Below are 115,343 nucleotides of genomic sequence, written 5' to 3' on the forward strand. Positions count from 1 at the left end.
AGCCCAGGCGATATCGTCGTGCTGGACAATCTGCCGGTTCACGAGGTTCCGGGAGCGCGAAAGGTCATTGAACGAATGGGGCTCAGATGATGCTCCTGCCTCCCTATAACCCCGATTTCAACCGGATCGAAATGGCATTCGCCAACTTCTTTACAGCCGCTGGATATGAAGCGGAATAAAGCGGACATGCTCTCGAGTTGCGCTACAGCAAATGAGCATGTGGGCGTATAGTCTTTCACGCCTTTGATTGGACAAGCGTACCAATGCTTCTTGCCTCGGCAGTGCCAAATGAGGTGTACCGACTCCGGGGTCCGGTCGAAATCCTATGGACGAGATGGAGGCGATTACGGACTGTCGCAACGAAGCACGCGAGAAAAAAGGTTTCGTCTTCTGCCTCTTTCGGGATCAACCCTCATGCGATATGCCGTGAGACCAACCGGTTTAGAATGCGATCTCGCATTATTTACCGAGCATCGACGGGATGTGTCTCGGGAGGGTGGAATATCTTTTAGGATAAAAGGTACAACGGCGCAATGTAGGGAAAAATAAATCTATACGATAATATGAAATAAGCATAGGATATGTAAAGCGAAGAAAAACAGATTTACGTTAAACCATAACTATGATAATTGACAAAAAGGGCATCGATATTTATTTATGGATCCCATTGATGATGTCGGTCATATGATAATGATCATCAACATAACGTATACTATTGTACCGCCAGCACTTAGATAAGTGGTGGGGACGTGGACATGGAGGTTTTGACAAAAAATGAACAAAGAGAAACAGATAATTCGATATTTTTCTAATATTTTATATGGGGCAGTGTTATGCATTGGAATTACCCAGGTTTCTAAGGGCTATGCCGAGACGCCGTCTGCTGGTACACCTCATATATTTGGAAACTGCGTTGTTGCGACCACGACAGAGCGATTGAGTGGTTTAGCGCTATTTTGTGGAATTTCTGAAGGCTTGATGAAGAAGAACATAAATATTGATGCTCTGTATGATCAGAAAACAAAAACAGCTGCCCCAGTGCTCACTTTTCGCGACAGCGATGTGAAAGACAAGGTGGATGGAAAATTTGTCTATGGCAATAATTGTTCTAATACGGCAACTGTAGATTCAACAGGTGTGGTATGGTATATTAAAGAGCGAGATCTCTCGCGTTGGGATGGCATATACCGTTGTCTTATGAGTTCACCTGCCCTTGCTGTGGAGGGACCGTTTGGATCACAAACCCTAGACATTACGGGACTAGGTCAAGCGTTCGAGTATTTTACGGAACAGTACAAGGCTATTCATCATCAGCCGTTCCCAGGGTGGCACTGATTAACCGTGGTGTTCTGCCTGCCCATTCTCAACGAACGGGCAGGAACCGGTCTATTTCCCCATAGTTGCCTTGACTTCGTTCACCCGATCAAGAAGGGCTTTGGCCTCTGTCGGGGTAATCACATCGGTGAATGTGGTTTCGTCACTTGCAACGAACTGAAAGTCCCACGGACGGTTGAGACCAGCAATATATTCGACTGTGCTGCGTAGGATGGGCGCGACCAGCTCGGAACTATGACTACAGTCTCTCTCAATGGAAGCATCCGGTAAAATGCCGCCAACCACGCCGCCCCATGGTGCAATTGTTTCCGTACACTGTCCATTTGCGTTCGTCTGATTGACATTAATAAAGGCCGGACCGGCACTGTCCATGTATTTCATATGGGCGAATTCGCGAAAACCGCTTCCATTAAATGCTTCCTGATCCCAGAGGGTCGCCCCAACAAAATAGAGCACGTCGCCAGGTTGGCCCAGCGGACTAGGCTTTGTTAAAACGGCAGCGTCCAGCCACGCATATCCACCATGCAACGTGCCTTTTGAGGGCAAACTCTTCTGCAGGATGATGATTGCGGGGTTCCATGGCTGGTTCACGACCGTCGTTTTTTCCTGGATTTCTGCCTCGGACATTTTCATCAGGCGTTCTTCGCGACCGGCAAATGCTCGGCCTGAAATGCCTGCCACGATGATGGCTGCCATTACGCTGCTTAACGCGATGCGTGTCCGCATAAGATTGAGTCTCCGTCATAAACTGTGACTAAACGTAACATGGGACAGAGCTTTTGCTATGGCGGAACCCGTATAAGACTTCCCGGTTTGAGTATATCTTCTGACGATTTTAAATACGCGTCGCGAAGCATTCCACTCTTCTATCCCTGATTTCCTGACGGGTAAGCCGCAAAAGAAAGCCTTCTTTCTGGCGTTTTCCTGACTGATCAATGAGGCGAGGCGTAATTTCAAAGATCGAGACGTCGGTGCCTTCCCTGTAAAATCCTAAAATTACTGCTGGGCTAGCGTTCTCAGGAACATCGAATGCTATAGTCGCCCGTCGTGCGAGTCCGACTATGATGCGGAACGCATAGCGTGCTCCCTTGATGGTGGCGTACAGATCAATATGCTGATCTAAAGCCTCGTGATCCTCGTAGGCGGGAAAAACGGCCCGTCCGCCGTCCATGAATATCAGCCCAGCCAGAATATATGCGGCGCCATCGGTTACGGGTGATTGCGGATTGGCTCTGGCGCGGGAAGGTGGCGCAGCTTGGATCCCAAGCGCAAGCCATGCACGATCCACCTCAAGGATCCTGGAGAGAATAGAAATTTTGTCATCTCGGGGGCGTGAGGCTCCGGTGCACCATTTCCGGATGGTCTCGAGCGAAACCTCGATATTATGTTCTGATAGCTTTGTCTGCAACCATGTCAGACGCCCGTATTTATGGGCCGGTCCGTAACCGAACTGCTCACATGCATCAAGCAGACGCTTTGAGAAAGAGCTATCAACAGACGTTTTCATCTTTTGTCCCGCGGGCGGATTGTACATAGCTTAACTGAGGTGCAGTTATTGAAATGGGGTGGTTAGATATCCGTATACACAATATAAGTCTTTCGTAGATGGGCTGAACGGAGACTTCTTCAGTCCGTTATGGATCGAATAGTATCATAATTTTCCACGTATTATGTAAAAAAGTGATTCGTTTTTCAGTTCCTGTAAAGTAGGAAATGGGCGAGATTCCTAAAAACTGTTTCTCGTATCGCATTGATATTTCTTAATGTCTTGCGGAAGGGAGGCGATGTCTGCAGTCAGTCACCTCGCATTTGACCAGAAGATCAACTTATAGGTGATATCCATATCAACTTCTGGTGGAAGAGTTTGACGTAACATAAGACGGTGGAGGTATCACATCAGGAGATGGGCCTTGCCTACTTTTCGTAAGCCACCGAGGTGGCAATCAGGAGAACTTTACACTTTCCTCTGGGATATTTTCCCCGGACATCGAACGCCCCTGATGCGCCTGGACGTTGCCCGGATCGCCCATGAAGTGGATCGAAGTGGCGAAACGGTTTATAAATGGTTGCGTTGCGGGTCATTCAATATGGAGGCTGCCAGAGCGCTCTGTCGTATTGCCAATTCACAGAATAATGCGGAAGTGCTTGCTGAAAAAGGCAAGAAGCCGCCTGATATTAATGATTTCATTCCCTTCATCGGCTGAGCACTACAGAACCAAGAACCAGAGCAACGTGCTTCTTTACCACGCGTGTCACGGCACACGTCGTGTGGATCCAGATATTGAACCCTGTCCGTGTGGTGGTTTGATAGCCGCGATCACGGGTCAGATTCGCCGGTGAGCGTCCACGCTGTTGATGTGCATTATCGAGGATGCACTAAAGTCGCTTCGACTTCGGTCCCAAAAATAGGTTCCCTCCAATATATTTTCCGCACGGCAGCCGCTAGTATTCGGGATTGTCGCTTCCCGAGGATGAATGGAGTATGCCACAGGCAACCGGTGGTTCGAGGTAAGGGATAAGAGCACGAATGATGCCCCCGCTGCTGAGTTAAATCCAAAGTGTGGACTATGTTCCATAGGACTATAGTCCGTGGATTATAATCTGCAAGCCTGTTCATCTTTTTCCTTATGAGCAGAACAACAGGTGTTTCAACTCGGGCCCGGGCGCCCCGCAGACCACGACGACCCGCGCTGGAAATCAGAACGGGGACGGGTGAAGATCCTCGTGTGGTGCTTGGACGCATCATACACCGAGAACGGATCCGTTTCGGCATAAGCCAGGAGGAACTTGCAGACCGTGCTGAACTGGATCGAACGTATATCAGTGGGATGGAACGAGGAATGAGGAATCCGACGTTTCTGGTAATCCTTCGTCTCGCCCGTGTTCTGGAGATTAGTCCGGCAGTTTTGGTGGAGCTGGAAGAATAGCACGCCAGCTGCCGAGAATCTGAATCCTATCCTGACAACAGGCTCTGTTCACGTGACAAGGCATGCTGATCGTCGTTGAGCAAGTTGGGCATGGTTTCTCCACCTTTTTGGCAGGGGAAGCATTGGACTGTCGAAGTAGCAAGTGACATCTTATGACTACTGCCTAAACACGACGTTCGGACGGAGCCATTACCGCGTGAACGTCGCGGGGAATCAGTTCGTCAGACAAACCCGTGGTGTCACCTTGGTAGCGTCGACAAGTCCGGGATCCGTCTGGATGCGGCAGGTGCAGGTCGTAACCCGAGAGTATCCGTTGTGGTCAAGCGTGTTTTGGCGTCCAAAGCCGATTTTTGTGAAGCAGGGCGTTTGCGAGGACGACGAGCTTTCGCATGATTGCGGTAATGGCGATCTTGGCGTGTTTTCCCTTTGCGATAAGGCGATCGTAAACACGCTTGAGGTCTGGGTTGAACCGCATGGCGACGATGGCCGGCATGTAGAGAGCTTGCCTTACGGTGGCCCGACCCCCCTGGATGAAGCTGCGGCCTCGCCATGTGCCGGACTGGCGCGTGATGGGTGCCAGCCCGGCCAGTGCGGCTGCCTGACCTTCTTCCATCATGCCGAGTTCGGGCATGTCGGCCAGAAGCGCATGAGCCGTGATCGTTCCCAGTCCCGGAATACTGGCCAGCACGTCCCGGCGCCGGGACAGATGCGCATCTTCCGCCACGAGCGCGTCAGTTGCCGCATCGAGGGATGTGACCTGCGCCTCGATCTGCCGCAGGCGATGACGCGCGTGGCGCTGCAGCAAGCCGATCGTGAGGGTCTTGAGACGATTGAGCGTTGCCGTGCGATCTCGCATCAGACTGCGGCGAGCGGCCACCAGTTCGGCCAGACGGTTCTGTAGATCCGTGCGGACTGGACGCGCCACCGGATCCAGCAGGGCACCATAGCGTGCCAGCATCAACGCATCGACGCGATCTGTCTTCGCGAGTTTGCCGGTGGCTTCGGCGAAACGCCGCGCCTGTCGTGGATTAACCTTGACCTGCGGGATACCAGCGGCCGCCAGGCGTTCCTCCAGTGTGCGGTGATAGGGGCCGGTTGGCTCGAACACCACCCGGGCAACGGCTTTGATGTCGCCGATCCAGCGCAGAAGTGCGGTCTGGCCCTTGCGGGTGTTGGCGACACGGACGGTATCACCGCCGGGGTGACGGGCGGCGTCGAGATGATCCTTGGATACATCGATCCCAATTGTGATCGATGCGTGTGGCAACTCGGCCTTGGAAGCCGCAACTGGATGCGTCATCTTTTCCATGTCCTATGCTTGTCATCCGAGGCCGAACCTCGGGTATCCGTTCAGGGCACAAGGAAAAGAAGGGGTGGTCATACTCTCAAGACGACCTATTACGGTCTGCCTGTTGCCGACCCGTCCCCTTCCTGATTTTTCCGGGGTGGCCACCCCGGAAAAATCAGTCCTTTGTCGCACGCAGCGACACGGAATGCATAAGACAAGCACATGTTGATTTGCTGTTCCGGCCTGCGCAAAAGTCACCTTTTGCGCAGGCGCGGGCAATGAAGGATGCCTCGGGCAGAAGAAAATCAGTAAAGTCGCGTGATGCTACGTGACACTTTCCCATGTTCTGACGTGGGAAGCGATGAAGATGGGCGCGACAACCGAGAGGCAAGGCATATCCCCAATCCGGGGCGACGATGTGTGGGAAAGGCTGCGGGCGATTGAGGACAAATTGTCCCTGATCATTGAAATCCTCTCGCCGGAAGATTCCGACGGGCCCACGCTTGATGAGATTCTCGGCCGATTGGTAACCTTGATCGCAGCCCAGAACCCTATGCTCAGACGTATTGATCTTACAACCGGCAGGTTGCTCGACATTCAGGAGGGGAGGACGCCCCGCTCCGCCCGGCCCGACGATGAGTATGGAGCCGATGCCTGATGATGACATTCCGGAAAATCTCGGCTGAAAGCAGCGGTCGGCTGATCACTGCCTATTTCACGCAGGAATTGCCAGATCCGGAACACGACTTCCGTACCCAGCCCGGAAAAGTGCCTGACGCGGATGGTGGCCGACTGACCAGCTATTACACCGGTCGCGATGGGCGGGCCTCGTGGCGACCGGACATGCGACCCGAGATTGCAGCGGCTCTTGGCATTGATCCCAGGACACCACCGAAGAACGCGCAACTCAATCGCCTGTTTGAAGCAAAGAGGGCCGATAATGGCGAGGACTGGTCAAGGAACGCCCGCAAGATCAGTGCCTATGATCTGACCCTGGCGCCACACAAATCGGTCACGCTCGCGGCCGAGTTCGCGCCGACCGAGGCCGAGAGGGCAGCCATCTGGCACGCCATTGATCGGGCAAACGATGCCACCATGCTCTATGTCGCGCGGGAAATCGGCTTCGCGCGGCGCGGTCATGGAGGCGAAGGTGGAGCCGACCCGGGCGAGGTCGCCTGGGTGTCATTCCGGCATGATACCGCACGCCCGACGGTCGAGGCGCGTGACGCGGGGACAGGTCAGACCTATCTGATCGATACGCCAGCAGGCGGCGATCCCCATGCCCATATCCATAATGCCCTGTTCAATGTCGTGGTTACGGAAGAGGGACATGTGGGTTCACTCGACACGAAGCGGCTGCGATCGCGCGTTCATGAATTTGGAGCATATTTCCAGGCACAGCTCGCCGATGAACTGCGCCGGATCGGCATCGCCCAGCAATACGATGCGAGTGAACAGGCGACGGTCATCTCGGCCGTGCCGCAGGATATATCGGATTTCTTCAGCAAGGGACGACGCAACGTCATCAGGGCGGCCAAGGAGTATGCCGCGGCGGAAGGAGCGGACTGGGCGCATATGCCGATCGAACGCAAGCGCCGCATCCTGTCCATGGCCGGCCTGGCAGCCCGGCTCGACAAGGATAAAGGTACGAGTGACCATGAGATATGGCACGAGCAGGCCAGGCGTCTTGGCTGGGAGAAAAAAAGTCTGCTTGGCACGCCAGTAGCGCCCGTGGGCGCCAGGGAACAACGATACGATATTGCCTACCGTTTCGCTGCGCGCCATCTCGCGAGGGAGTTTGAAACAGCCGCCGTGATCGATCACGACAAGCTCAGAACGTATGCGGCCCGGGGCCTGATCGGCACCGGCATCGAGGGTGGCGTGAAGGACATTGATCATGTCGTGGCCCTTATTGAACAGCGTGGTCTTGAACTCGGCGGGGAACGGGTCTCGCTGATTCAGGAGATGCGTGGCGACAGGCTGAGGGTGACGAATTCCGCGCAGATCGCCATTGAGGAGGACCTCGCGATTCAGGCGGCTCGTGCTTCAGGAGACCGGAGCGGGGCGCTGTCGGACCGCCAGATCACGGAAGCGATCGGACGATCACCCCTCGACTTCGCAAGCGAGCATGGAAAGACCCAGAAGGCTGCGATCTACGCTCTTGGCCGGGGCGGTGCGCTCTCCATGCTCACCGGCGTCGCGGGTTCCGGGAAGACGGCCCTGCTGTCTCCGCTGGTCGATGCGTGGAAACATGATACGCGTTATGACACGAATGGTCGCAGGGTTATCGGGATTGCCAATGCCTGGCGCCAGGCGGACGCATTACGTGAGGCCGGCATCTTTGACACAAGCGCGATGCTGCCCTTTTTGGCGCGGCTGGAGCGCGGTGACGTTGATGTGGACCAGAATACGGTGCTGGTGATTGACGAGGTCGGTCAGGTCGGCCCGCGCCAGATGCTTCGCCTGTTACAGTTGCAGCGCGATACCGGTTGCACGATCAAGGCGCTGGGTGACCACGAGCAGGCGCAGAATATCGAGGCAGGGGACGCCATCGAGATGCTGCGCCGGGTCCTGGATCCGGAAGATATGCCTGAGCTTCTGTCCAGTGTCCGGCAGGTATCTGCAAGAAATCGCCAGATTGCTGATCTGTTTCGTGGCGCAGAGCCGGAAGAGAGCGATCTGGAATCCCACGAGTTCAAGGGGGCTGCGGCCAACGCGCATACCGACGAGGAAAATGATGACGACGTCCGTAACAGGTTCCATCTGAAGGAAGTCCGGGACGCGATTGATATGAAACGGGCGGATGGAACGATCCGTCTGGTCGGCGGCGACCATGAGGAAGTCCTGCAGGATATTGCCCGGCTGTATGTGACGCGTCGCGATGCCCTGGCCGCCGAGGGTGCCGGCCTACGGCGTGGTCGGACCAAGACGATCAGCATGTCGGCACTGACCAATCAGGATGCTGCCGATCTGAGTCGGGCAGTCCGTACAATCCTGCAGGAGCGCGGCGAGATCTCGACGCATGAAATCACCGTGCAGGCTATTGATCAGCGCGGCGAAACCTATGATCTTGCGATCGCTATGGGCGACCGGCTTCGGCTGTATCGTCGGACATGGGGCAGTGTGGATGGAAAGGGCGCCACAGTCGGAAATAACGGCGATGTGGTGGAAGTTCTGGCTCATGGCGATGCGGGGCTTCGCGTCCGCACGAAGGAGGGGCTTGTTGCTGATGTTGAATGGCGGCGGTTTCGTGACGCGAAGACTGGTCGGGTACTGCTGGGGTTCGGACATGCCATGACGATTGATGCGGCACAGGGGCTTACTTCAGATGAGCACATCAACGCCCTGCCGCGAGGCGTCGAACTGGCGACGGGATTTACCTCATACGTCGCGGAAAGCCGGGCGCGTGGAACCACATGGACCATGATCTCCGATGGCGCGACGTTTGAGGCGGTCCGGAACCAGAGGCCGCTCGGGGATACGACGCCCATCACCAGTGACGACCTGTGGGATCACGTCGCAAAGAAAATGGCGCATAAACCATATAAATCATTGGGCACGGATCTGGTTGCCCGAACCCGCAAGGCCCGGGATGCGAGGATCCGCGAACTGATCGCGCTTGGGCGCATGCAGGAGACACTGACGAAGTCAGGTCGCCCCTATGGAAGGGAGATTATTCTGGAAACGCAGGCGCGGCAGGCCGAGCGCCTGCATAAGGCGCGTCTGGCCGAGATCGACGCCAGGCTGCAGGTCATGATCAGGAACGCACCAGCGGTCATGACGGGTGCAGAGCAGACGCTTCGGAGCCAGCGGGCCGCCCAGGTGCTGGGCAGGCGTCACCATGTGCCATCTGCGTCGCCAGGCGCCGCCAGCTAGAGCGTCCGGCTTTCTGCTGTTCTCACCCGTATCTGGATCCCGCTGACAGTGTGCCATACCGCGACAACATCTCAGATCTGACGCACGCTTTGGTCATTTGCGCAACGAAGTCGGCTGCGTATCGTTAGGGAGGCGAGAAGCAGCAGATAACAGGCCAATGATGGACGATGTGTCTTTCCGAGGAGATCCTGATCCGTTCGACTGCTGGTTGAAGAACGAATTGCGTGCCCGGTTCAATGATGTTGTGCGTGAACCGATCCCTGAAAGTCTGCTGCGCATTATTGGCGCGACTGAAGCTTCCGGGCATGTTCACGCCTCAAGACCTTCCTGGACTGAAGAGGAAGCTGTGTCTGAGTGTTCTGCTGACACCGGATCCAGATGATCTCTTATCGCAGATATGGCGTCTTGATGCTGGGCGGGAAACGGGTAACAGGATTGCCGTAGAAAGCAAGAAGTGTTGACGGTCAGATGAAATACAGATGAGCAGGCACAGGATCCTATTGGATATCTGCTCAAGAGCATACCTGTTCTGCAATCTGCCAAATCGTCGAAAACGTCGAGGACTATTCCCAATAGCGGTGTTATATACAGGGCCACAGTTTTTTCGTCTGTTAAGGTGATGGACAATGCCCGAAGAACAACAAAGACAGCTGGCGCTGACCGTGGAAATCATAACTGCTTATGTATCGGAAAATAAAATATCGCCGGACGAGCTTATCAGGCTGATTGGGACTGTTTACAATTCATTGTCCGCCCCGACTACTTCGGGCGTAAAAGAACAGATACCTGCCGTTCCCATCAAGCGGTCCGTATTTCCGGATTATATCATATGTCTTGAAGATGGGAAAAAGCTGAAAATGCTCAAACGGCATCTGCAGGCATCCTATGGCATGACGCCTGAAGAATATCGGCGGAAATGGGGACTTCCATCTCATTACCCTATGGTCGCTCCCAATTACACAGTACGCCGATCGGAACTTGCGAGAGAGATTGGGCTGGGGCGGGATATAACGTCCACTGCCACCAAATCTGGTGATGAGGACACGACAGAAGCTACATTGTCTGACAGCCCGCAAGGACGTCGCCGGGGTAGAAAGAAGGCCATCCACTAAAAGGGGAACGCGCTGCCGGACCGGGCGGCGCGGCGCTCTCCTGGCTCAGGAACGCGGCAATATACGAAGGCAGAACTTCTTCGCTACGTCGTAGGGTGCCGACAGCGGCTGTTCCGGTTTGACCGGACCATGATCCAGTTCGGGGCGTGACGTCGATAAATCCCGACGAAAGATGCCTTTTATACAATCCAGGTTGCGGATCGCGATCCTAAGCCCTTGCGTTATGCACCTTGTGGAAGAATTCAGTTCTCAGTGAAAATCCATACGCGATGTCTACAAAGTTGTGCTCTCACGAGGGCAGCCTGCCTTTTCCGCTCGGATAGTCCTTTTGCAGATCCCATGTCTGGCGACGGACAACTTTCTTCTTATCACGGGCGGTCCACGTGTAGTCATTCAGAGAATGAACGCCTCAGCGCCTCAGAGATGGCGTTCCAAAGCCTGAATTTTTCGATCATGGGATATTCTTTCTGAATCTTGCCGCTGGGTATGAAATGAGTATCCCGTAATGACCTGATGATGCGGTCGGCATCCATATCCGGCATTTCAACAAGCTCCTTGAGTGCCTGCCGGGCATTATGGTGCGACCGGAGATATATGGCTTCCTCTTTCATGTGGTGCTTGATGGTCATCTCGAGTGCTGCGCTGAGATAGATAACGTGGGGGGCAAAATTGATATAGCGCCAGGCCGGTCTCGCCAGATCAGGGTTCGAGAAGTCGAGATTGGATTTTATCCCATCAGGATAGGTCTTCATGTCATGATCGAAAGAGACATGATCCGTGATCTGTCGCATCAGGGGTTTTGAAACCCTGTCCAGAATCTGGTCGTAGTTTCGCCTGCTCGTCGGGTCTCCAATGATGGTGGCTGAGATGGGAAGGATGATCTGGTCGGGGATGACGCCGTCCCGCCTGAGAACGTCGTTTATCAGGAACCGGTGTACACGGCCGTTTCCGTCAGAAAGAGGATGGATGTAGACGAACCCGAAGGCTGCCACGGCGCTACGCATGACAGAAGACTGTCCTTCAGTCCTGTCGAGGAAAGTTTTTAATCCTTCAAGCATATCCGCTACGTCGTCTGCGGGAGGCGCGAGGTAGTGAACAACATTCTCGTACCTCATCGTGTATTCTCCAACGAATACCGGTGACAGCCGTAAGCCAAAATGCTCGGTTATTGTGACGTCACCGAGGATGTTGCGTTGCAATTCGGCAAGGTCAGTATCTGTCAGGGGGACTGTCCCTTGCCCGGTTCTCGTGGCGAGTACGTGGCTGAAGCGCTGGATCCGGTCAAGTTGATGCTCCTCACCTTCAATGGTGAAACTTGCCTTGCTTTCCCGGTTTGTCAGCCACACTGCGGCCCGGGCAAGCATGCTCTCGCCGAACTCCTGCACCAGTTCACCGTAATCGGCAGACACGTCCATCTCCGCAGCCGTCTTGAGTTGACTGGAAAGCGGGATAAAGGGGCAAAAAAAGCGGTTTCCGGGCATGTTGTCACGGACGCGCCATCTGCTGACGTTGCTCGTCTTGTCCGGAGAAGCTGTTACCTGAAAAGATGCGTCCAGTGCGAAGACGTAGTTGCCGCCTAGGTCGACTGGCGGCACGAGCGTTTGTCCGGTGACGAACTCAAAGAGAAATGACGCCCGTCTGGCATATTGTCCGGTCGGTGCACTGTTTATCCACTCCTGGACAAAACCTGGTCCTGTCTTCGCAAAGACGCGCGCCAGCAGCTCAAGGCTCGTGGGTTCGTGTCGCAGATGAAACTGCAGATGCGCGGCTGCGGTGTCGGCCGGACGCATGTTTTCGGGATATGTCTCGATGCTGTATAAATTATGATGACTGCTCGACCGGCGACTGCCAAGCTGGCTTTTGACAGCCAGTCCACCGAATGGCTCTGCATCATATTTCAGCGCGAGCCACATACCGCCAATCGGGTCTGCCATTGGAATTAGATTCCTGCTGAGTTGTCCAAAACCGTTTATTGATGCTTAAAATCGCATATAAATGGTGCCTTGTGTAAAAAAATATATATGGACAGCCGTGGCCACGCGTATGCTTCCGTCACTTCGTCTTTGTGATCAATAATTCCCACTCGCTGAAGCGCCCTCACGGCGTTGATTTTCACTGAGAACTGATGGTACGGATCAACTGCGGCGTGATGGATTCCTCCACTGGACAGTCAACTCTTCAGCATCCTCCCAGGACCACTGCGAGCCGTCCACACCATCAGTTCTCAGTGAAAATCAACATCCTATGGCGTGACGCTTGAAGAATATCGGCGGAAGTGGGGACTTCCGTCTCATTATCCTATGGTCGCTCCCAATTACACAGTGCGCAGATCGGAACTTGCACGAGAAATCGGATTGGGGCGAGACATAACGTCTGCTGCGACAGAATTTGATGATATGGGCAACGGAACCGGCATTGCCAGAGAGGTCGCAGGAGAAGCGTCGGGGCAGAAAGAAGGCCATCCACCAAAAGCGGAGCGCGCCGTCAGACGAGGCAGCGTGGCTGTCTTTTGATTCAGTCATGATGATGAACAGACGGCTGTCTACCTTATATCCCGACGCTAGAGTCCGGCAGACGAAAGATTCCTTTTATACAATCCAGATTGCGGATTGCGATCTGCGTGTGTGTCTTTTCCCGGAAGGCGCTACCGGGATAGAGTTCGCCGCCTTCCTGGAAAAGGCCGCGCACCGTATCATAAGGTGCGAGATGAGACCCTGTGGCTTCAATAGAATCGTGAAGATACCTGATAACAGCGCAGTCGAGGTTACGAAAAAGTTTATCACTATTTACGTCGTGCCGGGAATCACGGTTCACCGGCATCGGTATATCATCCGTGCTTAATGTCTCTCGCAGGCCTTCATAGGCGGTCTTGAGCATCTCCAGGTCTTCGCGTGTCGTTAAATCAAGACAGTTGCCCAGATCTACGACCAGACAAATAACGAACGGTTTGAAACCGGAATCCCTGCGCTGTTTCTGATATGCCCATTCTTGCGCACGTAACGGGTCGGACTCCCAGACATAGAAACCCGGTCCAAGCCAATCGTAGTCGGTCTCCGACGGAGTTGGTGCGCTTTCTCCGTTAATCAGTTTCCGGCCGACCTCTTCAGAACAACCATGATAACCGAGTACAAAAGATGTATGAAGAGCTGTCAACGCAGTTACGCTTTAAGCATGCCCTCAATGCGTGGGTCACGCGTGTACTCTTTGGTAACCGCGCCTTTGCTATCGATAATCCCCATTCGCAGCAAAGCCGCATGGGCTGTCCGCTTGCTCTTCGTGTTCGCAAGGGTCTGCTTTCTTATTGCTGCCAGAGCAACCTGATGGGAGTTCAGCTTCATGGTGCTACATATAAGGCAGCCAAGTGAAGAAGTCACCCTGTTTTATCTCAGCCTGCCTGATGGAAAAGGCGGCATCCGGCTCCCTGTTGTCGCATCCCATGACCACCATCCACCTGCTCCGAAGGTCGCGTCGTAGTAGTTTTCTTTTTCGGCTCGTCTGGTAGTGTAGGCCTCATCCGTGCGACCGAAAACTTCCATTGGATATCCGTCATTCCGCGCCGTGTCCTGCAGGATGAAATCCGGGAAAACGAGATCCCGTTCCGCGTCGAAACGCAGTGGTTTTTCGAATGCGCGCCCCGCTGCCACGAGGGCATCGGCTACCGCCAGTTCATGGCCGCTTTCGAAAGGAAGCATGCTGCGAGAGACGGTCATCAGGGCACCGGTCCTGACTTCCGCCTGAATCCAGCCCTTCCATCGGCTATTGGGCGCTGCGATGGTTCGTGCCGTCACATAGAGCAACGCCACAACATGTGCCTGCCGCGCCGCTTCGGGCAGGGCGAGCGTGGCTGCCGCCAGCTGGTGCGACCGGGCAAGACGGTTCCTCTCAGCCGCAGGCACTGTCAGAAAGCAGCGGTAACCGTTGCGCTGGCCGCTCAGGGCCATCGTGAAATTGCCCCTGGGATCTGGTTCCAGAGCCTCCACGAACCCGATCAGGAACAGATGGTTTTCCTGTCCTTCTGTCCTGACAACGGCATGGAGACGCCGTCCGAACTTTTCATGCCCTGGGGCAACAGGACAGAGAAGATCGGAGATCAGTCTGCCCTGCGCCCGGATCCGGGTTCCGGCAGAGGCGATCCGGCCCAGGGCAACCGTCGGTGTGCGGTGTCCGGCGAATTGTGGCCGCCATTCGGTCAGCCCCGCCCGCTCCCACAGGAGATGGAGCAGCCCGAGAGGCGTCATCCGGCGCTGTCGCGCCTGTCCAGGCCGATCTGAAGCAGGCAGCGGCGTGTCATCGACTGGCCGGGGTGGCCCCTTGCGGCGCAGGCCGATCGACAGGGTCACAGCGACATCCCCATCCTCACCCTCGCGAATTACGCTATTTACATAGCTGGCGCGCCCACTTTTCTCCGGGTCAGGCTTGTAGAACGGGCATGTCTTTTCATGCAGCGGTCCTTCATTTGGCCAGACGGCGAGGTGATAACTGTGACTGTCCGCCCGGTAACGGATCTGTAGAGGCAGTGCGGCACCGCGATGCTGGCACAGGCATCGCGCCTTGTCAGAACGCTCCGCGCTCCGGCTTTCATCATATTTTGCCTTCAGGCGGCGTTCCCAGCGTTCCGGGTCGGTGCGGCGCCATTCGAGCTGGAACCTTTCCCCGCCAGGAAGGATGATGATCGTGCCCGTCATGCCGAGGTTTTTTCTCGCAATATCCTGATCTGGGCGAGGATTTCCTTTTCGGTCATTCCGGTGCTGGCCGCGCCCTCCTTCGGTGCGCCTTTTGTCATAGCGTCCCTGACACCCAATAGAAGCAGTGCCTGACGCCGGGCTACACCGGGCTGCCGGTCCACGCGGCGTTCAATAGCCTCCAGGCGTCCAAGCAGGTGACCGTCGATGGGAGGTATGGTGCGGGGCGGTGTCTGAAAACCGGGTTTCGGGATGGAGGCAGCATCACGCAGCATATAGGAAAACGGTGTCAGCATGTCTGTGCTGGCTGCGTGCTCATTCTCTTCATCGTCATTGGCGGTCGCAACCCGGCGTGGTGCGGCGGCGACTGCTGCACCAATCTGTGCAAAATTGCGCAGGATGTCTTGAGAACCTGGACCGAGGCGGTCGACTGCTTCCTGGAGTGCGCGAACATCCGGCTCGTCGTGTACCGTGGTCAGTTCAGACTGAAACAGGCCGCCTTCGATCGTCGCGAGGAGGGCGAGCAACTGCTGGTCCGGGGGCACCCGATTCAGGTCCAGCGGCGCTGCAAGCATGACCGGCTGGGCCATGCGGATCGCGCCTGACCGCCCATTGACGGCGGCAAAGAACGTCTTCGAATGGACGATGCGACCGGCATACATCGTTATGGCCTCGCCCTCGATGAGTGACTGAAGGTCTGCCCAGGGAATACGGGCGACTTCCCGGACTTCGGCACCCCGTCCTTCCCGGTAACTTCCCGCGGAGTTGCCTTCAAAATGCGTGGCCTGACTGACCTCGATCCGATCGGACTGCTTTTCGATCCACTCGCGCGTGCGCATGGCATCCTGCAGGCGCATGGCGTGGGTGAGGTTGGCGTTGCCGAGCAGGGTAAAGGCTTTGTCGCCGATGCGTGTCGTAAGACCCGGAAGATCCTGAAACCCCAGCCAGAACATGCAGTTCAGGCCGCGTCCCATGGCCAGCTGCCGGTCCATGCCGTCCGTGACGTAGGCGGAGAGTTCGTCGTAGAAAAAATGGAACGGCGCGTCGCCGCTGCCTGCCTTGAGCTTGAAGACCTGCTCAGCGGGGCCGTCGAGGCGGGCGCCAAGAAGCTGGGCCATGACGCCGCGACCGGCAGCAACCACGATCTTGCCCAGTCCGGCCAGCGTATCCGAGGAATTCTCCAGCGCGGGCAGCGTGACGACAAGAATGCGGCGGTTCAGCACCACATCGCGCATGTCGATATCAGGGATCTGGGCGCGGAAGATATGCCCGAGACTGACGCCAAGCTGTGTGAAGACCCGGGTGAAATACATCTTGGCGTAGCCATGCTGCTCGCTCGGTTTGTTTTCTTTCTGCTCATTCCACGCCAACGAGGAATCATACCCCGGCAGTTCGCCCAGATAGGCCTGGGCCGGATAGAGGATATCATCGGGAATTTCTGGAACGCTGATCTCAATGGGGTGATCGGAGCCGGGATTGCGGATCAGGAATACGCGATGCCGGGCCAGCGTGCCGATCCAGCGCAGTTCCATGGCGTAGCGCATGGTCTCGATGTTGATCGGCACGCCGTGCGTGTCGCGCATCCAGGTCAGCACCGGGGCGATCGTGCCGGCAAGGCCGACAGCCCGATCCCGAAAGACGCCGTTGGCGTCGTTGCTCGACGGCTCACCAAGCTGGCTGACCAGCATTTCACGGATGGCGTCGGCATTGCCGGTCGCAAACGGATTGAACGTATTGGACTGGCGGATGCCGCTTGCGGTCAGAAAATTGAGATTGAGAACCTGGTCGTCCAGCCCGAAGCGGCGGGCAAGCGCCAGTACATCGCCGTGGACCGTGTTGTCACCCTTGCCGTCGATCAGGATGAACCCGGATCCATGCGCGAGAGGATTGGCCAGCAGGGAGATGGCGGATGTCGTTTTGCCTGCACCCGTTGTGCCGGGCACGGCGGCGTGCTGGCGCCCCGCGTCGGATGAAAGCCAGAGTTGCTGGCCAGTCAGTCCGTCCGTTCCAAGATATATGATGCCTGCCGCGGCCCGCGGCCGACGGGTTTTGGGATCAAGATCGTGTTTGTCCTTCAGTCCGCAATACCTGGGCAGATGAAAAGGCAGCACGGGCTGGCGGGTCATGACCCAGAGCGTCAGGCAGAGGGCGAGGGGAAAGGTGATCCCGACGATCGCGGGAGCCAGCACGCTGAGCCCTGCCAGAATCATGAGGGCGAACCCGGAACTGCTGGATTGCAGCTCTTCGGCGATCCGGACCGTGAAGGGACGCGTGTCGCGATAGGTGGAGCCGTGTTTCAGTTGCTGGTGGACCTGCGGTCCTCCGATCTCGCGCTTCACCATGCTTCAGTCTTCCAGTCCGAAAGGAGATTTTCCGGTGCCGATTGTAGGCGCCACGGGAGCGGTTGGTGCCGTGGGGGAGACCGGCGCCGTCGGCGCTGTCTGCGCGCTACCTGAGGAGTGCGGATAAGTGACGACAGGCTGCTGCGTCATGATGCGTCGTGCGGCATCGATTTCCGCGCTCGCCGGGTGACCGTCAGGATTGCCGACCACATTTCCATCGACCGGCATGCGCGCGCCCGGCACATAGGTTGAGCTGACCCCTGGCGCGCCTTCGTCCGTCATGGGCGAGCCGGAGAGTGGGGGTAGAATTGCAGGCGGCCGTAGCATGCCAGTGGGCCCGGTGTCGGGAACAGCGCGGTCGGAAACCATGGCCTGACGTGTGCCGATGATCAGGATGGCGGCCAGCCCCCCGGCGATGAGCGCGGGCAACGCCTTTTTCAGGCGCCAGCGCCGTGCTGCTGCCGCTTCTGGTAAAGTCGGTGCCGCATCGCTCGTCTCCGTCTGCCCGAAATCAGATCCGAGATGGAAATGGAGCGGCTGTAAGCCTGTCCCGTCGAGTTCAATGGTGATGGGCGCCCGGCCATCAGCGTGCAGGATGATACGGGTCATGGGAAGATCCTTGTGCTTCGGGCATCGGGCGCAGGATGGCGAGTGCGTTCTCAACCGCAGGGATGTAGATCGGACGTTGGTAGCGCCGTTCTTCGCTCCAGTGCGCACGCGCGCCGGCGGCCTCGATGCGGGGATTGGGATGAAGGTCTTCGGCCGGGATTTCAGCAGGAAAGCCGAGTGAGTGCAGCGCGTACCACAATGATCGGTCGATCAGCTTCACGATGGCGAATGAGGAGGGTGCCAGTACGCCCGCCTGCCGCCGGGCTTCGTGCAGCAGGGTCATGAGCGCGGTCACGCTCCACCCGCTGCGTTCGCAGAGCGTATCGATACAGTTTGTGATTTCCTTGTCCTGCAGGGCAGAGCGGGCGCTTTGCATAACGGACTCTGGCACCGTGAGGGGCGCCAGCGGACCATGCGGACCATCAAGGCCAGCGTCGGCCAGACCGGCAGAGAGTTCACCAAGCAGGGCGAGGGCTTCCCGGCGCCTCTGGAGGTAGTGCATCGCAAAGGCAACGAGAAGCACCTGTTCGACAGGGGATGCGGCGTTGATGCTGGACCAGTGGCGGCCCAACTGGCGCGTGAATGCCTCGAGCGCGCCGGTTTCACTATAGCGGTCCTGTGCATCGACAGCGAAGCGCGCGCCCCATTCGGCACGTGTCAGAGCCGGGTCCGCGGGCAGGGGGATACCATCCGTGGGCGTTACAAGCCTGTCCAGTCGGCGTCGGACGAATCCTTTCAGTGTCGGAAACATTTCTGCCTGGACCGCGATCAGACCTTCCAGATCGAGCGCTTTTGCAAATCGGCCGGGGGCAGCACGCCACATGCATAACCCGCCCAGAAGGGCAATCACGATGGCCACCGGCCATTTCAGGGCATTGCCCAGGATCGCCAGTCCATAATAAAGCTGGATCGCCCTCACCAGATCCGGTCGATATTGCGCGGCCTGCAACTGGACCTGCAGGCGCATCAGGTCGGGATTAGACGTATGCAGCAGGTTGATCTGCCCCAGCATGGCCCGCAGATAGAAGGCCGTGATCTGCGTATGCCACAGGCCCCAGGCCATGTAGCTGAACAGGAGGACCCCGACGATGATGAGGATCGAGGAGAAGAGCAGATAGTCATCGCTGGATGACCATGGGACACGGCTCGTGCTCATGAGCGATCTCCCCTGCGGTTTCTGGCCATCATCGTGAGGGCGATGTCGTAGAAACGCCGGAGATAGGCGTTGCCATGGCGTGGGGTATGAGAGTGATAGAATGCTACGGCCTGCCAGAGGTCGCCGTGTGCTTCGTCCATCGCCTGACCAAGGATCCAGGCGCCTGCCTCGATATTGGCGCACGAACTGTCGCGCAGCGCTGCATATGTTTGCGCGGGCGTGCTGTGCCATCGCCTCGCGATGCGATCGACCCATGTCGTGTTGACCTGCATCGGCCCGAGATCCGCCGTGCCGTTACTGTTCGGGCTGACCATTCCGGGACGGCCGGCCTCGACATAGAGGAGGACGAGCAGCACGCCACGGGGCACGCTGGAGATTTTTGCCGAAGCCTCCAGACAGGCCGCAATCTGGCGGCCATTTTCTTCGACGCTCGTGGCGCGGGCGGTCGTGCTGGCGGCAAAAAGGGGAAACGTCCCGAGTGCCGCCAGAGCGAGGCGGGGGATCATGTCGCCCCCTGCAAGGTCGGCGCGACATCAGCGATCCGGCCATGGGCTTCGCCCCAGAAGTCGATCAGATGATTGAGGACCAGCGCGTCGTCCATCTCCGCAAGCCTCATCGTGACATCGATCAGACATAACATCACGACCGTAAATGAACCGGCGCGTACCTTGCGTACGGCATAGCCGAGCGCGCTGTCGGGCGTCCTGCTGACATCAAGGGCAAAGCCCGTCCCTGTCAGTTCCAGCCACAGGGCTTCGGCACTGATCAGGAAAACCGGCAGATAGGCTTCAGGGTGTGCCGCGTCAGCCGGTGGTACGACCACCCTTTTTCCGGTCCCAGGGTCCAGCAGTTCAATCGGCTTGCCGATTTTGGCCAGAAGCCGTGTCTGCGCGGCACTGATCGCCGCCAGATCGATCGCGCTCATGAGAACCGCCTCCTTTGCCATGTCGGCAGGGCGGTGCGGACCGGCCCGATGAGAAAGCGTCGGATGGAGCGTATCGCGGCCGGCAGCGTCAGCCCGAAAAACGAGATCGTCCCGAAAAACACCACGCCGAAGATCCCGATCAGCAGGGTGGTGAGGCTCCAGTGTGTCACGGAGATGAGAATGGGAAAGCAACTGCGGGCATCGAGAATGAAAACCCGGACAGGATAGGCCGTTGCACGCCACATCACGCGTCTCTCCTTTCTTCCGCCAGAGCGGTGTCTTCGGTGATCAGATCGGCATCAAGCAGTTTGCGGATGGCCTTTCCGAAAGACTGGCCCTGCGCCTCGACCGCGTCGGCCACGACGTCCGGCCAGTCTGTTGGCTCGGTCCGGGTCAGCTTGCGGCGCAGATCACGATCGAAGGTGAGGAATTCGCGGATCGCAACACGCCCGCCGCCCTTGCGGGGCACAAGGCGCTGGTTGATGCAGAACCGGAGCGCCTGAGCGAGGGCCGAGACCAGGTTGTCACGTTCCGAGGGGGGACAGAGCGCGATCGCGCGCTGGATCATGAGGGAGACGCTGTCTGCATGCAGCGTCGTGCCCAGGATACCGCCCATCATGGCGATATTGATGGCTGCATTCATGGTCTCGCCGTCCCGACATTCCGTGATGATGCCATCGCTCATCTCGCGGCGTGTCAGGCTGCGGGTGAATGTGGGAAAAGTCAGGGTGGGGGGGCGGATCTCCGTCTGGCTGATCCGCGAGCCTGAAGGCGGTCGCAGGTCGTCCAGCAGGAACTCGATGGGCTCCTCGCCGGTTGCCATGTCGCAATATACGGTCGGGTCCATGAGTTTTTCGATGGCAAGCCCGAATTGCAACGTGGTCTTTCCGGAACCGGTTGCCCCGCCAAACAGGACCATGCCGCTTTTGAGCCTGTTCGTGTCCCGGATTTCCTGTTCGACCATCTGCTGGTCAAGGCTTGCGGGGCGGGCGGGGATCGGACGCATGACGATATGGACGCCGCTGCCCCGCTTGACCGAAATGGGTGAAAGATTGATCCGGAAACGCAGATTGACCTTGCGGTCCAGTGCCACGCTGTAGGCCGTATCGAGGATATGGCCGACACCAAGCATGGCCATCCCGTCAGAGGCATAGACATGGCCGACGATATCCGCCAGCGCGAGGGAGTCCGTCGCTTTACATGTGGCGTAGCGGATCACGCCGTGCACCTTGATCGTGACCGGATGGCCGGTCTTGATGTCGATGCGCGAGGCGCCGAGGCCATGCGCCCAGCGAAGGAGGGAGTCCAGCCCCGGCGCGTTACGCCGTCGCTCCTCGACCCAGGCAAACGCTTTCCTGCTTTCATCCGGCCAGCGTTCGTCGGTCGTGACGGGGACGGTGATATTCATCGGCAATGCTCCGGATAACCGTAGTCGCTTCCGGGCCGGACGTGGCCCTGAAGCCCCGGCTGGCTCGCGATCCGGATCGTGCGGTCATTGAGGTGGAGGGTGTCTCCTCCTCCCACGGCGTCCTGGTGCTCGAACACGACGCGCGGTTCTTCGACGCGCCCGGCGTTCAGCAGCACCCGGTAGCGGGCCATGCCGGTAATGTCGCGCTGTAGGCGCGACAGATCGGAGAGGAAGATCTCGGTCGCCTGCTTTTCTCCATCTGCCCAGCCTTCGGCCACCCACTGGTTCCAGTGTGACACTTCCGCCTTTGTGCGGGGCAGGGCCGCGGCCACCGGGTGATGCGGTTTGCCCCATGTCCGGACGAGATACGTGCGCCAGTCCGGGGGCGCGGATGTCAGTTGTGCCTCCCGGGTGATCTCGAAAACACATTCTGTCTCGTGCGCCACCTGGCCGGTGTCATTGAGCGCAAAGGCCATCTGTGCCTCGGTGACGATGGGGGGCTGCATGAGGGTCTGGCCGCTCCCGATCGGAAGCACGATCGACCGGAAATCATAAGTGGCGTCGAGTGTCTCCTCGTGGCGCCGCAGCATCTCGTTGATGGCGAATGCCCGGGCGGCCAGACCGCCCTGCGCGCCGTAAATATGCGCGGCTTCCCGAAGCTGGGCGCTTCGACCGGGTTTCAGGTCACCGCCTGGCTCGTCATTGGGACGGGTGTTCTCAAGGGCCTCAAGAGAGGGTGGCGCTTCGCCGCCGACCACCTCGTCGAGCGTCGAGGCCCCTGTCACCGGTTTATTGATGGGATTGGCAAGGGCGGGGTCAGCCCCGTCCACCTGATCCGCACCCGGCTGGGGCGGCTGTGGCTCCGGGACCAATGTGCCGCTGCGGGCCGATGGCGGGGATGGAGACGATGTCGGTAGCCGGACGTGCTGCCCCTCCTCAATGACAACCTTCCCCGTGGAGACAGACGCCGCATGGGTCGGGCTGCCTGCGGCCGTCACGACGATGGCCGAAGATAGAAAGAGCGCCATTTTACGCATGCCAGGCCACCGTTATCGCGTGGTGAAGCGGGTCTACCGAGACCATGGCCTGATCTCCGGCCTGATCGCCCAATGTCCGAAGGATATCCACCACGGCGGCAACGCTGTTGGTCGCGACGCGCATTGCTCGGGGATGGCCGGTGACAATCACGCTATAGCCAATCTCCTGGCCGAGTTTTGCGACGGCCTTGCCCAGCGGGCCGTCCCACACGAACCAGATCCGGCGGGTCAGGTCATCGGGGAGCGGGGGTTGGTTGGTAGACGCAAGGACCGGAGACGGGCGGATGCTGCCAAGTTCACGAAGATCAGTCGTGGTCTCTGCTATTGACCGCTGCAAGGCCAGTTCAGGATTGGCCATGCCGGTCGTCGCAATGGGAGAAGGTGACGACAGGCTCTGCGCACAGGCGTTGAGCGCCATGGGCAAAAGAAAAATGAGCAGAGAATGTTTCATGAGCTTCTCCGGATAACGGGAGAAGCTTCGAAGATCATCTTGCGACTGCTACAGCAAAAATTGGCTGCGTTGCTTTTTCTTTCATGCAGGCCCCGAGAGCAGATTCGTGTCCTCTTTTGGGGTATGCTGTCGCCGGATTGACGCGCAGAATTGCGTGGGACAGGAGCAACCCTTTTCTATTTTCGGCTCTGAACGTGAGGGGATCACCGGCAGCCATCCATGTTGCTGACAGTCCTACCAAGCATCTGATGTGCGCTGAACAATCTGTATCGATGGGACACAATGAGGTATGTCGATGATATGTAGCCGAGAGGGTAGAGTGCAGGATGAAGATCATCAGAACGGCCATCGTGATGGCGATCATTGCAGGCACGAGTGCCTGTTCGTCCACGGGTGATGCTTCCATAAAGAAAACAACCATCGCGGAAGTTGATCAGAATATTCATGATGGTGTGACAACTTCATCCCAGGTGCGTCAGATTTACGGTGAACCGGGGCAGAAAACCTATGAAGATGGTTATGAGGTCTGGATTTATAGTTTTACGTCCGGCAGGGAGGATGGTCTTTCAATAGCGCAGGACGTAGTCGGACTTGGCATGCTTGGAGAAAGATCAAATAACAAAAGCAAGATGCTGACTGTTGTGTTGAGTAACGGGATCGTGCTGAAGCATAGTTTTGCCACCTCGCATTTCAGCTCCAGCAGTGGCTTGAGGTAGTAATGTCGTAGGCAGGTAATGGTTGGGTGCGAGTGTATGGAGCTGGATAAGGTATACAGCACGGGCTGACTATAATGAAGGCGTGTGCCGGAGAACTTAAGTTGGAAGAAACCGCCTGCATGGTCCGTAGTAGTGGGTCGTGGTAAGTGCGTATTCGCATGTCTCCTGATCAGAAACACAGCTATACGCGCTCCAGACGTATATCCCCCTTTAAGTCACTGCATTGACGGGTAAGCAGTCCCTCTGGTGACGAAACCATGGGACCATGCGGCGAATGGCTTCTTCAATCTGGTCCGTTGCTACCGCAAAGCTGAAACGGATGAAGTATTTCCCGTCTACGGGGTCGAAATCAATGCCCGGTGCTGTCGTAACACCCGTATCCAGCAACAGGCGCTTGCAAAACGCCATGCTGTCATCCGTCAGGTGCCGGATATCGGCATAGATATAGAACGCTCCATCTGGTGGCGCGATATGGCGCAGCCCCATTTCGGGCAGGGCACGCAGCAGCAGGTCACGATTGCGCCGGTAGGTTTCCATATGCCCTTCAAGCTCATCGCGGCAATCGAAGGCGGCGAGGGCCGCGTGCTGGCTGAGGGCGGCGGGCGGCAGGAATAGATTACCCATCCGCGCGCGGGCGGCTTCCACCTTTGCTGGCGGGACAACCAGCCACCCCAGCCGCCACGGCGCCATGCTGAAGTATTTGGAAAAACTGTTTACCACCAGCGCATCGGAATCATATTCCAGAATACTGTGCGCGCGTTCGCCAAAACTCAGACCGTGATAGATTTCATCCGATATGATGCAAATCCCGTGCGCGCGACAGACGTCAACGATGCACCGTATTTCATCAGGAGACAGGATGGTACCGGTGGGGTTGGCGGGACTGGCCAGGATCAACCCGTCGGGAACGGGTTCAAGCGCTGCGATGGCGCGGGAGGTCAACTGGAAGCGTTCTTTTTCCCCACACGGAATTTCAACCGGTTCCATATGGAGCGAGCGCACGACATTGCGGTAGGCCACATAACCCGGTCGCGCCATGGCTACATGCGCGCCGGGCACAAAACTGGTCATGAGCGCCAGAACCAGCGCGGGTGATGCGCCACAGGTCAGGATAATCTGTTCAGGCTGGAGCGAAACGCCATATGTTTCGTCATAGTGCAGGGCGATCCGTTCCTTCAGGGGCTGGCTTTCCCAATAGCCCATGGGGTCGGTCGCCAGTATGTGCTGGGCGCGTTCGATCGCCGCGCTTGGCGCGCCGGTGGAAGGCTGGCCAAATTCCATATGAATGATGCTGCGCCCCTGCGCGGCCAGTTCATGTGCCAGTGCGCTGATGGACAGCGCGTGGAAGGGATCGATTGGCGGCACAGGCATCATGACCTCAAGGTGGAGAAAATAGACTTATAGGGCGATGATCGCCCTGCGACCAGAAACTGCCTTTGGAAATCAGGCGGTCTGCCCACCGTTTTCTACGCGACGTGCCATCTCCTGCCAGGAACGTGTTGTGAAGGCCAGAGGATGGAGTTTACAGAATTCCATATTTGACGGTATAAGGCACTTTATCTGCCAAATATGAGTGATAGCAATGGGCTCACCAAAATCCCGCGCGGCTCTTGAACGACTGGGGCGTGACCTTCGTGGCGCGCGCCTGCGGCGCGGCATAGCGATAGCCGACCTGGCCGTTCGTGCCGGCACGTCAGCAAGTTCCATCGCGCGCCTGGAAAAGGGAGACCCGGGCGTGGGGATCGGCACTCTGGCCGACGTGCTTGTCGTGCTTGGTCTTCTGGACCGGTTGGCCGACCTGATTGATATCCGCAAGGATGATCTGGGACTGGCATTGGCTGCTGAACGTCAGCCTCGTCGAGGCCGGTCTTCTGCGGCCACGTTACGCAGGCAACAGGATAAGGATAAGGCCACGCATGGGGGAGCGGATGTTATTGATATGGACGGTGCTTCGTTCTGATGGCTGATTTCAGCGCCCATGTCGTTCTTGGCGACAGCCTGACCCCCGTGTGTTGATTTTCACTGAGAACTGGGCTCTTCCGCCAAGTGTGTGGTGATTTTTGCGCTATGAGATTGGAAGTACACGTGCCCTGAGGAGTTCGAAGTCTGCTCCCCCGAACATGGTGCGCTTTATCATCTTCAATCGACTGATCTGTCGCTCAACAGGGCTGGTTGTCCACGATGTCACAAGAGAAGCCCGAATGGCTGCGGCATCCCGTTCAAGGGCTGGAACCAGACGGGAGAGCAGGGTATCCTTTCCGGCTTCCAGTAAAAGCCTGAGGTTGTCTTCTGATTTCCTGCAGAGCAGATTTTGCATTCTCCGCACCCAGCTGGTTGTTTTTCCCAGTTGGGGTTCTGCTGCAAAATGTTCCCTGACAAACAGGGTCTGCTGATCGGCAAGTGTTCCAGGATCCGTCAATAGGAGGCGTGCCAGTTTCTGTCCGAGGGGAGGTACAGCATGGCGTCGGGCGTGCTGTTGTGGAGACGCAGCCTGCCGTGTCGTCAACCATTTCCGCACGATCCCATATTTTCCGGTAAAGCCCAGACTGACCAGCTCCCGCCACAGTGTCGTGGCGTTATTCTTTAGATACACTGCATGGACGGTTTGAAGTCATACGATCAAGCGATGGAAAGCACATGGGAGAGGTAAATATAGACTTCAATCCTACCGGTTCGGCGGATAATTCAGGTAGGCATAACTTGAGAGTGAAATGAATGACAATTTTTCATAAAATAACGGAATATAATAAAGATGTATTTCGTGGGGGTATAATTAGGCTTGTCGGAAGATATCCTTATGAAGAAAGAGTCGATTTTATGGTTTTTGATACAATGAACAAGGATAGGCCCTATGGCCTCATTGTAACGACTGGCTATAAATCTGGCCTTATAGTCTGTAAATTTCCGATAGAATGTGCTGGAAAAGAGGGAGGAGTAAGTATCGAATGGATTAAAAAAATTGGGACGATTGGATTTACCCAGAATGTCCAATATCAGATGCAAAAATTTCAGATGGATATAAAATAATAGATAGAGACATTTGAATTAATGGGTTTATTAACAAAATTTACGGTGTGTCTGCTATGATTATGCTATTGAGAGTAGAGAACAAAAAGCCAATTGAGGTAGATGAGTTTTCTAAAATTGAGAAAGCGCTCAGGTCATTAAGGAGTTATGGACCACATTCTTATGCTATATTAGAGAGTAGTGATGGTTCATACATACAGGTTGCGGGTGGAAGGGTAACGTGCGTACTAGAACTTCGGGAAAAAAAAGATAACAAACATCTTAGAGCTTATCTTCCCATTCCACATGTTTGTTATACCGGTGAACAAACTTTGATGTTTGGGGCAGGGAAAGTAAAAATGCTACCAGATGAAATTTTATTCATAAATGATGTGGTGTCTGCATTCAGAGCGTTTTTTGAAAATGTACCTTTCCCATCGACTATTAAGTGGAGGGATATGTCAAATATTTTTAATGATCCTTCAACATAATAAGTAAGGGACCGGCTGTTGATTTTTACTGAAAACCGACTCTTATAAGATATAAATTTTCATCGAGAACTGACCCAGAAAATGCTATTTCTGGCATAGTAAGGCAGGCGGGATACCGTTGTCGGGCGGCAGCGTGGCGCTGGCGGAAAGGCGCAGTCGCTCAGCGCGCTGGGCGATACCACGCTTGTGGCAGGGCAGGGGATCACGCTGGGTTCGGTTGCGGCGAGCGCGTGGCAGGACATCGAGCAGCATGATTACAGCCACCGCGCGGTCGAGACGGAGAATTTCGGGGCGTTGGTCAGCATGGGCGGGAACCTGACGGCGGCGACCTGACCCTCGCGGGCGCCACGGTCGCGGTCGGGAGGTCGGCCACGCTGATGGCGATGGGCACGTGAACCTTAACGCGGTCACCGACAGCCAGTCCTCCTATATCCGCACGGTCGAGCACGGCTTCTTCAACAGGACCACCAGGACCTCGAGTGAAAGGTCCACCGATCAGGTCGGCAGCATGGTGGCGGCCAATGATAATGTCACCGTGGTCTCGGACAAGGATATGTCCGTGGCAGGTTCTGTCGCCGGCGGCGGCAATCTCACGCTCCAGGCCGGTTGTCGCACGTCAACAGGTTTGGAACTGCGGGACACAAGAAATGGAACCCCATCATAGTCCACAAACGGCCTGCTGATGGGGTTCTAAAATGGCTCTGATAGACTTCTAAAAGCGTGCCGTGCCACCCTGAATGCAGGGAGGAAATTTGTCACGTGTGGAAGCTGATCGAGACGTGACCTTTTGCGCCAGGCACGCCCATACCATCCCCGCCATCACGTCCTGCCATGGCGGTCAGAACAATCTTCCCGTTAATCTTGAGTGACGCATCATGGCCACGGCGACCGGGATCAGCAGAGATCATATCTCCTTCGCTGCATGGGAAGAGGAATGCTTGTTTTATCTGTCCCGGCTGTGGTGCCGGGTCTCGTGGAAAGCTGCCAAAATTCCCGCTATGTTCGGCCATGCTGTCAACCTTTAGCCGCCGCGCTCCTATCGGTGCACGTATTTCCCCAGCTTCCGTGAACACCTTGCTTTCGATTTGTCTGTTGGTACTGATCATGGGGAGTCCTGAATGGTCCATCAAAACTGGAAACATTATACTGGATGCACGCCTGTCTCCAAAGAACCATCTTTTTCAATCGTCCAGCAGAGGCTATATTGGCTGCGGCACGTCGCGACACGGTGTAATTCAGCCTGCCGTAGGACCGTCCCTATGACGGGATCGCTATGTGGGGTTCAAGGCTGGCCCCACCGGCGTGCCACTCTTTCGCGTCGCAGGACATCGAGCAGCATGATTACAGCCACCGCGCGGCCGAGACGGAGAATTTCGGGGCGTCCATCAGCACGGGCGGGAACCTGACGGCGGCCACCCTCGGCGGCGACCTCACCCTGGCGGGCGCCACGGTCGCGGCCGGGAAGTCGGCCACGTTGCTGGCGACGGGCACGTGAACCTCAACGCGGTCACCGACAACCAGTCCTCCTATAGCGATAGCCGACCTGTCCGTTCGTGTCGGCACGTCAGCAAGTTCCATCGCGCGCCTGGAAAAGGGAGATCCCGGTGTCGGGATCGCGTCTCTGGCGCGACGTGTTTGTCGTAATTGGTCTTTCGGGCCGCATGGCCAACCTGATTGATATCCGCAAGGATGATTTGGGACTGGCATTGGCTGCTGAACGGCAGCCCCGGTGGGGCCGATCTTCTGCGACCACGTCGCGCAGGCAGCAAGAGAAGGATAAGGCCACGCATGGGGGAGTGGAAATTATTGACATGGACGGTGCTCCGTTCTGATGCCTGATTTCAGCGCCCATATCGTCCTTGGCGTTTGCCTCAACATTACCGTAACATTCAAGATGTGAGGCCGTCAGGAAATTACCGGCCACTTTTTACTCACTGGCAATTTCGAGTTCCGATTGCTCATCAATGGCGCGCAGGGTTTCATACAATCCCGCGGCTACGCCTCTACCTTCCACGATCTCGTCCGCCAGTTCGTCCAGAACGCCGGCAAATGCTTCATCAGTCGCGAGACCGAAAACATTCATGCGTTCGCTTTTTCTGCGTTCGATCTCGCTGTTTGCTGTTCCCGAGGGAAATACGGTGGCGAGCATCCGCAGGGCTCGGGCAAAGTGGATCCGTTTGTAAAGGCGCGAACGGAGCGCCGTGTCTCCAGGCGTCGTCGAGAAAGACCAGAGTTCGATTGGCCCCAGGACGTTCACCAGAAGCTGTTCATACTTTGCTTCTCCGGCCGACATGTCCACGAAGAATGGCGCACCATTCTTTCCCGGTCCCGGCAGCGCGTTGCGGATTACATAGGTGCTGGCATCGGACAGCTTGAAGCGTCGGATAAGGCTGTCTGCCGTCTCCTGATCACCGCATTTGAGGACCCATCGGGCGGTTGATATCTTGTAGAGGTCCTCGCTGAAATCGGTATGGTTCTGTGAAATGAAGGCGAGCTGGACGTTGTGCTTGCGCCCCTCGCGGCCGTCGCGCACAGCCTGCTTGTCTACCTGGGGTGCTGGTTCGGTACGGTGCCACTCATCGAAGTCGACACGCTTCGTCGTTTCATACATCTCCGTGAAGCGGGCGAGATGATAGTCCCGCATGGACGGGGGCATATGCGGGTCGTCGGCATAATCGGGATGGAGAAAGAAATTCCGGGCCAGGATATGACGGCCAAGCATATACATGAGCGCTGTCTGGCGGTTGGCCGCGGGAGAGCCGGATGGTGCCACCTCGGCAAGATCGAGAACGATCACGCGCGCGTCTCCCATATCCAGCCTTGTCGGGGACGCCAGCATGGGAAAATTCTTGATCACGTTCATGATGTAGCGATCAAACGTGTCGATCAGGCTTTCACCAGTTTCCAAGGTGATCTTGGAATAGCGTTTTTCGATTTCCGGACTGCGTGCCGCAATCAGCAGATCCTGCAGGACTGGTACGGCATGACGCTGGGCAAAACCTGCAAGGCGGTATTCCCTGAGATTTACAAGGGCATCGACGACATCCCGCCACCATGTCGGATCGTCTTCTCCCGCATGGTGGGGCAGGCTGATGCCCAGCGATGTTATTGCGGCATCGACGTCGGGCTCGATCCCTGGAGTGTAGATTTTGGGCGTGCCCCCCTGCACCCCGGTACAGAGGCGGTAGGCTTCATCAATCACGTCCTCTACGAGATGGTCCATGCCCTCCCACGGCCTGCCATCCAGCGGCGTGGCAAGGAGCGAGATGAAATTCTGCAGGAAGACGCGCTCGAGTGGCAGGGGATATTCCAGTCCGACCTGGGTATCGAAGACATTGACCTCGAAGCCCGGGATTGCCTGCATCTTGACGTAAACCGCCTCGTGCTGGCGTTCGGGGCCAAGCGCGTTGCGCAGCATCTCGATCAGTCCGCGCGAGGACGGCCCGATATCGAGCTTGCCGATATAGGGGAGCTTCGTGCCGTGGCTGCTGATCGCGGCGCTGCTGAGGATCAAGCCCAGCAGAATGGTATTGGCCAGAACGGATTTTCCGCCGCCAGGCGGGGCTACGATAATGTCTACGACGGATGGGCGTAGCCCGCCCCCGGTCGGATCATAGGGCCAGATTGAACCATCGGGTTTGCGGAAGAGAATGGATCCCCTCTGCCACGGTGACGCACTGCGTGCCCACGGCATCATGGAGAACGCGTCACCGACAAGAGCGAGCGATGAGGTCGCAGTCGAACCGAGCGCCAGGGCAGGGACAGAACCCATGGCCGCCTCCAGCGGATCGCCAGAGATCCGCGTTGTCTTGCTGTTGCCCCACGCATCAATTGCCTGGGAGAGGTCCGACGCCTGCCGTCGCAGCTTCGCCTCTGCTCCAACCGGAGCCCAGGTTGTGGCGGTCATGCGCATCCGCACGGAATTATGGTTGTTTTTCTGGCGCTCCAGCTTGAGTGCGGCAAACGCCCGTCGAATGTCGCTATTTCCGGGAAACATCGCCAGAAACCCGGCTCCGGCTTCCTTGAAGCCGAAGGCGGCGCGGCCGCCACCCTCCAGGATCATGGCGCTGCGCCACGGCAGTCTCTTGCGGCCAAGCACGCTGGAGAGTTCGGAAAACGGGCGCGGATCCTCTGGGCCAATCGTCATGTCGACCGGGGCGTATGTATAATCCCCCACGGTCACGAGCTGTCCGCCTTTCGTTTCGGCGTCGGCATTGAAGATCTGGTCCCGGATCGCTGGCCAGAGCAGGCCCTGCGGATGTGGCTGCGGGTCATCCAGATCGTCCGGAAGCCGTGGCATTACCCGGTCACCCAACAAGGTCGGTTTCCAGGCGGAGCCCGCCGTTTCACGATAGGTCGCTTCGCGCGCGACCTGCAATGCCTGATGTGGACCGAGGAATTCGCAGGAAATGTCGAACCCCTGCAAGGCGGCCTGGACGCGTAAAATGAACGATTCATGGCGGGCCGCCATGATATCGGAGCGCAGGGCAAAACGTTGGGTGTTGCCCACGCGGGGAAATTGGGAGGCAAGGGTCCGGCGCTCCTCTGCCACCTGTTTGCGGTCCTCACGTGTCAGCACGCTGGGCCGGGTCCACAGGACATAGCAAGTGGCCTCCCAGCGCATGACGTTTGGCCAGCGCCGGCGCCTCTCTTCGATGACGTCCGAAAGGTCTGCTCCGATCTGTCTGGCTATGGACCGGCAACCATTGAGACTCAGGCGGTCAATCTCGATACCTGAGCGCTCGGGATCGGAAATATACCATCCCACGATGGCATGGCCACGTTCTTCAAGGAGACCCTGCAATTCTATACGCTGCTGCTCGGCGAGCGCTTCCACTTCCTGCCGCGTACACATACGACGCAGGCCATTGATGCGCAGTACGGAGACATATTCACCGCGTTTGGTGATGAGATGGTCCCCGTGCGTACTTTCCACCTCGCAGAATGAGGCAAGGGGCTGGCGCAGCCCGAGGCTGATGCCGGCCAGCAGATTGGAAAGAATACCGCCCATTGATATGATCCTGTCATGTCATGACCGGTTGGGGATCGGCATCAAGCCATTCCCTGACGAGCGCCGGGTAGATGTCGGTGGGGCCGTTATGGAGACGGCCCAGGGGGAAGAGCCGGATGCCGTCCATCAGGGCGGTCGCGCTTTCATTGATCTGCGGGTCAGCCCGGTTCGCCATCAGCAGGGCAGTCGCCAGCAGTCGGGGAGAGGTTGTCTCCAGCCGCCGCCGGGCTTCGGTCGTTCGCGCGTGCAAAGCGCGGAGCACAGCGAGAGCGCTTTTGCATTGCGCAGGCATCATCGCAGTGTCCGACCCTGACGCAATCGTGTCCATTGCACGATGCCAGACGACATCCTGTCCGTTTGGCCCATTGCCGAGCGTCTGGATGAGGGCCTGATGCGCGCAGCGGGTCAGGGTCATGATGCGGGCCTGCGGCAGTTTCGGCCACCATATCAGGACGGCTTCGCGTTCAATGGCCGGACGGGTCGGATCCTGCAGGATATTGCATAAGGCGCAGACAGGCCCGGGTCCGTCACCATGCCATGGAAACCTGCGACCAGGCGTTATCAGGCCGCAGCAGGCACATGTGAAAAGGCCCGGCTCACCCATCTCCCTGGCGCCTGGCGCTGACGGATCCCATGGGCGCGGCAGCAGCCGGAAAGACTGGGTGAGACGGGCCATTGCGATCGGGTTCCTAGCCGCCGCTCGTGAACTGATAGGCCTGAGCCTGCGTACCAACGGTTGCCGAGCCACCGGACGCGGTGTTGGCAGCCTTGTTGATCCACTGCGGACCCGTTGCGAAAAGACCGCACAGCACGATGCCGGCGATTGCCATACCGACCTTTCCGGGCGAACGGTTCTGTTCGTTGCGGCTCTGCCAGGCCGCCCATACGCCGCCGATGAAGCAGATGAAGGCAGCGACATACATGCATGCTGCAGCGACAAAGCCGCCCGCTGTCAGCCCCTCCTGGGCGGTGGCCTGCATCTGGGCCCCGATACCGTTTGCGCTGCCGGTTGCGGATTGGGCCAGCGCATGGCTGGCAATGAGGATCGGGACGGCCAATGTGCCAAGTGCCGTGACGGCACGCTGGCTGTATCCGACCCGTTTGGTCACAAGACGCGTCAATCGCCCCGTGTCGGGGATGCTTGTGCGAGAGAGGTTCATGGTCAAGGGCTCCGTTAAAGAGGGAGGCATGTCCCTCGGAGGAGTCTTCGGCCAGTAACATGCGACTGCGAATGTTTTTTCCGAAAAAATCTATCTTGTCGAACGGTACACTATGACTTTGGTATAAAAATCCGGGAAATATATCTTGATCCAGAACCGCTCGGATCTTCAGTAAAAACGAAATATTTCTTGTTTAACTTCTCTAAAATGTGAACGGCAAACAAAAGTGATCGAGAAGAGTTTAGGTATTACCGTGAATACGACCTTATTTCTGCATGGACCTCAAATTTTATGGGTCTGTTATCCTAATCATAAACAGGTATCATACGATCAACCATTGATTGGAACGGATGATAAACTCTCAATTATCCTTGATAGGCATTTTAGAAATACCATAACCAAGAACACCAATGATGATTGGCATGCCAATGAAGGCGAAGAACTGCATAAAGGTCATTCTCGAAGCCCCCTAAAACGGTCTGTGCCCGTTGAGGGAGAAAATATGCCATTCCCAGCCAGAAAGCGACTCCCAAGATAACGATATGAGTAGGAATGCGGTTGGCCGTCAGATTAAAAAATGACGCAGCCAAAGGAGATAGGACACCTAGCGAAAGGCAAGATCCTGCAGCGGTATCCTGCAGGTTTGCCCGCAGCTTGGTCCGCTCGTTATGAACAAGATTACCCATCCCAGTCATCGTGTTTGGCGGCTTCAAGTTCCCTTGCGATCAGGCTGCGGATTGCTCCAGCATGGTTAATGCCCTGGCGCACGGCCATATGTGACCATCTCACCAGATGGGGGCGCCCCGCTTTTTCGGGTTATTATTTCCCAATTTTATCATGTTTATCGGTTATCAAAAAAATGCGCAGGAAGGTCGAACCTTAGCTAATCTCAGCGCTACGGGTTGGGTTATGATTTTAGCCGGACGTTGTCCAGTGGCTCAGGATCCAGGTTGCTTCCTTGACGGGATTGAGGAGGATCACGCCGAAAACGAACTGGATGAGGCAACTGAGTTTTGAGCGGTTTGTTTTTCCGGTCGCCGATGCGTTCCACGCAACGACCGCCATGAACGCCGCCCAGGCGCCGAACATTTCGAAGAACAGGGCGAAATCACTGACGATTGACAGGATGGCATCCTCTGGGCCAGTCCCGGAAATGACGCTTCCCGTCGTCGCTTCCGTGTAGCCGGTGACAGAAGCTCCCAGCGCAACCTGCGTATCGAGACCGGCAGAGGTGGTGGACTTGGTGAGTATCCTGTCAAAGGTGGCAAAGACGCCGGACAGGACAATCCCGATCCAGGGCACCCAGGGACGGCCGACGAACGGGTTCTGGGGCTGGCGCTGCTGCCATAATCCCCATGCCCCGGTCAGGAAGGCAATCCACGCTGCAATATAGCAGGCCATTGGCAGCAGCCAGGCCATGGCGAGAGCGAGATCGTTGACGAGGTTGACCAGACCTTGCACGTCGATGTGTCCTTGCCTTACTGGATGACGCCGCGTTCAGCCTGGATCACCCACATCGTGCCGCGTTGAGAGATGGCGCGCACACGACCATATCCGCGGAGATCCGTGCCGATTTCGATTTCGGACTGCGGCGGTTGCCCGGCCGGCGCAGCGTCGTCCTGCACCATGGCTAGCTGGGGAGATGCGGCAAGTATCCGGTAGTGGGGCGTCCATGTCGGGGGCGGAGCAGGAGGCGTCGGGCGCATTTTCGCTGTCCGGGACGCTGGAGATTGCGGCGGCATTGGTGCTGGCTGCGGCTCGGCCGCCGCGGCTTCCAGAGCTGCCCGTGCCTTGTCGGCCGCGGCGCGTGTGGCGGCCGGTCCATCTGAGGGGGGTGCTTCGGCGTCGGCCACGGCTCGTTTCGCTTCGAGGAGCGACATCCGGCGGTTGAGATCCGAAGCCTTTGCCGTATCTGCGATACGCAGCCGGTCAAGATCCTGCCGGAGTGCTGCGATCTCGCTGCGGGTCCGCTGCACCAGTGCTGCTTCTTCCGTTACAAGCTGCAGCACCTGCAACTGGTCGTCCGATGTCATGGGAGCCGCTTGCAGGCGGGTTGCTTTCTGGACCGCATCGTCCGTCGGAATAGCCTTTTCGATGCCAGTGTCGTGTTTCTGCGCGGGCGTGTTCTCGGCCGACGGGGTAGTCGGTATTGGGCCGGCGGGATGGGGCGGCTTTTTCATAGCAAGAAGTGCCTTGAGATCCTCATCTGTAGCCGAGACCTGAGGTGCCGGGGGTGATGGCGATGATGTAGGTGAGTGCCCCGGCGCTGGAGACGCTTTGGGGCCTGATGGCAGCGGGGCGGAAATCATTCCGACTTCCTGGCCCACGGGAGACGCCTGCCTCTTTGCTATGCCCATCACGAGGAAGAGGGAGAGCAGGCTGCCGACGGCAGTACCCGCGATCATGACCTGCCTGCGACGCGGAAGCGCCCTGAAAAGGGCTATTGCATGTGGAACGGGTCGGTTCCTGTCAGGTGCTGCTGTCACAGGTTGAAGGTGAGGGGAGGAAGGCTCGGCAATTATGTCCGCCTCGGGCGAAGGGTCAGGCTCGGGCATTGTGCCCAGCTTGCGGAACGGAACAGGTTCGATGCCGCGATCCGCGCTGAACGGATCCCGGGACGTCGTTGCGGTTGCGGCTGAGGTCATGGTGAATGCTGCCTTCTGGTAGAGAGTGCAGAATTCGTCGATATCATGCGACCGGTGCCCGAAAATTTACTTCTTCATGACGACGTCCGACATGAAGATCACGCCAACACTGACCTGAGCGGCAAGATTTACGCGCGGCTGGGTCGGCATCTGCTGCATGAGCGCGCTGTTGACCTGCGAGGCCGCCGCACCGGCCGCCACGCCCAGTTGTTGCGGAAAATTCAGTGACTGGACGTAGTTGACGTTGCCGAGGGCTCCGATCGAACCGGTCGTGTTCGACGTCATCTCGATCGCCTGCCCGAGCCCCTGGACAAAGGCGGCTGCGGCGGGAAGAACAAAGCGCTCAACGTATAGCTGGTCAACGCTTGAGGCCACCGCAGCTTCCATGGTGTCCGGCGCAACCACCATACCTTCGACCTGGATCGGGGTCGGATCATTCTTATGGAAGACCTGATCAACGTGGACAACCAGCCTGTTCAGATGTCCCCCGGCCCTTCTGACGGATGCTTTCATCCTGTCGCCAGCGAGTGGACCTGAATCAGCTTCCAGGATGATTTCTCCCCCGAGATCGCTGTTGGTTGCTGAAACCGTATGGGCGTAAATCCCCCGCCCGGCAGGAACAAGGACGCGGGAGAGGGCCGTCTGGGAATTTGCTGTCGCCGCCGAAGTTATTGAAGGGGAGACCATCGGTTTCTTTGTCTGCTCCCTTCCGGTTTCCGTCTTTTCATACAGGACATTTGTGACAGGAAAGCGTCCATCAAGACGGCCTGCAAGATCCATGATCGCATGTCTGTATGCGGCGATTGCGTCCTTCTGGAGCTGCGGGTCACGTGGCATGGCAGCACGGAAGGCTGCATCCGTCTGCACTGGTACGACGGGAACGCTTGGCACGACCTCAGGTGCGTGTGGGGCTGGCGCTGCGGCGGCCTTGGCCATCGCCGGGTTGACGTCCGCCCCGACCTCCTGGGCGACCGGGGGCGGGGGAGGCTTGTCGTCGGGATGGGTGGGCGTGCCCGGCGCAATATCAGGTGAATACGACTGTCCCGCAGTCTGTGCCCGGTCTGCCTCGTCGCGGATCTGATCTTCGCGGAGTTCCTGCTGGCGCGGATTGGAATTCAGGCCGCCGGGCAGGGGGTTGGCGGCGGGCGGCCTGCCGGGGTCCGAGCGTGGAAGCTCCTTACGGTGGATGGTGGAGATGAGCAGCGTGACGCCAAGAACGGTGCCGATACTCCCAAGGATTGCGAGCAGACGCCGGTTTCCGCCCCGCGACGCATCACTGAACAGCTGGTTGAACCTGGGTTTCATCACTGTGCGTCCCTGATATGGGCCGAGACCGTCCGTCCCGCGTCGGAGAGAAGGACAACGGGAGACTCATGGAAGGCATAGAGCGTGTATCCCCCTTCACCGTGCTCCATGCTGTCCGAGGAGGGCGTCATGAGGTGAAGGCGCGTGCGAAGATAGACCTCGTTTCCAATCCGCCAGGCGCGCACGTCATCGGGTGAAATACCCTCGACGGCCAGCGGAACGGCTGACGCTGGTGGAATGCCGCTTAGCATGGCGTTCATGTAGGGCTCGCCTGTCGCGGGTACTCCGGGGCGGCTGTCGACCGGCTCCCGGGCATTGGGGCCTCCCTCGGACATGCGAACGGTCAGGTTGTCATCGTAGGATCCACGTCCCGCGATCAACAGGAAGGAGACTGGCTTTGGCGCGGTCTGAAGCGTTACGAGCAGTCCACCTCTGGGCTGGAGCGACATCGGTTCGATATTGATGGTATTGGAGCCCTTGAACGGGACGCAGGTATAGAAACCTGTTGTCTCAACCGCAGGATTCCCGGCTGATGTGCCGCTTTTGCCGGAAGCACAGTTCGTGCTGCCGTCCGGGTTGGCGGAATTGCCAGACGTATTCCATGCGATCGGCCAGGGCTGTCCCGTGCTGTCCACGAAGGACAATGCGGTCGGATAGCCTTTTGTCGTAAAGATCAGGCTTGTCTGCTGACCAGGCGCAAAGGAGACACGGATCGCAGGGCGCGCATTAGGGGTCGCGAATTCCGTACCGACCTGCTCCGTGGCACGACGCACGTTCTTCAGGCGTTCCCCCAGCCGAAGGATTTCTTCGGGCGTGAACGGAATGGCCTCATGCTCGGCCTCACCTTCGGCTGCTGTATCAGGATCGTCTGCGGGTGCCGTTGCCGTAGGCCCGGGCTGTGATGGCTGCTGTGCGAGTGCCGCAAGTGGCAGGATGGACAGGGTCAGCGGAAAGAGAGAAAGAATTCTCACGGTTGTCACTCCCTCCCCGACGAAACGACAAGCTGTTCGATGGCCAGTCCATCCGGGTGATCCAGGTCCTCCACGCGATCAATCGTCACGGTTGCCATTAGCATTTGCGTATTCTGCTGGTTCACGTTTTCGCAGGTCTGGATGAAAGGAAACTGTATTACGTAGCGCGAATGTCCCTGCACGACAGTCTCGGCGCGTACGGTCGCGGCCCGTGTCGGCTGCGCATAACAGAGCAGTTTTGCATCCCTGAGTTTCGCCAGATTCCCCTGCGTAATGAAAGACTTTGCAAAGGTGTTCCATCCGTTGAGCGTGTAGTGAGCGCCCGCGGTGTTCATCTGGGTTGGAAAATCACGATAGTTGATGTTGTAGGGTGCGATCGCCCATTTGACGGCCCAGCCGAGAAGCTGGTCCTGGCCAAGTACCGGACTGGTGAGCGCCACGGCCGGTCGGGGAGCATTCTGGCCGTCAACGTAGAAATAAAGGGGTGTGGGCGGGTGTGCACGGATATAGGCGTCGTGCGCCGCGAACACGATGACCACGCCCGCCAGTGCGATGTTGAGCAGCAGTGATCTGTCTACAACAATCCCCTGAAAGTCGGGGTCGGTAAGCCGCCTGGTTACTGCGGAATTAAACAGCCGCATGGCGCGCCTCCCTTACGGGGGCATGAAAAAAGGTGGTCATCACTCTACTCTCATTTCCCGACGGTGATGAGAGCAGGCTGGAAGTCTATCTTGCGACCGGCACGTTTTTTCTTTGACGGTTCCCGCTACTACTCAGGCGGCAATGCCATGCGTGGCGGCAATGCTGCGGCGGTACCGTCTGCTGACCCGGTCGCCCCCCTTGCGGGTGGTCCAGAAAAAGCATCCGCTCTTGCAGAGGCATTCCCGCCGGATGTAGTGGTGTTCGCCGATATAATATTCGGCCCTCGCATGAATGAACCAGGGCACTTTCGCGCCGCGTCGTGGCGGAAGCTGTTCCCAGCAGCTTTGGGATTTCAGCGCGCTTTCCGAAATAAGAAAGTCCCGCGCAATTTCACGCGGGTTCTGAAATGCAAAATGGCGGTATGCGATTTCAATGTTGGCGGCCTCGTGCCACCGTACCTTGTCTCCTCCCTTATGTCCTGTGAGGGTCAGCCTGTTGAGGCTGTTCCTGACAAGCCATGTCCGTCCCCGCCGGGCTTCATGAGGAAGCAGGGAGGCCTGTTCCCATGTCAGGACAGCTTCGGGATCTGCGGGAATGGCGCTCCGCTTTTCGGCAAGTATGGTCTCCGCCTGTATTTTTGAGAGCCTGATGCGCGGTGGCAGGCCAAGCTGCTTTCTTTTTGCACGCACGCTCCCGGCCGAGCGGCCAAGCATCTCGGCTATGTCGGCGGTTTTATCACCACAGAGCCAGCGTTGGCCAAGGATGAGCAGCTGGGTCCTTGTCCATGCTCCCCTGCGTGCAGGCGCTTCAAAAAAAACATTCTGGGGTCGGTCGGCCCATTGCGCGACTGACTCCTTTACCTCCTGCACTGTCAGGGTAAGCATTGTCGCTACAAGGACCTCGTCGCACAGCCTGGCATAGAGGGCGCGCGTCATTTCTGGCGTGGGATAGGTCTGAAGCCATGTAAACAGACCGTGTTTTATGACCTGGCCGAACGATGCTGACTTCATGGCGGTATGCCCTCGTCATCGCGTTTTCGGGATAGGCTGCGTGTTTTGGGAATAATATCTCTTAAGCGTTATATAACCGTCAAGAAATAAATAGCGCAGAACGCGCTAATATGACTCCGGACGCGGTTTCAGGTTCGCGTTGGTGATCAGCCGGGACACATCACCTGGAATGGGCAGCCCAAGGCATAGGGTCTGCCATAAGAAAGGAGACCCCTTTCCTGACAGTCTCCATACCTTCATCACCCGGTCAGTGGTTTGCGATATCGTCGAGGTGACCAATAATGGACTCGAGATCAGCGAGGGCTTCGAGTTGTGATTGCGCGGACATTGCCCACGCGGTCATGTCCAGGGAACGCAAAAGGTCTGCGTCGTCATGTATTCCCGGGATCAGGTAATAAACGGAGACGGACAGTCCTTCGGCAATGCGATAAACCGTTTCAAGGCTCGGATTTCTCAGCCCTGCTTCGATCAGGCTCAGGCTGGTCAGGGAAACATGTGATTTATGGGCGATCTGGCTTGCTGTTGCCCCCTGAAGCGTCCTGAAGATCTGAATCCTGCGTCCAAATATCTCGAGGAGGTCCTGCCGTTCACCCGAGGTGAAGGCGACACTGTGTGAATAATGATCGATCGGCAATCTGGCCGGTATTTCCGGCAGGTTAAACGTCTTGGAAATATTGCCAATAATGTCGCGTAATTTCTGGATTGCCAGATTGTAGTCCGAACACTGCTTCATGGTCTTTTTCAGCTGCGTGGCGGATGCCACCAGATCCAGATGGGCAAACCATGTTCCTTCCGGTGCACCTTGCGGAAGAATATCGCGCGGATCTATCTCAAATACCCGTAGCAGCGCCGATAATGTTTCCAGGGAAACCGGACGACCTGCTTCGATGCTCCGTATGACCGATACATTCAACCGTGCCAGTTTGGCGAGGTGCACCTGCGTCCAGTCAAGCGCAGTCCGCCTGTCATAAATGATTTCCCCGATGTCTCTATATAATTGGCCGGATGCAAATAAAGCCTCGGCTTGCATCTTGCCATTGTCATGGGACATTTTCGTTTACTCTCACGGCGGGCATTTTCCTCAGCACAAGAAACTTCCAACATCCAGAAGATATCGACTGGCCGCGTCCTGACAGGGGATCAGCCGTGACGGAACGTCATGATAGTCGAGTTGGAGCCCGCAAAAAAGGTGTCTGAGGTCGCAAAGGCCGCTGCTCTGGTCAGGAGAGCTTGATGGAGACACTCATATGCCTGTTATGCCTGCCGTGGTTATGGCGCTGGCCTCTGGCCCCATATCTGTCACACCTGCCGCGTTTCATCTGGTCCAGACAACCTTTCCGGACACTCCGCCCCAGTCGGCATTGACGTTGCCCTCAACGGGGACGACCGGCGGGGAGACCTTGCCCTCACCGGGAGATGCTGGTCAGGAAGGGCAGGGCGTATTGCCGGGTAATGGTGCGGATCCTCGAACATCCGGCAATGTTCCAGCCCGTCGATATTTCCATATCGCCAGTGGATACGGAAAGCAGGTTCCACTTGGCTTCGCCATACGCCAGATCGTTCCGCATGGGGTGCGTGTCGTGTTCGCGGCGGACGTGGACACCAGCGTTCCTGTTGACTGGCAGGGCGGCCGGGAATGGAACAAGGTTCTGGCGACCACGGTAGCCCAGGCGGGCGACGTCATTGATGTTGGTCATAATAAAGTCGCGGTCCGACGTCGAATTCGCTGACCGGTCGCATGATGGCCCGACACCTTCGTCGTAATCATCCGAGGAAGGTTCCATGGACAAGCCCTCATCCGTCCGGAAATCCGGACCTCCTTCCCCGATGCCCAATGTCGCCCTTGCGCTGGATGCGCTCGGCGAGATCTGGCGCATCAGGGGCGGAGAGGACGTCATCGCGATGCTGGACAATGATATGACAGCGAGGACGGCCTGGCACGCCATCTTCTCTGGTGTCGCGCCGCATGAATGGCCTGATCTGGTCAGCTCCCTTGACGCGCTGATCCCCTATCTGCGCGGCCGCAGGGACCTGTTATCGCCGGACAGCCCTTTTGGACGGGGCGTGATCTCGGAAAGCAGGCGCCAGGCGCTTCATCGCCTTCTTGCTCCGGAAAGGATTGCCCTGCTGGAGGCTGTGACGCGTCCGGCTACACGTCAGGAGGCCGCATGATCCGTCTGCGCTTCCGTGTCCTGTTGTCAGTGGCTGCCGCTCTGGTATCGATACAGGGGCATGCGCAGACCACGTCGTCAGCCGCCTCTGGTGCCACGACATCTACGGGAAGCGTCGGCTGCGCCGCCCTGACCCAGGCGGCGGCAACAGCCGTAAACGAACGCGTCCAGGCCAACGACGCCTATGAAAAGCAGCCGGATAGCGTCAACGGCCTGTCCTGCCTGAGCAATTTTTTCAACGGCACCGGACTGAATCTCATCACGAACGGCCTTGATCCCGCAGCCCTCCTGCAGGCCGTCGAGGGCCAGATAGGTGGCCAGGTCTGTCAGGCCGCACAGGCGGCATGGGGGAACGCCATGGGGTCGACCCAATGTGGACTCAGTCTGTCGGGCGTTAACCTGGGGCTTGGTTTTGGCTCGAGTAGCGGACTCATGTGCCCGAGCCTGAGTTTCGGTGGTGGTGGTCCGCCAATTGCGACTGCCATTGCGGGGACGTCGAGCGGTACGACTGACCTGTATATCAACGGATCTCCCCAGCTTCCGACCGGATACAGCCTGAGCAATCTCGTGGACGGAGTGTTCTGATGCGTAGGCTGCAGATGGTTGCCATTGGTGCCGCTTCGTGTGTCTGCGTGCTGGCAGTCACGCCGCGTCCGGCATACGCCCTTTTCAGTGATGCCGCGGTTGTTGCAGCGATCAAGCTTCTCCAGGCGTTCACGGGTGACGCCCTCAATACGATGACGAAAAACCTGACGGACAGCATCGATTCAAATCTCAGTAGCCTTACAAACCCGAATTCCGTTGCGTCTCTCCTGACGAAGGGTTTCACGCAGGTTGCCAATTACGCGAAAGCCCAGGTCGGTGCCCAGTCGCAACTTATGGATGCCCAGGACGCGGCGATGGCCGGATTTCTACGGCGTCAGCAGGAAACCGGAATCCGCGACGAGCATATGATGAACCCGGAATTCTGCGCGGGCCTTGATGCCCAGCAGTCCACTGTGGCCGCGTCCAAAGCGGCTCGATCCGCGGTGTATGCCATCGCGACCGTGAGCGATCCCCGTGGTGAGGCAGGTCAGGGGACGCCCTCCTATTACGGCAAGTCACAGGGCACAGATGCGAACATGTCCCTGCACCTCAAGCGCTACTGTTCATCCGACGACGTGGCGCAGGAGCTCTGCTCTTCCGTGTCCCGGCTGCCGAACGCCGACCAGCGTGCCGCCAGTCTGTTCGGCGCTGATACCCTGTCCGCGGATGGCGCAGTGGATGCAGCCAATGATTATGCGACCACGCTCATCCAGCCGGTAGCACCGGCGGCCCTGCGTGGCGAGCAGCTGTCCAGCCTTCGGGGACGTGAAGCCGCAACCCGGCGCCGGTCGTACAACAGTCGTATGTCTCTTGCCCGCTGGGTCACGGGCTACGTCACATCTCTTGGTGTTCCGTCTGTCACGCTCACGCGGGACCAGAAGGCTGAAATGACGGCCGAGGGGCTCACGCCGCTCGACAAGGCGTCGTGGCTGCAGGCTATGGCCCTGGAAGTCAATCGCAGGGTCTCCAGCGTAAGCTGGAACGCTTCGCTCCAGGCAATGCCTCCCGCGTCGGTCATGCGCGAAATTGCCACCGAGATGGCGCAGTCCAATTACCTTGCGCTGCAGAACTACCGTCTCGGGCTCTACCTCGCGACCATGGGAGCTGCCCGGGTCGCGCAGGAAGAAGAGGTCGCCTTCAAGGACGGCCTGACACCGATGCCTTCCCCCACGATCAATCCCTAGAGGTTTGCCATGTCTGAGGCCCAGCAGAAAACAGGCGATATCGAGGATGTGCTGAAAACCCTTGATCGCGTGCAGTCCGAATACAGGAAGCAGGCACCCGGGCAGGCCGCCGCATATGATCGGCTGCGGCAGGAATCCCGCGAGCCTGACGTCCATAATGATCCCGGCTTCCGTACGCGCGTCGCATACGCCGTGCAGGATGTAGAGCGTCTTTTGGGACCGACGCTGAACGATGACCATCCGCTTCATGCGGAGATGACGGAGCGCGCGGCGCATTACCCGGGTATGAACGAACCTGTGGTCGCTGCGATGATGCGTGAAACGCATCGCCTTCAGCAGCCAGAAGTAAACGCGATCCGGACACTTGCCAGCGAACTGGTTGAAGGACGTCAGGATCCGGACCACCCGGACATCGCGCACACCATCGAGAACCTGAGGGCGACCGTCTTTCCCGAACCAGGGCGCCAGTCAGCGCCAGGGCATGACCATGCTGCCGGGTTTGCGCACGATGAGAAAGGTCAGGCGGACAAAACCCGAGGAATGGCGTCGCCGGGGGAGGGCGCTCCGCCAGGACCGGAGCAGTCGGCCAGTAGCCAACCCGGACAGACCCATACGATGGATCCTCAGAAGGATTTTCATGAGAAACAGACAGGTCCGGCAAAAGATGCGCCGGAAAGCCGATCGACGATGGATGGCAGCGGCACAAAGGAAAAGGCGGCAGCGAACACGCGAGAAACGAACGCGGCGGCCAGGGATCAGGAGGACGTCAAGGTTATTCGCGGTGGCGGCTTTGCCCGCCTCGCGGAAGCGATTGCCTCGCGCATTGATAGCCAGCCTGCGAGCCCGGCATCATCATGGATGGAAAAGGCCGCCGATTTCAGCACCCGGCTGCACAACGCGCGTGACGAAAAGAGCCTGGAGGCGACCGAACGTCTGGGAAAGCAGGCGGTGGAGGCCCTGCGTGACCTCAGGGAGCGGCCAGCTTCCTCCATCATGGCGGCGATTTCAGATGCAGGAAAGGGCGACCCTGACGGTGTTGCCGGTGTGTTGTCGGAGATGAAGGCCGGTGGCCGGTATGCCGATCTGCATAGCCAGTTTGTGACGGAGAAACAGAATAACCAGGCATTTGCGGCGCAACTGGAGAATGTCACCAGCAAGCTCGAAGCCTACGGAAAGGGAAGGGAAGCCGCCGAGGCAACAGGCCAGCGCATGGGAATGCCCGGCAGTGTGACGCAGCGCTTCACCCAGATCGATGCCGAGATTGGCAGGACTGCTGCCGAAGTGCCCGGAAAAAAAGAGGGGGCCAGTGCGCTGGAAGACATGAGCGAGAAGGTCCGCGAGATGATGCACAAGGCTGTGACTACGGTCACGGATTTCATGACGCGGATGAATCCTGGTCCCACCGCCAGTCCTGCGCCGTGACTGTGCTGCTGGGAGGACAAACCATGACGCCCTTTCGTCGCCCTGTATTCGCCATCCTGCCGCTCCTGTTTCTGTCGGCTCTTACCGTGTCCGCTGCAGCGCAGACGGTCGTTGCAACCGGTTCGGGAGATGCAGCCAGCAGCACGGGCTATAACGTGACATGGGACCTGCTTGATCCGGGCAGTGACTGGGCGGCGCAGGTGATCCGGTCCGTATTCCCGGTTTTCGGCCAGGATACGAGCGCGCCCAGCATCGGCAACGAGGCGACCGTGATAGGAACCATGATCGGGTGGTTCTCCGGGTTCGTCATGGCATTTGCGATGGCGGTCGTAAGCTATATCTACTTCATGAACATCCACCGGGGGGCAGAAACGGCGCAACTCCTTGGCAACAACCAGACCAGCATGTCGATTGTGCGGATCGGGATTGCAGCCATCCTGATGTGGCCGCTTCCGACAACCGGCTTCAATGCGGCGCAGGCCGTTGTCGTGCAGGGCTCGCTCTGGGGCATCGGTATGGCGAAGGTCGTCTACGACAAGGCGAAGCAGGCAATCGGACCAGACGGCAAGGTCATCGCACAGCCCCTTATCCCCGGCACAAAGGGGATTGTGACTGGTCTTGTGAAAAATGAGTTCTGCCGGGCCATTATTAACATTGCTGCGAATAACACGAACCTGATTGTAGCCCCGACCGGGCAGACCGTCCTGTCCGTGACCGGCGGGAAGATGGGAATCATCAACTATTCTTACAATATGGCAGCCGGTGCAGGGGACGGGACACCAGTTTGCGGGGCCGTAAGTCTGCAGGCGCCCAATACTGACGCGGTGAATCTGGCCGGTTTCCAGGTCGACCAGGCGGGTATGCAAAAACAGGTCCTTGATTCCGTGATCCTTGGCGACATTCGCAGCCAGGTTGCGCAGGTCGCGCAGAATTACTGGCAGACGAAAACGACAGCGTCCCTGGCCCCACTCATGACCATCATCGTCAATGCCACCAACGATTATGCGTCGCGTCTCACGACGCAGGCGGCACAACTGCGGTCGAAGCTTCAGGACACGGTCAACAATCAGACGCTCGCGCTTCACCAATGGGGGATTTCGACGAACGGAGATGCGGTCAACACCAGCAACCAGATGGATAATCTCGGGTGGACTGGCGCAGGAGCCTACTATCTCGAATTCGCGCGCCTCAATGGCCAGACCCTGTCTCTCATGACCGCAACGCCAACCATCACCACCCCATCCTATTCCGGTCTCGGAAACTATCTTGCCTCGGACATTGCGCCCCTGGTGCAGTCTGCGGACACCTTTATGGAGAACATTGACAGCATGGTTGCGACGCAGGATGGCGTGACCGCGCCAGGCGGGAATGCCGACCTGTACACAGGCGCGATACCGGGTGGAGACGGTGCGGGTGTGCTCGACCAGTTGTTCCGCGCTTTGCACCTGAACGATTACGCCCTGCAGATCGTGACCGGATTTATCGAGCCGTCCGGGACGAACGGCTACTGGACGGATCCGTTTGGCAATCTCATGTCACTTGGAAACTGGATGATCACGACTGCCCTTCTCACGATGGGCACTGCGTCGGTTCTTTCTTCTACGGCCGGGACCGTTGGTATCGGCGTGCTGTCGCTTCTGAGCGGGAATCCAGAAGGTGCCGTTGCGGCCGGGGCCGGGCACGCGCTGATGCACTTTTTTGGCGCGCCGATTATCGGCGGCTGCTTTGCCATGCTTATGCCAGGCCTCACCATCGCCTATGTCATCCCGATGATCCCGTTTGTCATGTGGATGTTTGCCGTAGCCGGGTGGTTCATCATGGTCTGTGAGTCCGTGATTGCAGCACCTCTGTGGATGCTCGCGCATATGACCATGAACGGGGAGGGGCTGCACGGTCATGCAAAACAGGGTTATGCCCTTCTGTTCAATGTCATCTTCCGGCCGGTGCTGATGCTGTTCGGGCTTTTCCTTGGATATTTTATATTTGATTCAGTGTCGTGGCTGATCCACATGTGTTTCGGCATTGCGGCCGGACTGGTGCTGTCAAACGGTTGGATTGTCAGCAACTTCCTCGGCATGATTGTTCTGGTCAGCCTCTTTGTCATGATTCACGTCACCCTGGCGTTCATTTCATTCAGGATGATCTCAATCCTGCCCCAGCGGGTTCCCGCCATGATCGGATTTGGTGACGTGGATCGCGTTGATATCGACCAGTTCAGCAGGGACGCTGCCGTTGTCGGTATGGCGGGCACGTTGCTCTCGATTCAGCAGTCTCTGGCAGGAAATAAAGCAGATAGTCAGAATGGGCCGGGACAAGGCAACGGTGGCATATCTTCTGGTGCCCGGGCCCTGATAAGTGATACAACCATGAAAAAGAGCGTCTGACTTTAGGGTCGGGAGGAACTGAGATGTCGAACTATGGTGGCCTGAGCGGGGCTGCAGCGTTCATGTTGGGACGTGCATCGCACCAGTACGAACAGACGCTGGGAAACTCCATACAACGTGCGCTTTACGGCCGACGGTCTGCGCGACCGACAGAAGCCGATGAACTCGCTGACCTGCTTTCGCAGATGACAAGTTTACTGCGACAGAAGAACGCGGAATCTGACAGACTTGAGGAGCATCTGCTCAGATCCAGGGAATATGCTTCTGGTCTGGAGGCTCAGATCAAAGACCTGAAAGACACTCTCGCTCTTGCAGATGCAGCAACTGCGCGGCAGGCAGCTCAACTCAAGGCTGCTGGGGACCGAGAGGAACGCCTGGCGTGCGATCTTGAGGCAGCCCACGACAAATACCATCGACTTAGCGATGAGCATACAGTGCTGAAGACTAAAGCCGAGAACATGGAACGACGGATTTGGGGCTACCTTTCCATGGAAAATGAATGGAGAAAGCGGCAGCCCTAGTCGCAAGATCTTTGGTCAGGATGGTCGCCTCTACGCGGGAGACCATTCGTGAAACATTTCATTCTGCCTCTTGTCCTCTCCCCATGGCTTGCGGCATGCAGCGCTGGCAACGTGTCATCCGCTGCCCATGTGCATGGCCCAAAGGCTCCCCCAACCAGGCATGCGCGTTATGATCCGCACGCTGCATACGGATCGACACACGTAATCTGGACACCCCCCACGTACGATCGCGCCGGTACGATCGTCCGGCCTGATGATCCACGGGCGATGTCGGGGCGCGAGGATTATGAACACGCCTCTTGGGCAACAGGCGCTCAGGGCGGCGACAAGAACGCGCCTCCCGGCACGTTCTGAGTGCTCCGCCGATCCTGTCTATTCACCAGCGCAATGCAGACGGACTTGCGCTTACGGCCTGCGGGGAATGAGGCTGTCGGCGGTGGCGACAAATTGGCGAGCGGAACCTAGGCGGCGTTCGCGGATCTGCCAGTTGAGCCACGCGTTCTGAAACGCCACGAGTGTCAGAAATGTCCAGAAGGGCGCGAACTCCAGCGCAGCAAGGATTTGGCTGCCCTTCCAGTGGGAAAGGAGCATTTCTCCGGTCCAGCCAAGAACCAGAACAACGGCGAGCATACTGGCAGCGAGCGCCCGCCTGTATGTCTCATGTTGTCTCTGATCGAGTAAGATCGCGACAACGCGGGGTTCGACGCCATATTCGGCAGCAATCGCGGCGATATCAATAGGGGTACCGTCTGGCGCCCGCGGGTTCTGCATGCCGGCTTTAGGCTTTAGTAACGCCTTCCCGAGGGCTTCAATCAGCGCGGCATTTCTCGTCACATCGGACCAGGCGACCAATGTACGTGGATCGCCAATCACCAGGCGGGCAAGCTTGCGCGTTCTTGCAAAAAAACGTCGCGGGCCGGTCTGGTCCTGTCGTGTCTTCATTGCGAGACCGAGGTGAGAAACGTGGCGACATCGGTGGGAACGCCGTCGATCCGGCCGATCCGGCCATTGCGGTGCATCCAGACGAAGGTTGGGGTCCCTGTGAGCCCTAGCTGCCGTGCAATCTCCGTATTGCGGACAAGCTTCTCCCCACTATCCGGTTCAGGTGCAGTCAATTCCGGGTTTAGACGACCGTTGACCCACGCTTGTGCCATTTCGTTTGCCGGAAGCGACAGCATGGCTCTCGCATTGACGGTACTAGCGCCATTATCCTCGTAATCAAGCAATGACAGCGGGACTATTTTCAGGCGAACTTTCCCGGCATCGACTGCGGGCTGAAGGATATGCATCGCCTTCATCGAGTAGACACATTGCGGGTCTATGAACATAATGACTTCTGGCGCTGAAGGTGTCCCTATAAGGCCTCCCGAGAGACCCTGGAGCCCGGACTGTTCGTTAGCGTCGGATGAAGCGCCAGAGATACTGATTTCTGGGACGGCTCCCGGAATGCCCCTGATCTGGTCTTTCGTGATATCCTGTCCGGTGGCGCCCCACATGCGGGCAGCGACTGCTGCCTTGCCATCCGGGGTCGCATAGATGACCTGAAAACGGTTATCTGCCCGAACAAACATTCCCCTGATGCCATCGACCGGTGCGAGATCGTGGGCGCGCGACCCGGCCAGGGAACGTAGGGTGTCGTAGGGTACCGGGATCAGCGTGCCGCTAAGCACGATCGCGTGGCTTTCCGGGGCGAAAAAGACCAGGAGTTCGTTCCGGGTATGGGCAATGCCAGCTTCGAAGCCGTGGAGATCGGGTAGTTTTTCGATGTTGGCCCCGGCGATCCCAAGGTGGGCAACTGCATCGGTCCTACCTTTATCATTGTGTTCCAGGGGCGGCCCTATGGTGTCGCTCCTGGACTCAATCGGAATAGACACAGAGCATTGCTGTCCTCGCGCTGGCACGTGCATGAACAGGAGAAATGGCAACACGTAGAAACTGCGCATGGCGGACTCCGGACAATACCTATGTCCCGTACGCCCTGATCACGCGACTACGATTAAAAAATCATTCCTTGTTGTTCCCCCTTTCTCGAGACAGGGGATTTTCAAAAGCAGGGTTAATCGGGGGGAGAATAAACGTCTCTTCTGCCTCGCTTCCTAACTCGTCGACTGACATCTCGCTTATCATTTTTACAAGGATATCAACGCGGAGTTGCAAATAATGGCAATCCGGATAGTCCTTTTTCAATTGACAGCCTTTTTCGTAGCAAAGCATCAGGATAGGATAAAGCGCCTGCGCCTGCTCACGCCTCGCGATTGAAGTTTTCGCCGGAGAAGCGATATATTCAATATTGCACCTAAGCGCTAAAATTGCTTGAACCAGCGTTAGACATAGCTGTCCAGATGGTTCGTCATCGATAAGCTCGAAACGCGAGTGAAGTTCATCAAACTTCATGTCATCCTCACACGGATCAAGACGAACACACTGAAGCAACGCAGTGCACGGTTGCCATGTTTCTTACGGAGCGCTGGAGCGGCATAACCCGATATACTTTGCTATTATTCACGATTTTCGTCGTGATTTAATCTGGTCACCTAGCTCCACGGAATCATGATCAGGCTACCCAATCTACACGATTCCGTATCGTTGTAACGTATATCTCATTATTGTTACCGAGTGTTTCGTCGATATTCTGCGGGCAACGTATGTTCGAAACATGCGGAGCTATTGCTGGGTGATCGAAGGGCAGTCATGCCTGGATGGCAAGAAAAAGCGTCTTCTACGTCATCTTGCGATCGGTCGTGGCTTGAAGCAACCACCAACATGCTGGATGACTGACGTATCGGAAGACATCCGCATCGTACCATCCGACCCATAGATCGCAGGAAATGATCCATGCATGCTCCAAGCGAAGTTGCAAAAGGCTGAAAGAAGTTCAGAATATCTGTACTTGGATAATAGATCATGTTAGCATCATGCGATGCGCAGGACCAATATGACATCCAGAAGATCAACGAGCGCCGTTCCCCCAGAGAAAACAATACAGCTTGGACTGTTCCCACTATCGGTCCAGTTGCGCCGTATTCAACCCAGTTTCAATGAGTGGCGGTATTACGGACTGTCAGTTCAGCCCGACCTGTTCGGTGGTGCCGCGCTTGTTCGTAACTGGGGCAGGATCGGGACAGCTGGCACCCAGCGCGTGGATCTCTATCCGGATGAAGGCGCCGCGGTGAATGCCCTGACCGCGATGATCCGTTATCGCCTGAAACGCGGCTATATCGTTACACAGCCATGACTGGCTGCATTACCTGCAGGGGTAACCCGGTGTGATCATCGGACAGGTGATAGAGATAAATACTGTATCCGCTCACCACGTCATGGAAAATTCGTGTGTGGATATATTCGGACTAAAAAACTTATCATCGACATTGGGGTGAGCCGTAGTTTTCGTGAAAGGCCCGTTGCATAAGCCAGTTTACGCCGTCTGATAGCGTAATCAGGGGCAGGCTCCGCCGCATACAATTTGCGTAAAACTTGATGTTCATGGTGCGATGTGATCGATGTATGCAACGTACCGCAATATATAATTCAGCTTTCGATACGCCATATTTTGCCGATTGCATATAGACTTACACTCCGGCAATGTTATTCGGTAAAAATATAGCGGAGAGGCTTTATCATGGACCAATCAGACGACCTATCCCCGGCAATTGTAATTGCCATGAGCGACATCGTGGCAGCGCATCTCGGCAATACCAATACCTCTCTGCCGATAGAACATGTCCCGGCGTTTATCCGCGATGTCTACGCTGCTATCCGCGAAACAACACCGGCCACAGAGAAAAACAGCAGCATTCCTGCCCAGCAGCCTGCAGTTCCAGTCGGGCAGTCGGTGTTTCCTGACCACATCGTCTGTCTGGAAGATGGCAAAAAACTCAAAATGCTCAAGCGTCACCTGCAGACAAGGTACGGAATGACGCCAACGCAATACCGAGAGAAGTGGCAGCTTCCTATGGATTATCCCATGGTTGCTCCGGAGTATGCCAAAATGCGGGCGGCTCTGGCGCGAGACGCGGGTCTTGGACGCAAGATTTTGGTTCCCCCGACCGGTCCCGTGGGCGAGGCAACTGTAGTCCCTTCTGTTGATAGTGCGACGAAAGAAATATCGGTCGATACTTCTGAGGCCGTAGTGCCCGCCAAAAAAACGATTTCGAAGCGATCCAGGTCGTCGGCAACTGAAACCGGATCTTCCGCAGCATCGCCAAGGAAAACGCCGGGTTCCAAGACTTCAGCGAGACCGCGTGCGATACGGAAGACCGGCACGAAAGCAAAAGGGGCCAAGGTCTGACTGATCAGCCCGGCCTATCGGGCTTGGTTATAAGGCAACTAGGCATCCATGCATCACCCGAACGTCAGGATGATCAGATGATGAATGTCCATGAGGAAGGTGATCGAGTTATCATTGAGCCGGTTCGCGCCACACTGCTCAAACTGGAAGATCTCGTCGCCGGGATTACCGATCTGAACGGGCATGATGAAATTGACTTTGGACAGTCTGTAGGTGACGAAAGCTGGTGAGCATCAAATCCCAGGTCACGTGGGTTCCTGACTGCGGCGACATTGTCTGGTTGGAATTTGATCCCTCAGCCGGGGCGGAAACGGGCTGTGCATCGGCCTGCGGTGCTTCTCAGCCCTGCAAGTTATAATGCCAAAGCGGGGATGACGCTTTGCTGCCCCATGACCACTAAAATCAAAGGCTATCCGTTTGAAGTAGCCGTGGTAGTAAAACCCGCCAGTGTGGTCCTCTCTGATCAGGTGAGAAGTCTGGACTGGCGGATGCGGAACGCGAAGCTCAAAGGAAAGGTCTCGGCAAAGGAAATTGAGGCAGTTCGTCAGCATGCCAGATTACTGGCTGGCCGAGGGAAACAGGGAAGCCCGAACATTTCAATGTATTCAAACATGTCCTGCCGGACTTCTTAATATGTGTTGTAGGTTCGACGCTGCATGCGCTTGTCTGATGAGCGATCAACCACGTTCTACGCCGACATACAGGGCAACGTTGGCCTCTGCGCCAGAAAACGGAAACATGAGATGTGCAGCACAGCCGAACAGGGTCACGTTCGGTTGCGGCTGCCAGCACATTCCTGGCGGTAGGTTGCTATACGTTAGCAATGGCACCGGGCTGTGGTCGGGTTTTGTACTCTAATTGGGCAGGGGTGTGAAATCACCTGTTTCAGTCTGGGTGCGGGGTGAGTCTGGAGCCTTATCCTGACGCCGATGAGCGTTCAAAACGCCGGGTACCGGCTAGACGAGCCATCAGCCCGCATATGAGTGCGGCTGCACAACGCGGGCCTATGTATGATACCGGTGATCGGGTTGAAAAAGGCAGAGCTGGGTACCGAGGGCACGACAGCATCATGTCCGTCCGTAGCAAGGAACTTTAACAGATGCTCAAATCCGAGATACGAGCCTAGCCAGCTGTGGCAGAGCAGCACAAGTGGGCAAGACGCCACGCCTTCGGTGGGTGTTATTGACAGCCAGCCGGTTAAAACCGCTACAACAGCGGCCGCTGTGGTTATGACGCGAGCAAAAAAAAATCAAGGGTCGCGAGCGGCATATCTCGACCGACACGCTGTGTCATGTCGTGGCAGCTGTCGTGCATCCCGCCGACATTCAGGATCATAACGGTGCGCCGCTGGCAGCAACCAAAATACGCTCATTGTTCGCTTGGCTGCGCCATCTGATTGGTGAGGGTGGATATGCTGGCGAGAAGTTGCGTGGTGTGCTGGTCGAACGTGGCCGACGGACGATCGAGATCGTCAAGCGCAGCGATCGGGCTGAAGGCTTCATCATCATGCCGAAACGCTGGATCGTGGAGCATCGCTTCGTATGGCTCGGACGCTGCCGCCGTTTCACGAAACATGTCGAGGCACCAATCTCGTTATCCTGTGCACAGGTGATGATTGTCCATATCTGCAGGGTGCTGAGACAAATCAATCAAACCGCTTTCTAATTCAGGCTCTAACAGAGCCTTAAATTCACATATGAAATTATCGCTTACTCTAAATATAGAAATGATAATCATTTTCATAATATAAATTCTCTTTTGTAGACCGGATGTTCAGGTTCACGTCAGGTTTCTCTGTTACCGTCAGAAAGTCATCGTCGTGATGGCAGGAACTTTATGTACGCCGGGGAACAGACGCTTATTATGCAAAGGATAGTGCGGGATAGTCTGTATGCAGCCTGTATTTTCTTCCTAGGGGTGTCGGCCGCTTGGGCGGATGATGGGACAGAGGGCATATGTATGACGGTCCGGCATGGTATACGTTTGCATGTAGATGGCATGTATGGGGGTTATCCCCATTCCGTACTGCGTGACGCCGTGCTGCAGGGCGTGGCGTGCCCCTCTGATGAAGCTGAACGGCATGTCTTCGGTCTCATTGCCGACCCGCCGCCACACCTGCGTATTTCCGTTACGAGGCCCATGGGGCAGGGGCAGCAGGGGGCGATTTCGGCCCGGCTGTTCTCGCAGGGGCATTTTGTCATCGGGGAACGCATGTCCCTTTCGCCCCTGGCGCGTTCGCAGTCCCCGTTTTCGGTCACGTCCGAGATCAATCTGCTGATGGCGCGACTGTGGAGCGATTTGGCCGAACGGATCAGCCATGGTGGTCGCGCCATTCCATGATGGCCTGAAGCATGAACCGCGCCATCCCCCCCATCGTGTCGATCGCCATGGCCTGTGCCCTGCCATGGATGGCCCTGGCCCAGGACGCCCGCCCTGGCCCATCCTTCCATGAAGCCGTCGGCATGGCCTGGGCGATCGATCCCGTCCGCACCGAACTTCAGGTCGGCCATCATTCCGCCCGCGCCCGCGCCAGCGCTGCCGGGTCATGGTTTGCCGGCGGCCCGACCCTGTCGGGTGAATACATGGATGACCACATGCTGGGCAGTAACGAAGGCTATACAACCTATCAGGGCGGCGTGTCGGTGCCGCTGTGGCTGCCGGGGCAGGGCAGCGCCACGAAACAGGTCGCCAGCGCGGAAGCCGCGTCGATTGATGAACAGCTCAATGTCGAACACATGGCACTGTCCATCCGGGTGCTTGATGCAGGCGCCGCCGCCCTGATCGCCCGCAGCCGGGTGGATGTGGCCCGCACCCTGTATGATGCGACCGCGCGCATGGCCGCCAGCGCCACGCGCGCGGTGCATGGTGGCGAACTGGCCGCGACCGACGGGCAGGTGGCGCAGGCGGCGATGGAGAACGCGCGCGATGAACTGGCCCTGGCACAGGAGGAAGCGCAGAACGCGACTACGGCCCTGGAGGTGCTGCTGGGGCGCCCGGTTGTGCCTGACCTGAGCCGTTATGGTGGCGGCGACGTGACGCAGGCCCGTTTTGTCAGCCCGCGCGACATGGAAGACAACGATCCCCGCATAAAGGTCGCGCACCGTAATGTGGAAGCCGCCGAAGCGAACATGAAACTGGCGCGCCGTTCGTTCATGCCCAACCCGGAAATCGGCGTGGACGCCATTCATGAAAAGCAGTACGGCAGCCCGTGGGATGATCGTGTGGGCGTGAATTTCAGCATCCCCCTGCCCAGCGAGGTCCGTAACACGCCCATCATGTCCGAAGCCCGCAACCGCCTGGCCACGGCCACCAGCCAGGAAACGCAGGCGCGGCGCATGGTGCATCTGGAAATGATGCGCGTGCGCGAACGCCTGATTACAGCCACCACGGCACGGCAGGCCACCCGCAGCGCCGCTGAAAGCATGGAGAAGCGCGCCGTGGCACAGGAACACGCCTGGCGGGCAGGCGAAGCCAGCCTGGACACGGCACTTGCCGCCCGGCAGGCAGCAGCCAATACCCGACTGGCCAGCGCGCGGGCGGAGGTGGAGTGGCATGTGGCCAGCATCCGCATGCTGGTCGCGACAGGCATCGTGCCATGAAGCCCGTTGCCGTTACCCTCGCCCTGCTGCTGCTCATGTCCGGTTGCCTTGCGGCCCGGGCGGAGGAAGCCACGCTGCCGCCCGTGGTCAAGCTGGATGCGGCGGCACTCACCAATGAAGGCATCAGCGTGGTCACGGCCACGCCCGGCACGGTTGCGCCCGTGCTGCCGGTCATGAGCCGGGTCACGGCCGATACGGCACGGGTCGTGCACATCCATCCCGCAGGCAGCGGCAAGGTGCTGGCGGTGCTGGTGCAGCCGGGCGCGCATGTGGCGCGCGGGCAGGCGCTGGTGCGCTATCAGGACCATTCCCTGCATGTCGCGCGCCTGCAGGCAGCCCAGATGCGCGCCGCACTCACGGCCGCCATCGCGGCCCGTGCCGATGCCGCCGGTGCCGTGCAGCGGGCGAAAGCGCTGGCGGGCGAGAGCATCTCCATGGCCGAACTGCGCCGCAGGCAGGATGTGCTGGCGCAGGCAGACGCCACCCTGCGCGCCCGGCAGGCGGATGTGGACACGCTGGGCCACCGCTTTGCCGAGGAGTTCAATTCCTCATCGGAACAGGACAGCAAGGGTGTGGAGGATGAGACCTCAACCCTGATTTCCCCGCTCGATGGCACGGTACAGGCGATCAATACATCGGTGGCCGGCGACGTGGACCCGACCGTGGATGTGGCGACCGTGGCCGACCTGTCCGGCATATGGCTTGTCTCCGACATCCCGCCTGACCAGGCGGCGCGGATCGGATCAGGCGGCCAGCAGGTGACACAAGCGCCCGGAGGCCCGCTCATCTCGCGTATCGATACGGTGGATGGCATGGCCAGCCCGCTGACCGGGCTGGTCCGGGTCATCAGCGCCGTGGCCAACCCTGGCGGCGCCCTGGTGCCCGGTATGGTGCTGGATGCCACGCTGGCGCAGCGCGACAGCGTGGCGGGCATTGTCGTGCCATCCGAAGCCCTGCAGCATATTGACGGGCGCTGTGTCGTGTTCGTGCGGGTGAGCGAAACCGATTACCGGCCCGTCGTGGTCGATGTGGCGCTCGATGACGGGACGCGGGCGGTCATCCGTTCCGGGCTGAAAGGCGGCGAGCCGGTCGTATCCCATGGCAGCTTCGCCCTGCGTTCGGTCATCGGCCTTGCCAGGATGGATGCGGACTGATGGCGCACAGATACCTCGAGGCCCTGCTGCGCGCGCGCATGCTGGTGCTCGGCGGCCTTGGCCTGCTGCTGGCGGCAGGCATCATGGTGGTGCTTGGCCTGCCGGTGGAGGCGGTGCCCGATATCTCGCCCCGGCAGGTGCTCGTCTCGGTCGTTGCCCCCGGTCTTGCGACGGAAGAGGTGGAAAAGCTCATCACCTTCCCGCTTGAGGCCAGCATGACCGGCATTCCCGGCATGACCGACCTGCGCTCCGTCTCCCGTGGCGGGGTGTCGGTGGTGTATGTGCAGTTTGCCGACGGGACCGACATCAACCTGGACCGCACCCGCGTCAATGAACGTATAGAGCAGGCCCGCGCCAGCATATCCGTGCCCGGCATTACGGTCAGCATGGGGCCGCTGGCCACTGGCATGGGCGAGATCATGCAGTTCCAGATCCGTGGCGCCGGGCGCTCGCTCATGGACCTTAACCGCATCATGAACTGGACCGTGGTGCCGCAGATGCGCCTCGTGCCCGGCGTGGTGGATGTCAACGTCAATGGCGGGGCGGAAGAAACCTACGAGGTTACGCTGGACCCCGCGCGGCTGATTGGCAGCAACCTGTCGGTGGGCGAGGTCTATCGCGCGGTTGATGCCAGCAATGCGGCATCGGGCGGCGGGTGGATCACCCATCATGCCGAACAGCAGAGCGTGGTCGGGCGCGGACTGGTGGGCAGCCTGGCGGATTTTGGCAATATCGCCGTGCGTACCAACCCCGATGGGTCCGCCGTGCGGCTGCGCGACCTCGGGCGCATCACCACCGGCGCGCGCACGCGGCTGGGGGCAGTGACCCGTGATGGGCAGGGCGAGATCGTGATCGGCGTGGTGATGATGGAAAGCGGGGCGAGTTCCAACGCCACCCTTGCCGCGATAGACCGCGCCCTGCCGGGCATAAGGCAGGCGCTGCCCGCCGGGGTTACGATCGAACCCTATTACACCCGCGCCACCCTGACCGGGCAGACCATTGCCACCGTGCGTGACAATCTGGTTATGGGCGCAGTGCTGGTGGTAGGCGTGCTGGTGGTGGTGATCGGCCACTGGCAGGCGGCGCTGGTCATCGCCTCGGTCATTCCGGTGGCCCTTGTCTGCGCCATGGCGGGGATGCGGCAGTTCGGCATTTCCGCCAACCTGCTCAGCCTTGGCGCGATCGATTTCGGCATGATTGTCGATGGTTCGCTGGTGGTGATCGAACATGTGCTGTCGCGCAGGGAGGAGGAGCCGGACGCCGAATTCATTCCGCTGGTCATCTCCTCCGTGCAGCAGGTCATGCGCCCGGTGGGGTTTGCCATACTGGTCATCATCATGGTCTATCTGCCGATCCTGACCCTGCAGGGGATCGAGGGGCACATGTTCCGCCCCATGGCGCAGACGGTCATCATGGCGCTGCTGGCGTCGCTGGCGTACTGCTTCATCTGCGTGCCCGTTCTGGCCGCCCTTGCGCTGGGGGGCGTGCGGCCTGCGGGTGATACGCGGCTGATTGCCTTCCTGCGCCGGCCCTATACCCATATGGTGACATGGGGGGAAACCCATCCACGCATCCTGTTTGGCGGTACGCTGGTGGTGCTGGCCCTTTCAGCGGGGCTTGCGATGAGGCTGGGCGGTGAGTTCATTCCCCAGCTTGATGAAGGGGCGCTGGCGGTCACCACCACGCGGCTGCCCTCGGCCTCGCTTGATACCGTGCTGGCTTCGGTCACGAAGCAGGAGCAGATCCTGCGCAGCTTCCCTGAAGTGCGCGCGGTGGTCAGCAATACCGGCACGTCCGCCATTCCCACCGACCCGATGGGCGTGAACGAGACCGACAGCTTCATCTTCCTCAACCCGCCCTCCACATGGAAAACCGCCCGCACGCAGGCGGGGCTGGTCGCCGCGATGGATGATACCCTGCGGCGCGAACTGCCCGATGCGCTGTATTCATGGAGCCAGCCGGTGCAGATGCGCATGGATGACCTGCTCTCTGGCGTGCGCACGCAGATTGCCGTCTCGATCTTTGGCGATGACCTGGCCATGCTGGCCGAGCTGGGTGACCGGGTGGTGGCGGCTATGTCCGGCGTGAAGGGGGCAGCGGACGTGGCGGCTGCGGGGGACGGCACCGTGCCGCTGATCGTGGTCGACATTGACCGCACGCAGGCTGCCAGCCGCAATGTGGCGGTGCAGGACATTCTCGATACGGTGGAGGCCATAGGCGGGCATATCGGCGCCCGGCCGGTGATCGTGGATAACGCCATCATCGGCACGCAGGTCCGCCTTGACCCCCGCGTGGCGACATCCGCCGCCGCCATTGGCGCGCTGCAGGTCCGGCGGATGGACGGGCAGGGGAATGCGATGCTGTCACAGGTGGCGCATGTGCATGAAGTCGATGGGCCGCCGCGCATAAGCCGCGACCGGGTACGCCGGCGCATGGTGGTGCAGGCCAACGTGCGCGGGCGTGACCTTGCATCATTCGTGGCCGAAGCACAGGCCCGTGTGGCGCGGGACGTAAAACTGCCTGCAGGATATAACATGCAGTGGGACGGGCAGTTCCGTAACCTGCAATCAGCTACAAGGCGGCTGGAGATCGTGCTGCCCGTTGCCCTTGGCCTGATCTTTGCGCTGCTGGTGGTGGCGTTTGGCGCGGTGCGGCCCGCGCTGCTGGTGTTCGTCAACCTGCCGGTGGCGGCAACCGGCGGCATCGTGGCGCTGACGCTGCGCGGCATGCCGTTCAGCATTTCGGCGGGGATCGGCTTCATCGCGCTGTTTGGCGTGGCGATCCTGAATGGCGTGGTGCTGGTCAGTGAGATCGCAGCCCTGCGGGCACGGGGAATGGCCGTGGCACAGGCGGCCTTTGCGGCCGCGGAATCCCGCTTCCGTCCCGTCATGGCCACAGCCCTTGTCGCCAGCCTTGGCTTTTTTCCCATGGCGTTTTCCGAAAGTGCGGGCGCGGAAGTCGAGCGCCCGCTGGCCAGTGTGGTGATCGGCGGGCTGGTCACGTCCACGTTGCTGACCCTGCTTGTGCTGCCATCACTGTATGCCCGGGTCATGCGGGAAAAGGATCAGGACTGATGCGTATCCTTATTGTCGAGGATGAATACGATCTGGGTGTGGCGGTGCAGGAGCGCGTGGGTCTGGACGGGCATGCCGTGGACTGGTTCACGACGCTGGAGGACGCGCGCGCGGCCATGGCAACGGTGGATTATGATTTCATGCTGCTCGACCTTGGCCTGCCCGATGGAAGTGGGCGCGACCTGTTGCGTGAGGTCCGTCGGACATCATCAGACATCGCCATCCTCATCACCACGGCAGAGGACCAGATCAGTGACCGTATCGCGGGTCTGTCCGAAGGGGCAGATGATTATATCGTCAAGCCCTATGACCTGAATGAACTCGTGGCACGTATTGCGGCAGTGGCCCGCCGGTATGCATCGCCGCGCAGGCACGCGCACTGCCGCGTGGGAGAGATTACGATAGACCGGGAGAACCGGTCTGTATCGCGTGATGGCGAGCGGCTGGACCTGACCGCGCGGGAATGGAGCATCATGGAACTGCTGTCGCGCAGTCCGGGCCGGATCTATTCGCGCCAGCAGATTGACACCGCGCTGTATGCGCTGGACCGGGACGTGGACAGCAATACCGTCGAGGTTTTCATCAGCCGCCTGCGGCGCAAGGTCGGCAACACGGTCATCCGGACCATACGCGGCCGTGGCTACTGCCTCGATGCAAGGGACGGCGCATGAAAAGCTGGAGCCTGTCTACCCGGATCATCAGCAGCGTACTCATGGTCGTGATACTGGGGCTGCTGATCCTCAGTGTCGCGGTAGGTGGATTTACCCGCTACGAGGTAACGGAACGGCTGGACAACTCGCTTCAGGAAGTTTCCGAGCGCCTGCAGACGGCTGTGGAGACACGACTGCATGATCCGGGTGCGGCGTCGTCCATCGCCTGGCTGCCGGAAGTCGGGCCACGCACCCTGGCCTATCAGATCGTGGATGTGACCGGGCATGTCGTGTTGCGTTCCCAGAATGCCCCGCAGGACGCATTCGAGCGCGCGTGGCGGACCGGGTTTGCTAATGTTCCGCATTTTCGCGTTTATGTCGCGTCACCCGTGGCGGAGAAATACCGCGTTCTTGTGGGGGAACCGACCTTCCACCGGCGCGAGGCCGTCCGGCGCGCGATGCTGATCTCTGTCGTGCCCATGCTGCTTTTCATGCCGGTGATCTGGTGGCTGGTGCGCCTGATCGTGCGGCGCGCCCTGCGCCCGCTGGACCTGCTGCATGACGAGATGCGCGCACGTGGCAGCGGCAACCTTCAGCCCATTCCCCCCCTTGATCTCCCTGACGAACTAGTCTCCATCCAGCGCTCGATCAATACGCTGTTGGCGCGGTTGGAGGCAGCGCTCTCTACCGAGCGCGCCTTTGCCGCAAGCGCTGCGCATGAACTGCGTAATCCGCTTGGAGCCCTTCTGGCGCAGGTACAGATGCTGGGCCGACTGATGCCGGCGGCTTCGGATACGGGCCGGCGGGTGGAGCTCATTGCCGACCGGACCCGCAGGCTGGGCCGCACGGTGGAAAAACTGCTGCAGTTTTCCCGCGCCTCGTCCGGCGTCGCTTTCCGGCGCGACCGTTTCGACCTGATGACCGTAGTGCATGTCCTTGTCGATGATCTTGGGCATAATCCGTGTGACGGGCAGGGCATTGTCATCGCGCCAGACGGGATTCACCACATATTCGTACATGGTGACATGGATGCGACCGGCATCATGTTGCGCAACCTGCTTGAAAACGCCCTGCTGCATGGAGGGCACCATATGCCCGTGCGGGTGGCCGTGCTACCAGATGGTGGAATCGACATCACCAATGACTGCCCCGCGCTGCCACCCGGCATATTCCAGCGGCTGACTAGCCCATTCGTGCGCGGCGGGACCGGTAATCATGGCAGTGGCCTGGGTCTCGCCATTGCCAGTAATATCGCTACCCAAATGGACGTTACTCTGCGCTTACGTTCCCCACTTACAGGATCTGCCAGAGGATTTGGTGTGTGTGTCACCTTTCCAAACTCGAAGGTAACCTAATTCATGACAGTAGAGGAACAGACGCGCAGGCAACTCCATTTTGCGTACTCTACTCCCCTATGTCACGAATGCCCTGCGTCACGGTTGCCTGGTACAGCAGCCCGTTGGCAATATTCTGAGAGGCTGCTTGGGAAAATCAGTCAACACGTGCCTATGGGTGGTGGGGTTGATGCCTCTTTCGCTGCGTACCGACTACGCTTTCCGTGTGTTGATCCACTTGGCGTGTAATCCTGATTCGCGTGTTACCGTCAGGAACATCACTGAGTTGCAGGGCATTTCGCACAATCATCTTGTGAAAGTTGTACAACACCTGTGTCATGCCGGGATCGTACAAGGTACCCGGGGAGGTACTGGTGGCATCCGTCTGGCTGTGTCTGCCAGAAACATCAACGTCGGTCATATTATGCGGCTCATGGAAACTGAAAAAGAATCCCCTGGCGCCTGTCACCCATCTGGCAATAACCAGTGTATACTGGGCAATGCTTGTCAGTTTCGCCATCTCATAGTACAGGCCGTTGATGCATTTATGGCATTTTCCGATGGAATGAGCTTACTGGATCTCACTAGTGGTTCAGGATAATGTGTTTGCTCACTTTTCCATCCTGGCATGATGCCTCCCTCAAACAGTTGATAGAACATTTGAAGCCGTCGATGAAAAAAATGTCACTGTAGTCATAGTGAATCTCGTGTGAAGTAAGATTCATATAATCTTCAGGTGCAAAGTTCATTTTGTTGCGGGTAATATAATGATAGCGGACGTTATTATTATTACGGTGTTGAAAGATTTTTACCAAAGTACGGACGGCTTCTAGGCTCGGGACACATAGCCAGAACATGACGGTTGCGGTGAGACAGATGGCTGAGAAGAAGACGGTCGGGCATCTGTTGTAGCGGGTTGCAACCCGCCGCCAGCCCTTGAGCCTTCCGAATATGATCTCGATGCGATTGCGGCGTTTATATTTTCTCTTGTCGTATCTGACCGGTTTTCCGCGAGATTTCTGTCCTGAAATGCAGGGCTTTTATACCTTTTGCTTCCAGGGCGTCCCTGAACCAGTCGGCGTCATCCCCGCGATCTCCCGGCATCCATTGTGCTTCAGGAAGACTATCCAGCAGGGCAGCGGCATCGGTATAATCGCTTATCTGTCCCGCAGTCATGAAAAAGCTCAGCGGTCGCCCACTCTGGTCGGTGATCGCATGCAGCTTCGTGTTTATGCCCCTCTGGTGCGGCCGATCAAGCGACCTGGATCCCCTTTTTTAGCCGCACGCTCGAAGCCGTGCGGTGTGCCTGGAGATACGTCGCATCAGTCATGATGGTCTGGGGCTCTGCCTTTCCGGCAGCCAGACCGTCCATCATCCGGGCGCAGATCCCCATGGCGCCCCAGCGCTTCCAACGGTTTTAGAGCGTCTTATGTGGACCGTATTCCCGGGGCGCATCGCGCCAGCGCAAGCCGTTCCGATTGACAAAAATGATGCCGCTCAGCATTCGGCGGTCATCAACGCAGGCTCTACCATGGCTCTTAAAGAAAAAGGGCCGCAGACGCTCCATTTGTTCGTCCGGCAGCCAAAACAGGTCGCTCATCTCCAGTCTCCTCACAGAGCCTGAATCAGATTCCCGCACTTAAATCAATGGGTTGTTATCATAGGGGATGAAGCCAGTCTGGAAAGCACTCGGGGGCTCAACTCGCGTTCATCACCATTTTCCCATTCAACCGCGAAAGTGTGTTGTCGCCATGACACGGACGCTGCGGCTTCATGGGCTACGTGGGCGAAATGCACCGTGACATTTGCCTGCCGCGCTAACTGACTACTGGCGGAGATCACCATCATGACACCCGCCACGACCATGGCGGCATGACCAATATGGTGAAACAAGCGATCATGCAGGTGCGGCAACAGGTACTTCATGATTATTGATGACAGAACCGCCGCCGCAGCAACAGCGATACCCGCAATGCTGGCCCGGGTATTCAACAGGCCGAACTCAGCGTAGAGAGCGATCTTGAGCACATGCAGCATGATTTCGTTGGCCGCGCGGGTTGCGACGATTTCTTCCTTCCGCAGACCAAGTCGATAATAAAACCCATTGAACACCAGGCCGACCGCTCCGGTAAAACCGGAAATGAAGCCGACGGTAGCACCCAGCACGTGCAGTTCGATAGCGTGGGGCGTTTTCACAGTGACCTGGGGTGCAGGCTTGCGAAAGAGAAGGGGAAGATTCCCCATCAGGAATACGCCAAGAAGCAGCGACAGATAGGCTGGCTCCATACGGCTCAATGCCCATGCGCCCAGGGCGGCGAAGGGCAACGCGGTGGGCGCAAAATGCCGGACGATGTCCCACCGGATCGCCTGCCGGAACGAGATGATGCGCGTCGCCGAACTGGCAACTGTCCCGATCGACAGGGCGGCTGGCACCTGAGTGCCAGGCAGCACCAGCCCCAGCAGGGGCATTAGGAGCAGCCCGGCACCGCCTCCCGACACGGCGCTCAGGCCAAATGCCGCGGCTGATGCAACCAGAATCAGGGACCAGAGCAGCATGGTTTGTATGAATCCCGATTTGGATCCCTGCTCGCCGGGACCGTTGCAGGCGGCCACATCGCATGGGCGCGCGGCATCATTATTTCTGGCGAAAGCTCACGGGGATGTCAGCTTACAATGCCCCAATCTTCAGTCGTATTTGCACATCTCTAACCAGCCAGGAGGTCTGCTGTCTATGAGGCCGTGAAGGCTAGAGCTCTATGGGTAATTTAACGATACACCTTACGCCAGGGTTGTTGTGAGACAAGACGATCGTGCCCCGGTGCAGTTGTACTACGGCTTTCACCATGGTAAGCCCTAGCCCGTTACCGTCATGCGTACGGCTTGTATCAAGACGGACAAAGCGGTCGAATACCCGAAGCATGGCTTCGTCCGGAATGCCTGGACCATTATCGGCTATTTCTATCGTGATGGTCTTGTCCGAAAGCATTATGGTCGCTGTGATGGTGGTCTGGTCGGGCGTATGGCGTACGGCATTCTCGATCAGGTTGGAGAACGCCTGCCGTAAAAGGACTGGATGACCGGTGACGGTAGGGCAGGCGGGAATGATTTCGGTTTCCAGGCGCTGTCCATTGTCTTCGATAACGGAGCGATACGGTTCTAGAACTGATTCCAGAAGTCGTGCGGGATCGAGGGGTTCCATTTCGTTGTTCCATGCCCCGGACTCAAGTTGCGCCAGCTTGAGCAGCGAGGAAAATATTTCCAATGCGGCATCCAGATCCTCGATTGCACACTCGACCTGCTCATGCATGGTATCGGAAGGTCCATGTGCCCCAATGGCGCGCTCAAGATTCTGGCGCATACGCGCCAGCGGGCGGCGCATGTCGTGCGCGATGTCATTGGAGACCTGTTTCAGACTTGCAATCAGGTATTCATTCTGGTCGAGCATCGCATTGAGGCTCTCCGAGAGATGATCAAGCTCATCATCCGTGCCACGTAGCGGGATGCGGCGAGACATATCGCCCTGCATGATGCTCCGTGCCGTCCTGCTTATCGTCTCGATCCATTTCAGGATCAGGTTGCTCAGGAAAAGGCCGCCTGCTACCCCTATCAGACCAAATCCTGCAATGCCCCACAGGATCGTTGTCCATAATGCGCGTTGGAGATGCGTCAGGGGCGAGGCATCCATGCCCACGAAGTAATAGCCGCCGTCATCAAGGCGATAACCTATTCCATAAACGATATCCTGGTTGATTTCTTTCGGCAGGCGATGGGACCATGCCAGCCAGCGTTCGCCCGGCACTGGTCGCAGATGCAGCATGTTGCCTGCGACAATGACCTGTCCGGGGTCCTGAAGCAAATAATGGAAACCGGGTTCATGTTCGATCAGTCCTTGCACAACTGGCAGGAGATGACGGACATCCGCAACACCAGCATCTGCAAATGTCTCATGGCTCTCGTTCTCCACTTCCCGGCGGATCTGCTGGCGCATGGTTGACTGGCTGTAAAGGCCTGACGTTATAGTCATGACCATGCCGCCCAATATAAAAAGACCGGCGAACAACGTGACGATACGAAACGACGTCGTGGCGATGATACGTCGTGTCTCCACATTTCGGCGTCGGGATATCCTATTCCACGACATCATTGGACATATTTATCATGTAGCGACATCCTCTCAGGATATGGATGACCGGACAAGATCCACCCGTCCCCGATCATGACAGGTCCGGTTGGCATAGGCTCCAGCCCTGTAGCCTGACTTTACCCCCAATGGTCTTTCCGCGTTAACCCCTTTGCCTTGTCCTGTCCGGAGAGAACTTACCGTCTTTTATTTTTTATATGCCTGCGCGTACGTAGTATTTGTTTTAATACCGTATAAAATATAATACATATACATCCACATTTATGATATGTATCACATGAAATATTGATATTATTTATTCTGTATTCAATTTGGAGACATGGTCGATACATTAAAAAATGCCAATAATTGTCTATCCATCGTCATGGATGGTGTCATGTAACAATGATTCTGATAACCTGATCAAGAACTCAGTCTCGCTGGGCGGGACATTAAATTTGTTGATTGGCCTGCTTCATGACGCTGGTAACACGCCCCCGCCTGCTTTTGGTTGAAGATGACCACGCAACTACGGATTACGTGCGGCAGGGACTGGAGGAAAGCGGAATTGACGTGGTTTGTGTCGCTAACGGGACCGATGGATCGCAGCATGCCCTGTCGCAAACGTGGGATATCGTCATTCTGGATCGCATGCTGCCTGGTCTGGATGGACTGACAATTCTCATGCGCATGCGCTCTTATGCCATCATGACGCCAGTCCTGTTCCTGACGACGATGGATGGCGTACCAAGCCGTGTCGCCGGTCTGCGGCATGGTGCGGATGATTACATGATCAAGCCATTTGCATTACGCGAGTTGGTCGCGCGCGTGCAGGTACTGCTTCGTCGATCATCTTCCTTCCAGCATACAACAATAATGAATGTGGCTGACGTTGAACTCAATCTGCTGACGCTTGCAGTGACACGGAATGGCGAAAAGGTTCTTCTGCAGCCTCAGGAACTAAAACTTCTGGAATATTTCATGAGGAATGCAGGCACGGTGCTTTCCCGGCAAATGTTGCTGAAGGATGTCTGGCATATGGATTTCCCGGTTCGTACGAACATCGTCGAAACGCATATTTGTCGTCTGCGGGAGAAACTGGGGCAGGATGGCCAACCTCTGATCCACACCGTCAGGGGTAGCGGTTATGTCATGAGTGCGTGACTCCCTGGCGGTATAGGATGATCTTGCATGCATGCCCGGTTCGGCCATCCTGGATGAGATAGGTACGCAAGCAGGATGACCATGGCGTGTAGGCAAATGCCTTTCGGTCCGACATCGTAGTCGGCCATTAATGATCGCAGCGACAACGGAATAGAGATCACTGCGCATATAATTCGCGTCCCGCAGGAGAAGCGGGGTTCCCATAGCCGCCTTGGGAAAGTCTTCAAGGAAGTTGATGCCCACTATCTATTGCCGGGATAGCATAATCCCACAGACCTATTTCTATGTAATATTATATTGTTTTTGTCACGATATAAATGAAATGCAAGTCGCATGCAGAGCACTGAAACGACTGCCTTTGATAGCACAATTACAAGAAGTACATTCACGATATCATTCCATTCGTTCAATATACAGAAATATTTAATACATTATGTCTGTACCCCGAATATCCGGCCGATGGCAGCCGTCACGGCCATCGCTACGATGCCCCAGAATATGACCCGCATTGCCGGACGCCATGGTGAGGCCCCACCTGCACGCGCACCCACGACTCCCAATACCGCCAGACCAATCAGGGATACAGCGGATACACTCCACGAGACCACGCTGGCTGGCGACAGCAGGGCTGCCAGCACGGGCAGTATGGCACCGGAAGAGAATGCGCTAGCCGATGCAAAGGCGGCCTGTACCGGACGCGCCGCTGTCGCGTCCGAAATGCCGAGTTCATCGCGGGCGTGCGCCCCCAGTGCATCATGCTTCATGAGCTGAAGGGCAACCTTGCGTGACAGAATATCATCCAGGCCACGCTGACGGTATATCCCGGCCAGTTCGCTCACTTCAGCGTCCCAGCTACTGCCAAGCTCCTTTTTTTCGCGGGCGAGGTCAGCCTTCTCAGAATCCGCCTGCGAGCTAACGGACACATATTCCCCCGCGGCCATGGACATGGCCCCGGCAGCCAGACTGGAAATTCCAGCCAGCAGGATGCTCCCCTGTGTCGCATGGGCGCTGGCAACGCCGATGATCAGGCTGGATGTTGACAGGATACCATCATTCGCCCCCAGAACAGCGGCCCGCAGCCAGCCCAGACGGGAGGTCGCGTGGATTTCTTTGGGGCGCAGCGGTATTTTACTTTCCATATTCATCGGATACATTCCCTGTCAGCAGCATTCTCTGAAAAACATTGTCCCGGAGAATGAAGTAATGAAAACACGCGGCCAGCGCATGACCCGTGGCAAGCACGATGATCAGCCAGCCATTCCACTGGTGCAGCCAGTGCAGAATGCCGACTGTCGATGTCGGAAACCTGCCAAAGGGCGGCATGATCTGGATGGACAGGAAACTCATGGCCTGCCCATTGCCCCATCGCCACAGATACCCAAGGAGGATTTCCAGCAGGACTAGCCCATACAGGCTGTATTCCACGTAGCGCGCCAGCATGGCATCAAGCCAGCGATCGGCGGCGCGGATCTGCCGCCCCCAGCCTAGTCGCCATAGCAGGCGTGCGGGAAACAGAACGCTCAGTACCATGCCTGCCGTCAGGTGGGTCACCACCAGCTGATGGTGTAGCGGGTTCCGGAACAGGCCCCATAAATTCGCGGTTGCGAACTGCAACATGATAATGGCCGTGCATCCCCAGTGGAAAATGATTGTTGGTGCGTCATAACGTGCTGGGGAAAGGCCAGATTTGTATTTCATCCGAACGATCATATCACTCAAACATGACGCGAACCTGAACGATTGGCCGCCTTGCCGATACCTGCGGCCAGTTGGTGTTCAGACTGTAAAAAAAGAACGGAGATGGTAAACCCACGACGACACCGGCAGCGAGCAAGGAACCTGTATCCAGATAACTGTGTGGCGCCCGTGACCTAATGACATCGCAGAATATGTGCAAGCTACGGCCATTTTCGGTAAACCGGATCGCAAATGTGATGGACTGAGCGTGTTTCCCCATTATGGAATGGCACGCTTCCCCTGTGCGATCCGGTTCGCCAGATCGCCCCATAGGCGTGCTGTTGCAAGGTTGATGTCTGCCTTTACCGAAAAAGGAGACTGGGTGCGTGAGAAAGGAGAGAGGGACATCCGTTCGCCGATAACGAAATGCCCTTGTGAAAACAGCATGATGGACAGCGATCCCTGCTGGCCCTGCCCGATGGGGCGCATGACGGCAATACGCATATGGGGCGGCGGTATCGCAATGGTATGGAAAGCGCGTAGTTCTGCATCCCCCGAAGGACAGGCTACGCTCTCCAGCACCGCATCACGCAGGACGGAATGGGGATATCCGCCATACGTGCCGTCGACATGCAGCCGGATACCCTGTTCCACTGTCTCACAAATACCGTTTGTTTCTGTTTCTGTTTCGGCGCGCGCCACACAGCCGGATATGCTGACTATCATCAGGATTGCCAATCCGTAATTCACTATCGATCTCATAATATTTGTCCGGCCTCCTGGCACCTGACCCTGGCCATGCCATCATGCCGATGCTCGCTGTTCTTGTAACACGCAGACATGACGTGAACCTGAACACGGAAAATAAGGTCACGGGGGAGACGCTGCTAGCAAGAGATCAGCCGTTATGAGCAATGGTAGGGCCGCCAATCCTTGTAGCAGGCAGCATGGTACTCAGTATTACCACGCATGCCGGCGATCATTTTGTGCAGGCAGCCAAAGTGAAAAGTCTGAATTGTTTTCCATAGAAGCGGCAGCCGCGATAATTTATTTTCCGCTATGTGTTTTCGTCCATCGCCAAAGCAGAATAGACACCTTTTTATGACCTTCAGGCATATTTTTTAAAAATAATAAATTAAATTACGAGAACGATATAATATCACAATTCTCTTTTATTCACATTGTGTCTTTAACAAAAACATCATGTTGTGGAAAGAAGACCGGGTATATGATATCTGTCTGGATTACGACCTTTTTTACGATAATATGAGAAACATTTGCGACCGTGCGAACTGACATCACGCAGGATTCCGGCGGTTTGCGTTACCCGATTGTTCCGGCGTGTATGTGAGGGAATTTTCTTCTGGGGCATCGGCGGTTTCATCTCCGTTGCGGGGCAGGCCCAGACCGCCATTGCGGGTGGGCAGGCCCATCTGGGCGCCAGTACACCTTTCTTGGCCCAGATTGACCCGGCGACCGTGCGTGATTCCTGGCAAGCAGGCGCAATCACGACCAGCCACAGCCAAGATACGCCGTCTGCCGGTGGGAGCCTGCTGGGGAATATGGGGGGACTGCGTCCATGGCTGGCCCGCTACGGCCTGACGCTGAGCATTCAGGACGTCAACGAGTTATGGGGTAACGCCACGGGCGGGATCGGCAGTACCAATGGCGATGGCAGGGGATCGGGCACGGGCCCTTCCTATATCGGCATTACCATGCCGACCCTGATGGCGGATCTGGAAAGGATGATCGGGCTTAAAGGCGCGACAATCAACATCAGTGCCCTGCAGATCCGGGGACGTGCCGTCACTCAGGACCATCTGGGCAATTTCAACCCCATCAGCGGATTTGAGGCGGATCGCTCCACCCGCCTGTTTGAACTTTGGTACCAGCAGTCCTTTCTCAGGGGCGCGCTGGACGTCAAGATCGGCCAGCAGGATCTCGATACGGAATTCCTGATCAGCGATTACGCGTCCCTGTACCTCAACGCCAATTTCGGATGGCCAATGGGTCCTTCGGTCAACCTTTATGCTGGCGGTCCTTCATGGCCGCTTGCAGCTCCCGCAATCCGGTTGCGCTACCGACCCGGTGAAAAATACACATTCATGTTCGCGGCGGCGGATGACAATCCGTCGGGTAATCAGGATAGCAGTGTCTTTGGCGTGACCGGAAACCCGGCGGACCCCACCAGCCAGACCATAAGGGATGGAAGTGGCACGCAGTTCAATATGGGAACCGGCGCGCTACTGATTACCGAAATTCAGTATGCCTTCAATCCTCAATCTGGCGACAGTGGACGCGCGGCCAGTCATCCGGGCCTGTCAGGCGTTTATAAACTTGGAGGCTATTATGATACGGCACGATTTCCGGATTATCGATATAACACACAGGGACTGTCTCTTGGCGCGGATGGTGGTACACCCCGCTGGGATCGGGGAAACTGGCTGATTTACGGGATAATCGACCAGTTGATCTGGCGTCCGTCGCCTGATGTATCACGCGCACTTGGCCTGTTTGTCCGGGCGACGGGTAATAGTGGTGATCGCAATATCATAAGCTTCGCCATTGATGCCGGCCTTAACCTGAAGGCGCCCTTTTCAGGCAGGACGAATGATACACTTGGTCTGGGCTGGGGTATCGGTCGCGTCACATCAGGCGTGCGTGCCTATGATCGCGCGCGCGGTGCCCTGGTGCAGGGAAACGAAAATCATTTTGAACTGACCTATCAGGCCCAGATCACACCATGGATGGTCGTGCAGCCCGATTTCCAATATGTCCTGAACCCCTCGGGCGGCACGGGAGATCCATCCTGTCCGACGCACCGGATTGGTAATGAAGCCGTATTCGGGTTGCATACCAATGTGAATTTCTAGATGAACCTGGAATGAAAAGGCGGGACAACACAGTCTGGTCGGATCTTTTCAAAAAAACCTTGTACAGAGTGGTTCAGAATGTTACGCTGCTATGCAGACCGAAGATGGCTTCGTCATGCACATGCTGCCCTTTATTATCGAGAACACCACCACTGGGCGATATGATGCCCTGAATATCAGGCTGAAGCATGAACCATGGCGTGATTGGGATCTGATAGGTCAACTCCAGATGATATTCGGTGCCCTGCATGGGCAGGCCAGAACGCCGGTCCGCCTGGGCAAGATAGGGACTAGCCGCCCCCAGGCCCGCACCAAACCCCGCCATGTCGCCTGCACGTCCAAACGGCCCCTTCAGGGACAACCCAGCATCTGCGGCATAGACGATCTGGTTGCGGTCGGTGTCCGCTGTCCAGTTCCCCCGAATGAAAGCGTCAAGCTCCGTTATTCGCCCGAAATGCTGCAGCGTCTGATCCGCAATGGCGTAGACGGCCCAGTTGGTTTTATGGTTTTTTCTGAGATCGGACTGGTCGGGAAAGCGTCCGGTATCAAAGTAACCGCCAAGTTTATATGTGCCCTGCCTTCCGTACAGGGTCCGCCGGTACTGGACCTCCCCGAAGAAAAGAGCGCCCGTGCGGAAACTGAAGCGCGTGCCACCGGGGTCGCGGTTTTGGTTCCACGGGTCCTTCGCGTTGATGAAGGGGCCGCCCACAGGATTGTCATCGGCTGCCGCGAACAGGAAATTCCAGTGTGGGGACAGGGTATAGCGCAACCGTATCGCAGGCGTGGCCACGGGGGAGACGGGGCCTTGGTCATACAGGTCATTATCGGGCATGATGGGCCAGGAAAAGGACGCGTTGAGGAAGTTCAGCCCGACGCTGCTGACCATGAAGTCATGCCCGAGATCCAGCTTGCCAATCCGGAAGGCCAGGCGTTCTCCCATGAATTTCTGGCTGTACCACAGTTCATATAGCCGCCCGTTATCATCCGCTTCGATATTCGATGTCTGGTTGAAAACATACAGGGGCGTATTACTGAATGGTCGCCCACGGATTTCCATGGCGCTGATGTCAAATGTACCCAGTGGCAGGCCCGTCAGGGTGTGCAGATCCGTCACCATTTCAACCGCGGCGGACCCGATGTAGTTGCTGGATGCCTGCGCGCCCCCCACCGGGTTGGACCAGAATTCATTGGTATCCGATATACGGATATCAATTCCCTGTGCCAGCAGCCAGTTCCGTATTCCGCCCCAGTTGCCGGACAGATGGGTGCGCGGGTCAATATGGTCGGGAATATTCTGCTGTGGCGTAACGCCCGCGCTCAGCACGCTTACGGGAACAGGCTGGGCATATGCAAAAGAGCAGGTTTTCAATAATATGATTGTATGTAACCATATATGATGATTATGCCAGATGCGCCTCATTTTTCGAAAAAATATCGTATAATAAAATCTAAAACAAATTATTTATTGAACAATTCTTTTCATTAATTCAATATATATTTTGATAAGTGGAATAGCTTCGTTATGTCGGAATTTATACGAAATGCGCTTTAACAGGCAATGCATATTAGCGCCTTTATTGTACATCATGCATACTCCTTCATCTTCCCTTAACACGGTTTAGGCTGGCACGAGTTCTGCCTTGACATGACGTACAACGGGCGGCACATGCCAGCGGCCCTGTTCCACATCCGCGATCTCGCGGTCGATCTCGGCAATGACCTGGCGTGAAAACGGGCCAAGATGCAGGTAAAGCGCGCTTGTCATCACCACATAGGGCAGCGCGCGCGGGTTATGCAGGGCGCAGTCCAGCATCATGCGCCAGAACTGCCCGGCCGTTCCCGGCCCCGCACGGTGGATGCGGAACATGAGCCGGACAAAGCTGCGCAAATCACCCTTTATCATCCGGTGCGCGCGCTTGCGCCCGAGCATCCGGCCCAGCCTGCGCACGCGGCCGAAATAGGTGACTGGGTCATAGATGGCCGCAAGCACCGTCCTGTAATCGTTCAGCACGTCGCGACGCGGGCGTTTTGTCTCGAAATTCAGCCCCGCCGTGCATTGGTCGCCCGACTGCGTCTGTTCACTGCCGGAAAAAAGGCGGCCTTCCGCCAGCAGGCGCCGCGTCAGCTGCGTCGTGGGCAGGGCGTAAAGCAGGCCGACCATGCAGACTGGGATGGACGTATCCTCGATACAGTCGATCATGCCCTGGGCGACACTGCCCTTTTCGCTGTCGAAACCCACGATGAAGCCCGCATTGACGAAAATCCCGGCCTTGTGGATTGTCTCGATGCTCTGCTGCAGGCTGCGCCGCGTGTTCTGCTTTTTCTGCATCAGCACGAGGGAGTCTGTATCCGGGCTTTCGATGCCGACGAATATGGCGAAGAAATTGGTATCGGCCAGGCTGCGCAGCAGGTCGGCATCATCGGCAAGGTTGATCGATGCCTCGGTCGAGAACTCGAATGGAAAGTTCTTCTCGTTCTGCCAGCGTTTCAGGTCGGGCAGGAATTTCTTGAGCGCCTTCTTGTTGCCAATCAGGTTGTCATCGACAAAATCCACATGTCCGCGATAGCCAAGCGCGTACAGGGCATCGAGTTCGGCCATGACCTGCGCATTGGTCTTGGTGCGCGGCACTCGGCCATAGAGTTCAATGATGTCGCAGAACTCGCAACTGAACGGACACCCACGCGAGAACTGGATGCCAACATGTAGGTACTGGTCAAGCTTGAGCAGATCAAAGCGCGGCAACGGACTTTTTGTAACATCCGTCTTGCCCATTGGTGCTTCAAACACGCCCTGCCGCGCACCGCTGCGCCAGGCCGCGACGAAATCATCCATGATTTCCTCGGCCTCGCCCAGTACCTGAAAATTGGCGGCGCTGTAAAGCGATGGGCTAGAGGTCACGTCGGGGCCACCCACCACCACCGGCTTGCCGCGCGCGCGGCAGGTCTCGATGATGTGCAGCGCATCATTGCGCTGCGGCAGCATGCCGCCGGTCATGACCATGTCGGCCCAGTCGTAATCGGCATCCACAAGGTCTTCGGTATTGCGGTTGACCAACCGGACTTCCCAGTCCCGGGGCAGGAGGGCTGCGACCGTGACCAAGCCAAGGGGGGCCGCCGGATAGCGTGCGCCCGCAAGATCGCAGGCTTCCTTGTAGTTCCAGAATGAATTGGCGTTGAAAAGCGGGAAGATCATCAGGACCTTGCAGGTTTCGGTCATCATGCAAGGATCCATTGCTGCAAGGACTGGTCATGATCAAGACAGATGCCTTCCCGTCCATTTCGAGACGTGGCAGCCTCAGGCAGGGCGCAACTCGACTGTAAGGGTAACATGGGGTGAACCCCTTTCGTAGTGGTGTCGGTCAGGTGGGCCGGTACAATATCGGTGACCGCCACTATTGCTTTTATCCTGGTAATCTCGAACGACCGTGGCCAACGGCATGAGCAGGCTATGATGCCCAGGCACATCAAGGCGGTATAGGACGATCGCTATATGCGAAATCAGGACACGGTGTTTGTCTTCACGTCAGGAGGGTGTTGACCACAAGAACCTTGGTAGTTTCTTGTGGATCGTGACGGATTTTACTGTTTATGGAGGTTTTCAATTGGAAAGATTCCATAACGCTATGTTCATGACAAAGTATTTCTTTTTGTTTTTACAAGAGCTTTGATAAAGCGACAAGATGGTCGCACGAAGATTGGGGTTTATTAATCCAGATCACAGGATCACGGATACGGTAAGCCTGAAGTGTTGCCGCTTTGGCGTTGGCTGGAACGTAGCAGGCTTACGGCCCCGCAGCATGGCCGCCATCCGCAATCACCACGTTGAACGGTTCCGTCCCGTCCCGTCCCGGCCTCACCGCGCTTCAGGCGGGCGATGGTCCTGCCTGCGCTCGCTATAGCGATCAACGAGGTAATCGGCCCGGTCCCGCAGCAGCCATGTGAACTTCATCAGTTCCTCCATGACATCCACCATGCGGTCATAGAGCGGGGAGGGCTTCATCCGGTCATCATCACCGAATTGCGTATAGGCCATCGGCACGCTGGACTGGTTGGGGATGGCGAACATCCGCATCCATCGGCCCAGAACCCGCAGGGCATTGACGGAATTGAAGCTTTGCGATCCGCCTGAGACCTGCATCACCGCCAGCGTGCGGCCCTGCGTCGGACGGATCGAGCCTTCGGACAGTGGCAACCAGTCGATCTGGTTTTTGAACACAGCGGTTATGTTACCGTGCCGTTCGGGGCTGCACCAGACCTGGCCTTCCGACCAGAGCGAGAGTGCGCGCAGTTCCTGCACCTTCGGATGGGTGGCAGGTACGGAATCCGCCACCGGCAGGCCGGTCGGGTCGAATATCCGCGTTTCCGCGCCGAGGGCTTTCAGGATGCGCTCCGCCTCCAGCACCAGCAGGCGGCTGAACGAGCGTGGTCGCAGCGAGCCATAGAGCAGCAGGATGCGGGGCGGATGGTCAACCCGTGGGTGTGGCTCAAGCCGCGCGAGGTCAACCCGTTCGAGATATTCCGGATGCAGGGCGGGCAGGTCAGGTGCGGTCATGGAGCGGTTCCCTTCATGCGTTACGGGTGGCTGACCCGGGGCAGCCACAGGGCCAGCGCGATGAGCGTGGCCAGCAGGACCGGCGGGGTGATGGCCAGCCCGACCTTCATGTATTGCCCCCACGTGACCCGATGATTCTTGGATGCCAGCACATGCAGCCACAGCAGTGTTGCGAGACTACCAATGGGCGTGAATTTCGGCCCGAGGTCGCAGCCGATGACGTTGGCATAGATCATCAGGTCGCGTGTCAGCGGCGTGATGTCGTGAGCCTGCTGGATCGCCAGCGCCCCGACCAGCACACTCGGCATATTGTTCATGATGGACGACAGAACAGCCGCTAGAAAGCCGGTGCCGATGGTGGCCGTGAACGTCCCTTGATGACCGAGCCAGACCAGTGCGGTCGCAAGATAGTCGGTCAGCCCGGCATTGCGCAGCCCATAGACCACCAGATACATGCCTAGGGAGAAGATCACGATCTGCCACGGGGCACCCCGCAGCACCTTGCGAACAGAGATCACCCGGCCATATCCGGCGACGAGCAGCAGGATTGCAGCAGCCAGGCAGGCTACGACACAGACCGGGATATGAAACGGCGCGGTCAGGAAATAGGCCGCCAGAACCAGGGCTAGCAGCGGAAATGCCGCCCGGAATACATGAGGGTCACGAATGGCCGTGGCAGGTGCGGGCAGTTCGGCGACGGGATAGGTCGCAGGCACCTGCCGCCGGTACCACAGCCACAAGACGGCCAGCGTTGCACCAAGTGCTACCAGATCGACAGGGACCATGATCGTGGCATAGCGATCGAACGCAATGCCAAAGAAATTGGCGCTGACGATGTTCACCAGATTGGAGATGACCAGCGGCAGGCTGGTGGTGTCCGCGACGAAGCCGGTCGCTATGATGAAGGCCAGGGCTGCAGTATGGCTCAGGCGGAGCTGAGTGAGGATGGCGATGACAATGGGCGTGAGCAGCAGGGCCGCGCCGTCATTGGCGAAAACCGCTGCAATGGCCGCTCCCAGCACCACGATCAGCGGGAATAGCGTCTGGCCTCGCCCTTTGCCCCAACGCACCGCGTGCAGGGCGGCCCAATGGAAGAACCCGGCCTCGTCCAGCAACAGCGAGATAACGATCAGCGCGATAAAGGTGAAGGTCGCGTCCCAGACGATGTGCCAGATGACCGGAATGTCGTGCCAGTGGATCACACCAGCCGCCAGAGCCACGGCGGCACCTGCCATTGCGCTCCAGCCGATGCCCAGCCCCCGAGGCTGCCAGATGACAAAAACCAGCGTGACAACGAAAATCAGAAGCGCCAGCATCAGACGATCCGCTTTCCGGATTCATCGACGGTTTTCTCGTTGTCCGCTTTGACGAATGCGCCCTGCTGTGGGTTGGGCAGGATGTCCAGAACCGTCTCGGACGGACGGCAGAGCGCAACGCCGAGCGGGGTGACGACGATCGGTCGGTTCATCAAGATTGGGTGTGCGATTATGGCATCGATCAGCGCGTCATCGCTCAGGGCCGGATTATCGAGGCCAAGTTCGTGAAAGGGCGTGTCCTTTTCCCGCAGGACCGAGCGCACCGGAACGCCCATAAGGGCAATCAGATCGACCAGTTCCGCACGATTGGGAGGCGTTTTCAGATACTCGATAATGCGAGGCTCCTCGCCGCTGTTGCGGATCAGTGCCAGCACATTGCGCGACGTGCCGCAGGCCGGGTTGTGATAGATCGTGATGGTCATGAGCAGGATTCGGGGGACGGACAGCAGGAGGACAGGGTCGCGATCAGGGGCGCACAGAGTTCGGGACTGCCCGCACAGCAGTCCCTGACGAGGAAGAGCATCAGGTCCTGCAGGCGAGCAAGACAGGCGCGATAGACGATCTGCCGACTGTGGCGTTGCGCGCTCAGCAGGCCGGCACGTGTCAGGATCGCGAGGTGGGTCGAGATCGTGTTCTGCGGCATATCAAGATGGCGAGCGACATCTCCGGCGGGCAGGCCGTCCGGTTCATGGCGCACAAGCAGGCGGAAGATAGCCAGCCGCGTGGACTGGGACAGGGCGCTGAGCGCGGCAAGGGCCGATTCCATATCCATATATCTTTGATTGTGGATATATAAAATAATGTCAATCCCTGTCCTGGCGCGGGGGGGGGGCGTACGTTCATGCATAAGCCATGAGAGCCTGTGTTCCTTACCCTGCTTGCCGATGGAGGCACCATGATAGATCGATTCCCGGCCGCCATCCTGTCAGCCTGCCTGATCCTGACCAGTGCGACGGCCCGTGCGGATCCGCCATGGGGGCATGGCGGTCATGACCGTCGTGGCAGTGGCGGGGCCGTGACTGGCGGCGCTACCATGGCCTGTGGGCACCGCCATCAGGCTATTACTGGATGCAGTCCGGAGCGCAGTACCTGCTTGTGGCGGCGGTAACCGGACTGATCGCGGGCGTGGTTGCTGCCACTACAGGCGTGGCGATGCCTGTACCGGTCGTGCCGGTCGTGCCTGCTTACCCGACGGCGCCCTAGCCGGCAGCACCAGCTTATACGCCACCTTATTGAATGGGCCGTTGATCGTGAATGACCTGTAGCCGACCTCGAACCCCTTCGTCCCTTGCGTGGCGACCGCGTCGGCGCCCTTTCCCAGCCGCTGGAGTTCGGCTACCGGGTCGCCCGCAAGCGCACCCACCGCCATGTCGCCGCCACGGCTGAAGAATGGCGCGAATTCCTTCAGCACAAGGAATATCTCGCGGTCATGGGCGCCAGGATTATCCTTCGGCTCGATATAGACCAGCCCGACCTGCCCGGTATAGGTACCACGGTTGAGATCGCCCCCGGCCATGCCAATGCACCAGTTCCGGCGTATCGGTATCATTGAAGATGTCGATCACGCTGAGCCTGCCTTCCTCAAGCCGCAGCAGGGGGCCGGGAAACTGGCCATTATAAAGCGTGGTTGAAATGATGCGCCCGGGGGCAAGTTCGACCTGTCCCGTGGCGATCCGCAGCGTATGGTCCGCTTTTCCACCCATGACGGGGCCAGCGCCACGGCCCCGGCGCGGGATCATGGCCGCCGGCGTCGTTCGTCCGGACAATGCCAGAAAGGAACGGCGATCCAGCATCATGGTAATATCCGATTATGGGCAAACAGGCAGGGTTCCCAACGCCTACAGCGTTGGCCGGTTTCATCGGGCTGGCGCGGGGGCAGGCCGTCCTGTCGCCGGGACCTGTCCATAAATGGACCGTAGCCCGGGCCATGCACACCGGCGCGATGCCGGTCGCCATGTCCGGCGAGGATATAATATTTCCTCATATCGAGAAATTCAGATATGGGAAAAGGCCCGGGACTGGACGCAACGTGGCTGATGTCTTCGCGCGAACGGGCAGGGATGGCTGTTCAGGAGGATGGATGACTGTAGCGACAGATCAGGCCAGGCCTGTGGCGCTGGAGGTACTGGCCTTGCGCAGCGTCCATGGTGGCCCGTTTGCATTCACTGTCCCGGCGGGGGCGTGCGTGGCGATCACCGGGTCATCAGGCAGCGGGAAGTCGGTACTGCTGCGCATGATCGCGGATCTTGACCCGCATGAAGGCGATGCACGCATCGATGGACAGGCCTGCTCGGGCATGCCTGCGGCGCAGTGGCGCCGCCTGGTGCAATATGTCCCGGCGGAACCCGCGTGGTGGTCCGATATCGTGCTGGACCACATGGTGGATACGGACGCGGTGCGCGCGCTGGTCGCGCGCCTTGGCCTGCGGGAAGACTGCCTGCGCTCGCCGCTGTCACGCCTGTCCACGGGGGAACGCCAGCGGCTGTCCCTGATCCGCGCCCTGCTGCTGCATCCCCGTGTCCTGCTGCTTGATGAACCCTGTTCGGCGCTGGATGCCGCCACGACGGACAGGGTTGAAGCCGTTCTTCAGGAGGCAAGGGCGCAGGGGACGGCCATTGTCCTGGTCTCGCACGACATGGGGCAGGCGGGGCGCATGGCCGGGACGCGGTTCCGGATGGCACGGGGACACATGGAAGAAATCGCGCCATGACACCCATAGTGCTGACGACCGGGGACATGCTGGTGGCCGCTGCCCTGATCGCCATCGGCAGCGCGCTGTCGTTCCTGCTGTCGCTGGGGTTGCAGCGGGTGCTGCTGGTTTCCGCCGTGCGCATGGCGGTACAGCTTGCGCTTGTCGGCAGTGTGCTTTTGTTCGTGTTTGGTCATGCCTCCGTGTGGCTGACCATCGGGCTGCTGGCCTTCATGTTCACCGCCGCCGCCCGGGAAGCCGGGTCACGCCAGCAGGTCCGCCTTGGTCTGTGGTGGCATTTCGGGATCGCGGGTGCCTCCACGGTAACAGGGACGGTCATCGTGGTGCTGATCGGGCTGTTGACCGGCCTCCAGCCCCACCCGTGGTATGTGGCCCGCACGGCCATTCCCCTGACGGGCCTGCTGCTGGGCAATGTCATGAATGCAACAAGCCTGTCGATGAATACACTCCTGTCCGCCATCACGCGCGAACGGCAGGCCATCGAGGCGCGGATCATTCTCGGCGCGACCCGCGCGCAGGCAATGAACGGCCTGATTCGCCAGGCCATCCGGACGGCCCTGCTGCCGACGCTGAACCAGATGGCGGCCGCCGGGATCATTACCATGCCCGGAATCATGACAGGGCAGATCCTGGCGGGGATGAACCCCTTGGCAGCCTCAAGGTACCAGGTCCTGCTGATGTCACTTATCGTCAGTGGCAACCTGATCGGCGCGACAGCCGCGGCCCACCTGGCAGCCTGGCGGCTGACGGACAGCCGGGGGAGGCTGCGGCTGGAACGCCTGCTTCCCCGATTGCAGAAGGGGTGAGGCGGTGGAACCACGTATCATGGCATGACAGCGCCGATCAGGGTCATACAGATGCGGAGCCTGTTTCCAGATCATGATCCGGGCTGCACATATGAACTAATTGGACGAAGGATAGCGCCGCATCAGCCTGAGTTGCCGCCACCATGCCGTGGCCAGCGCCATTGCGCTGATCGGGACCGCGCCATCGGCCCGCATCCGGGCCGCCAGCGCGAACAGGGCCGCCTGCTTGGCGAACACGCCACGATAGGCATCCCGCAGGCGCATCGTCGGGTCCCAGAACTGGATGGCTTCGGATCCGGCGCCGTTGATTTCGATAATCCGGAACTCTCCGCGTTGCAGGGCCGCCTCGCTGCCAAAACGTACGTCCAGGCGACCGAAATGGAAGCCGTGCATGGAGCGGGCTATGGCATCGACACGGTCTTCAAGGGCAGGGGTATTGAGCCGCATGGCATCCTCATAGCGGCCGCCCACCCGCAGGGACGCGACCGTGCCAAGGATGACGCGTTCGCCACGCATCGGAACATGGTCAATCCCTCTGGTGGAAAGGGCGCGCCGGTAATGCCCGATCCGCGAGCACAGCCGTGGGTCGGCGGCCATCAGGGCCGCGATGGAACGCACGCCGTCGCCCGTGACCTGTGGGGAATGCCGGATGGCGAGACCGATAAGGCGGCCATGGGCTTCGGTCGGGCCACGGCTGTAGAACAGTCCGGCCTCAAAGGGGCCGGGCACGAATTCCTGCAAGAGGAAGCTGGCGTCGGGGGGGAAGGCCGCGATGTAGGCCGTCAGCCCATCTACGACATCGATCCGTCGCACGCCATGGCCGCACCAGCCGATATCGGGCTTGGCAACCAGCGGGTAGCCCAGTGTCCGCGCCATGGACGCTGCCGCCGGGATGTCAGCGGGGGAGACGAGGACGGTACGGGCGACCCATGGCGCATGCGCCTGACCGATCCGGGCCAGGCAGGCTGCTTTTGATTCGCCTGCCAGTCCCCCGGTCTCGATCGCCGGATTGACCACCGATGGCAGCGTCAGGCTGCGATAGCGTAGCCCCAGCCATAGCCACTGCAGGACAAGGGGTATACACAATACCGGCTTCGGAAGCCGTTCCATCGCACCAAAGCTGCAGGCGTTGCCAGCATGGTGGGAACAGGCGTAATTCGTGCTGCGTTGGGGCTTCATCATGGACAATCCTATCTTCCCCGCGGCAGTTCGGGATCACGCAATGCAACAGGTGGGGATCACGCTGTTGCGATCAGGCTACAGGTTTGTCTGCCCCACGCCAGAGACCCAGCGCCGCGTCAACGCGCGACCGGGTAATGGGTGGGCGGCGAACCCCGTCGATATCTTTGGCTGGAGCCGGCCCTTCCGGCGTGATGCGCTGCCCGTGTCCCTCTTTGCGCAGGCGACGGAAGCAGGGATGCTTGTCGCTGATAACGGGGCCTGGCGCAGCCGGTTCCGGTTCTCCACGCTGGGGGGCAACGGGTTCTTCCATTCCGCCTTTCCCACCGTGGCGGCGGATGCGGTGTTCTTCGGCCCCGACAGCTACCGGTTCGGCGCGGTGCTGGCGGCCCACCTGCGCTCCGCCCCGCCGCCCGTGCGGGCAGTGGACATTGGCTGCGGCACGGGACTTGGCGCGATCATGATTGCACAGGTCTGCCCGTCAACCGAAGTGGTGATGGTCGATATCAACCCCGACGCATTGCGGCTGGCGCGGATCAACGTTGGTCTTGCCGGCGTCGGCGGCATCATGGCGTGGCAGGGCGATCTCCTGTCGGGGCTTTCGGGTGCATTCGACCTGATCATCTCCAACCCACCCTATCTGCCCGATCCCGGTTGCAGACTGTACCGAGATGGCGGCGGCAGGCTGGGGGCGGGCCTGTCACTGGCGATTGTCAGAACGGCCATGGAGCGGCTGACGCCCGGCGGGACGTTGCTGCTCTATACCGGGACCGCAATCATCAATGGGGACAATCCCTTCCTGCGCGATGTGGTGGCCCTGCTGGATGGCCGGGAGTTTACGTGGGCAGCCACTGAGCTCGATCCGGATGTCTTTGGTGAGGAGCTGGAGAATGGTCCGCTATCCACGGCGGAGCGGATCGCGGTGATCTGCCTGACCGTGACACGGCGATAGCAGGAGAGGCATGGTGTCAATGAACAATATCCTGACGGGCAAGAGTAGCGACCGGGCGCAGCGGGAACTCCATCTGGCACTGGCCGGGCTCAATCGTCTAAGGCTGACGCCGTGCCTGCCCGAGGAGGACGGTGCGGCGGGACTGGATCTGCCCCGTCTGCTGGCGGAGGAAGCGGGTTTTCTGCGCTCCCTGCGCGAACAGGTCGCACCGATCGCCGCCCAGGCTCCCCGGGAGCCCGCGGCTTTCCTCGCATGGTTCGAGGAACTGGAACAGACCGGTCCCGGCCAGCACGACAGCCTTTTCCCCTGGCTGGCGCATGATGCATCCCGTGAGGCCATGGGCTGGTTCCTTGAACAGGAAGCCGCAGGGGAAGCGGGTTTCGAGGACCTGACGGCACTGGTCCAGGTCCGTATGCCAACGCGCCCCAAGTTGGAATTGGCGCGCAATTACTGGGACGAAATGGGTCATGGCCGGGAAGCCGGCATGCACGGTCCGATGCTGGCGCATTTGGTCCATGCCCTCGGGCTGCGGTCCCAATCGGAGACGACGGTGTGGCAGTCGCTGGCCCTAGCCAACACCATGTCCGGTCTGGCCTGCCGCCGGCATCTGGCGTTTCACGCGGTCGGCGCGTTGGGCGTGATCGAACTGACCGCGCCGGGTAGGGCGGCCATGGTCGCGGCAGGGCTGAAACGATTGGGCGTGCAGCCCGATGACCGGCATTATTTCGACCTGCATGCCGTGCTGGATGTGCGCCATTCCGCAACATGGAATGCAGAGGTTATCAGCCCGCTCATCGCGGAAGATTCGCGTCGTGCCCCGGCCATCGCCGAAGGCGCCCTGATGCGGCTGGAATGTGGCGCGGCCTGCTTTCGCCGCTATCGGGATCATCTGGGCCTGAAGTGACCCTACCCCGAGCGTGCCCTCAGTTTTAAGTTAGGGTCTGTGGGTTGCTGTATGCCTTGTCGGTGTGTTGAGCGAAAACCTCTGGGGTCATGCCCCCGAGGCTGGTGTGGGGCCTGACGGCATTGTGGTCAGGCCGCAAGCCCTTGATGACCGAACGGGCGTGGGCGAGGTTGCGGAACAGGTGCTCGTTGAGGCATTCGTCACGGAACCGGCGGTTGAAGCTCTCGATGAACCCGTTCTGCTGCGGATTGCCTGGTGCGATGTAGTGCCACAGCACCGACCGTTTTTCCTGCCAGGCCTCGATCGCGTTCGAGGTCATCTCGGTGCGGTTGTCACGGACGATCATCATGGGAAAGCCGCGCTGTTCCCCGATCCGGTCGAGTTCGCGGCCGAGCCGTTCGCCTGGCAGCGACGTATCCGCTACCAGCGCCAGGCACTCTCGCGTGTAGTCGTCCACCACTGTCAGCACACGGAAGCGTCGTCCGTTGTTCAGCGCGTCCGAGACGAAGTCCAGGCTCCATCGCTGGTTTGGCCCGTCGGGCAGCATCATCGGCGAGCGCGTGCCCATCGCCCGTTTACGGCCGCCATGCTTACGGACTGACAGCCCTTCCTCGCGATACAGCCGGAACAGCTTCTTGTGGTTCATCACCAGCCCCTCCCTGTCGAGCAGGATCTGCAGGCGCCGATAGCCAAATCGTCGTCGCTCTGCAGCCTGTTCACGCAGCCGCCCCCGCACTGTGGCATCATCCGAGCGGCGTGACGCATAGCGCCAGGTCTTCGGATCCATGCCAATAAGCCGGCAGGCCCGTCGCTGCGAATAGTCTTTCTCCCGGATCGCGCAGGCCACGGCGTCCCGCCGCAAACCGGGCGTCACGAGTTTTTTGCCAGCAGGCCTTCAGCGTCGAGACGTCCATTACGCTCTCCGCCAGGAGCCGCTTCAGCTTCGTGTTCTCTTCTTCAAGAGCCGTCAGCCGACGCGCTTCCGACACTTCCATGCCGCCGTATTTCGACCGCCAGGTGTAGAAGGTCGCGTCGCTGATCCCGTGCCTGCGGCACAGATCCGCAGCCGTCGCGCCCACCTGATGCTCCTTCAGGATCCCGATGATCCGCTCCTGTGTGAAACGTGCTTTCTTCATCGTCTGTCTCTTATGGACAGACCTTACTTCAAATCGAGGGCATTTCAGGGGGCAGGGTCGATATTCCCGAACTGGGAACACTGGGAAATGGACAGGTTGTTGGGCTCGCAGACCAGGCAGTGAGGAAAGTGGCAGGGTAAAAGCTTTATTCGGGTTGGTCGGATTCATGTCAGAAACGCTCTGTACATGCCTACTCTGGTTGCCATGCGGCATAACCCTGACCTTCGAAGCATCTATCTTACGGCGTGTCGTCAGTTAAGCCCTGAATGTGGCACGTGTGGGTTGTACTTTATGGCTGCGTGTGCTGACTGTTTTCCCAGTTTTGGGGGAGACAGAGGGATGCGGCGCTATGGTTTACGCGATGACCAGTGGGAGCGGATAAAGGATCTTCTCCCCGGTCGTGAGGGTTATGTCGGCGGCACTGCGGCGAACAACCGTCTGTTCGTGGAGGCGGTACTGTATCGCTATCGCGCGGGCATTCCATGGCGCGACCTTCCTGCCCGTTTCGGGGACTGGAAAAACGTGCACCGGCGTCTGCGCCGCTGGTGTGAAAGCGGTGTCATCGAACGGATATTTCGTTATCTGGCCGCTGATCACGACAACGAATACATGATGATCGACAGCACAATTGTCCGGGCGCATCAGCATAGTGCCGGAGCTCTCAAAAAAGGGGCACGGATCAGGCCATCGGACGATCACGAGGCGGGTTGACTACAAAGATCCATGCCATCTGCGACGCTCTGGGCAATCCGGTGGAACTCGGCATCACACCGGGACAGGACGCAGATATCACCCAAGCGGAACCGCTTCTGGAAAACATCGACCCGGATGCTTTCCTTGCTGACAAGGCGTATGACGCGGACAGGTTGATCGATCGGCTGATACAGCGCGGGATTACCCTGGTCATCCCGCCAAAACGCAACAGAACAACACGACGGAAAACCGATTTTTCCCTTTACAGCGAACGAAACCTTGTTGAGAGGTTTTTCAATAAACTCAAGCAGTTTCGCGCTATCGCAACCCGCTACGATAAACTGAAGTCAACATTCCTTGCAGCCGTGCAGTTCGCCTCAATCATGATCCTGCTTAACTGACGACACACCGTAGCTGGGCACTTTTAAGGTGCGCCTTGGCGAAGCGCTTGCCGACTGTATGGACGAGGTCGGAAGACATCGAGTAGCCGCGTGTATGGCTTGCCCGAGCACCGTGGCTGACATCCTACAGCGCGGGGCACGGCGATCACGGCTTCATGGGACACGAGAGATGGGCGGACGGCCGTGTCGTTGAGACCGTGCGCGACTGGCGTACCGAGGAGATGTCGCTCCACGTCGTGCGCCTGACATATGCCACGCGCCCACGCGTGCGGAACTCGTGCAAAGCTTCATGGTCTACCTGACGCGACGCTGGATCGAAGGTTTCGTCGGAAGAGATGCGATGGACTAAGACCACGAACGTCCGCTCCCGAGCAGGTTAGACGGGCGGCGGCGCGTCTTAGATGAGGGAGATAGCGGACCAACTATATGGAACCAGCATGGTGCGGGTCCGTAGGGCGCCGAGCCTAAGCGCATTGGTGACGACCGTGAGTGGGATGGCAAGAGCGGGGGCCACGATCAGGCGGTGCGTGAAGTCCTTCAGCTCCGAATTGTCGTCAGGCTGTTCGGTCGGTTCCTCCGCCTCCAGCGCAATGCCGCAAAGCGCGCAGTTTCCAGGATGGTCCTGCCGGATCTGCGGACGCATGGGGCATGTCCAGATCGTGTGACCACCAGTAGGCGGCCAGGCAGCGGTCTGGGGCGCATGGCGGTTCTGATCATGGCAGGCCATATCATGAATCGCCTGGTCGTGGCCCATTCCCTTCTTTGGTTCCATAGTATCGGGGCTGCTCATCGGCTGAAGTGTCATACCGCATATCGGGCATTTGCCGGGATGCGCTTCCCTGATGTCCGGATGCATCGGACAGCTCCAAACGGCACCAGATGTGGACGTATGCTGACCGTCCATCTGCTGTTTTCCTGACATGCGGTCTCTCCCGATGGACGCAACGGGTAAAGACGAGGAAGAAGAGGCGTCTCGGTCAGACATTTAGAATGTCATGGTACATCCGCAGTCGAGCCGAAGGAAGAGTAAAGGGTCTGAAGCCGTTACCCTATTGATTGGATATGAAAACGTGCCTCAAGGAGGCGTCATCGGTGTGGGACCCGATTTGGTCATGGCCAGTTTCTGCGACTGGATCTCTGTCTCTAACCATCAGGGGTTACGTGGCGTCGCCACGCGGGATATACTGTTGGGAGAAGGGCAACGCGGATATGCCGAGCTAGTGTCTGTACAGAAACTGCAGGCTTGTTCTCTACATTCTCTTGTGTCACCCGTTTAAAAAAGGGGATTAGCGGAGTTCCCACAAACTAGTGTATGAGTATAGCTGGTACTGTAACAATATTCGGGGGCTTTTGGCATTCTGTTGGGCGGGGCAGTCAGCCCGTGATCATTGGGAACTGGGACTTGATCAATGACTGAGACGTGGGTTTCGGGTCCGGGAGATTTGTATGATTTACAAGATAAAAGAAAATAACTTTCTGATATATGACTTATTAAATGGTGTAAAAAATAAAAGGAGTGGAAATCAATGGGTATTGAGCACGTAGTTGTATTAATGCTAGAAAATCGGTCATTCGATAGTATGTTTGGACAGTCGCCATCGTCCACCGATCCGATCGACCGACTAACGGGAACGGAGACTAATCCCTGGCATCATCCGGACGGCTCCGTCGAATCGATAGCCGTGTGGACTACGGACGGAACCGACCGTCAGGTGGTGCGCATTCCAGATCCTGATCCCGGTGAATCATTTAAAGACATTTACGAACAGATTCATGGACGCCAGGAAAAGGGCAGCTTGGCTTCGAAATTACCAGACATGTCAGGATTCGTAGATAATTATATGGCCCAGCCTGATCGCCCGGGTTCGCGTAGTCCTGAGTCAGTCATGCATTTCTTCACCCCCGATCAGCTACCTGTATTGACGACGCTGGGTCGGGAATTCGGCATTTCAGACCGTTGGCATGCATCTGCGCCATGTCAGACATGGCCAAACCGTATCTTTGCGCATACGGGCACGTCTGGTGGATGGGTCAATAACTATCCGGACAAGCTCCCGTTTGAAATGCCCACCGTATTCAACAGATTAAGGGAGGTTCATAAGGATTGGAAAATATATTTTCATGACTTTGCGCAATCGACGACTTTGTCCTCTCTTTGGGAATTCTCGCTCTCGAATTTCAAATATTTTGAGGAGTTTGAGAATGATGCGAGAAAAGGGACTTTACCCGCGTATAGTTTCATCGAGCCGCGATATTTTGCTCACCCCATTTTGAGAAAGATGCCCAATGACCAGCATCCGGCGCACGATGTCGTATACGGGGAGGAACTCATTGCATCGGTCTATAATGCGGTTCGCAATGGTCCCTTATGGGATAAGACACTTTTAATCATTACCTACGATGAACACGGAGGATGTTATGATCATGTGACTCCACCAGCAGCAGTATCACCCGACGATAAACATCAAGATGGTTTTAATTTTGATTACTTCGGTGTCCGTGTCCCTGCAATAATCATCTCACCATATGTAAAGCCGGGTCACGTATTCAGGCCACAAGGCAATACCCCTTACGATCATACGACAATAATAGCGACACTTAGAAAACTATTTGGTATTCGTTCTCTAACCAAACGTGACCAGGCAGCGCCGGACTTTCTTGATGAGCTTCTTAAAACACCTGACAATCAAGGTCCAAGCAGCGTTCAGGCTTCAACGTCTTATTCGATGCGTGATTCGATTGATGCCGTCAAAGAGCCTTTAAACAGCCTTCAGATCAGTCTGGCGCAGGCAGCTAGACAATTGCCAACCGCTGGCGCTGATCTCGCGCTTCACAACAAGCGCGTCGCGGCGATGACTACTGCTCAAACGTACCCGTCGACCGTTGGAGAGGCATCTCTCGAAATTCAGGCTCATATGAACGCATTTACAGGACGGAATGCATAATTGCCGCTTGGTTGTTTGTCGCTCCTCAAAAAGAGGGGCGCCCGTTGTTATGGTTGGTGATCGACGTGACGTAATGGTCCCAATGGCTTCCGTTGGGACTTTTAACCGACTAATATCGTCGCAAGTCCTTCATTTATTCTCGGTTTACGACCATGACGTTGCGGTTGCTGGCAAACGCTTTTCATCGTCGATGACGGTTACGCGGGAGGGTAGACTGTCTGACCACTGCCAGAAGACCAGCTTCCTGTCATTTTCCATTGCTCCGGGGGCAAAACTCGGGACGATGATGCCAGCCACACCATTGGCTGTGAGTATTTTTGCGAGTTCCCACGAGGGCGGCATCTTGCCCTGATCGGCAAGATCTTCCCAGGGGCAGGGGAGGAGAAACCGCGATTATCAAGATTGGACGGGTCGGTCAGATCGAGGACGGGTTCGCTATCGACGTCATAGCCACAGATGGTCAAGGGCTGAGGCTTGAACGGGAAGCCTTGCTGGGCCTCGAGCCAGGCAGTCTCCATCCGCAGAGATGTGTAAAGGGCAGGTGTGCCGTCCAGGTTGAACCGGCCTCCATGAAGCGCCGCACCGTCGCCTGACAGTGGGGTGAAAGACCAGCGGGGATTATGAGCCCGGAACACCCGTCCGGTAAACCTCGCGCGTAACCGCCGGTTGCAATCCGATCGAGATAGCGCGCCGGACGGCGTCGGCGTATCTTTCCCGAACGAGCGCCTCGGCAGTCTGATCACCGAAGGAGGGCAGGGGCTGTGACCGATACCATGCGAAAGCCTGTTGGGCTGAGCCCGCCCATGGCCGGACACGATTGAGGATCTCGACCATGTCGCGCAGCCTCGCCTGGGTGGTGGGGCGGCCGAGGCGGGCACTTTTGGAGACGGCGTCGCGGGACAGGCCCAGGGTGGCAGCCAGTTCGCCACGAGTGATATGCAGCATGCTACTCAGCCGTTCGGCCGCGATCAGTCCGGACGGATCGTAGGCGTCAGTAGAGAAACGTGGTCTCGGACATGACAGGTTGCCTCATATATTGACCATAGAATGGGATTATATATGAGGCGGTCTGTCCATGACAAGGATTCCAATTGGATATGCCCATGCGTTTTGGCATGATTACCTTGTCACGCGGCGAGACGGGGTATCTTGCTGTCCGCTAATCGCAAGTATCATTGGTTGCCTTCCCGAACAATCAAACTTGTAAATCCCATAATATTTGTTATGCCAACAATAACCGTTGTTGCTATTTGTCGCAGAGATAAAAAATCTTGCTTTTCTACGGAGCCTGTTGAGGCTTAGTAAGCATCGGGTTGAAAACACCTTGTAGCCTAAACGGGGTCAGATATCTTCTTCTATGCATGGATGATTTTATCGAGAATAAACACGAGAGTGTCGCAGCGACGCAGCGCAGACATGGCCGGGCGATCTGCTGCCGGTCGGGTATTTCAATGTTGTCTTCGCCCTGCCAGCATGGATCGCCGACATCGCGCTGCGGAACCAGGCCATTCTCTACGCCCTGCTGTTCCAAGCCGCCTCGGAGACGATGACGACGAACCCCGGCATCTGGGCACGCGCATCGGCATCACCGCCGTGCTGCACAGTTGGGGTTCGGTGCTGACCCACCATCCCCATGTGCACATGATCGTGCCAAGTGGCGGTCTCTCGCCCGATGGCCAGCGCCGGATCTCATCGCGCCCGGCTTTCCTGCTGCCCGTTCGCGTGCTGGGCAAACTGTTCCGCCGCCTGTTCTTGACCAAGCTGCGCGCCCTTTTTGATGCTGACCGGCCGGTCTTCCGGCGCGGTCCTGCCCCTCTGGCAGACCGCTGTGCCTTTCTGCGGTATCTGGCTTCTGTACGCAGCAAACCCTGGGTCGTTTATGCTAAACCACCTTTTGCCGGTCCCAAAGCGGTGCTGGCCCTACCTGTCACGCTATACCCACCGCGTCGCCATCTCGCTCTGTTTGTAACCCGCGCTGCTTAGCGTGCAATTTTTAACAGATCGTGCGGTAACCCCACATAAGCTATGAACGCGCTGTACGGGGAACTGACAGTCCAGACATAGTGCGCTCCGCGTTCGTAAACCGACTTCGATCTTCACCCTACTGTCTAGTGCGATGACACGACGAACAACGAGAGAACGGGGAAGATCAAGGGGCTGAAGGCGTGACACGAGAGAAGACCCATGAAAGTGGGCAACTTTCTGGATTTCCCAGATTCCGAACCTCAGTACGAGACACTTATCACGAACAGTGCGGGAGAACCCAGTTCTCAGTGAAAAACAACATGTGTGGTACCGTTACGTTATGTCAGAAGCAACTTCAGACCGAAACGTAACCTTTTTCTCGCCATGTTTTTTCCATCTGAGGAAGGTACGCTATGATTTTGTCCAGATCTTCGGTCATTTTTGGAAATACAGTCTTGTATTCATCACTTCTATATCGCCTTACAAATTCAAAATCTCCTAGAACACAACGAATTATACATAGAATAACGCCTTGGCTTTGTTCATATTCCCGATAACCACCAGACGAAGATACCTTGTATTTTGCTGGTAAGAACTCCAACATATTTTTCTCACTTGAGAAATCATAATGCTCATCAAAAAAAGAAATTCCTTGCATGAGAACTCGCTCAATAACACTTGGAAGTTCGGAAATATCTCTCCAATATAGTTCATCAGATCCGCCATCGCGTATAAATCCAACTCTATCCTGAATAAAGCATGGCGTATATTCCGAGAACTCTGGAAGCATATTGAGTTCACATCTAATTTCTTCAAAAAATACCGCAGATGTATAAATTGGACGACCTAATATTTTCTTGCACAGCGCCATTGTTTTTTTGTTGTTTAAATAAACACCCGGAAAAACAGTAACTTCACCGCGAGAGCCTACTCGACGAAAGCCAAACCCAGGTCCTACTATAAGAGTCGTATGTTTTAACGATTTATTTTTGAATTGCTCTGATGAAAATTCCCAATTCTCAAATTTCTTAGCGATCTCTTTACATAACGCGAGAACTTCGCCTTTTAACGTCGCCATTTTTATTCCTCACGGTTTGTGAAATACGACTACCGGGATCTGGGGTTTCAAGTTCAGTAGTCCTGCTTCTAGCGCTCGCCTTTTCCCAACGGCAGTCGCCTTGCCCTTCTCGATCTCTGGATACACTGCTTTTTGTCTTTCGCTAAGGGGCGATCCCCCTGTTTTCACCTCAATCACCAATTGTCCTGCTGCGCTTAATGTCACGGTGCTAACGGGCTTCCCTGATGGATCCAGTAACGGATTTCTATTAATATCCTGAGCAACAAATCCTGATGGCACTTTCACGATTTGGTTAGAGGCCCCACGAACAATGGTACAGTCTGCGACACAACGAACATTAGAATCACTTTTGTAAGAAACATGACGAATAACCGACAATCCTTGTTTATTTAACCCGACAATGACTTCCTGTTCCGCATCTTCTCCATTTTTATTATTAGCCGCTATCTGGGTTTGTTTTTGTCCTTCCAAAACTTTCCCGTCTGTCAATACTCTCCCGGGTTCGGTCGCTTTAATTAAGGCGGACGAAGAATCACCAGTTGCGCCATTTTCGACGCTGCCTCGAAAGTTAGCTGGTTGGCGCGTACCCTCATCATCGAACACATACTTAACGCGTGTCTCGTTATCTATATATACGAAGTTTCCGTCATTATCTTTTAGACCAGCAGAACTGTACCCAGGCTTATAGGGTTCGGAACGTGGGTCTATTATCCTTTCATCAGGCATAGATGCCCGCACGTACACAGAAGTCTGCTTTCCTTCTTCGGCTGTTCCACTACTCTTATTCGAAGAAGAGTTTTCTTCTAAATTACCTTCCGGTTCATGACCTTCATTGTACTGCTGAATAGCTGAAGCATATCCCGCCCCACTGAGGGCGTTGACCGTCGTATCGCCACCGGAAGCCGCGCCGGCCGCTGCGCCCGCGCCGGCTCCGATGACGTTGCTCAGCACATTCTCGATCACACGCTGGCCATCTGCATCATCCGTCATGGACTGGGCAACGGATTCAGCCCACTGGCGCGTAGCAATCGTGGCGACGTCGCCCGCCGCCGTGCTGGCAGCCGCCGAGCCGATATTTCCTCCAGCAAGGCCCGCTATCAGCGCATTGCCCGCCGTCTCGATGCCGATGCGTCCCCAGGCATTTGAAACGTCCTTCGTTCCAAACCCGGCAACATGAGCGTCATCCAGCGCATCCGAAACCATTCCCCCGACCTGTCCCACGACCTGCGATCCGACCTGCTGGATCTGCAGGTCGTTCTGCATCTGCTGGGCATCGAAGGTGTTAGTCAGCGGATGGCTGGACGTGGAGGGCGAGCGGGAGAGGTCGCCACTGGTGCTGCCGGCTGCGATCTGCACGTTCGAGCCGATGGCCGACTGCGTGACCGAGCTGGCGTCCTTACGGGTCGCGGCCCCCAGCAGACCACCGGCATTGGCCGCCATGCCCGCGCCGATCGCGGTGGCAGAGCTGCCGGTTCCCCCGCCCGTAGCCCCTTCGGGATTCAGGACATTGGCCTGATAGCCCGTCGTCTTCGCCGTGGCGTCGGCATGGTTGGCGATGTCATTGGCCACCAGCATCCCCGTGGACAGCTGGTTGAGCGCGGCCGCCGCCGTGCTTTCGATCACGCCCCCATTCAGGGTCGTCGTCCCGCTCGCCGTGACATCAAGACCGCCACTGCCCGCATACAGCCCGGACTGCGTCGCCTCGGTCGAGGCGTAACTGTCCTTGACGGTCGTGTGGCTGAAACTCGCGCTTCCCCCGATGTCACCCGCGCCCCAGACCGGCACCGAGAAGCTGGCGTCGATGCCCGTGGTCTTCGAATTGTAGCCCGACGTGTCCTGCGCCGTAGTGATGGTCAGGTCTTTCGTCGCGACATCAATCGACCCGCCGCTGATCTCCGCCCCGTTCAGGGTCGTCGTGCCGGTCGCGTTGGCGATGGTGACGTTGTCCGTGCCGCTGACCGTGCTGTCCACCGCCGTGCTGGACGCGGCATTGGTGTTGGTCTTCGAGGCGCCGAACTCGCCCTCGATGCTGACACCGGCCCCTTTCGTGCCGATGCTGGCCGAGGCCCCCACGCTCGCCTCGATCGATTTCGAGCTGGCGACCTCGTGCGTCGTGTCATACCCCGCCTGCAGCGTCACCTGCCCCGGCGCGGTCAGGGTCACGTCCTGGCCCGAAAGCTGGGACGCCGTCGCCACGATATTGCCCGACTGGCTGTCGGTCGGCACGCCGCCTGTCGCGGTCACGGCCAGCGTGTTGCCAGCCGCCGCCGTCGAACCCTGCACCGTGCCCGTCGTCAGCGTCGTGCTCGACTTCTCGAGGTCAAAGCCGATATTCGACTGCACCGCAATCAGGTCGATATTGCCCTCGGGAGTATCGCCTTTCTCGAACAGGCTGGAAACGGACTTGACCTGTCTTGACGCCTCCAGACCGACCTGGGCGCCCATGCCCGCCGCCGCTGCACCGTCCAGTCCGGCGAGACGCCCACTATCCTTGCCACTCGCCTGGGAGGCGGACAGGGCGATATCCACCATCTGTCCCACCACCGAGTTCGGGTTAAGCCCCGTGGTATCGCCGATGAACAGCGACTTGTGCGTCTGGGTCTGGGTGGCGACATCCTCAAGCGCATTGAATGACACCGACGATCCCGTGACCGTCGCATCCTTCGCAGCCCCGAGGTCGGATCCGTTGATCGTGACCGGCCCGTTCGCGGTAATGCTCAGATTGCCGCCGGTCGATGCGATCTCGCTGGGGGTCCAGATGGTCTGGGAATAGCTGTCGGTATCGGTCGTCTTGCCAAAGCCGATCTTGGCCGAAGCCCCGCTGGTGCCAAGGAACAGCCCGGACGACTTTTCCATTGATGAAGCCGCAACTGTTTCCTTTACTGCATTTTCCGTTACCGCGCCGCCAGCGGCCAGCGTGACGTCACCTTGCGCAGCAATCTCGCCCTTGAGGCTCATGTCGCCAGCCGAGCCAATTGAAAGCGCATTTCCCGCCGTGATGGTGCTACCGATCTCGTCAGAGTAGTGGACAGATTGGGAACTGCTTTCGCTGTTCAGGAAATGATCTTCCGACGACGTGCTGGAAGACGAGCCCATATCAGTCATCGAGTTGAGCGCGAACTCGCCACCTGACGAGATTTCTGCGTTGCCACCAGCGGCAACCACGCCCTGAATGGACATATTTTTGCCGGATGCCATCGCTATATTGTCGTTGGCAATAACGGCGCTCCCGACCTGCGTGCTACTGTTCTGGGTATCCGAAAATGAACTCGAACTCAGAAATCCGCTTTTGGAGCCGGAGGCGGCGTAGGAACTCTCGTTGGTAACTGCGCTGAGATCGAGATTGCCTGCGGCCATCATGGATGCAGAACCAGCCGCTGATAGCGTGCTTCCGCTGAACGTAAGATCACCACCGAGCGCGCCCAGCGTGGCGTCACCTCCACTGCTTATTGTTACGCCATAGTTCTCAGCCTGATGGCCAGACAGGCTGAGATGGGTCGCATGCGTCGAACCCTGCGCCGTTGCTGTCAGAGCACCAATATCGATGCCTTGACCCGCAAGCAATGCCAAGTTTCCGCCGGATGTCAGCGTCCCCCCCTTGAACGTAATATTATCCGCGGCATCAAGGAGTGTCGTCCCTCCCGATACGATGTTCGCCTGACCGGTGAGTTCCGAGGCCGAGCCTCCACCAATAAGGAAAGTCTGCAACGTATCCTGATTGACAATCGAACCTTTCATGGCATTCAAGGCGACTGTTCCACCTGACAAAGTGCCACCGGAGTTGATAATATCTCCATCGGTCGCAGTGAGCGTCAGTGCATTCTGCGCTGCAATCGTCCCGCTATTGGTAACCGATCCGGCAGTAAGAGATACGTTCCGTCCGCCGATTACAGCACCGTCATCCGTCAGTGTCGCTGTGCCGGCTGCCAGATACAGCTTCGGTACGAGTACCGATTTGCCATCCACTTCTTCGGTAACGTACCAGACGATATCCTGTGTCAACGCTGCCTGTTGTTGTGACGTTAGCGCGTCACCCAACGTAAGACCCAGTGCGTTGTCTTCAGTTGCTGCATTATCGAGGAGTATCTTCATCTCGTCTGAAGCCGAGAGATACGATCCGCCCAGGAATGTCTGACCGGTTGCAGCGACGATCTGTTGCTGGACATAGTCCGTGTCAAACGTAGCATCCCCCAGGAAATAATAATCTGCCGTGTCGTCTCCCAGTCGATTCAGCAGGTATTGCGAGCCATAAAAGCCAGAAAGCGTCGCGTAGCGGGGATTTGTCTCGATGAGATAATGTGCATCGGGTAATGGATCAGGAACAAATAGTGCCTGCCCGCCAGGCACTGAGGCTACAATCGTAGCAATTGTCGGGTCGCTGCTCGCCGAGAAGCCCGGAAGGCTCAACGACGCCAATGCCTGGGCATTAGTCTCGACCGTTGCTGGGGCGATAACCCCATCGTATGCTGGAGTAGATGCAGCTGTAGCAGTAGACGCCTGACCTTTTACCGAACTTGGTTGCGAAATCGCCTCGGCAGAACCAGCAATATCTGGACGTATCGCGCTATCTGATACCGAGGCCGCATCGGCCACGCGTGTGTTCAGGCCAGTGACAGTCGTCCCAAAATCAGGATTGATATCAGCCTTGGAGGTATAGCCAGCCGTCAACGCCGCTGGAGAAGCGGCGGCTACCCCTTCAGTTGTCGTACCGGTATACGAAATATCGGGCAGCGCATTAGCGCTCCAGCTATCATTGGATACAGTCTGGACAAACTGTCCATTGACATCACCAGCAGCCATGATGGTCGCCGTTGCTCCGCCGTCGGTAACCGTTCCCCAAATACGCGGGGCAAAATACCGTGGGCCGATATCCCACCCAAGTTTAGTCGGCACGTTGGGCGCATCAGTCACAGGCCGAAAATAACGGCATGAATTCTCGGTCTGACATTGAAATTCATATGTTATCTGGTTCGTATAGCCGATATTGTTCAGCGAGTTGCCAGACATGGTGATGTTACCACCTGCAGCAATATGACTCGCGTCGTTGGTAATATCGCCCGTCGTATTGATGGTCAGGTCACGTCCCGCATCAATTAAGGAAGCTGCGCCATTCAATGTCGCAATCGAACCAGTTCCCGTAACTGTCACGTTCGAACTGGCGTTGCCGTCGTACAAGGCCGCGATGAAATAGCCACTACCCGGTTGACCCGTTGATGTCGTCAGGCCAGCGGGAACCTGGACCTCGACAACCTTTTGACCGTAATAATACTGCCCCCAGTCGCTGGGCATTCCACCCTGGATCTGGCTTGCGCTGGGCGGCGTAACTGCAGTGGCATAAACCTCACGATAGACCGCTACGTTGTTTTCAACCGTAACGCCGCCTGTGACGTCATTGGTAAGGCTGGCCGCTTGGATGGAAATGTCGCCGGCAGCACTTCCGGCTTCAATCTCGCCGGACTGATTGACTACGGCACCCGCATAGCCGTTACCGGGCCCTCTGATCGCAATGCTCCCGGCATCCGACAAAATGGCACCCTGAATATTTGTAAGCGCGCCAGGAAGGGTGAGCGATACGCGGCGTGCACCATCTATCAGTCCCGTATTTGCTATGACGTCTCCCGAGGTCACAACGAGACTTCCCCCTGAGGTGAGCGCCCCGTTGTTGGTTAGGCTGCCTGCATCAATCGTAAGGTCTCCACCGGCTAACGCACCACTTCCCTCTTCAACCGTGTAGCCACCCTGCCCGAAATTCAGATTCATCGTTCCGCCCGAAACCAGGACAGCGTTACTATCCCATCCGTCCGGCATCGACAGGTTAAGCGAAGCTCCAGCAGTCAACTGTCCTCCACCATCCAGGACATCAGTTGTAATCGTCAGGTTACCGGCGGATTGCAGCGTACCATCCATATCAGCCAGAGACGTCAAAGCGTTTCCGGCATTGGTGATGGTAAGGTCACCCGCTTGCGTCATTACGCTACCGCTTGAGTTGTCAAGACTGGATGTGGATAATACAATATCGTTGCCAGCCTGAATCCGTCCGCCGGAATTGCTAAGGGACGCGAGGGGTACGCCATTACCCCCGTCCACCGTTATGGCTCCGTTCTTGGCGAAGACCAGGCCACCCTTGCCATTGTCAAGGGTAGTCGCGGTTACGGTGACATCTGACGCCGCCTGAATGGCACCGCCTTCATTAAGGACGTGATCAAGGGGACCGCTCGTTCCATTATTAATTTTGATGCCGGATTTGGTACTTAAGAGTGCACCACCGTCATTATTGACTGCATCCGTCTGAAGTGCCAACGCTCCCGCCGCCTGGATCGCACCGTTGGCATTCGTGACAGAATTACTTTGGATCGACACGGAACCAGCGCCGATAACGACACCCGCGGTGTTGTCAAGTGACGAGGCGGTCAGAATGATTGGTGCAATGCCCGCACCAATCTGTCCATTACGGTTCAAGAACTCTGCACCGTCATCGAACGTAGCCCCGGTGGTGCCATATAGGAGGCCTGCATTCGAGATCCCGCCATTGCCAACTGCAATGCTCAGGGACTCCGCGGCGACAATTTCCGCGTCCGAGGCATTGATCAAGGAGGTAGCGGCAAGAGCTATGGAGCCACCTAGAGCACCGATGCGCCCATCATTGGTTACATCGCTCAAAACCTGAAGTGACTGGTCGCCTTGGGCGACTATTGTCCCACTATTCGACAGGGCCTGCGCCGTAATATTCAGGCCAGCTTCCGTACCAACTGTTTCAATCATACCGGCGTTGTTAAGTCCGATATTTCCAGTAAGATTCAACGCAAGCTGGCCTGATCCCGCTGCGATCAGCGCGTACGCGCCGTTAGTCAGCCCAACCGCAGTAATGTCAGCGCCTGTCTCCCCGATAAGGGCCCCCTCGTTATCTACGGAGTCGGAGACAGAGAGGTCTAGCGCACCGCCAGCACTCATCACACTGGCGGCATCGGTCGTGTACTCACCCTCAGTGACCGTAAGGTTATCATCTGCCTTTATGGCCCCACCCTTATTGGTCAGGGTAGCACCTACACCTTCAGATAGCGCGATATTTCCACCAGTCGAAAGCAGGCTGCCATTAGTATTGTCAATATCGGATGCAGAAATTGTCAGGTTGGACGCAGCCTGAATAACACCTCCTTGCGTATTACTAAGATTAGTTAACTGCAGGCCAGGCGCACCATCTGCAATTCCAACCGAACCAGCAGTACTGACAATTGTGCCGCCGCCATTGGCAAGATCTGCTGCGGAAATCGTCAGGTTATCTGATGCCTGAATAAGACCACCTGCATTGTCAAGGGTCTGGAGCGCGGTCATTTCGGGGTCGTTATTAATGAAAACGGACTGACCAGCCAGAATTGCTCCCTCGTTGCTGTTATCTAAGGCTGCGGTCATAATCTGGACGTTGTTCCCGGCCTGTAACACGCCCCCCTCGTTCGCAATCTCAGTGGCATCCACGGCCAGTGATCCCTGGCCACCGCCAATTTGTCCCCCAAGATTTGAAACAAGGGCGCCGGCAGATATAACGGCACCGCTTCCGCCATATATTGTCCCAGTGTTGCTCAGCCCATCCACAGCCGTAATAGTCATACCTGTCGCAGCAGCGAGCAGGCCATTATTTACTGTCGAGCCTGCGCTAGCGGCAACTGATCCTTCAAGGGAAGCCACCTCACCGCTGTTAGATAAGGCACCTGTTACGTCAATTACCTGGTTCCCCTGAGTAAGAATCGTATTGGTATTGCGGAGAACTGCGGCAGTGATTTCTGATCGGCCAGAGACATCTGCGTTTTCGATCCGTCCACTATTTGTCAGTCCCGAGTTGCCCAACGCTGCGACAATGAGATTGCCTGTGGCAGTTCCGAGTAGGGCAGCAGACCCGTTGACCAGACTATCCCCACTGAGATGAATACCAGTTCCACCGATAAGGCTGCCTTCGTTATCAATGCTTCCTGTCGCGGCGAGACTGACTATGCCGTCCGCCTGAACAACACTTGTCGAATCACTTGTATAGGTGCCCGTAGAAATGTTCAGCGCATCCGCAGTTTTGATTACTCCTGCAGCATTGCTGAGGGTTGACGTATTGAGGGCAAGATCGCCGCCGAGAGAGAGCATTTGGCCTGCTGTATTGTCTACCGCCATGGCATCAATTGTCAGGCTGGAAGCAGACTGGATAATTCCACCGTTCCGGTTATCCACGGTGGCGGCAAGTTGATTCACACCGCTTGTGACGTCAATATCCCCAGACGTTGTGACAAGTGTCCCATCATCATTTATTACAACTCTCGACACAATACTAAGACCGTTCCCGGCCTGAATAATCCCCCCTTGCGTATTAAAAATATCAGAAGAAGCACTTTTTGTTGCTACACCACTAATTTGGATAGCACCTGAATCGGCGAGTATTACGCCCGAGTTATTTGTAAGTTGATCAGATTCAGTAGAGATATTGCCTGTCTTCGTGGAAATCTTTCCGTTGCTATTGGTTATGCCGGTGGCAGTGAGCATTACGTTTCCGCTGGAGGAGCCTATCGCCCCGCCAGCATTACCGATCGACGTACCCGCATGAAGATTCAACCCTGTTGCGCCATACATGGTACCCGAGTTGATTAACGCGCCGGTGACGATGCCACTAACGGTTATCCCTGCTGCGAACGTGCCCTGGTTGTTCAAGGAACCGATGTTAAATGCAAGTGTGCCGTCTATAGCCGCTATCTCTCCACTATTAGACGTTGTGTTTACGGCCATAAGATTTTGGTTGTACTGGGACAGAATTGAGCCGGTATTTGATAATGAGGCTGTCGTTACATCGAGATTACCGGTTGTAGACAGTGTCTCAATCGTACCATCGTTACTAAAAGCTGGAATGGCGGCAGGAGAGTCCGTCGTGGTCAATGCAAGGTTGCCAGAGGTTGCAGCAATCGTTCCGGTACTTTTGTTTGTCAGTACTCCAGTTGCGATCTCTATGCCAGACCCGCCAATTAACTCGCCCTCGTTGTCAGTTTCTCCGATTACATTTATGGAAAGAAGATTCCCTGCAGTTACTACGGAGTTCGCAGTGCTCGAATACGCTTCGGTCTTGAGGCTTACATTAGTAGCAGCTTGCAATATACCATTATCGTTAACAAATGAATTAGATAATGTTCCTTCCGTATCGATCGATGCATTTCCAGATGCCGCCAGCAGCGTTCCACCTGTATTATCAATATTTCCGCCAGAAATATTGATATCATCGGTAGCTTCGATCTTGCCTTCGGTATTGTTTACACTTCCCAAAGCACTTTCATTACTGACTCCATCAACGACGATATCGCTCCCGCTACGTATCACGCCCCCGGTATTGTCGAGGGCGGTCGTCACGATGGACATCAGGGCGGCTGCCTGCAGCCAGCCGTTATTGTTGGCGACACTGGCGGCATCGATGTTCAACCCACCATCCGTCGCGATGATTTTGCCCCCGGTATTGTCGAGGCTGGCGGCGGCAAGCTGCACCACGCCCGTATCACTGCCAAGCTGCCCGCCCCTGTTGGACAGGGCGCCACCTGCCGCAAGGCTCAGGCCGCCTGCCCCATATAACGTACCCGTATTGGTCACCGTACCGGCCGTGCGCACGCCAAGCGTGCCTGCGGCAAGGATGCTGTCACTGTTGGCCAGCGTGGCGGCGTCGATCGTCAGGCTGCCCGATGCCGACTGGGATTTTATCATCCCCGTATTGGCCAGGCCACCAGTCCCCGCCGCGTTGAGGGTAAGGTTGCCCGCGGTTGCAACCAGCAGGGCGGATGCTCCGTTGGCGATGTGGTCCGCCGTCACGGTCGCGCCCGTGCCGCCACCCAGCGTGCCTTCGTTATCGACCGCCCCCGTGGCGGTGACGGCAAGGGCCTGCTGCGCCGTCAGCGAAGCCGTGGTGTCGGATGTATAGCTGGCCAGTGCAGCAGTCAGGCTGCCCCCGGCCTGGATGGCCCCGCCATTATTGGTGACGCCCTGCGCCGACAGCGTCATGTCACCCGACTGGTCGAGGATCTTCCCGCCCGTATTATCCAACGCCCCCACGGCGGCAATCGAGGCCAGCCCGGTCGTGCTCGATATCTGGCCACCGGCATTGGACAGCGTGCTGCCGCTGGCGAGCGTCAGACCCGTCCGGGCTGCGATCGTGCCGGTATTGGCGAGCAACCCTGCCCGGGCGGACAGGGCGCCACCGGATGCGCCGATGCCGCCACTGTTATCGAGCGCACCGGTCGCGGCAAGCGACAGCGCGCCGGCCCCGGCCGTCACCGTCCCGCTATTGCCGATCACGGCAGCCTGGGCGGTCAGGGTCGTACCGCCGCCAATGGTCCCGCTGTTATTCAGGGCGCCGCCTGCCGCCAGTTGCATCCCGCCACCCGACTGCAGCGTCCCGGCATTGCTGACCTGCCCGCCCACCTGCGCCTGCAGGGTACCCGAAGCCGCCATGGAACCGTTGAGCACAAGGTCGCCGGCATCGGTCAGCGTCATGTCCCCGGCATTGGCCGCCATGGTGCCGTCAACCCGCACGCCGGCGCCGGCCTCGTTGACCACCATGTAGATCCGGTTGGCGTACATCCCGCCAAGGGCCGCCGTATCAATCGCGAATTCCGGGGCGGCCGTGCCGTCGGACGCCAGCGGATGGGCCGCGTTGGTGCCGTAATCGACCCGGTTGCGCCCGGCCACGATAGTGGCCGTCTCCGCATTGACCTGCGCCTTGAGCGTCACCGAGCGCGACAGGATGTCGAGCACCGGCACGGTGGTAAAGTCCCCGCCCTTCCCCTCGAAGGTGATGTTGCCGCCCCGGACGACGATATCCTTCAGGTTGCCGCTGGCATCCATCTCCGGCGTGCCGGTGGCAAGGGTCACATGGGCGGTGTTGATGAACCCGCATCCCGCACAGGTGATGCCGTTGGGGTTGGCCACCACCACCGAGGCCTGGTGCCCCGCCACTTCCGTATAGCCCAGCATCTGTGTCGGCAGGTTGCCGGTCACCTCGTTGAGGATCAGGCTGGCGGCATGGCCGTCAAGATTGGTGTTGCCATACACCACGCCCCCGATCTTCGTCTCGGTCGCCGTGGTGGCGTTGTTCAGGATCACGCCGCTTTCGGGCACGCCATACTGGATGAAGTCATTATGCGACACGCCCGCCGCATTCGGCGTGGCGATGTTGACCTGGTCGATGCCGTTCTGGGTCTTGTCCAGCGTCGGCTCGGGGCCGCCGGCATGGGGATCGACCACGATCTGCGGCTCCGCCTGCTGGGCGGATGCGGCGGACACGGTCGAGGCCAGGAACAGGGAGACGGCGGCAAAGACATGCACGCAGCGCTGAAGACGTGACGGACCCGGAATGATGTCGGGCGCGGCGGTCCTGCGGGGCGTCTTCATCATATCTTCGCTCCAACCTGAAACAGCGGGATCAGCCCTTCCGAGGGAAGCGGGCCGGTATACATGGAATGGGTCAGGGAGACGTTCCAGAAGAACGGCCCCGTGGTCTTGCGCAGCCCCAGGCCGCCGCCCGCCATCTCGCCACCCCGCAGCGCGGGCGGCGTCGAGGACGAGGCAAAACCCGCGCGCACGACACCGACATCAAGGGCGGCATAAAGCTGGGTGCCCTCGATGACGTGGCGGCAGATGAAGGCGAATTTCCCGCACTTCAGGCCCTTTGTGGGCAGCTGCCACGAGAAGTCGTTGCGCATGTAGCCACCGTCATTGCCCAGCAGGACCTGCTCGAGGAAGCCGCGCACGGTATACGGGCCACCGGCCTGCAGTTCATTGGTGGGGAACTGGTCGCGCGTACTGTATTCGCCGTGCAGCGTGGTGTGCCACAGCACGCCGCGCGTGAGCGATTTGTAGCCGTCGATATCCAGAATTCCCTGTTCCAGGTCCCGCAGGTTGAGGATCTTCCCGTGCAGCCCGGGGAAGGCCATGACGGTCGCCAGCCGGGTCGGGCGGCCCTGTAACTGGATACCCGCCAGCTTTCCTTCAATCACCACGATCCGCAGGTGCCCGCTGGAGAGCTTCTGCTCGGGCAGGTAGGCCCGCGAGGTGATGAAACCCTGGCGGATATAGGCGGCATTGAGCGCGTTGATCAGTCCGTTGAGATCGCGCACCGACATGCAGGTGCCGATATGGGGACCGGTGATCGCATCCGTCGTCGCGCGCGACAGGTGCTGCGCGCCTTCGACCGTGATGTCATGCACCGTAACACAGGTTTTTGATGCCTGTGGCAGGGCGGACGGCTTCTGGATCTGGATGTCGTTTGACGGTGGCGGCAGCGCGTCAAGCTGCTCCTGGTGTTGCTCGAAGCGCTGGAACTGGTCCTGCGACGAGCCCGGCCCGGCCGGCATCACGCCCCCGGGCAGGCCAGGCACCTGGGCCAGCGCCGCACCGGGCATTGCCAGAACGGTCGAGGCGGCGAAAACCTGCCAGCGCATCCCGCGCGATCCAGACTATGCCGCCTGCGTCAGGCCGGCGCCTTCTGGCTGGACCAGGTCTCGATTGCGCCAAAGGCGTCGGAGAAATGGCTCATGTCGTAATTGATCGTGACCGTGCCGCCGCCCTGCGCGGGCACGCGGCTGACGCGGATATGGCCGGCCTTGCCCGCCTTCAGTGCCGTGATCATGGCCGGCGTCGCCTGCAGCGTCGACAGGCAGCCCGATGCGTTGCACACCAGATAGGGCAGGCTGACCGGCTTGCCGTTATCCATCGACAGGGTCGCAGGCTTCGTGAGGTCGAAGCCCAGCGGGGTCATGATGCTCAGTTCGTAGGGACGCGCGGTAATCGCCATTTTGTCGGTCGCGGCCCGGGCGACGATCACCATGCCCAGCGGCACGGCCTTGCCCTGCTGCTGCATGCTCAGCTGCTGGGCCGCCACGCACAGCGAAGCCGCGCGCGTCGCGGGCGCATAGGTGCAGTTGGCCTGCCAGGCGCCAAAAGTCTGCTGCGTGGTGATCGGCGAAGGCTGGGCCGGGGCCTGCGGAGAAGTGGATGCCCCTTTTGTGGGCGATGGCGCGGTAGACGGGGCTGCTGCCGTTCCTGCAGCATGGGACACGCCCGTCAGGACGGCAGAAAAAAGAAAGGCGCAAGCCACGGTCCTGAACTGCATCAGTACTCCCCTGAACGGTCAGCCTGACCGGCACCCCGCGTCAGTCATGATTTTGATGGAATGTCGCCTTGAAAACGACATATTTCGTTATTTACAGATACAGTTCGACATCGAATGCAGCAATAAAATAATTCTTTCAACCCTCGGTTGAATAATGACACGTTCCATACATTTTATAAGAAAATCCCTTGATATAATCAGGGAGACCATCCGGTATCCGTTCTATATCATTATATGTAATAACATTTATTTACTTGGTAAATAAATACTCGGTCCTGTTGATGGACGCACAAAAGGCCCCACGGAAAACCAGAACCTCTACCCGAGCATGCCTTCCGAATGACCTGCCACCGATAGACCAGAGAGTCAGCATGCCGCGACCGTAGCCCATCATCCTTTCCTCTCATGCCCCGGAAGGTAACGCAACACGCATCCACGACACAGGCAGGCCCTGGGCGGGTGGTGCTGGCAGACAGCATATGGTATTTTGGAAAAGGCGCGTAGAAACGCCTTTTCCAAAAGGGCGGCCTCCTTGTCGGGTGGCCTGCCCAATACAACACCCGGACTATGTCCAGCGGTGAACGGGGAAACCTGTCCGCCGTAGCGGAAATAGGCAGGGCGTGCTTTTGCCCTTTTGGAACACGTTTCTACCCGCCCGACGCCAGGGCGGGCAGGAGGCGTGTGCCTGATTGCCCTCCTTCCCGGCTGTCGTCACAGGACAGGCGTGAAAAAAGGACGGACAGATGGCAGTTTCAATAACAAAGCAGGCCCGTGACCTCGTGGTCATGGAAACAGACACCATGACCGTAGCCCTCCTGCGCGAATACGGGCTGCCAGGCGCCAGGGAACGCGCGCGGTATCACGTTGGCCGCTGCGTCGAGGCCAGCCTCGTAGATGACGCCGCCTTCTGGATGCGTGTCACCAACTACCTCGAAAACCTGCTTTCTTCGGATATGATCCCACCTGTCACGGCGGCACGAAGCCACCATGCCACCACACGACGGCACTGATGCGCCTCACGCTACGTACCGATTACGCTTTTCGCCTGCTGGTCTATCTGGCCCGCCATGAGGGTCTGGATCGCATGACGATCCGGCACATCGCCGAACGGCACAACGTCTCCCACAACCATCTCGTGAAGGTCGTCAATGACTTGTGCCATCATGGTATCCTGGTGGGAACCCGGGGCCGGAATGGCGGCGTCAGCCTGGCCCGGCCCCCGAAAGATATCAATGTCGGGCATGTCGTCCGCCTCATGGAAACCGAAGGCGAAGTCATAAAGGGTTGTGCGCCGCTTCAGGGCAGACCCTGTGTTCTGGCGGATGCCTGCCGTCTCCGTCACTTGGCCAGGCAGGCAACCGATGCCTTCATGGCCGTCCTCGACGGCATGAGTGTGCATGATCTCCTGTCCTGACAGGTTGCTTCCAGAGCCATTATTAACACTCTGTCACTCTTCCGGCCGTATGGTCCGGACAGGCAAGAACCCGATCCCTATAGCCAGAAAGGGCAGCATCTCCTGCTCCAAACGAGCACACAGATCCTGTAAATCATCCGCCACCGATTAGCCTCGACCAGGACCTTGAGGACTGGAACCGTTTCCAAATCCACTCGATGGGGCGAACGGTAAAACTTACAGGTGGCGTTTTTGCCCGTCATGTCAAAGAGACCGAATGTCCCTTGACGTGACGTTTCCCGCACGCCCGCACCAACGGTGCAATGGTGTATGAAGAGCCTCCATCAAGCCGGGTCCAACCCGGGTCCAAGCCGGTTCCAAGGGTGGGACAGTTCCTACCCCAAGCAGGTGCCAAGGCGTCGTTGAAATGACTCCAGAGGCGGTTCATAAAGGGTTCGTACCGGGACCAGAAATGCGCCACCCGGCGTCCTCGCAGCGATTGCTTCACACCGGTACAGCCACTGATACGGCTTGCAGGAGAAACGACGTGACGGAAATGGACTCACAGGCTCGCGGAAACCGTTTCATCACACGCATGACCGGCGGAAAAATTCGTGGTCGACAAGGACAGAAAGTCTCACCGCTTTATCGCTGGATGATGGAGAATTTCGAGGACATCTCGGAAGCGCGTCAGACAACCCGCGCTTGGGATATCTTCATCGAGATCGCACACGAGGATGGGATAACCGGAACGGTCGAGAACACGGAAATCACCCGCAAGACGGCCGCCAAGACATGGGCACGAGTCCGGCGTGCCCATGTCGGGCGACCCCACGATATCGTCCGACAAAGCCAGAAGCAGCTTCTGCCCAGTCGACAGTCTAAAGACTGGAAACCCGATATCATTGACGGGAAACATGAAAGCCTACCTCTTGCCGCAGCAGCCGTGCCGGCAGAAATTGCTTCCCCCCAAAAAAAGCCATCCCAGGTCGCATCATTACCGACGACCATTCTCAAGGCGTCAGTAGCAGACCTGGACGAGGAAGAAATCCGTCGCCGGGGTCGCGCACGGGCCGAAGAGATCATTCGGGATCTGGAAAACCGGCGACGGTTGCAGGAACCCGGCTTTCATCGGGAATGAAACATGACGGCACGCGAATCGAAGACCGCAACGAAAGAGACCGTAAAGGCGCAACCGACCCTTATGATGGCAATCGGACGCCAGAGAGTCGGCAAAACGACATTCCTCAAGGTCCTCACGGAACTGACCCAGCAGCAGGGAGGCCACCCGGAAATCTGGAACACGGATTCACTCAACAAGTCCAATACTATCGCCTCTCTGGGTGATTACGTCCTGGAACCTGCAACCGTAACCGCCAAGGGACAGGCGGCCTGGCTGGAACAGAGGATCGAGCAGCTGGTGGAAACCCAGAACGACGCCATTCTTGACATCGGCGGCGGCTGGACGGCGGTTCACGAACTGGTAAAGGCCTCCCCGCTCGTCGCACAGCTTGAGGAACTCGGGATCAATCTTGTCACGGTTTTCATGATCGGCTCGGAACATGCCGATATCGACTATCTTGAAGACCTGCAGGCAAACCGGGGCTTTATTCCCAAGAACACCGTCGTTGTCATTAACGAGGCCCTGCTTAGCGGGCGCGTCGATGCTTCAGATGAAATCCGGCATATCCTCCAATATCCCGCAATCGAGGGCGCACTTGGCCGCGGGGCCGTCTACGGGGTGTTTCCTGCGCTTGACGGGATAAAGCGTGTCTCGGACCGGGGGCAGTCTTTCATGGACTTTGCGGCGAACAGACCGGCCAATGGCTTCCCGACAAGTTCGTTTTTCGACCGGTGTCGGGTCAGCCGGTGGCTGAGGCGCGACGTGCCGAAGTTTCTTGCAGCACTTGGCCCCGATTATCTGCCGCGGATGCCCGCAGGCTTGCCGGAAGTCATCGGGGTTGGTGTGTGATGACAGCGCCGAACGAAATCGAGGACGCGGACCGGGCATTTGCCGAGCACGTCGATAACCTGCGACGGGTTGCCAATCAGTGGATTTCCCGCCCGATCGCACCCGAAGCGGAAGTGATCTCCGCGCTGATTGTCACGCTGGACCAGATTGGCATGCTGGCCATAGAGGCACGACGCGCATCGATCCGTTCCGTCACGGAAGCCAGACTGATTGCAGAGCAGCAGCGCAGAGCACTCGCCGACGATACCGCGGTCATCCGCGAACATCTGCGCGACGGCATTGAAGCGGTGCACACGCTGCGCACCATCAACGAAAAACTGGTCGAGAAGAAACTCCTCGCGATCACCGCGGATATGACGAAAGGATTAAGGGGCGCCATCGAGAGCCAGGCCACGGCCATGACCAGACGGTACAACCTGCAGACGGCCTTTCGCATCCTGGGCTACAGTTCCATCGTCCTTATAGCGGGATTTGCGCTCGGACGGATGCCCTGAGCGTGTCCACGACGGACACGCTCAGGGCCGGAACCGAAACGCCGTACAAAATACTGATACAGGTCGCATGATGCCGGCCGATCCTGTCCGCCTCGCAACAGGAGGCCAAGGTGACCCGGCTCCCCTTCCCATGCCGCCGCACGACGCAAGCGACCGTGGTCCTCGTAACGTGCGGCCTCGTCATTCCCCCCGTCGGGCGGGCACAGACAGTGAATGTGCCCGGCGGGCTCCCGACACATGTCAACGCAACCTATCAGGAACCGGGGCTCGGTGGCTGGACCCCGGACACGACGGGCACAGCCCAGGCCACCAGCGGAAGCGGCGCCGTCACCCAGACAGCAACAGCAGGCACGTCCGACAGCGATGCGCTCGAGACCCTATACCAGCAGTCATGGGGCTATGCGGCAGCCCAGAACGCCGAGGCGCTGGGCGTCAATCCATCGGCGCTCGCCGCGACCTGCGTGGTGGAATCCGGCTGCCAGAACCTCTACACGGCCGGAAACGGCAGTACGATCACCGGCGCATTCCAGATGAGCAACGGGACCTACAGCCAGACCCTCGGAGAGGCACTGGCCGCAGACCCCTCGCTGGCCTCATCCATCACCAGCGGCACGGCGGGCCAGCAGGATCCGGCAACGCAGGCGGTGGCTGCAGCGCAGTATCTCAAGGATGCCGCAACCAGTCTGCAGCACAGTGGCATCAGTAACCCGACAGCCCTTGATGCCCGGGCCTATTATAACTTTGGCCCGAGCGCTGGCGCTGAAATCGCGACGGCCGACGACAGCAGCCTCATGTCGTCCTACATATCGAGCACGGCGATGTCGGGGAACAATATCAGTTCAACCACCACGGTCGGCCAATGGCGCGCGGCAGTCGCAGCAAAAATGGGCAGTGCCGCGTCCAGTTCGATCCTGACCGGCTGACGAGGAGTCCAGCATGAGGTTTTCCCACCGGGCCGCGATCCTTGCGGCCCTCACCTGCAGCATCAGCCACCCGGCCTTCGCGCTGCATAGAACCCCGGTCCATGCGCTCGACGGGTACAGATGCATGGCCCTTGATGCACCGGAACGGGTCATGATGGATTTCAGGCATCCGGTCCCGCTGCAGAGCGAACCACGGGACGGTGCCCCGAGCATTGCTCCCGCGCTGGCGGTCCTCCCGGTCGCCACGGACGCACCGCCTACGAACGGCTACGTCCGGAGCATGACCCTCGCATTGCGTCCCGGCTGGGTCTCGACAAGATGGCTGAAACCCTACGACGCGGTCCATCCCGGCGTGACCTGCACGCCCTACGTCATGAATGACGGCAAGCTGGGCTTCGTGTTCGGCAGGGCGACACAGTAGGTTTGTCATCTCCACTGTCCGGCATGCTGCATGACCGACATTGTTTTTCCCGGGAGCGGAACAGGAAGGCCGCTGCCCGCCGGGAGGGCCGCGAGGCGCCCGGGTCAAGCCTGAGGGCATGCCCCTGAGGTGAACCGGGTTGCCCGGAGCGCGGGGCACCGCCCTGCGATCCGGGCGGCCCTGTTCACTGAAAGGGGCGTGTCCTCACCGCGCGAAGCGCGGCGCGCAGCGGGCTTGAGGCGGGCGCCTCGCGGCGGCATGCTGGTGTCAGGGCATTTTTTTCCAGCACAATGGTGCCCCGGACACCAGAAGCAGGAACCCGGTTTCCGGGCTCCTGCGGCGTGGTCTCTCAAGGCGTCGGATCGTCGGGCCGCCAGGGGTCGGGAGCGTCCGCGATCTCGCGCGCTTTCGCTTCGGCTGCGGCGATGGCTGCGGCCCTTGCGGCCGTGGTCGCCTCCCGCCATGCGTCGATGCCGTGGTCGGCAATAAAGTCATGCGCGCCGTCATCTTCGGGATGCGGCATTTCCGGGCCGTGATAAAAAGGATTGCGATGCCAGACGTCCCGGTCCGTCAGGACCCATGCGTGGTGGGGCGCAGCACGCGAAAGCGCAAGGGCTTCGTCGCGGTCTGCCATGGATTCATATTCGCTCATGCGGGTCGATCCTTGCGGAAAGGTACCTTGCCGTGGGTGGCCGGACCCGCCGTGGGTCCGGCCGGGTCGGTCAGAAGCCGAGGGCGTCCATCTCGGCAGCTGCGGCCCGCTGGTCGATGGTGCGGGCGTTGCTGGCCGTGTAGGGCTTCCACGGGGTGCCGATCATGTCTTCGTAGGCGGCAAGGGCCCCGCGGGCGGACGCGACCAGAGCGGCGGCCTTGATCCCCTGCTCGGCTGCGAAGCGGCGGGCGTTGGCCGCCCTGTTTTCCAGCCCGTCGACGCCCATCCGGTCCTCTTCGCGATACTCGTTGAACTGTGAGGACAGTTCGCGGGCCTGCGCGCGCTTGGCGTCATAGAACTGGGCGGCCCCGAAGGCGGACGCGACAGCGGCACCCGCCATGCGCTGTAGGTGCATTTCCAGCCCCTTGTCGTTCTGCTCGCCGTTCCATGTGGTCACGACCAGCACGGGCGAGAGGCTGCGGGCGATGACGGTAAAAGCCTGCCGGGCCGTTTCCGCGAGGGCGTCGGGGTCGAAGTCCTCAAGGCCGAAATGGGAAACGATCTTGGTGATCTGGTCGGGAACGGGGATCAGGGCTTCGGCGGCCTCGATGGTGATGACAGGCGCGCGCCGGGCCGCTTCCTCGAAACGGCGGGCGGCGGGGGCCTTCTGGCCCGCTTTTGCCTTGCTGGCGGCTTTCTTCTCTTGCGCGGAAGCGAGGGCGGCGGTCATTGTGTTGGTAGCGTTGGACATGAAACTTGACCTTTCTGTCTGGCGTCAGCCCTGTCCGGTGTTGGAGCACCGGGCGGGGCGTCTGTGGCGGGAACCATTTCCCTCTCCACAAATAAAGAATAGTACGAACAGAATATAAATGCAATAAAAAAGGAAATATATTAGAAGTAAATATTAGTTTACTACTGTTTTTATTCCTTTTATTTCCTTATGCCCATTTTATCAATAACAGTATTATCAGGTATTACATAAGTATTTATCCTGTAGAACCCCAGGGCGAGCGGTCGAACCGTTGCGCGAAAGCGTGGAGACCCCGCAGGGGGCTCCAGTGAGGTTAGCGGCGCAGCCGCTTAGCGAACCAGAGTGAGAGAACCCCGAAGGGGCCGCCCCTGATTTCCTTTTTTCCTGTTGAACAGAGATGTTTCCCGGACCAGGTCTTTCGGGAAAGGAAACCGTCTCCAGATGCCCTGGGCTTACGCCGCGTTTTGCGGGCATGCGCTGCAGGGACACAGATCCAGTTCATCTGTGACCCGCGACTTTACTTCAGATACTCTTGATGAAGCCGGAAGGCGTGCCTTCGGCAGGATCGACGAACACCACGTCATCCGGTGCCCGGCGCGGTGTGTCGATGGCAAGAAAAATGACAGGATCACGCAGGATACGCGGCACCGCATGCACGGCACGCCGCGGAAAGACCAGCAGGTGCCCGGGAACAAACGGCGCTTCCTCAGCCGGGTCATCAATCCAGAATGTCCCTTCTCCGGAAAGCACATGGAGGACTTCATCACACTGGGTATGATAATGCGGCGGCACGTCCTGATAGATCCGGAACACCCTGATGCTGGCTTCAGGCCTGTCGGTCAGATAGGTATCCAGCAGCATCGTATCCGCGGTTTTCGGGAACGCTGCCGCAATCCTGTTGAGATCGAACCGCCCACCGGTACGGTTCAGGGTCATCAGGTGCTCTTCATCAGTCATGAAGCCTGTTCTCCGCCCGCTAGCAGCTCCTGAATAGCCGCCGTATCCGCCACCTGCTGCAGGGCCGAGATCTGGCCGTCTCTCACGGTCCAGAAATGCGCGAAGGCGATATCGCCCGGCCGACCCTGTTTCGTCCGCACGCGATAGATCCCCGTTACCGCGACAAGGTTTCCTTCGGCGGTGAAGCTGTGCGGGTGGGTCCCATACTCCGAAAAGTGGGCCGTCAACCGGGGGAAGAACTGCTCTTCCACAGCCTTGCGGCCGACATACCGTCCGCCCTCGGGAAAGGTTGACAGCACAGTCCAGACAATGTCCTGGGCAAGTAATGCCGTATTGCCTGTTCCATACCATGTCTCGACGAGCGCTTTTGCGGACTCAGTCATGATCTTCTCCATTTCAGCCAGGAAAACCTTCGAGCACGATCTTGCCCTTTGCCTGGCCGCTCTCGATCAAGGCATGAGCCTGCCGCAGGTTCGCCGCCGTAATCAGGCCGAGGTTCCTGCCGAGCGTGGTGCGGATACGCCCGTCATCCACGAGGCGTGAGACGTCGTTGAGAATCTTGCCCTGCCTGCCCATATCGGCTGTGCCAAACAGCGAGCGGGTGAACATCAGCTCCCAGTGCAGCGACAGGCTTTTCTTCTTCAGCGGCAGGGCGTCGAGCGCGGCCGGGTCGTCAATCAGGCCGAAATGCCCCTGGGGCGCGATCAGCGCGACAATCTCTGGCATATGCCGATCCGTCTGCGTCGTGGAAAAGACGAAGCCGGGTGCACCGGTCGGAAGGGCCGCGACCTGCGCGGCAAGAGGCCTGCTGTGATCCACCACATGATGTGCCCCGAGGGATTTTACCCAGTCGCGCGTTTCTGGCCGGGAGGCGGTGGCGATGACCGTGACATCTGTCAGGACCAGGGCCAGCTGGATGGCGATGGAGCTGACGCCGCCAGCGCCACCGATAATCAGCACGCCCGGCTTCACGACGGGGACTGGCCGACGGATATCCAGGCGATCGAACAGCATCTCCCAGGCGGTGATCGCTGTCAGCGGCAGGGCCGCGGCTTCAGCCCAGTTCAGGGAACGGGGCTTACGGCCGACAATCCGCTCGTCGACCAGGTGGAATTCGGCATCGGTTCCCGGGCGATCGAGCGCGCCTGCGTAGAAAACCTCATCCCCGATGGAAAAATCCGTGACTTCAGGTCCGGTGCCGACAACGATCCCGGCGGCGTCCCAACCCAGAACCCGCCAATGACCCGCGTCCGGCGTGGCGCTGCGACGGACTTTTGTATCGACCGGATTGACCGACACAGCCCTGATTTCTACCAGGAGATCCCGCCCTGAAGGGACCGGATTCGGCAGATCGATGTCCTGGAGCGAAGCCGGATTGTCGATCGGGAGAGGCGTCTGGTAACCGACGGCGCGCATGATGTCTGCTCCTGTGTTGATGAAGGAGAACAGTGAGCATTATGCTGGGTTCGGACAAGAACGCACTTTTAACGCCCATAGTATCGGAAATGATACCGTCATGACCCGTATCCGGCATAAATCACTTGATTGCAGTCCCGGCTGTGCCGTTGAAGCGACACTTCAGCTGATCGACGGGAAATGGAAAGGGGTGATCCTCTACCACCTGCTTGAGGGAACCCTGCGCTTTAACGAAATCCGCAGGCGTCTGCCCAATATCACCCAGCGCATGCTGACGGCGCAGCTCCGCGAACTGGAGCAGG

General features: G+C 58.1%; 104 protein-coding genes and 8 pseudogenes (2 of these 112 cut by a window edge). 52 read left to right on the top strand and 60 right to left on the bottom strand.

Annotated features, from left to right (window positions below; translation table 11 throughout):
- Window positions 1–179, top strand: a pseudogene (locus S101446_RS16380) (transposase); it begins 657 nt to the left of the window's first position.
- Between the two features lie 595 nt (window positions 180–774).
- Window positions 775–1,335, top strand: a complete 561-nt coding sequence (locus tag S101446_RS17875; RefSeq protein WP_157684878.1) for a hypothetical protein — start codon at window positions 775–777, stop codon at window positions 1,333–1,335.
- A 51-nt stretch (window positions 1,336–1,386) separates the two neighbouring features.
- Here the strand turns inward: S101446_RS17875 and S101446_RS16385 are convergent, their stop codons facing one another.
- Both S101446_RS16385 and S101446_RS16390 read right to left on the bottom strand, forming a co-directional pair.
- Window positions 1,387–2,061 carry a hypothetical protein gene (locus tag S101446_RS16385; protein ID WP_087608964.1) on the bottom strand — a complete coding sequence of 225 codons (675 nt, stop codon included), beginning with the start codon at window positions 2,059–2,061 and terminating at the stop codon, window positions 1,387–1,389.
- Between the two features lie 109 nt (window positions 2,062–2,170).
- Window positions 2,171–2,842: a hypothetical protein gene (locus S101446_RS16390; RefSeq protein ID WP_087608965.1), complete on the bottom strand. Its 672-nt coding sequence runs from the start codon at window positions 2,840–2,842 to the stop codon at window positions 2,171–2,173.
- A gap of 493 nt (window positions 2,843–3,335) precedes the next feature.
- On the opposite strand from S101446_RS16390, the gene S101446_RS16395 reads away from it, so the two are divergent.
- Complete coding sequence (locus tag S101446_RS16395) at window positions 3,336–3,539, top strand: hypothetical protein (RefSeq protein WP_007396645.1); 204 nt, start codon at window positions 3,336–3,338, stop codon at window positions 3,537–3,539.
- A 423-nt stretch (window positions 3,540–3,962) separates the two neighbouring features.
- Window positions 3,963–4,262, top strand: a complete 300-nt coding sequence (locus S101446_RS16400) for a helix-turn-helix domain-containing protein (RefSeq protein WP_083824363.1) — start codon at window positions 3,963–3,965, stop codon at window positions 4,260–4,262.
- A 319-nt stretch (window positions 4,263–4,581) separates the two neighbouring features.
- Here the strand turns inward: S101446_RS16400 and S101446_RS16405 are convergent, their stop codons facing one another.
- Window positions 4,582–5,562 (bottom strand): IS110 family RNA-guided transposase, encoded by a 981-nt coding sequence (locus S101446_RS16405; protein ID WP_167376466.1) that lies wholly within the window; start codon window positions 5,560–5,562, stop codon window positions 4,582–4,584.
- A gap of 349 nt (window positions 5,563–5,911) precedes the next feature.
- Between S101446_RS16405 and S101446_RS16410 the strand changes: the two genes are divergently transcribed.
- The 3 genes from S101446_RS16410 (at window position 5,912) to S101446_RS16425 (ending at window position 10,538) form a co-directional block, all read left to right on the top strand.
- Window positions 5,912–6,208 (top strand): hypothetical protein, encoded by a 297-nt coding sequence (locus tag S101446_RS16410; RefSeq protein ID WP_087608967.1) that lies wholly within the window; start codon window positions 5,912–5,914, stop codon window positions 6,206–6,208.
- Entirely contained in the window at window positions 6,208–9,426 is a 3,219-nt protein-coding gene (gene mobF, locus S101446_RS16415) for a MobF family relaxase (RefSeq protein ID WP_087608968.1), read from the top strand. Before S101446_RS16410 ends, mobF begins: the two co-directional genes overlap by 1 nt.
- A 626-nt stretch (window positions 9,427–10,052) precedes the next feature.
- Complete coding sequence (locus tag S101446_RS16425; RefSeq protein ID WP_087608970.1) at window positions 10,053–10,538, top strand: MucR family transcriptional regulator; 486 nt, start codon at window positions 10,053–10,055, stop codon at window positions 10,536–10,538.
- 389 nt (window positions 10,539–10,927) lie between these two features.
- Here the strand turns inward: S101446_RS16425 and S101446_RS16430 are convergent, their stop codons facing one another.
- The gene (locus S101446_RS16430) at window positions 10,928–12,472 is read right to left on the bottom strand and encodes a Fic family protein (protein WP_087608971.1); all 1,545 of its coding nucleotides are present in this window, start codon (window positions 12,470–12,472) and stop codon (window positions 10,928–10,930) included.
- 306 nt (window positions 12,473–12,778) lie between these two features.
- Between S101446_RS16430 and S101446_RS18820 the strand changes: the two are divergent.
- Window positions 12,779–13,004, top strand: a pseudogene (locus S101446_RS18820) (MucR family transcriptional regulator); the annotation flags it as partial.
- Between the two features lie 81 nt (window positions 13,005–13,085).
- On the opposite strand, the gene S101446_RS16440 reads toward S101446_RS18820, so the two are convergent.
- The 11 genes from S101446_RS16440 to S101446_RS16495 all read right to left on the bottom strand — a co-directional run bounded on the left by S101446_RS16440 (window position 13,086) and on the right by S101446_RS16495 (window position 23,148).
- Entirely contained in the window at window positions 13,086–13,691 is a 606-nt protein-coding gene (locus S101446_RS16440; protein WP_087608973.1) for a hypothetical protein, read from the bottom strand.
- A gap of 227 nt (window positions 13,692–13,918) precedes the next feature.
- A complete protein-coding gene (locus S101446_RS16450) occupies window positions 13,919–15,223 on the bottom strand; it encodes a DUF1173 family protein (protein WP_087608974.1) in 1,305 nt (434 codons plus the stop codon).
- Complete coding sequence (locus tag S101446_RS16455) at window positions 15,220–17,562, bottom strand: type IV secretory system conjugative DNA transfer family protein (RefSeq protein ID WP_087608975.1); 2,343 nt, start codon at window positions 17,560–17,562, stop codon at window positions 15,220–15,222. Before S101446_RS16455 ends, S101446_RS16450 begins: the two co-directional genes overlap by 4 nt.
- A gap of 3 nt (window positions 17,563–17,565) precedes the next feature.
- Window positions 17,566–18,171 (bottom strand): hypothetical protein, encoded by a 606-nt coding sequence (locus S101446_RS16460; RefSeq protein ID WP_087608976.1) that lies wholly within the window; start codon window positions 18,169–18,171, stop codon window positions 17,566–17,568.
- A complete protein-coding gene (locus tag S101446_RS16465) occupies window positions 18,146–19,327 on the bottom strand; it encodes a secretion/conjugation apparatus DotM-related subunit (RefSeq protein WP_087608977.1) in 1,182 nt (393 codons plus the stop codon). The genes S101446_RS16460 and S101446_RS16465 overlap by 26 nt, the downstream gene beginning before the upstream one ends.
- The gene (locus S101446_RS16470; protein ID WP_087608978.1) at window positions 19,324–19,833 is read right to left on the bottom strand and encodes a lytic transglycosylase domain-containing protein; all 510 of its coding nucleotides are present in this window, start codon (window positions 19,831–19,833) and stop codon (window positions 19,324–19,326) included. The genes S101446_RS16465 and S101446_RS16470 overlap by 4 nt, the downstream gene beginning before the upstream one ends.
- Entirely contained in the window at window positions 19,830–20,252 is a 423-nt protein-coding gene (locus tag S101446_RS16475) for a hypothetical protein (RefSeq protein ID WP_025811690.1), read from the bottom strand. Before S101446_RS16475 ends, S101446_RS16470 begins: the two co-directional genes overlap by 4 nt.
- Window positions 20,249–20,497 carry an IcmT/TraK family protein gene (gene icmT, locus S101446_RS16480; RefSeq protein WP_053324023.1) on the bottom strand — a complete coding sequence of 83 codons (249 nt, stop codon included), beginning with the start codon at window positions 20,495–20,497 and terminating at the stop codon, window positions 20,249–20,251. The genes S101446_RS16475 and icmT overlap by 4 nt, the downstream gene beginning before the upstream one ends.
- Entirely contained in the window at window positions 20,497–21,660 is a 1,164-nt protein-coding gene (locus tag S101446_RS16485; RefSeq protein WP_087608979.1) for a type IV pilus twitching motility protein PilT, read from the bottom strand. The genes icmT and S101446_RS16485 overlap by 1 nt, the downstream gene beginning before the upstream one ends.
- The gene (locus tag S101446_RS16490) at window positions 21,657–22,697 is read right to left on the bottom strand and encodes a type IV secretory system conjugative DNA transfer family protein (RefSeq protein ID WP_087608980.1); all 1,041 of its coding nucleotides are present in this window, start codon (window positions 22,695–22,697) and stop codon (window positions 21,657–21,659) included. Before S101446_RS16490 ends, S101446_RS16485 begins: the two co-directional genes overlap by 4 nt.
- Complete coding sequence (locus S101446_RS16495; RefSeq protein ID WP_087608981.1) at window positions 22,690–23,148, bottom strand: DotD/TraH family lipoprotein; 459 nt, start codon at window positions 23,146–23,148, stop codon at window positions 22,690–22,692. Before S101446_RS16495 ends, S101446_RS16490 begins: the two co-directional genes overlap by 8 nt.
- 326 nt (window positions 23,149–23,474) lie before the next feature.
- Between S101446_RS16495 and S101446_RS16500 the strand changes: the two genes are divergently transcribed.
- Window positions 23,475–23,864, top strand: coding sequence for a hypothetical protein (locus S101446_RS16500; protein ID WP_007396668.1), 390 nt, complete (start codon window positions 23,475–23,477; stop codon window positions 23,862–23,864).
- A 210-nt stretch (window positions 23,865–24,074) separates the two neighbouring features.
- Here S101446_RS16500 and S101446_RS16505 read toward each other — a convergent pair whose 3' ends face one another.
- The gene (locus S101446_RS16505) at window positions 24,075–25,235 is read right to left on the bottom strand and encodes a pyridoxal phosphate-dependent aminotransferase (protein WP_087609061.1); all 1,161 of its coding nucleotides are present in this window, start codon (window positions 25,233–25,235) and stop codon (window positions 24,075–24,077) included.
- A gap of 211 nt (window positions 25,236–25,446) precedes the next feature.
- On the opposite strand from S101446_RS16505, the gene S101446_RS16510 reads away from it, so the two are divergent.
- Window positions 25,447–25,824, top strand: a complete 378-nt coding sequence (locus S101446_RS16510; protein ID WP_087608982.1) for a helix-turn-helix domain-containing protein — start codon at window positions 25,447–25,449, stop codon at window positions 25,822–25,824.
- A 105-nt stretch (window positions 25,825–25,929) separates the two neighbouring features.
- Here S101446_RS16510 and S101446_RS16515 read toward each other — a convergent pair.
- Window positions 25,930–26,442: pseudogene (locus S101446_RS16515) on the bottom strand (transposase); the annotation flags it as partial.
- 137 nt (window positions 26,443–26,579) lie between these two features.
- Here S101446_RS16515 and imm45 point away from each other — a divergent pair.
- The 4 genes from imm45 to S101446_RS16530 all read left to right on the top strand — a co-directional run bounded on the left by imm45 (window position 26,580) and on the right by S101446_RS16530 (window position 28,025).
- A complete protein-coding gene (gene imm45 / locus S101446_RS16520; protein ID WP_220464717.1) occupies window positions 26,580–26,891 on the top strand; it encodes an Imm45 family immunity protein in 312 nt (103 codons plus the stop codon).
- 56 nt (window positions 26,892–26,947) lie between these two features.
- The gene (locus S101446_RS16525) at window positions 26,948–27,361 is read left to right on the top strand and encodes a hypothetical protein (RefSeq protein WP_087608983.1); all 414 of its coding nucleotides are present in this window, start codon (window positions 26,948–26,950) and stop codon (window positions 27,359–27,361) included.
- 186 nt (window positions 27,362–27,547) lie between these two features.
- Window positions 27,548–27,694, top strand: a complete 147-nt coding sequence (locus S101446_RS17880; protein ID WP_157684880.1) for a hypothetical protein — start codon at window positions 27,548–27,550, stop codon at window positions 27,692–27,694.
- 58 nt (window positions 27,695–27,752) lie between these two features.
- Complete coding sequence (locus S101446_RS16530; protein WP_087608984.1) at window positions 27,753–28,025, top strand: hemagglutinin repeat-containing protein; 273 nt, start codon at window positions 27,753–27,755, stop codon at window positions 28,023–28,025.
- A 91-nt stretch (window positions 28,026–28,116) separates the two neighbouring features.
- On the opposite strand, the gene S101446_RS16535 is transcribed toward S101446_RS16530, so the two are convergent.
- Window positions 28,117–28,467 (bottom strand): hypothetical protein, encoded by a 351-nt coding sequence (locus S101446_RS16535; RefSeq protein ID WP_087608985.1) that lies wholly within the window; start codon window positions 28,465–28,467, stop codon window positions 28,117–28,119.
- A 167-nt stretch (window positions 28,468–28,634) separates the two neighbouring features.
- Here S101446_RS16535 and S101446_RS16540 point away from each other — a divergent pair, with 167 nt between their 5' ends.
- Both S101446_RS16540 and S101446_RS16545 read left to right on the top strand, forming a co-directional pair.
- Window positions 28,635–28,856 carry a hypothetical protein gene (locus tag S101446_RS16540; RefSeq protein ID WP_087608986.1) on the top strand — a complete coding sequence of 74 codons (222 nt, stop codon included), beginning with the start codon at window positions 28,635–28,637 and terminating at the stop codon, window positions 28,854–28,856.
- 109 nt (window positions 28,857–28,965) lie between these two features.
- A complete protein-coding gene (locus S101446_RS16545) occupies window positions 28,966–29,193 on the top strand; it encodes a DNA-binding protein (protein ID WP_244184676.1) in 228 nt (75 codons plus the stop codon).
- Between the two features lie 95 nt (window positions 29,194–29,288).
- Here the strand turns inward: S101446_RS16545 and S101446_RS16550 are convergent, their stop codons facing one another.
- The 11 genes from S101446_RS16550 to S101446_RS16600 all read right to left on the bottom strand — a co-directional run bounded on the left by S101446_RS16550 (window position 29,289) and on the right by S101446_RS16600 (window position 41,889).
- Window positions 29,289–32,372 carry a secretion protein gene (locus S101446_RS16550; protein ID WP_087608987.1) on the bottom strand — a complete coding sequence of 1,028 codons (3,084 nt, stop codon included), beginning with the start codon at window positions 32,370–32,372 and terminating at the stop codon, window positions 29,289–29,291.
- A gap of 13 nt (window positions 32,373–32,385) precedes the next feature.
- Entirely contained in the window at window positions 32,386–32,787 is a 402-nt protein-coding gene (locus tag S101446_RS18540) for a hypothetical protein (protein ID WP_244184677.1), read from the bottom strand.
- Window positions 32,788–33,061: 274 nt separating this feature from the next.
- Entirely contained in the window at window positions 33,062–33,532 is a 471-nt protein-coding gene (locus S101446_RS16560) for a hypothetical protein (protein ID WP_025811676.1), read from the bottom strand.
- A gap of 915 nt (window positions 33,533–34,447) precedes the next feature.
- Window positions 34,448–34,993, bottom strand: a complete 546-nt coding sequence (locus tag S101446_RS16565) for a hypothetical protein (protein WP_048855554.1) — start codon at window positions 34,991–34,993, stop codon at window positions 34,448–34,450.
- Window positions 34,994–35,010: 17 nt separating this feature from the next.
- Window positions 35,011–35,565 carry a hypothetical protein gene (locus tag S101446_RS18545; RefSeq protein WP_244184678.1) on the bottom strand — a complete coding sequence of 185 codons (555 nt, stop codon included), beginning with the start codon at window positions 35,563–35,565 and terminating at the stop codon, window positions 35,011–35,013.
- Between the two features lie 678 nt (window positions 35,566–36,243).
- The gene (locus S101446_RS16575) at window positions 36,244–37,482 is read right to left on the bottom strand and encodes a DotG/IcmE/VirB10 family protein (RefSeq protein ID WP_087608989.1); all 1,239 of its coding nucleotides are present in this window, start codon (window positions 37,480–37,482) and stop codon (window positions 36,244–36,246) included.
- The gene (locus S101446_RS16580) at window positions 37,482–38,462 is read right to left on the bottom strand and encodes a DotH/IcmK family type IV secretion protein (RefSeq protein ID WP_087608990.1); all 981 of its coding nucleotides are present in this window, start codon (window positions 38,460–38,462) and stop codon (window positions 37,482–37,484) included. Before S101446_RS16580 ends, S101446_RS16575 begins: the two co-directional genes overlap by 1 nt.
- A complete protein-coding gene (locus S101446_RS16585; RefSeq protein ID WP_010515538.1) occupies window positions 38,459–39,094 on the bottom strand; it encodes a DotI/IcmL/TraM family protein in 636 nt (211 codons plus the stop codon). The genes S101446_RS16580 and S101446_RS16585 overlap by 4 nt, the downstream gene beginning before the upstream one ends.
- A gap of 132 nt (window positions 39,095–39,226) precedes the next feature.
- Window positions 39,227–39,784 carry a hypothetical protein gene (locus S101446_RS18550; RefSeq protein ID WP_238321952.1) on the bottom strand — a complete coding sequence of 186 codons (558 nt, stop codon included), beginning with the start codon at window positions 39,782–39,784 and terminating at the stop codon, window positions 39,227–39,229.
- A gap of 568 nt (window positions 39,785–40,352) precedes the next feature.
- Window positions 40,353–41,156, bottom strand: coding sequence for a helix-turn-helix domain-containing protein (locus S101446_RS16595; protein WP_087608991.1), 804 nt, complete (start codon window positions 41,154–41,156; stop codon window positions 40,353–40,355).
- A 355-nt stretch (window positions 41,157–41,511) separates the two neighbouring features.
- On the bottom strand, window positions 41,512–41,889 hold the full coding sequence (locus tag S101446_RS16600) for a hypothetical protein (RefSeq protein ID WP_087608992.1): 378 nt from the start codon (window positions 41,887–41,889) through the stop codon (window positions 41,512–41,514).
- Here S101446_RS16600 and S101446_RS16605 point away from each other — a divergent pair.
- The 6 genes from S101446_RS16605 to S101446_RS16630 are packed head-to-tail and all read left to right on the top strand — an operon-like array spanning window position 41,888 to window position 48,372.
- Window positions 41,888–42,277, top strand: a complete 390-nt coding sequence (locus S101446_RS16605; RefSeq protein WP_244184679.1) for a hypothetical protein — start codon at window positions 41,888–41,890, stop codon at window positions 42,275–42,277. The two genes, S101446_RS16600 and S101446_RS16605, sit on opposite strands and share 2 nt — an antisense overlap.
- Entirely contained in the window at window positions 42,274–42,861 is a 588-nt protein-coding gene (locus S101446_RS16610) for a hypothetical protein (protein ID WP_087608994.1), read from the top strand. Before S101446_RS16605 ends, S101446_RS16610 begins: the two co-directional genes overlap by 4 nt.
- Complete coding sequence (locus S101446_RS16615) at window positions 42,861–44,045, top strand: hypothetical protein (protein ID WP_087608995.1); 1,185 nt, start codon at window positions 42,861–42,863, stop codon at window positions 44,043–44,045. The genes S101446_RS16610 and S101446_RS16615 overlap by 1 nt, the downstream gene beginning before the upstream one ends.
- 9 nt (window positions 44,046–44,054) lie before the next feature.
- Window positions 44,055–45,467, top strand: a complete 1,413-nt coding sequence (locus tag S101446_RS16620; protein WP_087608996.1) for a hypothetical protein — start codon at window positions 44,055–44,057, stop codon at window positions 45,465–45,467.
- Between the two features lie 23 nt (window positions 45,468–45,490).
- On the top strand, window positions 45,491–47,851 hold the full coding sequence (locus S101446_RS16625; RefSeq protein WP_087609066.1) for a DotA/TraY family protein: 2,361 nt from the start codon (window positions 45,491–45,493) through the stop codon (window positions 47,849–47,851).
- 23 nt (window positions 47,852–47,874) lie between these two features.
- Window positions 47,875–48,372 (top strand): hypothetical protein, encoded by a 498-nt coding sequence (locus tag S101446_RS16630; protein WP_061275192.1) that lies wholly within the window; start codon window positions 47,875–47,877, stop codon window positions 48,370–48,372.
- Window positions 48,373–48,777: 405 nt separating this feature from the next.
- Here S101446_RS16630 and S101446_RS16640 read toward each other — a convergent pair whose 3' ends face one another.
- The 3 genes from S101446_RS16640 to S101446_RS16650 form a co-directional block, all read right to left on the bottom strand.
- Window positions 48,778–49,314 carry a hypothetical protein gene (locus S101446_RS16640; RefSeq protein ID WP_061275198.1) on the bottom strand — a complete coding sequence of 179 codons (537 nt, stop codon included), beginning with the start codon at window positions 49,312–49,314 and terminating at the stop codon, window positions 48,778–48,780.
- Entirely contained in the window at window positions 49,311–50,315 is a 1,005-nt protein-coding gene (locus tag S101446_RS16645; protein ID WP_167376464.1) for a thiol:disulfide interchange protein, read from the bottom strand. Before S101446_RS16645 ends, S101446_RS16640 begins: the two co-directional genes overlap by 4 nt.
- Window positions 50,316–50,376: 61 nt before the next feature.
- Window positions 50,377–50,766: a hypothetical protein gene (locus tag S101446_RS16650; RefSeq protein WP_087608997.1), complete on the bottom strand. Its 390-nt coding sequence runs from the start codon at window positions 50,764–50,766 to the stop codon at window positions 50,377–50,379.
- A gap of 541 nt (window positions 50,767–51,307) precedes the next feature.
- Between S101446_RS16650 and S101446_RS16655 the strand changes: the two genes are divergently transcribed.
- The 12 genes and pseudogenes from S101446_RS16655 (at window position 51,308) to S101446_RS16705 (ending at window position 63,072) form a co-directional block, all read left to right on the top strand.
- The gene (locus S101446_RS16655) at window positions 51,308–51,607 is read left to right on the top strand and encodes a WGR domain-containing protein (protein WP_039736669.1); all 300 of its coding nucleotides are present in this window, start codon (window positions 51,308–51,310) and stop codon (window positions 51,605–51,607) included.
- A 384-nt stretch (window positions 51,608–51,991) separates the two neighbouring features.
- Window positions 51,992–52,660, top strand: coding sequence for a MucR family transcriptional regulator (locus tag S101446_RS16660; RefSeq protein WP_087608998.1), 669 nt, complete (start codon window positions 51,992–51,994; stop codon window positions 52,658–52,660).
- Between the two features lie 77 nt (window positions 52,661–52,737).
- On the top strand, window positions 52,738–52,890 hold the full coding sequence (locus tag S101446_RS18100; protein ID WP_029335895.1) for an AbrB/MazE/SpoVT family DNA-binding domain-containing protein: 153 nt from the start codon (window positions 52,738–52,740) through the stop codon (window positions 52,888–52,890).
- 102 nt (window positions 52,891–52,992) lie between these two features.
- Entirely contained in the window at window positions 52,993–53,292 is a 300-nt protein-coding gene (locus tag S101446_RS16665) for a type II toxin-antitoxin system PemK/MazF family toxin (protein ID WP_078527732.1), read from the top strand.
- Window positions 53,293–53,811: 519 nt separating this feature from the next.
- Window positions 53,812–54,325 (top strand): annotated as a pseudogene (locus tag S101446_RS16670) (transposase); the annotation flags it as partial.
- 198 nt (window positions 54,326–54,523) lie between these two features.
- Window positions 54,524–55,000 (top strand): hypothetical protein, encoded by a 477-nt coding sequence (locus tag S101446_RS16675; protein ID WP_370664434.1) that lies wholly within the window; start codon window positions 54,524–54,526, stop codon window positions 54,998–55,000.
- Between the two features lie 11 nt (window positions 55,001–55,011).
- The gene (locus S101446_RS16680; protein ID WP_087608999.1) at window positions 55,012–56,259 is read left to right on the top strand and encodes a TolC family protein; all 1,248 of its coding nucleotides are present in this window, start codon (window positions 55,012–55,014) and stop codon (window positions 56,257–56,259) included.
- Window positions 56,256–57,413, top strand: coding sequence for an efflux RND transporter periplasmic adaptor subunit (locus S101446_RS16685; protein WP_087609000.1), 1,158 nt, complete (start codon window positions 56,256–56,258; stop codon window positions 57,411–57,413). The genes S101446_RS16680 and S101446_RS16685 overlap by 4 nt, the downstream gene beginning before the upstream one ends.
- The gene (locus S101446_RS16690) at window positions 57,413–60,487 is read left to right on the top strand and encodes an efflux RND transporter permease subunit (protein WP_087609001.1); all 3,075 of its coding nucleotides are present in this window, start codon (window positions 57,413–57,415) and stop codon (window positions 60,485–60,487) included. Before S101446_RS16685 ends, S101446_RS16690 begins: the two co-directional genes overlap by 1 nt.
- Complete coding sequence (locus S101446_RS16695; RefSeq protein WP_007396721.1) at window positions 60,487–61,158, top strand: response regulator transcription factor; 672 nt, start codon at window positions 60,487–60,489, stop codon at window positions 61,156–61,158. The genes S101446_RS16690 and S101446_RS16695 overlap by 1 nt, the downstream gene beginning before the upstream one ends.
- Window positions 61,155–62,492 (top strand): histidine kinase dimerization/phospho-acceptor domain-containing protein, encoded by a 1,338-nt coding sequence (locus S101446_RS16700; RefSeq protein ID WP_087609002.1) that lies wholly within the window; start codon window positions 61,155–61,157, stop codon window positions 62,490–62,492. The genes S101446_RS16695 and S101446_RS16700 overlap by 4 nt, the downstream gene beginning before the upstream one ends.
- A 169-nt stretch (window positions 62,493–62,661) precedes the next feature.
- Complete coding sequence (locus S101446_RS16705) at window positions 62,662–63,072, top strand: RrF2 family transcriptional regulator (RefSeq protein ID WP_010511654.1); 411 nt, start codon at window positions 62,662–62,664, stop codon at window positions 63,070–63,072.
- Between the two features lie 244 nt (window positions 63,073–63,316).
- On the opposite strand, the pseudogene S101446_RS16710 reads toward S101446_RS16705, so the two are convergent.
- The 3 genes and pseudogenes from S101446_RS16710 to S101446_RS16720 all read right to left on the bottom strand — a co-directional run.
- Window positions 63,317–64,071, bottom strand: a pseudogene (locus S101446_RS16710) (IS5 family transposase); the annotation flags it as partial.
- 44 nt (window positions 64,072–64,115) lie between these two features.
- Window positions 64,116–65,027 carry a sulfite exporter TauE/SafE family protein gene (locus S101446_RS16715; RefSeq protein WP_087609068.1) on the bottom strand — a complete coding sequence of 304 codons (912 nt, stop codon included), beginning with the start codon at window positions 65,025–65,027 and terminating at the stop codon, window positions 64,116–64,118.
- A 190-nt stretch (window positions 65,028–65,217) separates the two neighbouring features.
- Window positions 65,218–66,615 (bottom strand): sensor histidine kinase, encoded by a 1,398-nt coding sequence (locus S101446_RS16720; protein ID WP_025440171.1) that lies wholly within the window; start codon window positions 66,613–66,615, stop codon window positions 65,218–65,220.
- Window positions 66,616–67,068: 453 nt separating this feature from the next.
- Between S101446_RS16720 and S101446_RS16725 the strand changes: the two genes are divergently transcribed.
- Entirely contained in the window at window positions 67,069–67,755 is a 687-nt protein-coding gene (locus tag S101446_RS16725) for a response regulator transcription factor (RefSeq protein WP_007396728.1), read from the top strand.
- 431 nt (window positions 67,756–68,186) lie between these two features.
- On the opposite strand, the gene S101446_RS16730 is transcribed toward S101446_RS16725, so the two are convergent.
- The 3 genes from S101446_RS16730 to S101446_RS16745 all read right to left on the bottom strand — a co-directional run bounded on the left by S101446_RS16730 (window position 68,187) and on the right by S101446_RS16745 (window position 70,194).
- Complete coding sequence (locus S101446_RS16730; protein WP_007396730.1) at window positions 68,187–68,894, bottom strand: VIT1/CCC1 transporter family protein; 708 nt, start codon at window positions 68,892–68,894, stop codon at window positions 68,187–68,189.
- Window positions 68,884–69,465, bottom strand: coding sequence for a cytochrome b (locus S101446_RS16735; protein ID WP_025440172.1), 582 nt, complete (start codon window positions 69,463–69,465; stop codon window positions 68,884–68,886). The genes S101446_RS16730 and S101446_RS16735 overlap by 11 nt, the downstream gene beginning before the upstream one ends.
- A 246-nt stretch (window positions 69,466–69,711) precedes the next feature.
- Window positions 69,712–70,194 (bottom strand): hypothetical protein, encoded by a 483-nt coding sequence (locus S101446_RS16745; RefSeq protein WP_087609004.1) that lies wholly within the window; start codon window positions 70,192–70,194, stop codon window positions 69,712–69,714.
- A gap of 569 nt (window positions 70,195–70,763) precedes the next feature.
- Here S101446_RS16745 and S101446_RS16750 point away from each other — a divergent pair.
- On the top strand, window positions 70,764–72,305 hold the full coding sequence (locus S101446_RS16750; protein ID WP_087609005.1) for a carbohydrate porin: 1,542 nt from the start codon (window positions 70,764–70,766) through the stop codon (window positions 72,303–72,305).
- 73 nt (window positions 72,306–72,378) lie between these two features.
- Here S101446_RS16750 and S101446_RS16755 read toward each other — a convergent pair whose 3' ends face one another.
- From S101446_RS16755 to S101446_RS18660, 7 genes are all read right to left on the bottom strand, one after another.
- Window positions 72,379–73,674, bottom strand: coding sequence for a carbohydrate porin (locus tag S101446_RS16755; RefSeq protein WP_025440175.1), 1,296 nt, complete (start codon window positions 73,672–73,674; stop codon window positions 72,379–72,381).
- A 249-nt stretch (window positions 73,675–73,923) separates the two neighbouring features.
- The gene (locus S101446_RS16760; protein WP_208620587.1) at window positions 73,924–75,525 is read right to left on the bottom strand and encodes a B12-binding domain-containing radical SAM protein; all 1,602 of its coding nucleotides are present in this window, start codon (window positions 75,523–75,525) and stop codon (window positions 73,924–73,926) included.
- Window positions 75,526–76,158: 633 nt separating this feature from the next.
- On the bottom strand, window positions 76,159–76,857 hold the full coding sequence (gene arsH / locus S101446_RS16765; RefSeq protein WP_087609006.1) for an arsenical resistance protein ArsH: 699 nt from the start codon (window positions 76,855–76,857) through the stop codon (window positions 76,159–76,161).
- Window positions 76,858–76,877: 20 nt separating this feature from the next.
- Window positions 76,878–78,173 carry an arsenic transporter gene (locus S101446_RS16770; protein ID WP_025440178.1) on the bottom strand — a complete coding sequence of 432 codons (1,296 nt, stop codon included), beginning with the start codon at window positions 78,171–78,173 and terminating at the stop codon, window positions 76,878–76,880.
- Window positions 78,173–78,595, bottom strand: coding sequence for an arsenate reductase (glutaredoxin) (arsC, locus tag S101446_RS16775; RefSeq protein WP_025440179.1), 423 nt, complete (start codon window positions 78,593–78,595; stop codon window positions 78,173–78,175). Before arsC ends, S101446_RS16770 begins: the two co-directional genes overlap by 1 nt.
- A complete protein-coding gene (locus S101446_RS16780; RefSeq protein ID WP_087609070.1) occupies window positions 78,592–78,945 on the bottom strand; it encodes an ArsR/SmtB family transcription factor in 354 nt (117 codons plus the stop codon). The genes arsC and S101446_RS16780 overlap by 4 nt, the downstream gene beginning before the upstream one ends.
- A gap of 153 nt (window positions 78,946–79,098) precedes the next feature.
- A complete protein-coding gene (locus S101446_RS18660) occupies window positions 79,099–79,227 on the bottom strand; it encodes a hypothetical protein (RefSeq protein ID WP_258911761.1) in 129 nt (42 codons plus the stop codon).
- On the opposite strand from S101446_RS18660, the gene S101446_RS18555 reads away from it, so the two are divergent.
- Window positions 79,212–79,376 carry an RcnB family protein gene (locus tag S101446_RS18555; protein ID WP_244184689.1) on the top strand — a complete coding sequence of 55 codons (165 nt, stop codon included), beginning with the start codon at window positions 79,212–79,214 and terminating at the stop codon, window positions 79,374–79,376. The genes S101446_RS18660 and S101446_RS18555 overlap by 16 nt on opposite strands.
- 58 nt (window positions 79,377–79,434) lie before the next feature.
- On the opposite strand, the pseudogene S101446_RS16790 reads toward S101446_RS18555, so the two are convergent.
- A pseudogene (locus tag S101446_RS16790) lies at window positions 79,435–79,912 on the bottom strand (multicopper oxidase domain-containing protein); the annotation flags it as partial.
- 341 nt (window positions 79,913–80,253) lie between these two features.
- Between S101446_RS16790 and S101446_RS16795 the strand changes: the two are divergent.
- Entirely contained in the window at window positions 80,254–80,883 is a 630-nt protein-coding gene (locus S101446_RS16795; protein WP_025440182.1) for an ABC transporter ATP-binding protein, read from the top strand.
- Window positions 80,880–81,689, top strand: a complete 810-nt coding sequence (locus S101446_RS16800; protein WP_087609007.1) for an ABC transporter permease — start codon at window positions 80,880–80,882, stop codon at window positions 81,687–81,689. The genes S101446_RS16795 and S101446_RS16800 overlap by 4 nt, the downstream gene beginning before the upstream one ends.
- A gap of 96 nt (window positions 81,690–81,785) precedes the next feature.
- Here S101446_RS16800 and S101446_RS16805 read toward each other — a convergent pair whose 3' ends face one another.
- Window positions 81,786–82,871, bottom strand: coding sequence for an ATP-grasp domain-containing protein (locus tag S101446_RS16805; RefSeq protein WP_087609008.1), 1,086 nt, complete (start codon window positions 82,869–82,871; stop codon window positions 81,786–81,788).
- Between the two features lie 40 nt (window positions 82,872–82,911).
- Between S101446_RS16805 and S101446_RS16810 the strand changes: the two genes are divergently transcribed.
- A complete protein-coding gene (locus S101446_RS16810; protein WP_010509896.1) occupies window positions 82,912–83,820 on the top strand; it encodes a methyltransferase in 909 nt (302 codons plus the stop codon).
- A gap of 19 nt (window positions 83,821–83,839) precedes the next feature.
- Window positions 83,840–84,724, top strand: a complete 885-nt coding sequence (locus S101446_RS16815) for an iron-containing redox enzyme family protein (RefSeq protein WP_007396755.1) — start codon at window positions 83,840–83,842, stop codon at window positions 84,722–84,724.
- A 25-nt stretch (window positions 84,725–84,749) separates the two neighbouring features.
- Here S101446_RS16815 and S101446_RS16820 read toward each other — a convergent pair.
- Window positions 84,750–85,860, bottom strand: a protein-coding gene (locus tag S101446_RS16820; RefSeq protein WP_087609009.1) for an IS3 family transposase whose coding sequence is annotated in 2 segments (ribosomal slippage) — window positions 84,750–85,614 and window positions 85,613–85,860 — 1,113 coding nt in all. Because the reading frame shifts where the segments join, the coding sequence is not laid out codon by codon here.
- Between the two features lie 339 nt (window positions 85,861–86,199).
- Between S101446_RS16820 and S101446_RS16825 the strand changes: the two genes are divergently transcribed.
- Window positions 86,200–86,954, top strand: a protein-coding gene (locus tag S101446_RS16825; protein ID WP_085948970.1) for an IS5 family transposase whose coding sequence is annotated in 2 segments (ribosomal slippage) — window positions 86,200–86,539 and window positions 86,539–86,954 — 756 coding nt in all. Because the reading frame shifts where the segments join, the coding sequence is not laid out codon by codon here.
- Window positions 86,955–87,351: 397 nt separating this feature from the next.
- Here the strand turns inward: S101446_RS16825 and S101446_RS16830 are convergent.
- Window positions 87,352–87,876 carry a heavy metal-binding domain-containing protein gene (locus S101446_RS16830; protein ID WP_180967616.1) on the bottom strand — a complete coding sequence of 175 codons (525 nt, stop codon included), beginning with the start codon at window positions 87,874–87,876 and terminating at the stop codon, window positions 87,352–87,354.
- Window positions 87,877–88,480: 604 nt separating this feature from the next.
- Between S101446_RS16830 and S101446_RS16835 the strand changes: the two genes are divergently transcribed.
- Complete coding sequence (locus S101446_RS16835; protein WP_007396762.1) at window positions 88,481–89,899, top strand: alkaline phosphatase family protein; 1,419 nt, start codon at window positions 88,481–88,483, stop codon at window positions 89,897–89,899.
- A 197-nt stretch (window positions 89,900–90,096) separates the two neighbouring features.
- Here S101446_RS16835 and S101446_RS16840 read toward each other — a convergent pair whose 3' ends face one another.
- Window positions 90,097–90,534 (bottom strand): RES family NAD+ phosphorylase, encoded by a 438-nt coding sequence (locus S101446_RS16840; RefSeq protein ID WP_341865158.1) that lies wholly within the window; start codon window positions 90,532–90,534, stop codon window positions 90,097–90,099.
- Window positions 90,535–90,551: 17 nt separating this feature from the next.
- Window positions 90,552–90,917 (bottom strand): annotated as a pseudogene (locus S101446_RS16845) (antitoxin Xre/MbcA/ParS toxin-binding domain-containing protein); the annotation flags it as partial.
- 372 nt (window positions 90,918–91,289) lie between these two features.
- On the opposite strand from S101446_RS16845, the pseudogene S101446_RS16850 reads away from it, so the two are divergent.
- Window positions 91,290–91,856: pseudogene (locus S101446_RS16850) on the top strand (IS91 family transposase); the annotation flags it as partial.
- Window positions 91,857–92,219: 363 nt separating this feature from the next.
- Here the strand turns inward: S101446_RS16850 and S101446_RS18560 are convergent.
- The 4 genes from S101446_RS18560 to S101446_RS16870 are packed head-to-tail and all read right to left on the bottom strand — an operon-like array spanning window position 92,220 to window position 106,062.
- Window positions 92,220–92,942: a hypothetical protein gene (locus S101446_RS18560; RefSeq protein ID WP_244184680.1), complete on the bottom strand. Its 723-nt coding sequence runs from the start codon at window positions 92,940–92,942 to the stop codon at window positions 92,220–92,222.
- A 9-nt stretch (window positions 92,943–92,951) separates the two neighbouring features.
- Entirely contained in the window at window positions 92,952–104,345 is an 11,394-nt protein-coding gene (locus S101446_RS16860) for a two-partner secretion domain-containing protein (RefSeq protein ID WP_087609011.1), read from the bottom strand.
- Window positions 104,342–105,391, bottom strand: a complete 1,050-nt coding sequence (locus S101446_RS16865) for a POTRA domain-containing protein (RefSeq protein WP_157684881.1) — start codon at window positions 105,389–105,391, stop codon at window positions 104,342–104,344. Before S101446_RS16865 ends, S101446_RS16860 begins: the two co-directional genes overlap by 4 nt.
- A gap of 29 nt (window positions 105,392–105,420) precedes the next feature.
- The gene (locus S101446_RS16870) at window positions 105,421–106,062 is read right to left on the bottom strand and encodes an invasion associated locus B family protein (protein ID WP_087608943.1); all 642 of its coding nucleotides are present in this window, start codon (window positions 106,060–106,062) and stop codon (window positions 105,421–105,423) included.
- Between the two features lie 743 nt (window positions 106,063–106,805).
- Between S101446_RS16870 and S101446_RS16875 the strand changes: the two genes are divergently transcribed.
- The 7 genes from S101446_RS16875 (at window position 106,806) to S101446_RS16905 (ending at window position 111,265) form a co-directional block, all read left to right on the top strand.
- Window positions 106,806–107,072 (top strand): hypothetical protein, encoded by a 267-nt coding sequence (locus S101446_RS16875; protein ID WP_007396602.1) that lies wholly within the window; start codon window positions 106,806–106,808, stop codon window positions 107,070–107,072.
- On the top strand, window positions 107,072–107,476 hold the full coding sequence (locus tag S101446_RS16880; RefSeq protein ID WP_083824362.1) for an RrF2 family transcriptional regulator: 405 nt from the start codon (window positions 107,072–107,074) through the stop codon (window positions 107,474–107,476). Before S101446_RS16875 ends, S101446_RS16880 begins: the two co-directional genes overlap by 1 nt.
- A gap of 535 nt (window positions 107,477–108,011) precedes the next feature.
- Window positions 108,012–108,596 carry a hypothetical protein gene (locus S101446_RS16885; protein WP_087609012.1) on the top strand — a complete coding sequence of 195 codons (585 nt, stop codon included), beginning with the start codon at window positions 108,012–108,014 and terminating at the stop codon, window positions 108,594–108,596.
- Between the two features lie 3 nt (window positions 108,597–108,599).
- Entirely contained in the window at window positions 108,600–109,427 is an 828-nt protein-coding gene (locus S101446_RS16890; protein ID WP_087609013.1) for an FAD-binding oxidoreductase, read from the top strand.
- Window positions 109,427–109,921 (top strand): hypothetical protein, encoded by a 495-nt coding sequence (locus tag S101446_RS16895; RefSeq protein WP_087609014.1) that lies wholly within the window; start codon window positions 109,427–109,429, stop codon window positions 109,919–109,921. Before S101446_RS16890 ends, S101446_RS16895 begins: the two co-directional genes overlap by 1 nt.
- 110 nt (window positions 109,922–110,031) lie before the next feature.
- Entirely contained in the window at window positions 110,032–110,844 is an 813-nt protein-coding gene (locus S101446_RS16900; RefSeq protein ID WP_087609015.1) for a hypothetical protein, read from the top strand.
- Between the two features lie 13 nt (window positions 110,845–110,857).
- Window positions 110,858–111,265, top strand: a complete 408-nt coding sequence (locus S101446_RS16905; RefSeq protein WP_087609016.1) for a hypothetical protein — start codon at window positions 110,858–110,860, stop codon at window positions 111,263–111,265.
- Between the two features lie 349 nt (window positions 111,266–111,614).
- On the opposite strand, the gene S101446_RS16910 is transcribed toward S101446_RS16905, so the two are convergent.
- From S101446_RS16910 to S101446_RS16930, 5 genes are all read right to left on the bottom strand, one after another.
- Window positions 111,615–111,917, bottom strand: coding sequence for a hypothetical protein (locus S101446_RS16910; protein WP_087609017.1), 303 nt, complete (start codon window positions 111,915–111,917; stop codon window positions 111,615–111,617).
- A 70-nt stretch (window positions 111,918–111,987) separates the two neighbouring features.
- Window positions 111,988–112,668, bottom strand: coding sequence for a hypothetical protein (locus S101446_RS16915; protein ID WP_087609018.1), 681 nt, complete (start codon window positions 112,666–112,668; stop codon window positions 111,988–111,990).
- Between the two features lie 522 nt (window positions 112,669–113,190).
- Window positions 113,191–113,625: a cupin domain-containing protein gene (locus S101446_RS16920; RefSeq protein ID WP_087609019.1), complete on the bottom strand. Its 435-nt coding sequence runs from the start codon at window positions 113,623–113,625 to the stop codon at window positions 113,191–113,193.
- Window positions 113,622–114,008, bottom strand: coding sequence for a nuclear transport factor 2 family protein (locus S101446_RS16925; protein WP_157684882.1), 387 nt, complete (start codon window positions 114,006–114,008; stop codon window positions 113,622–113,624). The genes S101446_RS16920 and S101446_RS16925 overlap by 4 nt, the downstream gene beginning before the upstream one ends.
- 13 nt (window positions 114,009–114,021) lie before the next feature.
- Window positions 114,022–115,041, bottom strand: a complete 1,020-nt coding sequence (locus S101446_RS16930) for a zinc-binding alcohol dehydrogenase family protein (protein WP_087609021.1) — start codon at window positions 115,039–115,041, stop codon at window positions 114,022–114,024.
- Between the two features lie 100 nt (window positions 115,042–115,141).
- On the opposite strand from S101446_RS16930, the gene S101446_RS16935 reads away from it, so the two are divergent.
- Window positions 115,142–115,343 carry the start of a winged helix-turn-helix transcriptional regulator gene (locus S101446_RS16935; protein ID WP_208620589.1) on the top strand. The gene runs 212 nt beyond the window's last position, so 202 of the gene's 414 nt are visible here — the first part of the coding sequence; it begins with the start codon at window positions 115,142–115,144; its stop codon lies off the right edge, out of view.

This window comes from Komagataeibacter europaeus (assembly GCF_002173515.1).
GTDB classification, from domain to species: Bacteria; Pseudomonadota; Alphaproteobacteria; order Acetobacterales; family Acetobacteraceae; genus Komagataeibacter; species Komagataeibacter europaeus.

Bases quoted from the DNA above. Each gene is read 5' to 3' on its own strand.
- S101446_RS16455 (WP_087608975.1), bottom strand. From the start codon at position 17,562: ATGGTGAAGCGCGAGATCGGAGGACCGCAGGTCCACCAGCAACTGAAA.
- S101446_RS16810 (WP_010509896.1), top strand. From the start codon at position 82,912: ATGCAACAGGTGGGGATCACGCTGTTGCGATCAGGCTACAGGTTTGTC.
- S101446_RS16425 (WP_087608970.1), top strand. From the start codon at position 10,053: ATGCCCGAAGAACAACAAAGACAGCTGGCGCTGACCGTGGAAATCATA.
- S101446_RS16920 (WP_087609019.1), bottom strand. From the start codon at position 113,625: ATGACTGATGAAGAGCACCTGATGACCCTGAACCGTACCGGTGGGCGG.
- S101446_RS16390 (WP_087608965.1), bottom strand. From the start codon at position 2,842: ATGAAAACGTCTGTTGATAGCTCTTTCTCAAAGCGTCTGCTTGATGCA.
- S101446_RS16550 (WP_087608987.1), bottom strand. From the start codon at position 32,372: ATGGGCGGTATTCTTTCCAATCTGCTGGCCGGCATCAGCCTCGGGCTG.
- S101446_RS16655 (WP_039736669.1), top strand. From the start codon at position 51,308: ATGACATCCAGAAGATCAACGAGCGCCGTTCCCCCAGAGAAAACAATA.
- S101446_RS16800 (WP_087609007.1), top strand. From the start codon at position 80,880: ATGACACCCATAGTGCTGACGACCGGGGACATGCTGGTGGCCGCTGCC.
- S101446_RS16730 (WP_007396730.1), bottom strand. From the start codon at position 68,894: ATGGAAAGTAAAATACCGCTGCGCCCCAAAGAAATCCACGCGACCTCC.
- S101446_RS16720 (WP_025440171.1), bottom strand. From the start codon at position 66,615: ATGATGTCGTGGAATAGGATATCCCGACGCCGAAATGTGGAGACACGA.
- S101446_RS16490 (WP_087608980.1), bottom strand. From the start codon at position 22,697: ATGCGTAAAATGGCGCTCTTTCTATCTTCGGCCATCGTCGTGACGGCC.
- S101446_RS16685 (WP_087609000.1), top strand. From the start codon at position 56,256: ATGAAGCCCGTTGCCGTTACCCTCGCCCTGCTGCTGCTCATGTCCGGT.
- arsH (WP_087609006.1), bottom strand. From the start codon at position 76,857: ATGACCGCACCTGACCTGCCCGCCCTGCATCCGGAATATCTCGAACGG.
- S101446_RS17875 (WP_157684878.1), top strand. From the start codon at position 775: ATGAACAAAGAGAAACAGATAATTCGATATTTTTCTAATATTTTATAT.
- S101446_RS16510 (WP_087608982.1), top strand. From the start codon at position 25,447: ATGGGCTCACCAAAATCCCGCGCGGCTCTTGAACGACTGGGGCGTGAC.
- S101446_RS18100 (WP_029335895.1), top strand. From the start codon at position 52,738: ATGATGAATGTCCATGAGGAAGGTGATCGAGTTATCATTGAGCCGGTT.
- S101446_RS18540 (WP_244184677.1), bottom strand. From the start codon at position 32,787: ATGACCCTGACCCGCTGCGCGCATCAGGCCCTCATCCAGACGCTCGGC.
- mobF (WP_087608968.1), top strand. From the start codon at position 6,208: ATGATGACATTCCGGAAAATCTCGGCTGAAAGCAGCGGTCGGCTGATC.
- S101446_RS16575 (WP_087608989.1), bottom strand. From the start codon at position 37,482: ATGAAACCCAGGTTCAACCAGCTGTTCAGTGATGCGTCGCGGGGCGGA.
- icmT (WP_053324023.1), bottom strand. From the start codon at position 20,497: ATGTGGCGTGCAACGGCCTATCCTGTCCGGGTTTTCATTCTCGATGCC.
- S101446_RS16585 (WP_010515538.1), bottom strand. From the start codon at position 39,094: ATGCGGCTGTTTAATTCCGCAGTAACCAGGCGGCTTACCGACCCCGAC.
- S101446_RS16780 (WP_087609070.1), bottom strand. From the start codon at position 78,945: ATGGATATGGAATCGGCCCTTGCCGCGCTCAGCGCCCTGTCCCAGTCC.
- imm45 (WP_220464717.1), top strand. From the start codon at position 26,580: ATGACAATTTTTCATAAAATAACGGAATATAATAAAGATGTATTTCGT.
- S101446_RS16465 (WP_087608977.1), bottom strand. From the start codon at position 19,327: ATGAGCACGAGCCGTGTCCCATGGTCATCCAGCGATGACTATCTGCTC.
- S101446_RS16620 (WP_087608996.1), top strand. From the start codon at position 44,055: ATGTCTGAGGCCCAGCAGAAAACAGGCGATATCGAGGATGTGCTGAAA.
- S101446_RS16885 (WP_087609012.1), top strand. From the start codon at position 108,012: ATGGACTCACAGGCTCGCGGAAACCGTTTCATCACACGCATGACCGGC.
- S101446_RS16930 (WP_087609021.1), bottom strand. From the start codon at position 115,041: ATGCGCGCCGTCGGTTACCAGACGCCTCTCCCGATCGACAATCCGGCT.
- S101446_RS18560 (WP_244184680.1), bottom strand. From the start codon at position 92,942: ATGGCGACGTTAAAAGGCGAAGTTCTCGCGTTATGTAAAGAGATCGCT.
- S101446_RS16485 (WP_087608979.1), bottom strand. From the start codon at position 21,660: ATGAATATCACCGTCCCCGTCACGACCGACGAACGCTGGCCGGATGAA.
- S101446_RS16915 (WP_087609018.1), bottom strand. From the start codon at position 112,668: ATGTCCAACGCTACCAACACAATGACCGCCGCCCTCGCTTCCGCGCAA.
- S101446_RS16760 (WP_208620587.1), bottom strand. From the start codon at position 75,525: ATGATGACCGAAACCTGCAAGGTCCTGATGATCTTCCCGCTTTTCAAC.
- S101446_RS16745 (WP_087609004.1), bottom strand. From the start codon at position 70,194: ATGAGATCGATAGTGAATTACGGATTGGCAATCCTGATGATAGTCAGC.
- S101446_RS16645 (WP_167376464.1), bottom strand. From the start codon at position 50,315: ATGCGCAGTTTCTACGTGTTGCCATTTCTCCTGTTCATGCACGTGCCA.
- S101446_RS16870 (WP_087608943.1), bottom strand. From the start codon at position 106,062: ATGCAGTTCAGGACCGTGGCTTGCGCCTTTCTTTTTTCTGCCGTCCTG.
- S101446_RS16830 (WP_180967616.1), bottom strand. From the start codon at position 87,876: ATGTCAGGAAAACAGCAGATGGACGGTCAGCATACGTCCACATCTGGT.
- S101446_RS16690 (WP_087609001.1), top strand. From the start codon at position 57,413: ATGGCGCACAGATACCTCGAGGCCCTGCTGCGCGCGCGCATGCTGGTG.
- S101446_RS16675 (WP_370664434.1), top strand. From the start codon at position 54,524: ATGCAAAGGATAGTGCGGGATAGTCTGTATGCAGCCTGTATTTTCTTC.
- S101446_RS16600 (WP_087608992.1), bottom strand. From the start codon at position 41,889: ATGGAACCTTCCTCGGATGATTACGACGAAGGTGTCGGGCCATCATGC.
- S101446_RS16795 (WP_025440182.1), top strand. From the start codon at position 80,254: ATGACTGTAGCGACAGATCAGGCCAGGCCTGTGGCGCTGGAGGTACTG.
- S101446_RS16875 (WP_007396602.1), top strand. From the start codon at position 106,806: ATGGCAGTTTCAATAACAAAGCAGGCCCGTGACCTCGTGGTCATGGAA.
- S101446_RS16605 (WP_244184679.1), top strand. From the start codon at position 41,888: ATGGACAAGCCCTCATCCGTCCGGAAATCCGGACCTCCTTCCCCGATG.
- S101446_RS16610 (WP_087608994.1), top strand. From the start codon at position 42,274: ATGATCCGTCTGCGCTTCCGTGTCCTGTTGTCAGTGGCTGCCGCTCTG.
- S101446_RS16680 (WP_087608999.1), top strand. From the start codon at position 55,012: ATGAACCGCGCCATCCCCCCCATCGTGTCGATCGCCATGGCCTGTGCC.
- S101446_RS16815 (WP_007396755.1), top strand. From the start codon at position 83,840: ATGAACAATATCCTGACGGGCAAGAGTAGCGACCGGGCGCAGCGGGAA.
- S101446_RS16410 (WP_087608967.1), top strand. From the start codon at position 5,912: ATGAAGATGGGCGCGACAACCGAGAGGCAAGGCATATCCCCAATCCGG.
- S101446_RS16805 (WP_087609008.1), bottom strand. From the start codon at position 82,871: ATGATGAAGCCCCAACGCAGCACGAATTACGCCTGTTCCCACCATGCT.
- S101446_RS16495 (WP_087608981.1), bottom strand. From the start codon at position 23,148: ATGAAACATTCTCTGCTCATTTTTCTTTTGCCCATGGCGCTCAACGCC.
- S101446_RS16700 (WP_087609002.1), top strand. From the start codon at position 61,155: ATGAAAAGCTGGAGCCTGTCTACCCGGATCATCAGCAGCGTACTCATG.
- S101446_RS16385 (WP_087608964.1), bottom strand. From the start codon at position 2,061: ATGCGGACACGCATCGCGTTAAGCAGCGTAATGGCAGCCATCATCGTG.
- S101446_RS16625 (WP_087609066.1), top strand. From the start codon at position 45,491: ATGACGCCCTTTCGTCGCCCTGTATTCGCCATCCTGCCGCTCCTGTTT.
- S101446_RS16500 (WP_007396668.1), top strand. From the start codon at position 23,475: ATGAAGATCATCAGAACGGCCATCGTGATGGCGATCATTGCAGGCACG.
- S101446_RS16595 (WP_087608991.1), bottom strand. From the start codon at position 41,156: ATGTCCCATGACAATGGCAAGATGCAAGCCGAGGCTTTATTTGCATCC.
- S101446_RS16890 (WP_087609013.1), top strand. From the start codon at position 108,600: ATGACGGCACGCGAATCGAAGACCGCAACGAAAGAGACCGTAAAGGCG.
- S101446_RS16535 (WP_087608985.1), bottom strand. From the start codon at position 28,467: ATGATCAGTACCAACAGACAAATCGAAAGCAAGGTGTTCACGGAAGCT.
- S101446_RS16540 (WP_087608986.1), top strand. From the start codon at position 28,635: ATGTGGGGTTCAAGGCTGGCCCCACCGGCGTGCCACTCTTTCGCGTCG.
- S101446_RS16640 (WP_061275198.1), bottom strand. From the start codon at position 49,314: ATGAAGACACGACAGGACCAGACCGGCCCGCGACGTTTTTTTGCAAGA.
- S101446_RS16705 (WP_010511654.1), top strand. From the start codon at position 62,662: ATGCCTCTTTCGCTGCGTACCGACTACGCTTTCCGTGTGTTGATCCAC.
- S101446_RS16835 (WP_007396762.1), top strand. From the start codon at position 88,481: ATGGGTATTGAGCACGTAGTTGTATTAATGCTAGAAAATCGGTCATTC.
- S101446_RS16725 (WP_007396728.1), top strand. From the start codon at position 67,069: ATGACGCTGGTAACACGCCCCCGCCTGCTTTTGGTTGAAGATGACCAC.
- S101446_RS16615 (WP_087608995.1), top strand. From the start codon at position 42,861: ATGCGTAGGCTGCAGATGGTTGCCATTGGTGCCGCTTCGTGTGTCTGC.
- S101446_RS16925 (WP_157684882.1), bottom strand. From the start codon at position 114,008: ATGACTGAGTCCGCAAAAGCGCTCGTCGAGACATGGTATGGAACAGGC.
- S101446_RS18545 (WP_244184678.1), bottom strand. From the start codon at position 35,565: ATGACATCGGACGACCAGTTGCAGGTGCTGCAGCTTGTAACGGAAGAA.
- S101446_RS16865 (WP_157684881.1), bottom strand. From the start codon at position 105,391: ATGCGCTGGCAGGTTTTCGCCGCCTCGACCGTTCTGGCAATGCCCGGT.
- S101446_RS16880 (WP_083824362.1), top strand. From the start codon at position 107,072: ATGCGCCTCACGCTACGTACCGATTACGCTTTTCGCCTGCTGGTCTAT.
- S101446_RS16715 (WP_087609068.1), bottom strand. From the start codon at position 65,027: ATGCTGCTCTGGTCCCTGATTCTGGTTGCATCAGCCGCGGCATTTGGC.
- S101446_RS16400 (WP_083824363.1), top strand. From the start codon at position 3,963: ATGAGCAGAACAACAGGTGTTTCAACTCGGGCCCGGGCGCCCCGCAGA.
- S101446_RS16770 (WP_025440178.1), bottom strand. From the start codon at position 78,173: ATGCTGGCGCTTCTGATTTTCGTTGTCACGCTGGTTTTTGTCATCTGG.
- S101446_RS16505 (WP_087609061.1), bottom strand. From the start codon at position 25,235: ATGCCTGTGCCGCCAATCGATCCCTTCCACGCGCTGTCCATCAGCGCA.
- S101446_RS16735 (WP_025440172.1), bottom strand. From the start codon at position 69,465: ATGATCGTTCGGATGAAATACAAATCTGGCCTTTCCCCAGCACGTTAT.
- S101446_RS16470 (WP_087608978.1), bottom strand. From the start codon at position 19,833: ATGATCCCCCGCCTCGCTCTGGCGGCACTCGGGACGTTTCCCCTTTTT.
- S101446_RS16910 (WP_087609017.1), bottom strand. From the start codon at position 111,917: ATGAGCGAATATGAATCCATGGCAGACCGCGACGAAGCCCTTGCGCTT.
- S101446_RS16560 (WP_025811676.1), bottom strand. From the start codon at position 33,532: ATGAACCTCTCTCGCACAAGCATCCCCGACACGGGGCGATTGACGCGT.
- S101446_RS16660 (WP_087608998.1), top strand. From the start codon at position 51,992: ATGGACCAATCAGACGACCTATCCCCGGCAATTGTAATTGCCATGAGC.
- S101446_RS18660 (WP_258911761.1), bottom strand. From the start codon at position 79,227: ATGGCGGTGCCCACAGGCCATGGTAGCGCCGCCAGTCACGGCCCCGCC.
- S101446_RS16650 (WP_087608997.1), bottom strand. From the start codon at position 50,766: ATGAAGTTTGATGAACTTCACTCGCGTTTCGAGCTTATCGATGACGAA.
- S101446_RS16895 (WP_087609014.1), top strand. From the start codon at position 109,427: ATGACAGCGCCGAACGAAATCGAGGACGCGGACCGGGCATTTGCCGAG.
- S101446_RS16430 (WP_087608971.1), bottom strand. From the start codon at position 12,472: ATGGCAGACCCGATTGGCGGTATGTGGCTCGCGCTGAAATATGATGCA.
- arsC (WP_025440179.1), bottom strand. From the start codon at position 78,595: ATGACCATCACGATCTATCACAACCCGGCCTGCGGCACGTCGCGCAAT.
- S101446_RS16695 (WP_007396721.1), top strand. From the start codon at position 60,487: ATGCGTATCCTTATTGTCGAGGATGAATACGATCTGGGTGTGGCGGTG.
- S101446_RS16860 (WP_087609011.1), bottom strand. From the start codon at position 104,345: ATGATGAAGACGCCCCGCAGGACCGCCGCGCCCGACATCATTCCGGGT.
- S101446_RS16525 (WP_087608983.1), top strand. From the start codon at position 26,948: ATGATTATGCTATTGAGAGTAGAGAACAAAAAGCCAATTGAGGTAGAT.
- S101446_RS16395 (WP_007396645.1), top strand. From the start codon at position 3,336: ATGCGCCTGGACGTTGCCCGGATCGCCCATGAAGTGGATCGAAGTGGC.
- S101446_RS16405 (WP_167376466.1), bottom strand. From the start codon at position 5,562: ATGACGCATCCAGTTGCGGCTTCCAAGGCCGAGTTGCCACACGCATCG.
- S101446_RS16460 (WP_087608976.1), bottom strand. From the start codon at position 18,171: ATGACCCGTATCATCCTGCACGCTGATGGCCGGGCGCCCATCACCATT.
- S101446_RS16905 (WP_087609016.1), top strand. From the start codon at position 110,858: ATGAGGTTTTCCCACCGGGCCGCGATCCTTGCGGCCCTCACCTGCAGC.
- S101446_RS16630 (WP_061275192.1), top strand. From the start codon at position 47,875: ATGTCGAACTATGGTGGCCTGAGCGGGGCTGCAGCGTTCATGTTGGGA.
- S101446_RS16475 (WP_025811690.1), bottom strand. From the start codon at position 20,252: ATGAGCGCGATCGATCTGGCGGCGATCAGTGCCGCGCAGACACGGCTT.
- S101446_RS16450 (WP_087608974.1), bottom strand. From the start codon at position 15,223: ATGACGGGCACGATCATCATCCTTCCTGGCGGGGAAAGGTTCCAGCTC.